General features: G+C 47.8%; 103 protein-coding genes, 2 tRNA genes and 4 pseudogenes. 91 read left to right on the forward strand and 18 right to left on the reverse strand.

Going from position 1 to position 91,435, the window contains the following annotated elements:
• Positions 1–744, forward strand: a 744-nt coding sequence (locus tag FD01_RS07510; protein WP_156647285.1) for an HAD-IC family P-type ATPase, incomplete at its 5' end; no start/stop codon positions are given.
• Between the two features lie 68 nt (positions 745–812).
• Positions 813–1,205 (forward strand): IS1096 element passenger TnpR family protein, encoded by a 393-nt coding sequence (locus tag FD01_RS16830; RefSeq protein ID WP_082611758.1) that lies wholly within the window; start codon positions 813–815, stop codon positions 1,203–1,205.
• A 48-nt stretch (positions 1,206–1,253) separates the two neighbouring features.
• Here the strand turns inward: FD01_RS16830 and FD01_RS07520 are convergent, their stop codons facing one another.
• Positions 1,254–1,946 (reverse strand): hypothetical protein, encoded by a 693-nt coding sequence (locus FD01_RS07520; RefSeq protein WP_054714082.1) that lies wholly within the window; start codon positions 1,944–1,946, stop codon positions 1,254–1,256.
• Between the two features lie 10 nt (positions 1,947–1,956).
• Complete coding sequence (locus tag FD01_RS07525) at positions 1,957–2,814, reverse strand: hypothetical protein (protein WP_056963528.1); 858 nt, start codon at positions 2,812–2,814, stop codon at positions 1,957–1,959.
• 774 nt (positions 2,815–3,588) lie between these two features.
• Here FD01_RS07525 and FD01_RS15700 point away from each other — a divergent pair.
• The 5 genes from FD01_RS15700 to FD01_RS07550 all read left to right on the forward strand — a co-directional run bounded on the left by FD01_RS15700 (position 3,589) and on the right by FD01_RS07550 (position 11,171).
• On the forward strand, positions 3,589–4,206 hold the full coding sequence (locus FD01_RS15700) for an SRA domain-containing endonuclease (RefSeq protein WP_162257349.1): 618 nt from the start codon (positions 3,589–3,591) through the stop codon (positions 4,204–4,206).
• Between the two features lie 461 nt (positions 4,207–4,667).
• Entirely contained in the window at positions 4,668–6,266 is a 1,599-nt protein-coding gene (locus FD01_RS07535) for a hypothetical protein (protein ID WP_056963530.1), read from the forward strand.
• Positions 6,244–7,260, forward strand: a complete 1,017-nt coding sequence (locus tag FD01_RS07540; RefSeq protein ID WP_056963532.1) for a hypothetical protein — start codon at positions 6,244–6,246, stop codon at positions 7,258–7,260. The genes FD01_RS07535 and FD01_RS07540 overlap by 23 nt, the downstream gene beginning before the upstream one ends.
• Positions 7,250–10,375, forward strand: coding sequence for an SbcC/MukB-like Walker B domain-containing protein (locus tag FD01_RS16605; RefSeq protein ID WP_225436226.1), 3,126 nt, complete (start codon positions 7,250–7,252; stop codon positions 10,373–10,375). Before FD01_RS07540 ends, FD01_RS16605 begins: the two co-directional genes overlap by 11 nt.
• Entirely contained in the window at positions 10,368–11,171 is an 804-nt protein-coding gene (locus FD01_RS07550; protein ID WP_054714051.1) for a DUF2399 domain-containing protein, read from the forward strand. The genes FD01_RS16605 and FD01_RS07550 overlap by 8 nt, the downstream gene beginning before the upstream one ends.
• 282 nt (positions 11,172–11,453) lie before the next feature.
• On the opposite strand, the gene FD01_RS16610 is transcribed toward FD01_RS07550, so the two are convergent.
• Complete coding sequence (locus FD01_RS16610) at positions 11,454–11,570, reverse strand: putative holin-like toxin (RefSeq protein ID WP_225436227.1); 117 nt, start codon at positions 11,568–11,570, stop codon at positions 11,454–11,456.
• 408 nt (positions 11,571–11,978) lie between these two features.
• On the opposite strand from FD01_RS16610, the gene FD01_RS16835 reads away from it, so the two are divergent.
• The 9 genes from FD01_RS16835 (at position 11,979) to FD01_RS07590 (ending at position 16,360) form a co-directional block, all read left to right on the forward strand.
• The gene (locus FD01_RS16835) at positions 11,979–12,101 is read left to right on the forward strand and encodes a hypothetical protein (protein WP_263862596.1); all 123 of its coding nucleotides are present in this window, start codon (positions 11,979–11,981) and stop codon (positions 12,099–12,101) included.
• A 55-nt stretch (positions 12,102–12,156) separates the two neighbouring features.
• Positions 12,157–12,378 carry a hypothetical protein gene (locus FD01_RS07555; RefSeq protein WP_152164701.1) on the forward strand — a complete coding sequence of 74 codons (222 nt, stop codon included), beginning with the start codon at positions 12,157–12,159 and terminating at the stop codon, positions 12,376–12,378.
• 26 nt (positions 12,379–12,404) lie between these two features.
• A complete protein-coding gene (locus FD01_RS07560; protein ID WP_054714046.1) occupies positions 12,405–12,716 on the forward strand; it encodes a hypothetical protein in 312 nt (103 codons plus the stop codon).
• Between the two features lie 188 nt (positions 12,717–12,904).
• Positions 12,905–13,792: a restriction endonuclease gene (locus tag FD01_RS07565; protein ID WP_054714043.1), complete on the forward strand. Its 888-nt coding sequence runs from the start codon at positions 12,905–12,907 to the stop codon at positions 13,790–13,792.
• Positions 13,793–14,058: 266 nt separating this feature from the next.
• Positions 14,059–14,562, forward strand: a complete 504-nt coding sequence (locus tag FD01_RS07570) for a hypothetical protein (protein WP_156647287.1) — start codon at positions 14,059–14,061, stop codon at positions 14,560–14,562.
• Between the two features lie 14 nt (positions 14,563–14,576).
• The gene (locus FD01_RS07575) at positions 14,577–15,077 is read left to right on the forward strand and encodes a hypothetical protein (RefSeq protein ID WP_054714039.1); all 501 of its coding nucleotides are present in this window, start codon (positions 14,577–14,579) and stop codon (positions 15,075–15,077) included.
• 14 nt (positions 15,078–15,091) lie between these two features.
• Complete coding sequence (locus FD01_RS07580; RefSeq protein ID WP_054714036.1) at positions 15,092–15,430, forward strand: hypothetical protein; 339 nt, start codon at positions 15,092–15,094, stop codon at positions 15,428–15,430.
• Between the two features lie 70 nt (positions 15,431–15,500).
• Complete coding sequence (locus FD01_RS07585) at positions 15,501–15,755, forward strand: IS1096 element passenger TnpR family protein (protein WP_056963540.1); 255 nt, start codon at positions 15,501–15,503, stop codon at positions 15,753–15,755.
• A gap of 41 nt (positions 15,756–15,796) precedes the next feature.
• Positions 15,797–16,360 (forward strand): hypothetical protein, encoded by a 564-nt coding sequence (locus FD01_RS07590; RefSeq protein ID WP_054714029.1) that lies wholly within the window; start codon positions 15,797–15,799, stop codon positions 16,358–16,360.
• A 283-nt stretch (positions 16,361–16,643) separates the two neighbouring features.
• Here the strand turns inward: FD01_RS07590 and FD01_RS07595 are convergent, their stop codons facing one another.
• From FD01_RS07595 to FD01_RS07605, 3 genes are read right to left on the reverse strand one after another with little or no spacing between them, the layout of a single operon-like run.
• Positions 16,644–17,060, reverse strand: coding sequence for a GtrA family protein (locus FD01_RS07595; protein WP_056963542.1), 417 nt, complete (start codon positions 17,058–17,060; stop codon positions 16,644–16,646).
• Between the two features lie 14 nt (positions 17,061–17,074).
• The gene (locus FD01_RS07600; protein WP_056963544.1) at positions 17,075–18,337 is read right to left on the reverse strand and encodes a class-III pyridoxal-phosphate-dependent aminotransferase; all 1,263 of its coding nucleotides are present in this window, start codon (positions 18,335–18,337) and stop codon (positions 17,075–17,077) included.
• Positions 18,334–19,554 (reverse strand): phosphotransferase enzyme family protein, encoded by a 1,221-nt coding sequence (locus tag FD01_RS07605; RefSeq protein WP_056963546.1) that lies wholly within the window; start codon positions 19,552–19,554, stop codon positions 18,334–18,336. Before FD01_RS07605 ends, FD01_RS07600 begins: the two co-directional genes overlap by 4 nt.
• Before the next feature lie 401 nt (positions 19,555–19,955).
• Here FD01_RS07605 and FD01_RS07610 point away from each other — a divergent pair, with 401 nt between their 5' ends.
• Together FD01_RS07610 and FD01_RS07615 are read left to right on the forward strand one after the other, a co-directional pair.
• A complete protein-coding gene (locus tag FD01_RS07610) occupies positions 19,956–20,981 on the forward strand; it encodes an LLM class flavin-dependent oxidoreductase (RefSeq protein ID WP_225436228.1) in 1,026 nt (341 codons plus the stop codon).
• Between the two features lie 189 nt (positions 20,982–21,170).
• A pseudogene (locus FD01_RS07615) lies at positions 21,171–22,445 on the forward strand (MFS transporter).
• A 91-nt stretch (positions 22,446–22,536) separates the two neighbouring features.
• On the opposite strand, the gene ahpF reads toward FD01_RS07615, so the two are convergent.
• The 3 genes and pseudogenes from ahpF to FD01_RS07630 form a co-directional block, all read right to left on the reverse strand.
• Complete coding sequence (gene ahpF, locus FD01_RS07620) at positions 22,537–24,075, reverse strand: alkyl hydroperoxide reductase subunit F (protein ID WP_054714008.1); 1,539 nt, start codon at positions 24,073–24,075, stop codon at positions 22,537–22,539.
• Positions 24,075–24,638, reverse strand: coding sequence for an alkyl hydroperoxide reductase subunit C (gene ahpC / locus FD01_RS07625; RefSeq protein WP_054714005.1), 564 nt, complete (start codon positions 24,636–24,638; stop codon positions 24,075–24,077). The genes ahpF and ahpC overlap by 1 nt, the downstream gene beginning before the upstream one ends.
• Before the next feature lie 136 nt (positions 24,639–24,774).
• A pseudogene (locus FD01_RS07630) lies at positions 24,775–24,972 on the reverse strand (amidohydrolase); the annotation flags it as partial.
• A 169-nt stretch (positions 24,973–25,141) separates the two neighbouring features.
• Between FD01_RS07630 and FD01_RS16080 the strand changes: the two are divergent.
• The 14 genes and pseudogenes from FD01_RS16080 to FD01_RS07690 all read left to right on the forward strand — a co-directional run bounded on the left by FD01_RS16080 (position 25,142) and on the right by FD01_RS07690 (position 41,871).
• Entirely contained in the window at positions 25,142–25,309 is a 168-nt protein-coding gene (locus FD01_RS16080) for a hypothetical protein (protein ID WP_156647288.1), read from the forward strand.
• 514 nt (positions 25,310–25,823) lie between these two features.
• Positions 25,824–26,384, forward strand: a complete 561-nt coding sequence (locus tag FD01_RS07635; RefSeq protein ID WP_054713999.1) for a transposase — start codon at positions 25,824–25,826, stop codon at positions 26,382–26,384.
• A 669-nt stretch (positions 26,385–27,053) separates the two neighbouring features.
• A complete protein-coding gene (licT, locus tag FD01_RS07640; RefSeq protein ID WP_056963547.1) occupies positions 27,054–27,899 on the forward strand; it encodes a BglG family transcription antiterminator LicT in 846 nt (281 codons plus the stop codon).
• Between the two features lie 82 nt (positions 27,900–27,981).
• The gene (locus tag FD01_RS07645) at positions 27,982–29,865 is read left to right on the forward strand and encodes a beta-glucoside-specific PTS transporter subunit IIABC (protein ID WP_056963549.1); all 1,884 of its coding nucleotides are present in this window, start codon (positions 27,982–27,984) and stop codon (positions 29,863–29,865) included.
• An 18-nt stretch (positions 29,866–29,883) separates the two neighbouring features.
• Positions 29,884–31,322 (forward strand): annotated as a pseudogene (locus FD01_RS07650) (glycoside hydrolase family 1 protein).
• A 154-nt stretch (positions 31,323–31,476) separates the two neighbouring features.
• Positions 31,477–33,759, forward strand: a complete 2,283-nt coding sequence (locus FD01_RS07655) for a plasmid pRiA4b ORF-3 family protein (protein WP_056963551.1) — start codon at positions 31,477–31,479, stop codon at positions 33,757–33,759.
• Between the two features lie 143 nt (positions 33,760–33,902).
• Positions 33,903–34,067 carry a PspC domain-containing protein gene (locus FD01_RS15710; protein ID WP_082611765.1) on the forward strand — a complete coding sequence of 55 codons (165 nt, stop codon included), beginning with the start codon at positions 33,903–33,905 and terminating at the stop codon, positions 34,065–34,067.
• 144 nt (positions 34,068–34,211) lie between these two features.
• The gene (gene nadE / locus FD01_RS07660; protein ID WP_056963553.1) at positions 34,212–35,042 is read left to right on the forward strand and encodes an ammonia-dependent NAD(+) synthetase; all 831 of its coding nucleotides are present in this window, start codon (positions 34,212–34,214) and stop codon (positions 35,040–35,042) included.
• A 204-nt stretch (positions 35,043–35,246) separates the two neighbouring features.
• Positions 35,247–37,898: a cation-translocating P-type ATPase gene (locus FD01_RS07665; protein ID WP_056963555.1), complete on the forward strand. Its 2,652-nt coding sequence runs from the start codon at positions 35,247–35,249 to the stop codon at positions 37,896–37,898.
• Between the two features lie 361 nt (positions 37,899–38,259).
• Positions 38,260–38,709 (forward strand): hypothetical protein, encoded by a 450-nt coding sequence (locus FD01_RS07670; RefSeq protein WP_054713980.1) that lies wholly within the window; start codon positions 38,260–38,262, stop codon positions 38,707–38,709.
• A 9-nt stretch (positions 38,710–38,718) separates the two neighbouring features.
• Positions 38,719–39,717, forward strand: a complete 999-nt coding sequence (trpX, locus tag FD01_RS07675; protein ID WP_056963556.1) for a tryptophan ABC transporter substrate-binding protein — start codon at positions 38,719–38,721, stop codon at positions 39,715–39,717.
• On the forward strand, positions 39,714–40,613 hold the full coding sequence (locus FD01_RS07680) for an ABC transporter permease (protein WP_056963558.1): 900 nt from the start codon (positions 39,714–39,716) through the stop codon (positions 40,611–40,613). The genes trpX and FD01_RS07680 overlap by 4 nt, the downstream gene beginning before the upstream one ends.
• Complete coding sequence (locus FD01_RS07685; RefSeq protein ID WP_054713977.1) at positions 40,606–41,361, forward strand: ABC transporter ATP-binding protein; 756 nt, start codon at positions 40,606–40,608, stop codon at positions 41,359–41,361. Before FD01_RS07680 ends, FD01_RS07685 begins: the two co-directional genes overlap by 8 nt.
• Positions 41,362–41,433: 72 nt before the next feature.
• The gene (locus FD01_RS07690; protein ID WP_054713974.1) at positions 41,434–41,871 is read left to right on the forward strand and encodes a SprT family protein; all 438 of its coding nucleotides are present in this window, start codon (positions 41,434–41,436) and stop codon (positions 41,869–41,871) included.
• On the opposite strand, the gene FD01_RS07695 is transcribed toward FD01_RS07690, so the two are convergent.
• Positions 41,854–42,318 (reverse strand): GNAT family N-acetyltransferase, encoded by a 465-nt coding sequence (locus FD01_RS07695; RefSeq protein ID WP_054713971.1) that lies wholly within the window; start codon positions 42,316–42,318, stop codon positions 41,854–41,856. The genes FD01_RS07690 and FD01_RS07695 overlap by 18 nt on opposite strands.
• A gap of 221 nt (positions 42,319–42,539) precedes the next feature.
• Here FD01_RS07695 and FD01_RS07700 point away from each other — a divergent pair.
• Positions 42,540–42,624, forward strand: a tRNA-Leu gene (locus tag FD01_RS07700).
• Positions 42,625–42,792: 168 nt separating this feature from the next.
• Here the strand turns inward: FD01_RS07700 and FD01_RS15715 are convergent.
• The 3 genes from FD01_RS15715 to FD01_RS07715 all read right to left on the reverse strand — a co-directional run bounded on the left by FD01_RS15715 (position 42,793) and on the right by FD01_RS07715 (position 45,349).
• Positions 42,793–43,977, reverse strand: a complete 1,185-nt coding sequence (locus FD01_RS15715; protein ID WP_162257350.1) for a tyrosine-type recombinase/integrase — start codon at positions 43,975–43,977, stop codon at positions 42,793–42,795.
• 100 nt (positions 43,978–44,077) lie between these two features.
• A complete protein-coding gene (locus FD01_RS07710) occupies positions 44,078–44,656 on the reverse strand; it encodes a hypothetical protein (protein ID WP_056963560.1) in 579 nt (192 codons plus the stop codon).
• Positions 44,657–44,707: 51 nt separating this feature from the next.
• The gene (locus tag FD01_RS07715) at positions 44,708–45,349 is read right to left on the reverse strand and encodes a LexA family protein (protein ID WP_056963562.1); all 642 of its coding nucleotides are present in this window, start codon (positions 45,347–45,349) and stop codon (positions 44,708–44,710) included.
• A gap of 132 nt (positions 45,350–45,481) precedes the next feature.
• On the opposite strand from FD01_RS07715, the gene FD01_RS07720 reads away from it, so the two are divergent.
• The 50 genes and pseudogenes from FD01_RS07720 to FD01_RS07975 all read left to right on the forward strand — a co-directional run bounded on the left by FD01_RS07720 (position 45,482) and on the right by FD01_RS07975 (position 79,832).
• Positions 45,482–45,709 carry a helix-turn-helix transcriptional regulator gene (locus FD01_RS07720; RefSeq protein WP_202813677.1) on the forward strand — a complete coding sequence of 76 codons (228 nt, stop codon included), beginning with the start codon at positions 45,482–45,484 and terminating at the stop codon, positions 45,707–45,709.
• A complete protein-coding gene (locus tag FD01_RS07725; RefSeq protein ID WP_054713961.1) occupies positions 45,706–46,404 on the forward strand; it encodes an antA/AntB antirepressor family protein in 699 nt (232 codons plus the stop codon). The genes FD01_RS07720 and FD01_RS07725 overlap by 4 nt, the downstream gene beginning before the upstream one ends.
• A complete protein-coding gene (locus FD01_RS07730; RefSeq protein ID WP_054713958.1) occupies positions 46,401–46,589 on the forward strand; it encodes a hypothetical protein in 189 nt (62 codons plus the stop codon). Before FD01_RS07725 ends, FD01_RS07730 begins: the two co-directional genes overlap by 4 nt.
• Before the next feature lie 67 nt (positions 46,590–46,656).
• Entirely contained in the window at positions 46,657–47,148 is a 492-nt protein-coding gene (locus tag FD01_RS07735) for a helix-turn-helix domain-containing protein (protein WP_054713955.1), read from the forward strand.
• Positions 47,149–47,445 carry a hypothetical protein gene (locus FD01_RS07740; protein ID WP_054713952.1) on the forward strand — a complete coding sequence of 99 codons (297 nt, stop codon included), beginning with the start codon at positions 47,149–47,151 and terminating at the stop codon, positions 47,443–47,445. It abuts the gene before it with no gap.
• 11 nt (positions 47,446–47,456) lie between these two features.
• Positions 47,457–47,714, forward strand: a complete 258-nt coding sequence (locus tag FD01_RS07745) for a hypothetical protein (RefSeq protein WP_054713949.1) — start codon at positions 47,457–47,459, stop codon at positions 47,712–47,714.
• The gene (locus FD01_RS07750) at positions 47,711–47,965 is read left to right on the forward strand and encodes a hypothetical protein (RefSeq protein ID WP_054713946.1); all 255 of its coding nucleotides are present in this window, start codon (positions 47,711–47,713) and stop codon (positions 47,963–47,965) included. The genes FD01_RS07745 and FD01_RS07750 overlap by 4 nt, the downstream gene beginning before the upstream one ends.
• Positions 47,966–48,039: 74 nt before the next feature.
• Positions 48,040–48,657 carry a host-nuclease inhibitor Gam family protein gene (locus FD01_RS07755; protein ID WP_056963564.1) on the forward strand — a complete coding sequence of 206 codons (618 nt, stop codon included), beginning with the start codon at positions 48,040–48,042 and terminating at the stop codon, positions 48,655–48,657.
• A complete protein-coding gene (locus tag FD01_RS07760; protein WP_054713937.1) occupies positions 48,657–49,451 on the forward strand; it encodes an ERF family protein in 795 nt (264 codons plus the stop codon). Before FD01_RS07755 ends, FD01_RS07760 begins: the two co-directional genes overlap by 1 nt.
• The gene (ssb, locus tag FD01_RS07765; RefSeq protein ID WP_056963566.1) at positions 49,448–49,927 is read left to right on the forward strand and encodes a single-stranded DNA-binding protein; all 480 of its coding nucleotides are present in this window, start codon (positions 49,448–49,450) and stop codon (positions 49,925–49,927) included. The genes FD01_RS07760 and ssb overlap by 4 nt, the downstream gene beginning before the upstream one ends.
• Positions 49,928–49,980: 53 nt before the next feature.
• The gene (locus tag FD01_RS07770) at positions 49,981–50,922 is read left to right on the forward strand and encodes a DUF4373 domain-containing protein (protein ID WP_056963568.1); all 942 of its coding nucleotides are present in this window, start codon (positions 49,981–49,983) and stop codon (positions 50,920–50,922) included.
• On the forward strand, positions 50,906–51,181 hold the full coding sequence (locus tag FD01_RS07775) for a LexA family protein (protein WP_056963570.1): 276 nt from the start codon (positions 50,906–50,908) through the stop codon (positions 51,179–51,181). Before FD01_RS07770 ends, FD01_RS07775 begins: the two co-directional genes overlap by 17 nt.
• Entirely contained in the window at positions 51,165–51,620 is a 456-nt protein-coding gene (locus tag FD01_RS07780; protein ID WP_054713922.1) for a hypothetical protein, read from the forward strand. Before FD01_RS07775 ends, FD01_RS07780 begins: the two co-directional genes overlap by 17 nt.
• Positions 51,617–52,009, forward strand: coding sequence for a DUF1064 domain-containing protein (locus tag FD01_RS07785; protein ID WP_054713920.1), 393 nt, complete (start codon positions 51,617–51,619; stop codon positions 52,007–52,009). The genes FD01_RS07780 and FD01_RS07785 overlap by 4 nt, the downstream gene beginning before the upstream one ends.
• Positions 52,010–52,035: 26 nt before the next feature.
• Positions 52,036–52,287 carry a hypothetical protein gene (locus FD01_RS07790; protein ID WP_054713917.1) on the forward strand — a complete coding sequence of 84 codons (252 nt, stop codon included), beginning with the start codon at positions 52,036–52,038 and terminating at the stop codon, positions 52,285–52,287.
• Complete coding sequence (locus FD01_RS07795) at positions 52,284–53,039, forward strand: DNA-methyltransferase (RefSeq protein WP_054713915.1); 756 nt, start codon at positions 52,284–52,286, stop codon at positions 53,037–53,039. The genes FD01_RS07790 and FD01_RS07795 overlap by 4 nt, the downstream gene beginning before the upstream one ends.
• 15 nt (positions 53,040–53,054) lie before the next feature.
• Entirely contained in the window at positions 53,055–53,246 is a 192-nt protein-coding gene (locus FD01_RS07800) for a hypothetical protein (protein ID WP_054713912.1), read from the forward strand.
• On the forward strand, positions 53,239–53,811 hold the full coding sequence (locus tag FD01_RS07805) for a hypothetical protein (protein WP_056963572.1): 573 nt from the start codon (positions 53,239–53,241) through the stop codon (positions 53,809–53,811). Before FD01_RS07800 ends, FD01_RS07805 begins: the two co-directional genes overlap by 8 nt.
• On the forward strand, positions 53,801–54,001 hold the full coding sequence (locus FD01_RS07810; protein WP_054713904.1) for a hypothetical protein: 201 nt from the start codon (positions 53,801–53,803) through the stop codon (positions 53,999–54,001). The genes FD01_RS07805 and FD01_RS07810 overlap by 11 nt, the downstream gene beginning before the upstream one ends.
• The gene (locus FD01_RS07815; protein ID WP_056963574.1) at positions 53,998–54,297 is read left to right on the forward strand and encodes a hypothetical protein; all 300 of its coding nucleotides are present in this window, start codon (positions 53,998–54,000) and stop codon (positions 54,295–54,297) included. Before FD01_RS07810 ends, FD01_RS07815 begins: the two co-directional genes overlap by 4 nt.
• Positions 54,294–54,836: a DUF1642 domain-containing protein gene (locus FD01_RS07820; RefSeq protein ID WP_054713898.1), complete on the forward strand. Its 543-nt coding sequence runs from the start codon at positions 54,294–54,296 to the stop codon at positions 54,834–54,836. Before FD01_RS07815 ends, FD01_RS07820 begins: the two co-directional genes overlap by 4 nt.
• Positions 54,826–55,002, forward strand: a complete 177-nt coding sequence (locus FD01_RS16380; RefSeq protein WP_164480465.1) for a hypothetical protein — start codon at positions 54,826–54,828, stop codon at positions 55,000–55,002. Before FD01_RS07820 ends, FD01_RS16380 begins: the two co-directional genes overlap by 11 nt.
• Positions 54,992–55,393: a hypothetical protein gene (locus FD01_RS07825; protein WP_054713896.1), complete on the forward strand. Its 402-nt coding sequence runs from the start codon at positions 54,992–54,994 to the stop codon at positions 55,391–55,393. The genes FD01_RS16380 and FD01_RS07825 overlap by 11 nt, the downstream gene beginning before the upstream one ends.
• Positions 55,394–55,543: 150 nt before the next feature.
• The gene (locus tag FD01_RS07830) at positions 55,544–55,993 is read left to right on the forward strand and encodes a YopX family protein (RefSeq protein ID WP_054713894.1); all 450 of its coding nucleotides are present in this window, start codon (positions 55,544–55,546) and stop codon (positions 55,991–55,993) included.
• A gap of 196 nt (positions 55,994–56,189) precedes the next feature.
• The gene (locus FD01_RS07840) at positions 56,190–56,399 is read left to right on the forward strand and encodes a hypothetical protein (protein WP_056963576.1); all 210 of its coding nucleotides are present in this window, start codon (positions 56,190–56,192) and stop codon (positions 56,397–56,399) included.
• 57 nt (positions 56,400–56,456) lie between these two features.
• The gene (locus FD01_RS07845; RefSeq protein WP_152164705.1) at positions 56,457–57,365 is read left to right on the forward strand and encodes a DNA cytosine methyltransferase; all 909 of its coding nucleotides are present in this window, start codon (positions 56,457–56,459) and stop codon (positions 57,363–57,365) included.
• Positions 57,365–57,682, forward strand: coding sequence for a hypothetical protein (locus FD01_RS07850; RefSeq protein ID WP_054713888.1), 318 nt, complete (start codon positions 57,365–57,367; stop codon positions 57,680–57,682). The genes FD01_RS07845 and FD01_RS07850 overlap by 1 nt, the downstream gene beginning before the upstream one ends.
• Before the next feature lie 202 nt (positions 57,683–57,884).
• On the forward strand, positions 57,885–58,331 hold the full coding sequence (locus FD01_RS07855) for a DUF1492 domain-containing protein (RefSeq protein ID WP_054713886.1): 447 nt from the start codon (positions 57,885–57,887) through the stop codon (positions 58,329–58,331).
• Between the two features lie 154 nt (positions 58,332–58,485).
• Positions 58,486–58,557: transfer RNA gene (locus FD01_RS07860), tRNA-OTHER, on the forward strand.
• 436 nt (positions 58,558–58,993) lie between these two features.
• Entirely contained in the window at positions 58,994–59,545 is a 552-nt protein-coding gene (locus FD01_RS07865) for a terminase small subunit (protein WP_056963580.1), read from the forward strand.
• Positions 59,529–60,827 (forward strand): PBSX family phage terminase large subunit, encoded by a 1,299-nt coding sequence (locus FD01_RS07870; RefSeq protein ID WP_056963582.1) that lies wholly within the window; start codon positions 59,529–59,531, stop codon positions 60,825–60,827. Before FD01_RS07865 ends, FD01_RS07870 begins: the two co-directional genes overlap by 17 nt.
• Before the next feature lies 1 nt (position 60,828).
• Positions 60,829–62,349 carry a phage portal protein gene (locus FD01_RS07875; protein WP_054713883.1) on the forward strand — a complete coding sequence of 507 codons (1,521 nt, stop codon included), beginning with the start codon at positions 60,829–60,831 and terminating at the stop codon, positions 62,347–62,349.
• On the forward strand, positions 62,273–63,082 hold the full coding sequence (locus FD01_RS07880) for a structural protein (RefSeq protein WP_225436229.1): 810 nt from the start codon (positions 62,273–62,275) through the stop codon (positions 63,080–63,082). The genes FD01_RS07875 and FD01_RS07880 overlap by 77 nt, the downstream gene beginning before the upstream one ends.
• Before the next feature lie 139 nt (positions 63,083–63,221).
• The gene (locus tag FD01_RS07885; RefSeq protein WP_056963584.1) at positions 63,222–63,749 is read left to right on the forward strand and encodes a DUF4355 domain-containing protein; all 528 of its coding nucleotides are present in this window, start codon (positions 63,222–63,224) and stop codon (positions 63,747–63,749) included.
• A gap of 12 nt (positions 63,750–63,761) precedes the next feature.
• The gene (locus FD01_RS07890) at positions 63,762–64,679 is read left to right on the forward strand and encodes a hypothetical protein (RefSeq protein ID WP_056963586.1); all 918 of its coding nucleotides are present in this window, start codon (positions 63,762–63,764) and stop codon (positions 64,677–64,679) included.
• Between the two features lie 68 nt (positions 64,680–64,747).
• Positions 64,748–65,626 (forward strand): hypothetical protein, encoded by an 879-nt coding sequence (locus tag FD01_RS07895; protein WP_056963587.1) that lies wholly within the window; start codon positions 64,748–64,750, stop codon positions 65,624–65,626.
• The gene (locus FD01_RS07900; protein WP_054713879.1) at positions 65,623–65,964 is read left to right on the forward strand and encodes a phage head-tail connector protein; all 342 of its coding nucleotides are present in this window, start codon (positions 65,623–65,625) and stop codon (positions 65,962–65,964) included. The genes FD01_RS07895 and FD01_RS07900 overlap by 4 nt, the downstream gene beginning before the upstream one ends.
• 285 nt (positions 65,965–66,249) lie before the next feature.
• Positions 66,250–66,624, forward strand: coding sequence for an HK97-gp10 family putative phage morphogenesis protein (locus FD01_RS07910; RefSeq protein WP_056963589.1), 375 nt, complete (start codon positions 66,250–66,252; stop codon positions 66,622–66,624).
• Positions 66,621–66,986 (forward strand): hypothetical protein, encoded by a 366-nt coding sequence (locus FD01_RS07915; RefSeq protein WP_054713875.1) that lies wholly within the window; start codon positions 66,621–66,623, stop codon positions 66,984–66,986. The genes FD01_RS07910 and FD01_RS07915 overlap by 4 nt, the downstream gene beginning before the upstream one ends.
• A gap of 1 nt (position 66,987) precedes the next feature.
• Positions 66,988–67,614 (forward strand): phage major tail protein, TP901-1 family, encoded by a 627-nt coding sequence (locus tag FD01_RS07920; RefSeq protein ID WP_056963591.1) that lies wholly within the window; start codon positions 66,988–66,990, stop codon positions 67,612–67,614.
• Between the two features lie 63 nt (positions 67,615–67,677).
• Positions 67,678–68,118 carry a tail assembly chaperone gene (locus FD01_RS07925; RefSeq protein WP_054713872.1) on the forward strand — a complete coding sequence of 147 codons (441 nt, stop codon included), beginning with the start codon at positions 67,678–67,680 and terminating at the stop codon, positions 68,116–68,118.
• A 71-nt stretch (positions 68,119–68,189) separates the two neighbouring features.
• Complete coding sequence (locus tag FD01_RS07930) at positions 68,190–68,423, forward strand: hypothetical protein (RefSeq protein WP_056963592.1); 234 nt, start codon at positions 68,190–68,192, stop codon at positions 68,421–68,423.
• A complete protein-coding gene (locus FD01_RS07935) occupies positions 68,423–71,419 on the forward strand; it encodes a phage tail tape measure protein (RefSeq protein WP_056963594.1) in 2,997 nt (998 codons plus the stop codon). Before FD01_RS07930 ends, FD01_RS07935 begins: the two co-directional genes overlap by 1 nt.
• A gap of 3 nt (positions 71,420–71,422) precedes the next feature.
• Positions 71,423–72,241: a phage tail domain-containing protein gene (locus FD01_RS07940; protein ID WP_054713870.1), complete on the forward strand. Its 819-nt coding sequence runs from the start codon at positions 71,423–71,425 to the stop codon at positions 72,239–72,241.
• A 12-nt stretch (positions 72,242–72,253) separates the two neighbouring features.
• Positions 72,254–74,341 carry a phage tail protein gene (locus FD01_RS07945; protein ID WP_056963596.1) on the forward strand — a complete coding sequence of 696 codons (2,088 nt, stop codon included), beginning with the start codon at positions 72,254–72,256 and terminating at the stop codon, positions 74,339–74,341.
• Positions 74,310–77,261: a BppU family phage baseplate upper protein gene (locus FD01_RS07950; protein WP_056963598.1), complete on the forward strand. Its 2,952-nt coding sequence runs from the start codon at positions 74,310–74,312 to the stop codon at positions 77,259–77,261. The genes FD01_RS07945 and FD01_RS07950 overlap by 32 nt, the downstream gene beginning before the upstream one ends.
• Before the next feature lie 246 nt (positions 77,262–77,507).
• A complete protein-coding gene (locus tag FD01_RS07955; protein WP_054714090.1) occupies positions 77,508–77,783 on the forward strand; it encodes a hypothetical protein in 276 nt (91 codons plus the stop codon).
• A gap of 14 nt (positions 77,784–77,797) precedes the next feature.
• Positions 77,798–78,037: pseudogene (locus tag FD01_RS07960) on the forward strand (phage holin); the annotation flags it as partial.
• Positions 78,038–78,063: 26 nt separating this feature from the next.
• Entirely contained in the window at positions 78,064–79,092 is a 1,029-nt protein-coding gene (locus FD01_RS07965) for a peptidoglycan recognition protein family protein (RefSeq protein WP_056963599.1), read from the forward strand.
• A gap of 539 nt (positions 79,093–79,631) precedes the next feature.
• Entirely contained in the window at positions 79,632–79,832 is a 201-nt protein-coding gene (locus tag FD01_RS07975; RefSeq protein ID WP_225436231.1) for a CsbD family protein, read from the forward strand.
• Positions 79,833–79,920: 88 nt separating this feature from the next.
• Here the strand turns inward: FD01_RS07975 and FD01_RS07980 are convergent, their stop codons facing one another.
• The gene (locus FD01_RS07980) at positions 79,921–80,922 is read right to left on the reverse strand and encodes a LacI family DNA-binding transcriptional regulator (protein ID WP_056963601.1); all 1,002 of its coding nucleotides are present in this window, start codon (positions 80,920–80,922) and stop codon (positions 79,921–79,923) included.
• 243 nt (positions 80,923–81,165) lie between these two features.
• On the opposite strand from FD01_RS07980, the gene FD01_RS07985 reads away from it, so the two are divergent.
• The 5 genes from FD01_RS07985 to FD01_RS08005 all read left to right on the forward strand — a co-directional run bounded on the left by FD01_RS07985 (position 81,166) and on the right by FD01_RS08005 (position 87,751).
• Positions 81,166–82,422 (forward strand): extracellular solute-binding protein, encoded by a 1,257-nt coding sequence (locus FD01_RS07985; protein ID WP_056963603.1) that lies wholly within the window; start codon positions 81,166–81,168, stop codon positions 82,420–82,422.
• Positions 82,423–82,550: 128 nt separating this feature from the next.
• The gene (locus tag FD01_RS07990) at positions 82,551–83,834 is read left to right on the forward strand and encodes a sugar ABC transporter permease (RefSeq protein ID WP_056963606.1); all 1,284 of its coding nucleotides are present in this window, start codon (positions 82,551–82,553) and stop codon (positions 83,832–83,834) included.
• A gap of 2 nt (positions 83,835–83,836) precedes the next feature.
• Positions 83,837–84,685 (forward strand): sugar ABC transporter permease, encoded by an 849-nt coding sequence (locus tag FD01_RS07995; RefSeq protein ID WP_054713853.1) that lies wholly within the window; start codon positions 83,837–83,839, stop codon positions 84,683–84,685.
• On the forward strand, positions 84,682–86,721 hold the full coding sequence (locus FD01_RS08000; RefSeq protein ID WP_056963607.1) for a beta-galactosidase: 2,040 nt from the start codon (positions 84,682–84,684) through the stop codon (positions 86,719–86,721). Before FD01_RS07995 ends, FD01_RS08000 begins: the two co-directional genes overlap by 4 nt.
• Positions 86,722–86,875: 154 nt before the next feature.
• Positions 86,876–87,751: a DMT family transporter gene (locus tag FD01_RS08005; RefSeq protein WP_054713851.1), complete on the forward strand. Its 876-nt coding sequence runs from the start codon at positions 86,876–86,878 to the stop codon at positions 87,749–87,751.
• Between the two features lie 55 nt (positions 87,752–87,806).
• Here FD01_RS08005 and FD01_RS08010 read toward each other — a convergent pair whose 3' ends face one another.
• The 3 genes from FD01_RS08010 to FD01_RS08020 are packed head-to-tail and all read right to left on the reverse strand — an operon-like array spanning position 87,807 to position 88,837.
• Complete coding sequence (locus FD01_RS08010) at positions 87,807–88,130, reverse strand: hypothetical protein (RefSeq protein ID WP_054713849.1); 324 nt, start codon at positions 88,128–88,130, stop codon at positions 87,807–87,809.
• Positions 88,117–88,557, reverse strand: coding sequence for a DUF3658 domain-containing protein (locus tag FD01_RS08015; protein ID WP_054713847.1), 441 nt, complete (start codon positions 88,555–88,557; stop codon positions 88,117–88,119). The genes FD01_RS08010 and FD01_RS08015 overlap by 14 nt, the downstream gene beginning before the upstream one ends.
• Position 88,558: 1 nt before the next feature.
• Positions 88,559–88,837, reverse strand: a complete 279-nt coding sequence (locus FD01_RS08020; RefSeq protein WP_056963609.1) for a hypothetical protein — start codon at positions 88,835–88,837, stop codon at positions 88,559–88,561.
• A gap of 99 nt (positions 88,838–88,936) precedes the next feature.
• Here FD01_RS08020 and FD01_RS08025 point away from each other — a divergent pair, with 99 nt between their 5' ends.
• The 3 genes from FD01_RS08025 to FD01_RS08035 all read left to right on the forward strand — a co-directional run bounded on the left by FD01_RS08025 (position 88,937) and on the right by FD01_RS08035 (position 90,640).
• The gene (locus FD01_RS08025) at positions 88,937–89,299 is read left to right on the forward strand and encodes a hypothetical protein (RefSeq protein WP_054713845.1); all 363 of its coding nucleotides are present in this window, start codon (positions 88,937–88,939) and stop codon (positions 89,297–89,299) included.
• A gap of 201 nt (positions 89,300–89,500) precedes the next feature.
• Positions 89,501–89,992, forward strand: a complete 492-nt coding sequence (locus tag FD01_RS08030; RefSeq protein WP_054713843.1) for a hypothetical protein — start codon at positions 89,501–89,503, stop codon at positions 89,990–89,992.
• A gap of 45 nt (positions 89,993–90,037) precedes the next feature.
• Positions 90,038–90,640, forward strand: a complete 603-nt coding sequence (locus tag FD01_RS08035) for an ECF transporter S component (RefSeq protein ID WP_054713841.1) — start codon at positions 90,038–90,040, stop codon at positions 90,638–90,640.
• 45 nt (positions 90,641–90,685) lie between these two features.
• Here FD01_RS08035 and FD01_RS08040 read toward each other — a convergent pair whose 3' ends face one another.
• Positions 90,686–91,318, reverse strand: coding sequence for a hypothetical protein (locus FD01_RS08040; protein ID WP_056963611.1), 633 nt, complete (start codon positions 91,316–91,318; stop codon positions 90,686–90,688).
• Between the last annotated feature and the right edge of the window lie 117 nt (positions 91,319–91,435).

The raw sequence follows: 91,435 nt of genomic DNA on the forward strand, positions 1-91,435 counted from the left end.
GCCTGTTCTGGGATTGTCCTCAACGACTGGCTAACTTGTTCTTGCAATTTACGAAACGTTCGTTTCCTGCGTGATCACCAAATTGCTTATGATGAGGTCGCGGTGCACAAATGGACGACGAAAGGCAACACCGTCAGCGTTTTATTAGCCGATCAACAAGCGGTTGGTTTTGTCGCCCAAGGAGATCAAATCAAACTTGGCGCGCAGGCCTTGATCGCCGGGCTCAAACAACGCCACATGACGCCGGTGATGGTGACTGGCGACAACCAACAAGTCGCACTTTCTGTGGCCAAACAACTTGGAATTGCCTCAGATCATGTCCACGCCGAATTGAAACCAGCGGATAAAGCTGCCATCGTGAAGCAGTATCAACAAGCCCATCAAGTTGTCGCGATGGTCGGCGACGGGGTCAATGATGCGCCGAGTTTGGCCCAAGCGGACATCGGTATCGCCATTGGGGCAGGAACGGATGTCGCGCTTGATTCTGCGGATGTGGTGTTGACCCGCAGTGAACCGGCGGATATTTTGAACTTTTTGAATTTGGCGCAGCAAACCGATCGCAAAATGATTCAAAACTTGTGGTTTGGGGCGGGCTACAATATCGTCGCGATTCCGCTGGCAACTGGGCTGTTTGCTGGGATCGGATTGGTGTTGAGCCCGGCAGTTGGCGCGGTGTTGATGGGATTAAGTACCATCATTGTGGCCATCAATGCGCAGACGTTGCGCGTGCACGAAACCGAATAAATCGGGCCTCACTCGAATTTATTTTTCGGGTGAGGCCTGATTTTTGTGTCCGTGTGTTCGATAGAAAGATGAATAGTGCTTCTATATTGAGAAAGTGCTTTGATTACATTATCCATAGATTGAGCGGCTTAAAAGGAAGCGAAAAACATTGCGGAGGTAATTCATATACCCTGCCAGCCAGCGACTATCCACGCGTCATCGCCGGGACCGGCTGGGGGATCGTGGAAAATGTCGGTGGCGACGGCGGCTTGCAACGCCTGCAAGAAGCTTTCGTTGAGCATCGTGGGGATGAATATGCTGAATATTCGCAGTGGCTGGGGGTCACCGAATTTGATCTGCATGCCTTTGATCTGGATGAAATGAATCAACGCTTGAAAAAGATCCCACCAGTTTATCGAAAAGTGTATGAAGCTAACCAACAGCCGAGTGAGGCGATGATCCGCTATATCCAACGTATTTAATATGTAAACCGTCGCTTGGGCCAGGTGTTGGCTCAGGCGACTTTTTTGTTATTGGGCTTGGGCTGCCTTAGTTTTGGCCAGCCATTTTTCCCAGAATTCCTCGATACCCCCGTTTTCCAAGTGGATCACCGTTAACGGGCCGGACTGTTGATCAGTGGCAGTACTTTCCGAGGTAAACAACTCGATGTCATCAAACCACAGCACCAATAAGCTTTGTTTGGCGACGGCCCAGCGCTTGGCCAGCAAGGCATTGATCTCCGTTTTCAACTTGGTGAGTTTCAGCGGAGGCTTAGTGACCTCACCGAAGACGATTTGTTGGATTTGGCCAAACAAAGTCGGCAAGGGGATGCGGTCGTTGAGATAAGCTTTCATCGCCGATTCCAAAGCCGCGCGCTGATTCGTGTAGCCATAGCGTTTGACCCAGTTGCGAAGCGTCCCGATCAAGCGGGTATTCAGGCGGTCCAGTTGTGCTTGAAATGCAGTTTGTTGGCTTTCAGGTACCGCATGGCGCACTTGAACAGGGCCGGTGATTGTGACTTCAGAACCAATGTCGACCTCTTGGTAAAATACTTCTTCAAAAGGCACACAAGCAAGCATCGGGTTATCGTTTGGCGTTTGCGCCCAGTCGATATCTTCAGAAGTGATGTTGAGCTGCATCACGCGCCGGACTTGCGTATGCGTGCCCACGACGATCACCAAGGTGTCCACGCCTAAAATGGTGCCATTGATTTCGCCTTGCATCAGATTCCTCCTATAAGTGATAGAGCTTCAATGAACTCGGCTCCCACACCGGTTCATTGCGGCTGCGCTGGCTTGCCAATCGCTCAGGATCGTAAAATGGGAGCCCCAAACGTTTGAACTCAGCTTTTTGCAATTGGACTTGGTTGAACATGTGTTGTAAATAGCCGGCTTCGTCGCGGCGCTCAAAGTCGTTGGGCTCGCTGGTGATTTGGGTGTCGCGGGCGTCGCTGTATTGAAAATTGGTGACGCGTTGTACATCGATCAGCAAGTATGCGATCGATAAGCGCTCATCAATACTGCGTTCAAATTTGGCGGCTAACGATCGTGCGCCACTAGTCAGTGCCTGGACGCGTTGTTGTTGAAAGGGGCCAAAGGCATGATAGACCTTTTCAAATTGACGACTCAATTCGGCTAAGCTGAGCGTCGCATCCATATAGGCCTCGATACTTGCTTGTAAGTGTGCGACAGTTTTGGGCCAAGTGAGGTCTTGTTTGTGCCGTTCTCGCATGAGCCAATGTTCAAACTTCTGGCCGATCGTATTTCGTTGTTGATGGCGTAATTGTTGGACGAAGTGCTGGTCGGCTGGTTGTTGAATGAGATGACTCTTGACCAAGTGACCATTCAACGTGATCGGCCTCGCATAGCCCAGCGGGAGTTCTGAATGCAGAAATTCTTGGTTGAACTCAGCGAAAATGGTTTGTGTGGGCCAGTCAAGCGATTCAAGCTTTCCGACGCGGGCAAAATTCGTCGCCCCGATGACGACGGCATGAATTGATCTGATTTGATCGTTAGGTAGCAAAAACTGAGTCGTCAAGGCCTCAGCCACAACGCCTCGTACTCGGATTCGCCGCCGACTATGCATGATCATGAGTGACACCTCCTTGACTTTATTATGCGAGCAAGTTGCCGATCTACCAAATTTTTTGTCCTGAAAACCGGATATTTTGTTTAAAAGGTGCTAATTTAAAATACTTGACTTTTATTTTTGGAGGCGTTATCATAAATTCGAATTCAAGGTGGAGATAGCAACTTAGCGCACGTTGCTTGAAACTCTTCGCAACGGGGGGCAGTTCCCCGCAGGCCCAGTGAGACTGATCCGCAGTGGCCCCAGCTTAACTGTTGGTGGGCATTGGATCTCTAGCATCAGAGTACCGGTACTGAAGGGTTCTTCGGAACTCCATGATTACGCCGGATCGCGTTCCTCATGGTGACATGGGAAGCAAGTCGACGTCTGTGCACGAAAGGCAGTGCAAAGCTGATTAGTGACCAAAGTGGTCTAAGGCCAATCCCCTAGGGCTACGCAGAAACGTACTTGGAGCTGTTTGGTAACTGTTTGAACGTAACTGGATATAATTGGCGTCAAAGCCTGAAGCCCACGAAATGGGAGACTGTTTCGTGGGCTTTGTGTGCAGTTGGAGACTTTGAAACTGTCTGATCGGGATTCATAAAAAATCAATTAACAAATCAAACGTTTCTAAAAATATGAATGATATAATATTAGAAATGAAATAAACAGATCAACAAGGAGACCGTGATCGTGATTGGCGCATGGGTGATTCACAAAACATATGGACGTGGTCAGGTAATTGGAATCGATGATCAACAATTGTCGGTGAAATTTGAGGATGGAGCTCAGCGGCAGATGGCGTTAAGCATTGTCATGCCCCGTGGTATTTTGACTTTTGAAGATGATCAGCTGCAGCAAAAGACATTCGCCGAATTTCCAAGCCAATCGCATCAAGTTGCCCAACCCGTTGTAGTTTCGCCAAGCAAGACAACCCACCATAAGCGGCAAAAGTCGGCACCAAAGCTGAAGCGTACGACCGCTTTGAAAATCGCGGATTTAGTTTCGGGAAGGGTTTATACGCATGATGAGATTATCCATACGTTTGTTGTGGCCTCATCTGGCGGGATGCGTCGCTCTCACGCTAATAACGCCTTAGTGCTGCTTTCACGACATCATGCCGACCCTGAACAAAATCCTTACGAAGATCGTTGGGAAGCAGACGGTTTATTCCATTACACGGGAGAAGGACAAGTGGGGGATCAAAGCCTGGATTATCGACAAAACAAAACGTTAAACGAATCTGATCGAAACGGCATTTCCGTTTATTTGTTTGAGTCGAGTCGCGACAATGCTTATGTCTATCGCGGTGAAGTGGTGTTAGCAAAGGCACCGTATCCGGAGCAGGCGCCAGATCGTGATGGCAAGCTGTGGCGGGTGTATAAGTTCCCGCTGCGGGTGAAATCGGCTGAATAAATTGTTGGTTTATTTTGAAGCGAAACTTTTAAAGTTCTGTGCCTAAGCAAGCAGAGAACTTTTTTAATTCGCCGAAAATCATCGGCTCATTTTAAATTTTTATTTTAACCGTCCATAAACGCTGGGTTGACGGCATTTCTTGATTCCTAGAAACTTTTATTAACTGCATATTTGCCGTAGTGACTGATTTTTTTAATTTTCGTGACTGAATTAATCTAAAACTACACCTTTTTATTAAGTTAATACAGATTCCAGAAATAAAGAAACGCTTAAAACTGATTTATCCGCCAAATTGAATAAATATTTATTTTCCATTTTCATTGGCGTTACGCTTTTCATAGGCCATGTTGACACGAACAATTCAACCACCTATGCTCGCGATGGTTGAATGTTGCTGTACTTTTAAGCGGCGTTCACCAATCTTCGGTATAATGGAGGTAGTGAATTTTGGGAGGACGATTATGGCTAAAGGACTATCGCAAGCGCTACGTTCACTTTTGACTGCAATGAATTTAGGCAAAAGCCAAGCCCACCCGCTGGCCGGCTGGACGTTGTTATCCATGCTGTATCGTGATGGCAGTACCGCTAGTGAGCCGATGACCATGAATTATCTCGTCGCCAGATACAATGGGGAGTATTTGGAGCCTGGAGAAAGCCGGGTGGCAGACGAAACCTTGCGTAGCATGATGAAAGTGTTAGTGGAACAAGCCCGTTTGGTGACCAGCTCCACGCGCCGGGTTCGTGAGCGGATGAATTCAGGGAAGTTTCATACGATCCAGTCCGCTATTTACCGCATTAACGCTGCTGGCATCGAATACCTCAAGGCGATGCAGCGCGTGATCGATGCGGAAAACACGGTGGTCGCTTCGACTAAGCGCATCGGCGAATATGTCGCGTTGATCGACAAATTCCAAGCGTATCAAGATTTGCCGACGGACACGATGGCGATGTATGAAGATTTCAACCGGCTTTTAAGTGCTTATGACGACGTGATGAATGGGTTGCGGAAGCTGGATGTGGACTTACATGATATCTCAACTGATTTGGCCTTTGATCGCGTCGGGGATGCGGCGACTCATTTGCGCAAAATGCTCCACGACGACGCGATTCCCGCTTACAGTCAAATGATGAAATCCTCTGGCCGTTTGCAGTGGTTGAACGGCCAGCCGCTCTTTGCCACGATGATCGCCGAGTCGCGCCAAGCCACTGGTAACTTGGACATCAACGTGGCCATCGGCGATCAAGCCGCGCTAGAAATCGAGCGGCGGCAAACTGAGGCCTTTGTCACGAGGCGGTTGAAGGTGATGGTGCAAAGTTTTGACCCGACGACGGCGGTGATCCAAACGAGTTTTGATTCGATTTATTTGCTGTATACGACGTTAGTGGAGGCGACGGAATTGTTGGCGCGCGAATATGAACACGTGCGCGGGCATTCTATCGATTTGCAGGCGTTGACCGAAGACATCGATCACTTGTTGGCGCAAGTTCACCGCATCAAGTTACCCGAACAGTTTCCGGTGCACTTGCCGATGGATCGCTTAGGTAAAGTGGAAATGGCTGAAGTTGAGGCTTTGCCCAAAGACGAGCGCGCAGACAAAATGGCTGACTTAACCGCCACTGTGCGCAGCGACATGCTGGAAGCTGGGAGTATGGACCCGGTGACGCGGTCGATCACTGCGGCGGAACCGAAAGTCGTGACGCTGGCAGATAATCCTGAGGTAGCCAAGGATGTGGATCTCGCCGGGCAAGAACAACAAGCGTTAGCGGAATTCACGAATTTAGTGATGGCGTCTGCGGATACGGCGCAAATCGACCATGATTTGGAATGTCAAAGCGCTTTGGCCCGCGATGCGATCGTCAGTTTATATCCAGCGACGCAATATGCGCAAACCACAGCTTTTGCGGCATTTGGCCGGCCGGTAGTCAAAGCTGCCGTATTAGGCAATCAACCAGTGCGACTGCATTTAGCTGGGGAAGCTTTCGCAGTGGTATTACCGCATGCATTTACCGTTACATTTAGGCAAGGGGGACGTCAAAATGGCAAAGTTGACCAAAGCTGAGCGCGCCGTGATCGAACAATTGCTGACGCATGGCGTGTTCACTGGGACCAAAACTTCGGACATGAAAGCCGGAGCCATGGCTGCCCGCGATGCTTATCAAAAACCTGAAGGCCAGCGCCGCATCAATGGCTGGTTTAATCAAGTGTTCGGTCGTATGCCGCAGTCGTTTCAAGATAATTGGGTGTGGTTGATGGGACCCGGGCAGTTGTCTAGCGCCGAAATCACGGTATTGCTGGCAACCTTAAAAGCCGTGATCAACACCCCGGCGGCGCAAGGCGTGGAAGCCGACCGCGTGATCGAAGCGCGGCCGGTAATCGCCAGTGTCCAAACGGTGACGCCTGAATTATCAGACAAGCAAGTCGGCAAAATGATCGATGACATGCTCGTGCAACGTTTTCAACTGCTGACGCCAGACAATCCAGTGAACGCCGATAGTACCGCGGCAAGTCTTGTGGTAGATGAATATTGGGATGTCGCAGTGGACTTTGTCGCCATTGCCCAATTATTAGTCCAGGCCATGCAAGCGAGTTTACAAACTACCAATGAATCCGTGTCGGCGCAACAACAAGTCAGCGCTTATTTATTGAAACATCGTTATATGGATCAAGATGCAGGCAGTTTGTGGACCACCTTGTTGCAACAAAAGGACCAAATTTCTGCGGTGTGGCAACCACTGCAACGCTTTTATTTGGAAGTCGGGGATGATTACGCCGCGTTATTAGACGCTGATCGCCGGCAGTTATCGTCGCGGCAATATTTTATCGCCTTGGCGGTGGCACGGTCGTTGAAATCCGGCTTGCCAGATGATTTACTAGGCACGCGCATCAAGCAATTGGCCCGGCAACTTTATCCCAAAGCCAATGTGAATCAAACCCAGGTCAAAGCAGAATTGCAACTCAATGGCTTAGCCAAGTGCGTTCATGGCAGTTGGATCGCGACGCCATTAGCGCAACGTTTTGCCATTACTTTGGAGGATGATGATTTTGGAGAATGATTATTTGCATCCGGTGAGTTATCACTTGCGCAACTTCGGTCAATATTTGCAATTGGATCTCGAAGCAGCGACAGCGGGCAACCTCACGCTGTTAGGCGCCAATGCCGTGGGGAAAACCACTTTGGCCAATGCCTTTTACCCCGTGTTGATCGATGGGTCGATCGCCACGCCGAACTTTAACCCGGCGCGTTCTTCGGATACCGTCAGTGCCAACAGCACCAACCCGCGCAATACCACCCGCGATAAGCGGACATTCAACTCGATGTTGTTGGGGTGGGGGCCATCGCAATATCAAGTGCGCACCGGCTACACGTATATGGTAATGGCTTCGACCAAGCGCCAAGTGGTGTTAGGCATCGGTGCGCATCGGCAAACCGATGGCAAAAAGTCTGCCACCTGGTGGTTTGTGTTGGACTCGCGATCAGTGGCTGATTTGACCTGCTTTGATGCGGCAGGGCAGGCATTAGATAAAACTGGTTTTTGCGATGCCAATGCCGGCTTTGGTGAAGAGCTGCAAGTCTTTGATACTTGGCAAGCCTACCGCGGAGCCGTGGCGCGGGATATTTACGGCTTTGATAGCGGCGAAGCGCTGGGCAAGTTAGCCAATGCCTATCGCTTATTAGCATCGCCGATTTTGACTGGCGGCAATGCGCGCTTTGCTCCGATCCCCAATGCCTTGCGCATGGCCCAAGAGCCAATCGATCGCGTGGGGATCATCGAACCGCTAGCCAAATCTCAACAAAACTTAAATCAAACGCTGGCTTTGCAACACGAATTGCAGAATGGCTTAGACCGCTTAGCCCACATTAAAAAGGCGCAATTCTGGGGCAACTTGAATCGATTGAACGACGCTGATGGCTTATTGCCTCAGCACACGAAATTAGCGACGAACCGCGATGCGGCGCTGACGGCAGTGACGACCGCCCAAACCAAAATGGCCCGCTTGGCGGAACAGTTAGACGGTTATCAAGCCTTGCGTGATCAAGCCGACGAGACGCTGGCTAATTTGCAAGAACGCTTGGCCGCGCAAGCCAGCTTGGAACAACAGCGCGATTATTTGGATGCGCAAATTGCTGACTGGCGCGAGCAATTAACCACCTACCAACATCAACTGACGGAAAAAGCTGACGATGAAGCCGTGGTGGCTGATCATCAAAGCCAGTTAGCCGAGCTGGTTGCAAAAGCCAAAGCCTTGCAAACCAAGCAACTAGATCCAGTGATCGCCCAACTGCACGGCTTATCCGCCAATCACACCGAACTGACCCAAGCGTTAGCCGAAACCGACAATGCCAAAATGTTAGCCGGTTTGACTGGTTATTTGACGACCAAACAGCGCCAACTCAAAGATTATCAACATTTGGCGGCAACCATCGCCCAAACTAGCGCTGATGTGGCGTTAGTGGTCGGCATGCAACAAGACATGGGGGCCGCCATCGATCATCGGTTGACTGGTCGGCGCAATGCGTCGACTAATGCCGCCTTGCAAGGCGACAACCAGCGCATTCACGAACAAGGCGCCGCGACGATGAATGCCAAAGTGGCGCAATTGCAGGCCAAACAACAAGCCCTTTTGGCAACGGCGTCGGATTTGAGAGCCTTCATTGAAGCGCCTGATCTGCTGTTACAACTGCAAGATTTGCAAACGGACCTTGCGGATGTGATGCATCAATTGCAAGCCAGCCAGCATCAACAAGAATTAACGCAAGTCAAACTGAATGCAGCGCAAGCGCAGTTGGATAAATTACTGGCTGAAATCGATCCTGACTTTGATCCGTCGGTGGCCGAAACGCAAATTGAGGTGTTGGGGGATGAACGCAATGCCTTGCAATTAGACCCGACCTTAGCGGAACAAGTCGCCAAGCAAAAAGCCCAGATCCAAGATCTCGACGCGGCCATCAACAAGTTGATCCGCCAACACGGGGAAGCCCAAGGTATCGTGAAGTCGCAACAAGCCTTAGCGGATCAAAATACCCAAGACCTTGCCCAAGTCGATGCGCGGTTAGATCGTGACTTAACGTTATTGCGTCAATTTGCCCCAGAAGACGCTGAACTCTCTGATATTTTAGCGACATTGGCCTTTGCCCACAGCAACGGCGCACAAATTCGCGAACATCCCTTCAGTCAACTGGGTTCTGATTTGCGTAATACGCTGTCTGGTCGCGAACATGAACAACCGCTGGATACTTTATTTGATCAACGGGAAGCGCATGAATTTGCTGCGAAACTGCGTGGGGATCGCACTGTCGAAGCCGAAGACTTGTTAGTGGTGCCTTTTGACTTGGGGAAGGCGATCACATTGTTTGAAGACAGTTTGGAAGACTTGCAACAAGCCGTCGCCGAGCGTGAAAGTGGCCAGAATTTGGCCATGCAAACGTATCTCAACGCCGCCGCCATTCATATTTCGCAACAGTATCAATTGATCCCTGAATACAACCAAATGCTCACCGAAGGCATCGATCCCCACGGCATTCGCTTGGCCGTCGACTTGGAACCTTTGCCTGGCAGTACGGAAGCGGCGGTGCATGAAGCTTGCGACTTGCAGTTAAAAGACCGTCCCGCGTTAGCCGCTTTGGTGCAAAATCGCATCGACCGCTTAGTCAATGATCCAGACTTGGCTAGTGATTCGGATGCCTTCATGGACGCCGCCGCCGAGTTGTTGGATACGCGCTTGTGGTCTGAGTTTAAAATTTATATTTACCGCCGCCATTCTGATGTTCGCGAGTTAGTCAACGATGCCTTTGTGCAATCCGGCGGCTCTGGTGCTGAAAAAGCCCAGGCCATGGTGTTGCCATTATTGCTCGTGCCGAAAATGCGCCTGCGCCAAGCGTCCAAACCTGATGCCCCACATTTAGTGATGTTTGATGAATTTGCGGATAAACTCGATCCAGAAACCGCGCGAGCATTCGCTCAAACCATCGACCGCTTCGGCTTTAACTTCATCGCCACCATGCCATCTGGTGCGCAAACTAAAATCTTAGCCGATGGCGTGGCCAATCGCGCTTATGAAGTGTTGGCGCCTGATCGCTCTGATGGTAAATTCCACGCCAATCAAGTGCATGAAGTGATGCAATGGCATGCACCTGAGTCTTTTGAGGCGGGGGATGCCGATGAGTGATTATACTGAAGCGTATGTGCAGGCGACCGGACGGAAGCTGCCAGCGCAGGCTGTAGCCTTAGACCGCTGGTTTGACGCGATGCGCGGCGGTGAATTATTGCCGCCAAGGTCTGTGCAAGCAGTGGAAGCTGGGTTAGTCGGGCACGCGCTGTCTGATCCACAAGTCGATCCAGCGCATTACCGTTACTATACTTGGGTCGTTGATTGGCTAGTGGCTCAAGGCATTGAAGTGCATGAAATGTCTGCGCAGCTGATCGGCATGGCTTTTGTTTCGACAGGGATATTGCAAACGGATCTACCACGTCCGCTGACGTTGAATCCTTGGCAAGTGGATTCGATGTTGGATTGGCCGTTATCGTCGCGTCGGGCGGTAATCATTGAAAATAACGGCGTGTTTATTTGGTTACATCATTTGCATCCGGACTGGCCGTTGATTGATCAAGGCGGTAATGATTTTCAGCCGGCGTATTTGAAGTTGCTGTCGTCTTTAGTACAGCGCGGGTTGGTGGTGACTTATTTAGGTGACTTAGATGCGACTGGCATCCGCATGGCCGATACCTTGCGTCAAGCCTTACCAGATTCGCCGGAGTTCTTGGCCATTCAATCGCCGCGGCAGGTGATGGCGTGGTTGAGTCAGTTTGGTAAAGATGATATTGGGCGCACGCGCGAGCAAACTGTGCGAGATTCAGAGTTGAAGATTGAAATGAGTAGTATTGATCTGCAAGCACAGTTTGTCGAGCAGGAGCAACTGCTGAAGGAGTATGAGCGGTTGATTGCGGCTTGGCTGAAGAAATAAGTCGAGAGGCAATACGATGGCAAAAGTCCCGGAATCTGTGATGGAAATCGGTCGCTCACCGAAGCTTGATGCCCAAAGATGACCGTATTTGGCGTGATGTGAAACCGAGTGATCTGCCGCTATTTGAAATACAAACCAAAAATTGAACCGCGAGTTGAACCTGGTGACGTGTCATGGTATGATTTGGATATTGAAAAACGCCGTGCTACCAACACGACGCCGCAGACCGTTAAAGACAGCTGGCATTGTTATTTGATCAAAGACCGCAAACTCAGCCCGAGCTTACTGGCGGTCTTTTTGTTTGTTCACAAGTTCGATGAGTTTGATCACCAGCCCAATCAGATCTAGTAACAAGACCCCAAAGGATAACATGATGATCAACGCCGCTTCCACGTTCACAAAAAGGTTCCTCCTTCCTCGAGAGTTTGGAAAAAGTGCATAGCACCACCTCACAAGGTTCAGATTTACCAACCGTTTTCAACTTTTTCTGCCCCGATTAGTGTATCATGACACGCTGTTCAGCACATGAAAAGACACCGATGTTTCGGTTACAGTGAAATGAAGATAAAATGATGGCAATACATTATGAAACGCGGCGTGACTCTTTAAATCAGAGGATCATACCGCGTTTCTACTTTGCATTCATACACAGTTTGTTAAATCCCCATTTCAGATTCATTCTGGCCGGTAAACTTTGGTAGAATAGAGCTAAATTGATGTGTTGTACTCCCGGAGTTCTTGACCATTCAGTCACCGCAGCAGGTGATGGCTTCGTTAAGTCAGTTTGGCAAAGAGGATGTTAGCCGCATGCGCGAACAAACGGTGCAAGATCCTGAATTGCGGATCGAAATGAGTAGTGTTGATTTACAAGTGCAATTTGTGGAACAAGAACAGTTGCTTGGGGAGTATCAGCGGTTGATTGCGGCGTAGCTGAGGAAAATGCGATTATGAAGTGGTCAAAGAGCAACTTAAGCGGATCGGTGTCATGGAATTCTATGACGTGAATTTCTCTTATATCGATCGTGATACCCAAGAAGAAATTTTTGTTGGTGTTCCTGAACAAGCTTCAACGACCTTAATTCCAGTGGGAACTGAAAAGCCTGGTTTTGTGTACACAGTTCAGCGTGACGCACGTGAACGGTTAAGCTTATTTAAGTTAGAAAGCCAGTGTATGGCTGGCAACGGTCGCCTTGAGAAACCGGCTTAGGCTCGAATCCACAAGCAAGAGAAGCGATGGATACAGCGATGAGGTTACTGCAATCCAGCTACGGGAGTATCGATCAGCGTCTGGCGCCGATGCATCGTGATTTTGTGATCCATGTGGCAAATTTGAATGGTACTGAGATGACTGGTCGGTTGGCCTTATCCAGCTACATTGCGTTGGTTTCGATTGGTACTGCTCGACCGACGATTGATAGTTTTGCGGTGCTTGGTGAGGTAACAATCAGTGGGGCCGCGGCCAAACTGGATGATCTTGCCGATCAGCTCCAAATTGCTAGTGACAGTGGGGCTAAAAATATTTTGTTGCCAGTCAGTGCCACCTGATTTAATGGCAAAGTTTAATTTAAATTTCTATTGCACTGCGCAAGAAGCAATATTCAAAGCACTAGGCGTCAACTAAGCTATCGGAGGCAGTCAGGTGTCAAAAATAAGTGAAAGTTGCCTTCGAAAATTGGTAGTTGAATAAAATTAATTGCTTGTTTGCATGTTAACTAGGGGATAAAGGAATAGTTATGGGATATAAAAGAACTAGTGTTACCAAGGCGATTGTTCAAGCATTACGATCAATTGGCGGCATTGCCTCACGAGAAAAACTGCATACATTAATTGCTGATGATGAAAACAGCGGCTTTAGCTATAAAGATGTCTTTGAAAAAGTTACGTCTCGCAACGGCAATCAGTACACACCGTTTAATTTTGATTTTAATTTTAGTGTTCGCGAACTTTCAGTGATTGAATACATTGAGCCAGTTCATCGTGGTGCCAGTCTAGTATTAACTGAACTTGGTCGGACGGCAGATCTGACACATTTTCCGTCAGCAGAGCAGCAGGCTAAGATGACGGCATACTGGGAGAATAAAAAGCAACGCCGAGCACAGAAGCAAGTAGAGGTGGCAAGCGATGATACTGTCGATCCTGTTGATGACGATGATATCACCGATTGGCGTATTCAATTATTGCAACAACTCAAACAATTCTCCCCAGCAAAGTTTGAAAGCTTTGCTCGAATGCTGGTTTCTCAAATGGGTGTGACAATCGATAAAAATCGCGGCATTGTCCAATCGGGTGATCATGGTATTGATGGGTATGGTTATTTTGAATCTAATGAGTTCCGTACTATTCGGGTGGCTATTCAAGCGAAGCGCTATACAGACACCGCGGTTTCGGAGCCTGAAATTGATAAGTTTAAAGGCGTGATGGACGGCTTCAATGCTGAGTATGGAATTTTCATTACGACGACATACTTCACACCTAAAGCCAAGGCTAAAGCGGTCCAAGGAAATCGTACTGTGACATTGGTTGATGGCCAGCGAATTGCTGATTTGGTTGCGCAGTATGAACTTTATGTGCAGCCTGTTCAAAGCTATACTCTTGACGATTATTACTTTGAACAGGATTAAGGTCACTTCTGCGCGAAAAAAATCGAGTTTTGAGCGAATGTTCTGTACAGTTGAAGGTTGTGTTTGAACTGATAGAGGTGTTTAACCACGAATTATTAGCCTGCAGTTCGTTAATCATCACTAAAAAATGAGGTCAAGATTTTGGATCAAGCAAGTATTCAAGCAAAATTTCAGGTTCAAAACAAATCCGTCAAGAAATTCCTGAAGCAGAAATAGAATTACACGCACTCCAAGCAGCTGTTGCAGAACAACTCAGTCCGCCAGAAATGATTGCAACCTTGCAGGAGATGGTTGATTACTTTGCTGATAGCGTGCATTTGGACTATCATCTCTTAACGCGACTACTTGATCTTTGGTCGGCGGTACAGGAAGCCCAAATGCAGGCGTTAATGACACGCGGCACCATTGTTCAGGCGGCAGAGTATCTGATCGGTGTGCACGCATTGGCAGATTGGGTGATGCGCAATAGCGATGATGATGGTGAAGTTCCAATCGTTGTCGATGAGTCGCAAGCGATGGTTGAGTGGATTAATCGTGAAGCGTTAAAATCAGCAGACGTCTATCGTGTGGCGGTGTTTGAACAATATGTTGCAGGCTTGAAGTATTCTCTGGAAGATGGCTTTACGCCGGAATTTTGGCTGAAACAAATGATTGCCATTGCTCAGACATCTCAGGAACTCACTACCATTGAGTATGGTATCGACAAGACCGGCCGTGATTTATTGGCAATCAAACGACAACTGCAAGCACGTCGAGAGGCATTGAGATAAAAGGAGCGGCAATATTGACCCAAGCACAAATCAAGCAATTGAAAACCAAGCTCAACAAAGTGACCAAGCAAAGCTTGATTGAGCAGTTGGTGCAGTTGGCCATTCAAGATGAAACTTGTTATCTCGCATTAAGTCGAAAAATCAGCGTAAAGCAATCAAAACCTACCCAACGAAGCGTCTCTGCCAATCAGTGCAGACAGCTATTGGAATTTGTGGAGGACTGGTCGCAAGGCAATATCGATGAGCAGGATTTCGACAATGCGCAATATTTGCTTGGTGAGATTGTGCGTCCGGTGAAATTCAATGCCAAAATTGTCCCAGCACAGATGGTCGCACCTACCTTGATCATTGCTTTGGCGACTACAGTGTTGGCGGATTATCCCGATGATGTGGAAGAAACCCTGATCAACGAAGCGCAAGAAATGATTGATCAAGTTTTTGCATTGAATTTAACGACCAGTCAGGCCTGCAACCAGATTTTTGGATATTTTGGCAGGAAAACAGTTACCTGCTAAGCTGGCCGTTGGGGTTGGATTTCCTGTTGCGCAGTCATGCGACCTTCAGTGATGCGCAAATCTCAATTCTTGAAGATGCCGCAATCAAGTATACCAACCGCAATGCGATTGTCGATTGTTGGCCGAGTCCAGCTGACAGCTTGACACTTTTTCATGCTCAATTGTTAGTGGCATTTCGTGAATTCAAAACTGCATTGGCATTTTGCGAACAACATTTTAACAACCTGGACATTCAAGACCTTTGCTTGACGATCCTCCAGCGAACTCATGATCTTGAGGCCATCAAAAGTCTGGCGCCAAAAGCGAACACAGAGCAATGGCGTCTGTTCAAGGAAAACAACGGGGATGTATGATTCAAATTGACGTACCGATTGTTTAGGAAAAATATCACTGATTTATTTCAATAGCTGCAAAGGAGCTCGAATGACCCAAGCCGTAATCTTAGACGTGACGATTGAAGCTCATCAGCCGTTAACCTGGCGACGCTTGGCAGTGTCCGCGACAATCACGTATCCACAGTTGAATCATCTGATTCAAGTCGCCTTTGGGTGGTATGATGAGCCGTTATACCTGTTTCGTCCGGCTTGGAACTCACCGTTAAGTTATGAAAATGTGAAGAGCAAACCATTTCCAGGAGATGCTGAAGATGGCACAGATATCCAGATTTTGCCTGGCTAAAACAAGGAACGATCCAATATAGCCTTGATTTTGGCAACGATTTGAACCATCAAATCCAACTTGTTGCCACCCAAGAAGTTTCTAAGCCCTTGCCGCGCTGCTTAGCAGGACAAGGAAATGGCTTTGATGAAGACAGTCAACTGCAGCGACCTGGAAAATTTGATTTGACGATCACCAATGCTGAAGTCGTCAACGCCTTTAAATCCGAAACCGAGCTCCTAAATGAAATTCAATCCAAGTATGTATGGCATACACCCAGGGGCTTTTTGAAACAGTTGGCACTTTTTGAACACTCGGCACAACGGGCTGATTTTTCGAGATCGTCCAGTCGTGTGATCAATCTTTATCTCCGTAGTTTTGTCGCGATGATGCAAGGTCTGCCGGTAAGGCAATGGACGAAAGTGAGAATTGAAGCAGGCGTTTCAGCCATTTGCACAGTTTTGGTAGACGACCCTGACTCATTACGACTCATGTTGAAGATTATCGGTGATTTTTTGATCGTGATGGTATTAGACCATCAATTGCCGTCCAAGGTGACAATTGATGAAGTTGACGGTGTCATGCGGCAAGCGCTCATTGAATATGACCAAGTTACTGATGAATGAGCTTTGGATGAAGTTGGCCACACCAAGGAATATCTGGCTGAGAGATATTTGAAGAGTTCAAGCTGGAAGATGTTATTAAGGTGCAATATATTAGTTTGCCGCCATTAATACATGGAATGCCTTGTGAAAAGCGGTCATACTTGAATTGCATATACAGGAACACTTTCAGGTTGAAAGACTATCGGATCGCTTTGAATATTCACTGTAATAACCGATGACGCCACCAATTTCGGTCACCAACAGCCCGCCGCCTTGCCATTTTCAGCAAGTCAGCGGGCTGTTCCTATTTCACCAAAGAATGTTTAACCGCGGTTGCCCCATCCAAACTACTGCCAAACACAAAGAACCGCTGATACAAGAACTCAGTGATCCCATTGCAGGCCAAGTTGATGATGGTCGCCAAATAGTCATTCATCCCACTAGCTGTCGCCCAATCGCCAAACCAGGCAGACAAAGGGGTAAACACGGCGTAGTAGGCGGCGACTTTCAGCATCGCGCGAGGAATGTTGCCATTGGAGCGAAAGGTGAAATGCCGGTTCAATGTGAAATTCCACAACACCGACAATACCAGTGCAATCAAGTAACGCGGGGCATATGCCAGTGAAGTGAACGTGCTCAACACCGTAAAGCTGCCCATTTCAATCACGGCCGCCGAGCTGGCACAGCCGAAATACTTCAATGTGCGACGAAATTCTTGCATGGCAGAAGCCCTCCTTAGTGTACCGCGGCCACCGTTTTGACCAAGCTGGCTGCTTCAGTCAACGCCGCATCCAAGCGTTTCAACACATCTTCGGCGCAAGCCTTGGTCATTAGCAAATTTGGCTTGAACTGCAATACTGATTGGTCGAAGTCTGCCATCATGCACCAAACGCCGTGATGGAGCATCGCCTGCATCAACGCCTGGCCACCAAGGGGATGCGCCGTTTTCAAGCCCATGATCACCCCGCATTGCCGGATCTCGACCAAAAAGTCGGCATGGCGGGCTTGCAACCGACGCAACCCTGAGGCAAACACATCCGTCAACATGTCGCGGTTGTCCAGGGTCGTTTTCCGGGCGAGAATGTCCAAGACTTTAGCCGCCACGATGCAGCCTAGTTCGGTACCGTTGAATGAACTGGTGTAAGCAAAGCCGTCTTGTTGCATCCAGGCCGCCGCGCGCTCATTCATGATCACCGCGGACATCGGGTAATAGCCGCCGGACAAGCCTTTGCCGCAGACGATCATGTCAGGCGTGGCGCCGAAGTGCTCACAAGCCCACATCGAGCCGGAGCGCTGCATCCCGGTTTGCACTTCATCGGCAATATACAAAGCGCCGTATTTATGCGCGAGGTATTCAACGGCTTGATGGTAGCCGTCAATCGGCATCGGAAACCCGGCGGTGGCGGGCAAGGTTTCAATTAGCACGGCGGCGACGTCATTGCCTTGCAAGGCGATTTCCAAGGCGTTCAAGTCGTTGTACGGGATATGCGTGTTCAACTCAGGATCTGGTGGCATGTTGAAAAAGTTGGCAATGGTCGGGTTACCCGCGGCCATCGCCAAGCCTGTCGACCCGTGAAAGGCGATATCTAAGCTGATGATGCGGCGTTTTTTCGTGGCAAAACGCGCAAACTTGATCGCAGCATCGATTGCTTCGCCGCCACCATTGAGCGTGAAGACGTAACGCATCGATTCAGGGGACACCGCGAGCAATTTTTCATTCAAAGTATTTTTATATTCAGAGGGGAAATAATGATTCCCGGCGTCAACGAGATCAGCGCCATGTTGCAAAGCCGCGCGGACTTCGGGGTTGCGGTGGCCTAAGTTGAACACGCCGCCGTTGGAATGCATATTGATGAAGCGATGGCCGGACAAATCTTTGAAATACGAGCCACTGCGCTCGCCAATGACCAATTCACCCCCGAGTTCGTGAATCGTTTTGACCCGGTCGGGGTTCCACAGTTTAGCCGCTTCTTCGTAAATTTCATGAGCAGATTTCATAAGGTGACCTCCTTGGTCGACATCACAGTTTCGTTCAACGGATGTTCGCGGCAATAGCGCTTGGCTAACCCCGCCGTACCAGTGGCGTAAAAGGCGAGCACTTCAGGCGTCAAACTTTGTGATTCACCAGCGCCTGCCATCACATGGCCCATTCGTGACAACAAACTTTGCAACATCCCGACGCGCCGTAGCATGATAAAGGTCCAGACCATTTTGCGGTCGGCGTCAGTCAGCGGACGAATGGTTTCATAGCCGGTCAACAGTTCGCGGACTACTTCGGTCAAGTCCCCGCGGTGTTCCATCAAGGCGACGACGCTGGCGATGTCGTACATGTAATAGCCCATCCCGCAATCGTCAAAATCTAAAATGGTTAACTCGTCGTGGTTTTGCAGCAAGTTGGCGGCGCGTAGATCAGAATGGATCATGCCATAAGTCGAGGCGTTGCGATCATAATGTTGCAAATGCTCATGACATAACGCCACGGCCTCATCAATAGTCGCCAACGCTTTGGTATTCAGCCAGTCCGGGGCATGATAATCGGCGCCGTAGAAGTTATTGTGTTTGCCGATCGTCCCGGCAAAATCCCAAGTCATGCGTTTAAAATCAGCCGGATATTGCCAGTGTGTTGCTGCCTTGTGTAAGGTGGCACAGACTTGGCCGATCGTGCGATAGAGTTGACGGTCTTCGGCGGTCATTTTGGTCGGGCGATAACGACTGACATGCAGTTGCACAGTGGCGGCTAGCCGAAATACCAGCAAGGTGAGCGCTTTTGGGAAAGCAGAAATCACTTTGATCACCCCGCCGATATCGGCATTGCCATCGGAACTGTCCACCGGCGATTCACCTTGAACGAATTGGAAACAGACGACGAAGCGACGTTCACTCAGTTCTGGTGTATCGATGGCTTCAATCAACTGGCCGCTTGGAGTGGGAATCGGCGTTTCGACTTTGAGATTAGTGTGTGCTCGCAAGTGGGCCAACCATTCCAATTCAGTATGAATGGAATCTCGGCTGGTGTAAGCCAGGCGGTGCACACGCATTACCATCGTTGGTTTTTCTGGTGTGGTGACGAGAAAGGTCGCGTTTTCGGTGTAATTCAACAACTTCAAGTGACTATTTGCCGGATAGCCCCAGCGTGTCAGTGCCCGGTGTGCCACCGTCGTCAAGTGCGCCAGTTGTTCGTCAAAAGTTAAATCTGCAAATACTTTCGTGATCATCAAAACCGCTCCTTTCAAAACCTTCGTGGTTATGGTGATCAATATAAGCGGATTTTTCGTGAATAAAAGTAATTTTGATAGGAAAGATAACATCGATGCTGAAAAATTCGAAATTTCGTAGTTAAAGAAGAAAAATGAGTGTTTAATAATCTGACACGTGCAGGAACGACAAATCAATCAACCGACATCGTCCAGCTGTATAAAAACGTTCGAAACTTGATTGGCATGTAATTGAGGATCCGAAAGCTGTGTAAGCAATCATGACATGGAGATGGTGGATCAGTGTGCACGCCTGTTTTGAAGCACTTTCAACATTTCGTCTCCAATCGGTAAAGAATGGCTTGACAAACATTCCTATCACTTACATAATGTAAGCATACTTAGAGGAGAGCGAGGGAGACATGATGACAAAGAAAATCGGATTTTTGAGTTTCGGTTTTTGGCAACCTGAGCATTCAGTGGTGAAAACCGCCAAGCAAAGCTACGAGGAATCGGTCCAACTGGCGGTTGAAGCCGAAAAGCTTGGCGTGGACGGCGCGTGGTTTCGGGTGCACCATTTTGCAGATCAAATCGGGACGCCATATCCACTGATGGCGGCGATTGCGGCGAAAACCAGCAAAATCGAAATCGGCACTGGGTTAGTCGATATGCGTTATGAAAATCCATTTATGATGGCTGAAAATGTCATGAGCACCGACATTTTGGCGCAATCACGGATTCAAATGGGCGTGGGCCGAGGTTCTCCGGAACAAGTTAAAGATGGGTGGCGCTATTGGGGCTATGATTATACCGAAGAGGAAATGAAAGACATCGCCCGGGCGCGTGGCTTGAAGTTCTTGGACTTGCTGAAAGGTGAGCGCTTCGCTGAACCAAATCCACAGCCGATGTTCCCACAAGGCCCAGGGTTGCGGCGTCTTGAACCATTCTCACCAACGATGCAACAGCGTGTGTGGTGGGGCGCGGGTTCGCAAGCGACAGCGATTTGGGCGGCAGAGCATGGCATGAATTTGATGTCGTCGACGCTAGTGAACTATGAAACCAATGAGCCATTCCATGTGCAACAAGCCAATCAGTTGCGCGCCTTTAAAGATGCTTGGAAGAAAGCTGGGCACGACTTTGAGCCGCGGACTTTGGTCACTCGTTCGATCATGCCGATCGTTAACGACTTGGATCGCCAGCTGTTCGCCGAGAATTCACAACCACAAGACGCGGTCGGTTACTTGGCTTATCACCAAAACCCAACAATATTTGGGAAAATGTATGTCGATGAACCCGATAAGTTGATTGACGAGCTCAAAGAAGATACCGCGATTCAAGAAGCTGATACGGTGTTGATCACCGTGCCATCGACGCTTGGGGTCGACTATAACGCCCACATCCTCAAGGTGATTATGGAAGATGTTGCGCCAGGTCTTGGCTGGAAATAATTACCCGCAAAAAGACGATGCTTACGCCGCTAACTGCAGTGACGTGACATCGCCTTTTTTGCATGGCTTCGAAATTTGCGTTAAACTATCACCTATACCAATTTTTAGACCCTTAGACTACAGGAGGATTTTTTGGAAGAATAGAATAGACCATACAAACGGTTTTATAAGCACGCACCGCTCTCTTGGGTGCATCTCAAAATTTATTTAGCGATCATCTTAGGGCAATTTGTTTGCGGTTATGCGATTCAAATTTCTGGGACGGCGATCACTGCGGCACAAAAAGTGATGCCGATTTCCGACTTTTGGATCGGGTTGATCGGGGCTGGGACCTTGATCGGACTGGCTGGCAGTTTATTCGTCGGCAAACTCTCGGATCGCATTGGGCGCAGGCGGCTGTTATTAGTCAATATGTATATTTTAGTGGCAGTATCCTTGTTACAATTATTGACGAGTAATTTAGTGTTGACCTTCATGCTCAGAGTAGTCGTCGGCTTAATGGTGGCGGTGGATTATACTGCCGGCAACACGCTATTGATCGAATGGCTCCCGTCAAAAGTGGCTGGCCGCGTGTAAAGTCGATTGGTGATTTATTGGACCATCGGCTTTATCGCCGCCAGTGTGATTGGCCCGCTTTTCACCAATTGGCAAGTGATGATGGCATCTCCCGCGGTTTTTGCGTTGATCACCGCGATTTTTCGCTCCGTGGTGAAACTGCCGACGTCGCCGAGCTGGCTGGTCAACCAAGGCAAGCCCAAAGCCGCCCAACATGTGATCAATAAAAATCTCGGGCACAAGTGGGGCTTATTCAAACAGCAACAAGTTGATGCCCAAACGACGAATGAATCGTTTCAATGGACTGTGGTTTTCTCCAAAAAATACTTACGTCAAACCGCGGTGGGTGGCGTGTTCTATGCGTCACAATCGTTCACTTTTTTCGGGATCAGTATTTTTTTGCCGATTTTAGTCAAAGGCATGGGCATCGGGGATGCGTCAACCGTGAATTATTTATATAACGGTGCGATGATGGTTGGGATCTTGCTTGGCATTGTGGTGTTTAATCACGTATCCCGCTGACAATTTCTGGTCGCTGATTTCGGGCTGGCAGGCATCGCATTGTTACTGTTAGCTTTTGGTAAAAGTTTGCCAGCCGTCATTTCCTTAACCTTATTCGGCGTGTTTGCGGTAATTTTATCGGCAGGGTTAGTTGCGGATTATCCTTACACCAGCGAATTATTTGATTCGGCTGTGCGCGGGACTGGTGTGGGGATGGTGGTCACCTTTAGTCGCATCGGGGCGGCGGCCGGGACGTTCTTGTTGCCGATCATCACCAACGCCTTCCACGTGCAAACAGCAATGGGCATTTGCGGCGTAATCTTAGTGTTTGCCGCCAGCTTTTGTTTCGGGGTGGCACCGGAAACCTCACCGAAAATTTTGCATGACCGACAGCTTCAAAAAGTATAAAAAAATACCGACCCAGTTCGATCGGTATGAAAAAGGCATCCGCCACTTGTAGAAGCAGCTACAAGCAGCGAATGCCTTTTTGATTTAAAAGCTACCCGCGCACGAGCGCATCAAAAGCACTTAGCGCAGCAGTGGCGCCACTGCCCATGGCGATCACGATTTGCTTGTAAGCAGAATCGGTGCAATCGCCGGCAGCGAAAACATTCTTCATGTTGGTAGCGCCGAACTTATCCACGACGATTTCGCCATGATCAGAAAGTTTCAACGTATCCCCAAGCCATTCGGTATTTGGCACTAGTCCAATTTGCACAAACACGCCATCGACAGGCAAAGTGGAAGCAGATCCAGTAGCGCGATCCGTATAGGTCAAAGCGTTCACGCGCCCATCGCCGATGACTTCGGTGGTTTGCGCATTGGCGATCAAGTCGACATTGTTCAAGCTGCGGGCTTTAGCGACTAACACGGCATCTGCTGAGATTTTCGGCGCGAATTCCAAAACGGTCACATGCTTGGCGATCCCAGCTAAATCGATCGCCGCTTCAATGCCAGAATTCCCGCCGCCGACCACGGCGACTGCTTTGTCTTTATACAGTGGGCCATCGCAATGCGGGCAATAGGCAACGCCTTTGTTTTTGAACTCGGCTTCGCCAGGCACATTGAGATTCCGCCAGTGTGCACCAGTCGCGACGATCACGGTTTTGGCATGTAGTTGCGCACCACCGAGCAAGTCGACGCGCACCGGAGAGCCGGCGACCAGACCATTGACCGTTTGGCCAGACAAAATCGTGACATGGTATTTGGTCAGTTGCGCTTGAATGTTTTGCATCAAGTTTTCACCGACAATATAATCGGTGCCTGGCACATTTTCAATGCCGACGGTTTCCAACGGTTGCCCGCCAAAATGATCAGCCACCACTGCGACGGCTAACCCTTTGCGCGCGGCATAAATCGCTGAAGCGCCAGCTGCCGGGCCGCCGCCGATGATCAACACATCGTAAACACGGTCCTTTTGGGCGGCAGTGACAGCAACAGGACCATGGTGGCCAGCAATTTTAGCCAGCAGCGCATTGAGATCTGCGCGCCCATTGTGCCATTCTTTGCCATTGAGATAAACGGTCGGCACCGCCATGATATCGTGGGCTTCGGTTTCGGCTTGAAACATCCCGCCTTCGATCATGGTGTGGGTGACGTTAGGGTTGAGCACACTGATGATATCCAACGCTTGCACGACGTCAGGGCAGTTGTGACAACTGAGGCTGGCATAAGTTTCAAAATGTAGCGGCTGGTCGATGGCGTCGATAGCTTGTTGTTGTTCAGGCGTGATCTTTGGCGCGTGGCCAGAAACTTGTAACAAGGCCAACACGAAGGATTCAAACTCATGCCCAAGTGGCACGCCGGCAAATTCGATCCCAGATGCTGGATGGCCGGCGCGGTCGATGGTAAAACTTGGCTGACGCTTTAACGACGCTTTTTCCACCGATAACCGTGAATCAAGCCCAGCAACGGTTTCGACAAACTCGCGTACTTTTTGGCCGTTGGCATCGTCGCCTGCATCAAGCCGGAACACGACGGGATCGACTAAGTATTGGAAATAGGCTTTGAGTTGTTGTTGTAATTCGGCTGTCAGCATTAGAGCTTACCTACGAGGTCCAAGCCTGGGGTCAAAGTCTTTTCGCCTTGCTTCCACTTAGCCGGGCACACTTCGCCAGGATGGGATTCCACGTATTGGCCAGCTTTGATGCGGTCGATATATTCCACCGCGTTGCGGCCGATGCCATCCGCGTTGATCTCCATGGATTGCACCACGCCGTTGTCATCGAGAATGAAGGTCCCACGTTGGGCGAGCCCGGCGTCTTCATCTAACACGTCAAACATGCGGGCGAGTTGATGGCTCGGGTCGCCGATCATGGCATATTGCAGTTTGCCCACGGCTTCTGATTCGTCATGCCAAGCCTTGTGAACAAAATGGGTATCTTCAGACACGGAATATACTTCCACGCCTAAGCTTTGCAAGGTCTCATATTGATCTTGCAGATCTTCTAGTTCTGTTGGGCAAACAAATGAAAAGTCTGCAGGGTAAAACATCACAACGCTCCAGTGACCTTTCAAGTCGTCGTCCGTGATGGTGGTAAATTCTCCTTTAAGATAGGCTTCTGCTTTGAATGGTTCGATTCCTTTTCCTACTAAACTCATTGTGAATATCCTCCTTAGATTTGACTACGCCTCTAGCATACATTGTAATCATTCTAAATCAACCCTTGACTTTTTGCAGCAAATTAAAACCGCTTGCGGGAGTAGGGCTGCAGGCGGTAAACTTTTTTGAATCATTCTAATTTAAATAATTTAAGGCGGCAGTGCCGACAGCTTGCGCGGCGATCAACAAGGCGCGTTCATCCATGAAAAAGTCTGGACTGTGATGGGGGTGGTCCAACCCGTCGTCTTTGGCGCAACCGATATACAAGAACGCGGCAGGCAAGCTTTGGGCAAAATACGCGAAATCTTCAGAAGGGTCTTGCGGCCCGCAGTCGAACACTTTAGCCACACCAGCTTGTTTGATCTAGCCTGTCAGCTAAGCAAACCCAGAAATTTATTCCTGGGAAGAATTAGCACTTAGACAGGCCGTTTTTGTTTTTTAAATTTTAAATTCGAACTTGTGTTTGTTATAGTGGAATCAACAAATTCAAGGAGACTTCATTATGGCTGAGCCCTGGGTACAGGAAAAACGCAGCCGTTCCAAGACGTTTGCGTTCACTGAAAAGTTGAAAGTCACATTGTCATGCGAACAAATCCTCCAACATGAGCGCGCCTTATTGGTTCAAGATCAGTTATTTAATTATTCGTTGAATTATATGTACAAGACTTAAGGGCGTAAGCATATCGACCGAAGCATTCCGACTGGTATCAATCGGCACAAGCTGATCAATCGCATCATTAAGCTGTTTTTGAGTGAGAAGTATCAGCTTAAACGTTGGAACGCCAAAGTCTTGTTCCTGTCCTTGCACAACGCTCAACTTTTTCTCCAAACGCTGATTGTCAACTTCGCTGAATATAGAAATTATTACGGGCAGGATCCAAGTGGTCAGACAAAATCAAGTTTCAATACAAACAAAACATCATCAGAGACAAACACGGCAAGCACAAGAACCCACACCATAACAGTTGGTATAAACGCGGACATCTTCGTTTCAATTTAAAATCAAAGACCCGAGCCGTCGAAATTCAAAAAAACACTTCGATTCAAATTCTTTCGGCACATGTGATCAAAGTGCCAAACTTTGGACTTCTTCGCTTGCATAAGAATGCGAATGAATATGACTTTTCAGACGTTAAGATCATCAAGCTCAAGCGCAAAGGTGAGGTACCTATCAATTTCAAATCGTGCATGTCCAACCAAAGGCCAAAGCTAACGTTCAATCAGAACCAGCTATTGGCATCGATTGGAACATGACCAATAACGTCGCCTATCATGATTCTGATAACAAACAATATCAACTTTCACCAGAAGTGATTGCCAAAGCAGACGGATATGAAGATCAAATTAACAAGCTGAGGCGTAAACGCAGTATGATGCATGGCAGTGCCAAGTACATCACCAAGAAGATTCAAAAGCTTTCTGCCAAGCGGGCACAACCGTTAAATGAAGCTTATCGCAAGATCGCCATTGAACTGGTTGACCCAATTGAAGTCTTGGTTATGAAGAAAATCGGTGCTAAGGATATGCGTAAGTCTACGGGTAAGGCCAAGAATCGCAAGCTGGCTTTGTTAAAACCTTACGAGGCCAAACAAGTGATTCAAAACCGAGCTTTCAAGCAAGGTGTCACAGTAGTAGAAGTCGATGCCTATAAAACGAGTCAAGTTGAATATGGCACCGAGCTCATCGACAAGCATCCATTATCTCAACGTGAATGGATCAGTCCAATTACAGGTAAAAGTCATTGACCGAGATTACAACGCGGCTAAAAATATTCTGGACTGGGGCTTACATCCAACTCGTCACATCAAGGTGAAAATCTTTCCTAAAGTCACCGCCGTTATGGTTAGTTCGATTATTTAATTAGAAGTAATTGTCGCTTCAGCCAATAGGGAGAATAGAACAACGTCCTCCGACCAGTACGGAAACTAGGGATACGCTGGCCGCAAAGTAAACAAAGACCTCATCACGAGCGTATACCGTTGACCTACAGGTAGAAATATTTGTGGCAAAACACGGTCGTTGTGGTGAGAGTTCGGGCCACCCTAATGGCCTTGTAGAGATCATGAGTACTTCTTATGACTTGCAGTTTACGATGTTTTCAAGAGAGATCTTGGAAACTCGGGAATTTATTCCCGAGTAGTTCATCAGTTTATTCTTTTTTTCGGCGGTAGACCAATGGTGACGACGAGGGGACACTCTTATAACCAAAAGCTTGCACTTTTGTGACAAAAACATTTGACAGCGTATTCATCTTTGCCTATACTGAAACCAGTTACAATGTTATCGCTAAGCGTTTCAGGCGAGCACGAGTAACATGCATACGGAAATCGATAAGGTGTTATCAAGCAATTGAGCATGACTTATCTACACGCCAACGTGTGGATGAGTCTATTTTTTTGAAGGAGGGATCGACTGTGCAGATCAAACGCGTGTTAAACAACAACACTTGCATCGCTATCAACCACGATGGCGTTTCGGTGTTGTTGATGGGCCCAGGCATTGCCTTTGGTAAAAAGCGTGGCCAAGCTGTCGACATGGCTAAAGTCGAAAAAACCTTCTTCTTAAAAGATCAGGCCACCATGAACAAATTCACGGATTTGGTCATCGATGTGCCGCTTCAAGAAGTCGATGCGTCAGAGCGGGTGATCAACTACGCGAAGATCAAGTTAGGCAAACAGCTTAACGAGAATATATACGTGAACTTGACTGATCACTTGCATATGGCGATCAAGCGATTCAAAGAAGAAGGCATCAGCTTGTCGAATCCTTTGAAGTGGGACATCGCCAGATTTTATCCCGATGAATTTGCGGTTGGGAAAAAGGCGGTCGCCGTGGTCAAAGACGCTTTTGATGTCGACCTTGGCGATGATGAAGCGGCGTTTATCGCGGTGCACTTCATCAACGCTGAAGCCGGCACTGATGCCGAACAGAACTTGGCGATTGGGGTGACCACGATTGTCAAAGAAGTGGAAGATTTGGTGAAAGCTTACTTCCACACTGAATTTGACGAACAGTCGCTGAATTATTACCGCTTCATCACCCATTTGAAATTTTTTGCCCAGCGCATTTTACTAGGTAAACATTACGAAGATGATGAAGATGGCGACTTGTTGAAAACTGTGCAAGTGCGCTATGCCAAACCATATGCTTGTACCTTAGAGATCCGCAAATTTATTCAAAATAAGTACCAATTCGAAATCAACAATTCTGAGCTATTATACCTAACCGTGCATATCAACCGGTTAGTGCGCAACTTATAGGGTGTTATCGGGCAACCGAGCATGACCTAATTCCTGCAGCCTACGCAGGAGTTAGGTCTTTTTTGTTAAAAGGAGAGCAATTATGAGTACAAAAGATTCTGCCAAGCAGATCTACGACGCGGTTGGCGGCGAAAAAAATATCAACTACTTGACCCATTGTGTCACGCGCTTGCGGTTTCGCTTAAATGACGAAGGCCAAGTTGATGACGCCAAAGTGAAAGCAATCCCAGGCGTCATGGGGATCAACCATCAAAATGGCCAATATCAAGTGATCATCGGCAATGCGGTTTCTGATTACTATGCTGAAGTGATCAAACAAGGGAACTTTCCAACTGACGACAGCACCACCGACGCTGCCCCAGTTCAGAAATCTGGTAACTTATTTGATCAATTCGCCAACTTTATCAGTGCCTGCATGTCACCATTAATTCCTGCTTTGATCGGCGGCGGCATGATCAAAGTCGTGTTGATCTTGTTGACGACTTTAGGTTGGATGAGCACTAAAGGTCAAAACTACACCATTCTCAGTGCTTTTGGGGATGCGCCATTTTACTTTTTGCCCATTGTATTAGCCATCACGGCGTCCAAATATCATAAAGTTAACTCGATCCTTGGCGTCACCATCGCTGGGATCATGATCCACCCGAACTTCACCGCGTTAGTCACTGCGGCAAAACCCGTCCACTTAATGGGCTTGCCAGTGACCTTAGCGACTTATTCCAGTTCCGTTATCCCGATTTTGTTAGTGATCTGGGCGATGAAGTATATTGAACAAGCCATCGACAAACTTTGCCCGGCGAACTTGAAGAGTATTTTGAAGCCAACAGTTGAGATCTTTGTCATGGGTGTTTTAGCCTTAGTGGTCATCGGCCCGATCGGGACTTACTGTGGGGATGGCTTATCCTGGTTAGTCTTATTCATTCAAAAGTATGCTTCTTGGGTCGCGGTTGCCTTAATGGCTGCTTTCATGCCGTTGATCGTCATGACTGGGATGCACTGGGCCTTTGCCCCGATTTTCTTGGCAGCCAGTGTTGCCACCCCTGATTCATTGATCTTACCTGCCATGTTAGCCGCGAACGTTGCGCAAGGGGCTGCTTGCTTGGCCGTTGCCTTAAAGACTAAGAACAAAACCACCCGTCAAGTGGCTTCTGCCGCTTCGATTTCTGCCTTTTTAGCTGGGGTGACTGAACCAGCTTTGTATGGGGTCACCTTGAAGTATCGCAAGCCACTGTATGCGGTCATGATTTCCAGTGGTTTATGTGGGTTATTCATGGGGATCGTGCATTTGAAGGCCTTCGCCTTTGCCGTTCCAGCTTTATTAGCTTTGCCACAATTTGCCAACAACGCCATGCCACAAAACATCATCAACGCGATCATCGTCGCGGTTGCTTCCACGATTTTGACCTTTATCTTAACTTGGGTCTTCGGCTTTGATGATGACGTGCCTGCCACTGCCACCGCTAACGACGCCAAAGTCACTCCAACGATGACCAATGTTGATGCCGGTGGGAAAAGCACTAAGAAAGTTTATGCCCCAGTCAAAGGCGAATTGATCAACATTGAAAGTGTTGGTGATCCCACCTTTGCTCAGAAAATGATGGGCGATGGCGCGGCGATCTTACCAGAAGACACCCACTTCTATGCCCCATTTGATGGGACTGTCGAAACTGTCTTTCCAACGAAGCATGCCATCGGCTTAAAGAGTGATGACGGGGTTGAATTGTTGATCCATGTCGGGTTAGATACCGTTGAACTCAAAGGCCAACACTTCACCAATCATGTTGAACAAGGCCAAAAAGTCAAGCAAGGGGACTTGTTGCTTGAAGCTGATTTGGATGCCATTAAACAAGCCGGCTATGACACCACGACCGTCTTAGTGGTCACCAACACCAAAGACTTTGTCGATGTCGTGCAAAACGAAGCCACCACGGTCGACAACAACACTGTGGCGTTATACGTGATTTAATTTGAAGGAGGACCTTGCATGCAAAAATTTCCTGAAGGCTTTTTATGGGGCGGCGCTACTGCTGCCAACCAATTAGAAGGCGGCTATCGCCAAGGCGGCAAAGGCTTATCGATCGCTGATGCGTTGCCAGGCGGACCTGAACGCTTCAACATCGTAGATGAGCCTGACTTTGATTGGACCATCGACGAAAGCAAATATCGCTACCCTAACCATGAAGGCATTGATTTTTATCATCACTACAAAGAAGACATTGCGCTGTTTGCGGAAATGGGTTTTAAATGCTATCGCTTTTCGATTGCCTGGTCGCGGATCTTCCCGCAAGGCGATGAAACTGAGCCAAATGAGGCAGGGTTGAAGTTCTATGATGCGGTGATCGCAGAATGTTTGAAATATGGCATTGAACCGGTCATCACCTCAGCCATTACGAACTGCCATTGAACTTGGTGAAAACCTATGGCGGCTGGAAAAATCGGCAATTGATCGCCTTTTTTGAACGCTATGCCCGCGTTGTGTTGACGCGTTACGCCGACAAGGTGAAATATTGGATGACCTTTAACGAAATCAATTCGGCGTTGCACTTTCCAGTGATGAGCCAAGGTTTAGTCGCGTCAAATGGTGGCAACGAGATGCAAAATCGTTACCAAGCATGGCATAACCAATTCGTCGCTGGTGCCAAAGCCGTCGCCATCGCCCATCAGTTGCGCTCTGATTTGCAAATCGGTTGCATGTTGTTATATGCGACGACTTATGCTTATGATGCCAATCCTGAAAATCAACTGGCAGCGTTAAAGGAAAATCAAGCGATGAATCATTTCTGTGGGGATGTGCAAGTGCGCGGTGAGTATCCGCTGTACACCGAATCTTTGATGAATCATTACGGCTTTTCCTTTAAAGACTTGGACACTAAGCCTGAAGACTTCAAGGTGTTAGCGGCAAACCCTGTGGATTACATCGGTTTTTCTTATTACATGTCCACTGCGGTCAACGTCACTGACAAGCGTTTGGCAACGGCGAATGGCAATTTAGTCGGTGGGGTTAAAAATCCGTTTCTTGAAGCCAGTGACTGGGGTTGGCAAATCGATCCCGCGGGTTTGCGCATCGCGTTAAACGAACTGGCTAACCGCTACAACAAACCAGTTTTTGTCGTTGAAAATGGTCTTGGCGCTAAAGACGTTCCTGATGCCAACCACTTTGTTCAAGATGATTATCGCATCAACTATCTGCGTGCCCATATCGAAGCCATTCGTGGTGCGATTGCTGATGGGGTGCCAGTGATGGGTTACACGCCTTGGGGCTGCATCGATTTAGTCAGTGCTTCTACTGGGCAAATGTCGAAACGCTATGGATTCATCTATGTCGATCTCGACGATGAAGGTCATGGCACGATGAAACGCTACAAGAAAGCATCGTTTGATTGGTACAAGCAAGTGATTGCTTCAAACGGTGAACAACTTTAAATTCACACCCGTTTATGACTGGACGCGTTTCGGGTGGATTAAAAGCATCTTCAATGAAGAAGGTGCTTTTTTCGTGTGCCGATAAATCGTACTTTTACTGCTTCCATGATAAAATAAAGTCATCTGAATCGATTGATTGAATAAAGGAGTCGCTATGACTGAAGCCTTGATCTTAAAAATTACCCTTGAACACCGCAAACCCCTGACTTGGCGGCGGATTGCCGTACCCACGAACACCACATACGCGCAATTGCATCTGATCATTCAAGCGGCGTTTGCGTGGGACAATTACCATATGTACGGTTTTTATCCGGCGTGGAATCGCGAGTTGACTTACGAAGACACCAGCGCAGATCCATACGCTGAAGGCATTGATGCCACAACGGCAGAAATTTTACCTGACTTGCAACAAGGCACTGTGCAATACACTTATGACTTTGGTGAGTCATGGGATCATCGCATTCAACTCGAAGAAAGTCGCGACGTTGCGCGGCCTTTGCCAATTTGTTTAGCCGGGCGCGGCGCCGGATTTTATGAAGACGGCTTAGGGGAACGCGAAGAAGCTTTTGACCTTGATGCGGTGAACCAAAACCTCCAAGAGGCTTCAATGCCGGATGAACAAATGGTCGCCGGCGCCTCGACACATCTCGATTCAGTCGTCACTCAAGATTTATCCAAGCAGCTCGCTTTATTTGAACACTCATCGCAACGCGCGGAAATGTCGGAAGTGCCCAGCGATGCACTGAGTGTTTATGTGCGGACGTTTGTGATGATGATGCAAGACTTGCCGGTGAAACAATGGACCAAAGCCAAACTCAAACAAGGCTTAGAACTTTTAGTGACGCGATTGGATGACGATCCTGATTCTCAACGCACGATGCTGATCATTGTCGGTGACTTCATTCACGTGATGGTCGAAAATCATCAGTTGGCCAAAGGAATGACACCTAACCAAGTCGATGATTTAATGGGCCAGGTCATCGTTGAAAATGGCTTGATGCCAGACGATGAGGACTGGGATGATTTGGAAGATCCCCACAATCGCGCCGAAGAAACTATGTGGCGCGTCCTCGATGATTATTATGGCCCTTTGCTTGATCAGTTCTACCAAAGTCCTGAATTCAAACGCCTCAAAATCTCCTCAAAAGGCGGCGCGGTCGATGACTTGATGCTTGATTTCGTCGCCACGATGTATCGCGCGTCTCAACAAGTGATCGATAATTGGCAACCCCAGCTGGTGACGCGGGTGATGTCAAACAACTATGCGCAACAAGCTGGGGTCAACGCTGAAGGCGCTCGAGTGTTACCAACTTTGTTGAGCGGGTTTACTAAATTCCTACAAGGTCGCGACGAAATTCCCGCTAACCAAGCTGAAGCGTTGATCTCAGCATTCCAAGCCAATGCGCCGATCTTGTTGAAGCAAGAAAAACATCCCATTGATGATGCCGAATATTTCGATTTTCCCGAAGCTGATGACGACTGGGAGGATGACGACGACTGGGATGAAGCAGAGGATTGGGAAGAAGATGCTGAGCTCGACCATGCTCGCCTCACTGCGATCATTGACCACGAATATGGGGAGCGGTTTTCCGAATTCTTCCAAAGCAAACAATGGTTGAAAATTGATTACCACGATCAAGCTAAAGCAAAGAGCTTGATCGCCAGTTTCATTGGGGATATGATCTCGCAAAATAGTGCGTTGATCAATGATTGGCAACCGGTTGAATTGACTGAGATGATGCTTGATTTCTACCCGGCCCATGTGGTGATGAGTGATGCCGAAATGTCGACAATGTGTGAGTTGCTGGCAGGCTTTGTTGACTTTTTGCACCAACGCAAAGCCATTGCTGCTAAACCGGCTAACCGCATCATCAAAACCATCCGCAATAACGCCCAACACATGATCGAACTCAACGGCGATTCAGAAATGTGGGGCCCTGGCAAAGAATTTGCGTTGAAAATGCAAGCGGCTGGTGTCGATATGAGTGATCAAGCTGCCGTTGATGCCTTCGTTGCGCAGCAACACGGTGGTCCGGTCTCGGTGACGCATCAACATGTCAACGAGTATGACGGTCGCAAATGGCGCCAAGCCACTGCCACTCGGGTCCATCGCGAAGTCGCCGAATTAATGGAAGAAGCCCATCACACGACGGCTGATATCAGCATCGCCGTTGAATTTGCCGACGAAGTTTATGCGCAATTTCTTTTGACGCCGTTGAAGTGGACGGAAAATGTGGTGGCGACAGTGTGGCAACAACAATTAACGCAACTGACCCACCAAGAACGCCTTGTGCACGCTGAAGCAATCGCCAATCACATCACAGCGTTAGGTGATTTACGCTCAACGTCAAAGAAACAAGCGCAACGTTTGATCGATGCGATGCAACAAACCACCGGCAAGTCGGAAAAAATTGTGGCTTTTAAACCACGCCAATAAGATGTTCCCGAAGCGTTTTAGCAGCTGCCGGAACGCTTTTGTCGTGGTATCAGACTTTCGCCTGAGTCAAAAATCCCGCTTTGGTCGCGGGCACATGGCTCACTAACTTGCTATCCTATGGGTGTATAAAAGGAGGAGTTATCATGGGATTGCATAAATCATTAGACAACCGTGTGTTTGCCGGGGTATGCGGCGGTATCGCTGAAAGTTTGAACGTCGATGCGATTTGGATACGCCTGTTATTTGTTTTCGGTGGTGGGCTATTGTTTTGGGTTTACTTAGCATTATGGTTGGCTTTACCAGAATAAATCAGAAAAGACTTGCTGAGCGTTCGGCGCTGGGCAAGTCTTTTACATTTTGATTGTGAGGATTTCTGACCCATTTCATTGCGCGCAGCCAACGCTTGGGCGTATGATAAATACGACACCTTACAAAGGAGACTTTCAATCAACATGCGCCCATTACAACAAGAAATCATCAGTGCCTTACACGTGCAACCAACCATCGACCCTAAAGCTGAGATCCGTCGCAGCGTCGACTTTCTGAAAAGTTATCTCACCCATTACAGCGGTTTAAAAACTTTAGTCCTTGGCATTTCCGGTGGCCAAGATTCCACTTTAGCCGGTAAGCTTGCCGAAATCGCCGTGACTGAATTACGCAAAGAAACTGGCGATGACGATTACAAATTCATCGCTGTTCGTTTGCCTTACGGTGAACAAGCGGATGAAGCTGATGCCATGGCGGCTATCGACTTCATGCAAGCTGACGTCACCACGCGCGTGAACATCAAGCCATCCGTTGACGCGATGGTGCAAGCCGTTGAAGCCAATGACTTAACCGTTACCGACTTCAACAAAGGCAACATTAAAGCGCGCGCACGTATGATTGCCCAATATGCCATTGCCGGCGCTCAAGCAGGCGTGGTCATCGGCACTGACCATGCGGCTGAAGCCATCACTGGTTTTTACACCAAGTTCGGCGACGGTGGGGCGGATGTGACCCCACTGTGGCGCTTGAACAAACGCCAAGGTGCAAGTTTGCTCAAAGAACTCGGCGCCCCAGCGCATTTGTATGAGAAAGCCCCAACTGCCGATCTTGAAGAAGATCGTCCAGCCTTACCTGATGAAGTTGCATTAGGCGTTTCTTATCGCAATATCGACGACTACTTGGAAGGCAAGGACATCGATACCCAAGCCGCTGAAAAAATCGAAGCCTGGTATCAACGTTCTGCCCATAAGCGGCATTTGCCCATTACAGTATTTGACGACTTTTGGAAAGCATAAGTAATTATTTGAATATAGCTTGCAACTTCACTGCCAACTCCGGTATACTAAAGTTGTCACATAAGGGAGTAACTAGCGGCGCATCTGTCGCGGCAACGTCACCAACAAGTTATAGCTGGTGTTGCCTTAATTAGTGAGACTTATGAACTGCGCGCGCAGTTTGTAAGCCTCATTTTTTTTACCAAACACAAGGAGGATCCCCAATTGACCAAACCCGAATACGCGCAAACGATTCAAGAAACTTTAACCGCGACGCAAACGCAAGCTGACAGCGGCTTAACCACCGCCGAAGCCAAACAGCGCCTCGAACAAAATGGCCCTAACGCCTTAGCCTCAGCCAAAAAGAAATCGATGTTGCGGCGCTTTGCCGATCAATTCAAAGATTTCATGATTATTGTGCTATTAGTCGCCGCTTTAGTGGCAGGCCTGGTGGTGCATGAATGGGCCGATGCTGGGATCATTTTAGCCGTGGTGATTTTAAACGCGATTTTCGGCGTGTTCCAAGAATCTAAAGCCGAAGAAGCCATCGACGCTTTGGCCAAAATGGCGACGCCTGACGCCCATGTGCGCCGCGATGGCAATGTGGTGACCATTCCAAGCACGGAACTGGTGGTCGGCGACATCGTGTTGATCGAAGCCGGGGATGTGGTGCCAGCGGACTTGCGCTTGATCGAATCCGCCAACTTGAAAATCGAAGAATCCGCCTTGACTGGGGAATCTGTGCCAGTTGAAAAAAATGTGGAAACCTTGCAAGGGGATAACGTCGGCATCGGTGACCGCGCGAACATGGGCTTTATGAACACCAACATCACCTATGGTCGCGGTGTCGGCGTTGTGGTAGCCACAGGCATGCAAACGCAAGTCGGCCAAATTGCGACCATGATCAACACGGCTAAAGAAACTACCACGCCTTTGCAAGATAACTTGAAGGCGTTAGGCAAAACCTTGACGATCATGATCTTAGTGATCGCAGCAATCGTGTTTGGCGTGGGGATCTGGCGTCAAGCTGCTAGTGTCCCAGAAATGTTTTTAACCGCCATTTCCTTGGCGGTGGCGGCGATTCCTGAAGGCTTACCTGCCATTGTCACGATTATTTTGGCATTGGGCACGCAGAAAATGGCCAAGCGCAATGCTTTGGTCCGCAAATTGCCAGCTGTGGAAACTTTAGGCTCAACGGAAATCATCGCTTCGGATAAAACCGGGACCCTCACCCAAAACAAAATGACCGTTGAAAAAGTCTACTATGACGGTCAACTCCATGATGCCAAAGACGGCATCGCCGGTGGGAACTTGTTGATGACGGTGATGAATTTCGCCAACGATACGCAAATTCAACCTGATGGCACGATGCTTGGGGACCCAACAGAAACTGCTTTGGTGGCCTATGGTCAAAAACAACATTTTGATCTCGATGCTGAACTGGCCCAAATGCCTCGTGTGGCTGAAGTGCCCTTTGATTCTGAACGAAAACTGATGACCACGATTCACCAATTGCCTAATGGTCGCTACTTGGTGGCCACTAAAGGGGCGCCGGATCAATTGTTGAAGCGCGCCTTCCAACTGGCTTTTGGTGATCATGCCAATGCCATGACCGAAGGCAATCGCCAAGATATATTAAATACTAACAAAGAACTTGCCACTCAAGCTTTGCGGGTGTTGGGGATGGCATACAAAGTCATTGATACGATCCCGGCAACAGTGGACAGCGATTCCGTCGAACATGATTTGATTTTCGCTGGGTTAGTCGGGATGATCGACCCTGAACGGCCAGAAGTTCAAGCTGCCGTCGCTGAAGCCAAAGCTGCTGGGGTCCGCCCGATGATGATCACTGGGGATCATCAAGATACTGCCGAAGCGATCGCCGGGCGGCTTGGGATCATTGAACCAGGTGATGACGCGGCAGTGATCACCGGTGCGCAACTCGATGAACAATCTGATGACGAATTCTCTGACAATGTGGAAAAATATTCGGTATACGCCCGGGTGGCGCCAGAACACAAAGTCCGCATCGTCAACGCTTGGCAGAAAAAAGGCAAAGTCGTGGCGATGACTGGGGACGGCGTCAACGATGCCCCAGCTTTAAAAGCCGCTGATATCGGCATCGGCATGGGGATCACTGGGACAGAAGTGTCCAAAGGAGCTTCTGACATGGTCTTAGCCGATGATAACTTTGCGACCATCGTGACTGCCGTTGAAGAGGGGCGTAAAGTTTTCGCCAACATTCAAAAGTCGATCCAATACTTGTTATCCGCCAACCTTGGTGAAGTGTTGACCTTGTTTATGATGACGATGCTTGGCTGGGACATTTTAGCGCCAGTGCATATCTTGTGGATCAACTTGGTGACCGATACCTTCCCAGCGATTGCCTTAGGGGTCGAACCCACAGAACCTGGCATCATGAAGCAAAAACCGCGCGGCCGCAAGTCGAATTTCTTCTCTGGCGGCGTCGGTCCTGCAGTGATTTGGCAAGGCTTGCTTGAAGGTGGGCTGACATTAGGTGTGTACTTTGTGGCCATCACTTGGCCGGTGCATGCCACCAACGCCGCGATTCATGCAGATGCGTTGACCATGGCTTATGCGACCCTTGGGTTGATCCAATTGTTCCATGCCTTCAACGTGAAGTCGGTGCATCAAAGCTTGTTTACAGTCGGCTTGTTCCGCAACCGCGCGTTCAACTGGGCAATTTTGGCTAGCTTCTTATTATTGGCGGTCACGATTTTAGTCCCAGGCTTCAACGGTTTGTTCCATGTGACTAGTCTCGCATTATCCCAATGGGGCGTGGTGCTTGGTGCCGGGTTCTTGATCATTGTGATCGTGGAAATCGTGAAGTTTGTCCAACGTAAAGTGGCCAAATAATTATTGACATGTCATACCGTGATGTGACACAATATTATCACGCTTTAAGGAGGGCTGACTCCTCACAATTAATCCGATACTGATCTAGGACTTAAGAGCCTATGGATGATAGCATCAAAATAAACTGCCTTGATTCGAATTAATAGTCAAGCAGTGGGGACACCAGGATAAATCTGAGTTACGCGCGTCATGGAATTCCCCGTTTTCGTTAGGGGATTTTCCTTTGGTTCGTAGATGGCGGACATCTCAAAAATCAGCGTAGTCCAGCAGCGATGCTGGGCTTTTTTGATACCTACGCCCAAACGTGTCACGCAAACGTTTTTCTGTTAGAATGGACGAGATAACAATTGGAGGAATGATCATGGCTAAAATGAACAAAACTCAAATGAAATTAATGCATTATGCACAACTGATCAACTTGATCATGGATGACACCGAAGCGGAACAAGATCAAATGAGTCCTAAGTTTGACGCCTTGAAGCAAGCCCTACTTGATGGTACGATGGGTGAATTTGACACCGATACTTATGCCAAAACCATTGCCAGTTTCCAAGACGGCACCGACCACTATGCCGGCATGTTGGAAAAGCTGCAAGCTGCTAAGGTGCCAGCCAAGTTGATGGGTAACCACAAGTTGTTGACTCAGGCCTTTGCCGATTTTCAAAAAGGGTGCCAAGATATGGTCGACTCGTTGCATGATAGCCCTGCGCAATTTGATGAAAGTGCCTTTTCCATGGCTGAGGCTGATCAAGATGCCGCATCCAGTCGGTTGATGAAATACATCCAAAAGATCTCCGCGATGATGGGGTAAGGAGGCCGCATGAAAAGAATGATCGCTTTGATCGTGGCGCTGCTGGCATTTTTAGGCGTCGCGTTCGTGCAAACCGGTGGGGTGCAAACCACCTCCAAACCCAAAACCCCAACTGTCGGCATTTTACAATTAGTGACGCATCCGGCCTTGGATGCGATCCACAAAGGTATTATCAAAGGCTTGGCGGATAACGGGTATAAAACTGGCAAAGACGTTAAAATCGACTTCCAAAATGCGGAAGCTGATCAAAGTAACTTAAAAACCATGTCCGAGAAATTCGTCAACGAGCACGCGGATGTGATGGTCGGCATTGCCACGCCGGCTGCGCAAGCCTTGGCAGATGCCTCGTCGAAGATCCCGATCATCTTAGGTGCCATCACGGATCCTAAAGGCGCCAAGTTAGTCGACTCCAACACCAAACCAGGTGGCAATATCACCGGGGTTTCCGACCAAGCGCCAATCAAATCGCAACTGGCTTTGATCCATCAATTGATTCCGCAAGCCAAAACCTTAGGCGTGATTTCAACTTCTTCTGATGATTCCGCCCAAGTCCAAGCCAAAATGGTCGGTCAATTAGCGCCAAAAGCGGGCTTTAAGGTCAAGCGGTACACCATCAGCTCGACCAACGACTTAAACCAAGTCGCCGGGCAAATGGTGACCCAAGTGGACGCGATTTTCGTGCCGACGGACAACACCATTGCTTCTGCCATGCAAACTTTAGTTCAAGTGGCCAACACCAAGAAGATCCCTGTGTTCCCAACGGTGGACACGATGGTCAAACAAGGTGGCGTGGCAACCATTGGCTTGGATCAATTCGAACTCGGCGTGCAAACCGGGAAAATGGTTGCCAATGTCTTATCGGGCAAATCCAAACCGGCGACGACGCCAATTCATTTTGAAAAAACTGGGAAGTTGATTGTCAACTTGAAACAAGCGAAACTGCTGGGCATTACGATCCCACAATCAGTGATCGATAAAGCCCAAAAATCCGGGGAGGTGTTCCAATGAGTTTAGGCGTATCAGCCATCGGCCAAGGGCTGTTGTATAGCTTGGTCGGCATCGGCTTATTTTTAACCTTCCGCATTTTGGATTTCCCAGATATGACTGTTGAAGGGACTTTTCCTTTTGGCGCGGCAGTGGCGTGTGCTGCGTTGACGCATGGTGCTAGTCCAATCGTCGCGACCTTGTTGTCGTTGATCGCAGGGATGGCCGCGGGCGCGGTGACGGGATTGCTGACCACTAAAGGCCACATTCCAGTCTTGTTGGCCGGCATCTTAGTGATGACTGGTTTGTATTCCGTGAACTTGCGAGTCATGGGTCGCGCGAACTTGAGTTTATTGCATCAACCGAACTTATTTAACGCTGCTTGGCTCAAAGCATTACCCCCATATTTTGATGCGGTGGCAGTGGGCGTCATCGCCTGTCTCGTGATCGTCGCGGTGTTGATTATTTTCCTCAACACGCAAATCGGCCAAGCCTTCATTGCCGCCGGGGATAACCCAGCCATGGCACGGAGTCTCGGTATTGATCCTGATCATCAAATGCTGTTAGGCTTAGTGGTCGGCAACGGCTTGATCGGCTTAGCTGGCGGCTTGCTCGCCCAAAACAACGGCTACGCTGATGTGTCCATGGGCACTGGCGTCATCGTTATCGGCTTAGCGGCGATCATTATCGGCGAAGTCGTGTTCGGCGAGTTGACTTTGAGTCAGCGTTTAGTCGCCGTGGTACTGGGCAGTATTTTGTATCGCTTCGTGTTGTTAGTGGTATTAGCATTAGGCTTCAACGCTAACGATTTGAAGTTATTATCAGCAATCATCTTAGCGTTAGCCATCATGATCCCACAAATCGACCACCGCCTGCGCATCAAGCGCACCTTGCGAAATGGGGTGAAAGCTAATGGCTGAGCAATTAAAACTCGATAATGTCGCGGTTAATGTTGTTGCGGATAACACAGTGAAGCCACTGCTTTCAGGCATCGACTTGACGCTGGCGCCAGGGGACTATGTGGCAGTGCTGGGGACGAACGGTGCTGGGAAATCCACGATGTTCAACGCGATCACCGGCGATATTGAAGTGGCCAGTGGCACCATTACCTTAGCTGGCCACAACATCACCCATGAAAAGCCGGAAAAACGCGCCCGTTTGATCGCCCGCGTCTTTCAGGATCCGAAAATGGGCACCGCACCGCGGATGAGCGTGGCGGAAAACTTGCTGTTAGCCTCTCGCCGTGGTCAACGTTTAACGTTAGCTTCACGTGGGTTGAAAGCGCAAATGGCCCATTTTGAACAACTCGCTGCGCAAACTGGGAACGGGTTGGAGAAAGCCTTAGACCGTCCCACTGAATCCTTATCTGGTGGGCAACGCCAAGCTTTGAGCTTGCTGATGGCGACGCTCAAACGACCAGAACTCTTGTTGCTTGATGAACATACTGCGGCGTTGGATCCGAAAACCAGCGCGTCAATCATGTCCGTGACGGATAAGCTGGTCACCCAAGAGCATTTGACTTGCATGATGATCACCCATCACTTGGAAGATGCCTTGAAATACGGCAATCGCTTGATTGTGTTGTCGCAAGGGCGCATCATCAAAGACTTCAACGCGGAACAAAAAGCGGCGTTGACCCGTGCGGATTTACTCGATTATTTCGGCTAAAACTAAAAACGCTCCGCAAAGTTGTTCATCAGCTTTGCGGAGCGTTTGTTCAATTTAATGTGAGGTTCGGATTTGTCAGATCAAGAATTACAAGCTTTAGTGGCTGAAGTATCACAAACTAGTTTCCATCGTCCTTTTACTAATGAAGCGCATTTTAACGCGCGGCTGAAAACCACTGGCGGGCGCTTTTCATTGAAGGATAAAAATTTAGATTTTAATCCGACGTTGTTTGCCGCCATCACGCGTGACCAACAACTCGGCATTATCAAACACGAGTTGTGTCATTACCACTTGTATCAAATGCATCGTGGTTATCAACATCGCGACGCTGATTTTAAAGCGTTACTCCAAGCCGTCGGGGGCTCTCGCTTTGCCCCAAGTTTACCCCGCGCTGCGAAATATATTTATGTTTGCGCGCAATGTGGGACGCAATATCGCCGCCAGCGCCGCATCGACACGCGCAAATATGCTTGTGGCAAATGCCACGGTAAACTACACCTGATGCGTTAGCGTTAAGCTGGCTGGTTCAAAGCCGAGCCGTTGATAGAAGTTGCGGGCGCCAGTGTCTTCGCCTACGACATTGAGTTGAATGAACTCACCATCATGGGCGCGGGTCCAATCAGTGGCTGCATTCAACAAGGCCCGCCCGATGCCTTGTTTGCGTGCATTAGGCGTGACATACAAGTCGACCACAAAACCGAAGCGGTGAAACACGACTTCGGGATCTGCTCGAGTTTCAGCCATCACCACCAGCAAAAAGCCTAATAATTCACCATCCGCTTCTGCCAAAAACACGTCAGCATTGGCATCTTCAATATAATCTTTAAAGTAGCCGGTTTGATCGATGGGGGCAGGTTGAATGGTTTGCGGTGCCAGTATGGCCATTTCGGCAGTGAGCTGTAGATATTGGCGGGCAACAGCGGGCGCATCTTTTGACGTGGCAGTGCGAATGTTCATGGCAGCCTCCTTTTTCACCTTGGTTAGGGTAATTGTAGCACGGGTGAACAGTTTTCTGTTAGCTTTCAACTTAAAGGCGGCATCGGCCAATTTGTTAAAGATGACGCATGCAATTTGTATCATGATTCAATTAATTGCCAGATTTTGTGAAAATTGCTTGACGTGCACCCCCATTTTCCCGTATACTATTTCTTGTGCTTAAGAGCGCAAACATGTGATATGCGGGCATGGCGGAATTGGTAGACGCGCAAGATTAAGGATCTTGTGGCCGTTTAGGCCGTGGAAGTTCGAGTCTTCTTGCCCGCAGCGGTTTATAAGGATTTACGATTGAAACCACTTGGTTAAAATGTGACTAGCGTCGCGTTTTCCAAGTGGTTTCTTTTTGTGTTTTCTATCTGGCACAATCCTGTTCAATCCAAAATACGGTACAACGGCGGTACAAGAAAAAATGTACCGCCGTTTATAATCATATTCTCATTTATCCGGTGTGAGCGGGTCTTGCAGGCTCTTTATCAAGGCGAGCGCGCCTTCTTTAGTAGGGCGCGTGTAGCTTGCTGTCATCTTGATGTCGCTGTGGCCAAGCCAGTGCATGACTGTGGATTCAGCCGCGCCGTTTTGCATCGCTTGTGTAGCGAAGTAGTGTCGGAACATGTGAGGGCGGGCAGTGATCCCGGTTTTGAGACTGATAACTTTAAAAATCTGTTCATTGATGTATGAGATGTATTGCGGCGTTCCTTTGTCGGTCAAATATAAAAATGTTTCAGGGTTCGGGATGCGGGCGTTATCGGTGCATCGTTTTTTGCATTCTTCGATAGCGTCGTCGATCAGTGACACGAGGGTGGGGGTGATGGCGTAATTTGTGCGATAGGCTGCGTCACTCTTTAATGCGCCGCCTGTACGGTCGCCTGTTGTTCTTGCTTTGTAGTAGTTAATTTCATAGTAAGGCTGGTCGTTTGGCCCAATCTCACGGACAAACGACTTGAGCTGGAGTCCTAGGACTTCCTCACGCCGCGACCCAAGTGTTAGCAGCATGACCATGCAAAAATCGTACCGTGATAAATCTTGCTCTGCGGTTGCCATCCACGTCTTGAAGTCGTCACGGGTAATATTAACGTCACGCGGTGCTGTACCGCCTTTGATGGACGTGGCCTTTAGTCGGTTCTTGTCGATGATGTCCAAGTGCTCAGCATCATTCATGATCTGCTGCATGAGGGAGTTAGCCGACTTGATGGTGTTGTGTGAGTAGCCGTCTATCACCATTTTATTGATGAAGGCTTGATAGTCGGAACGGGAGATGTCGATTAGGCGACGATCGCCGAACGCATCTTTTAGACGCAGATTATATAGATACGTTTTGCCTTTAGCTGTCGATTCACGCCAGCGTTCCGTTTCGAGGTTACGTTTCTTCATCGACTCGAATTGCTTGCTGAGTGTGACAGCGCGATGAGTGATCGGGCCGAGGTGTCCACCGGCGAGAGTGGACTCAAAATCTTTTAACGCACGATCAGCGTCTCGCCACGTCCTAAAGCCGCTGGGGTGGAACTCATCGCGTTTCCCGTCAGCATTTTTGAAGCCACGTCTGATGCCGTAGCGTTTGCCTTTTTGTGTATCATAGCTATATAAACCCACGTGGCGGGGTACTGGAGTCCATTTTCTCATGCTAATTGTCCTTTCTTGTGAAGTATATAGGTAAAAGTACACAAACATATGTTCTTTCAAAGCGTGAAATAAAAGCCCCGAAATGGGGCGTTGTATTAGACTAATTTAGGCTAGGCAAGTCGTTGCGTTGCCAATATTTAGTGGCAAATTTTGGAACGTTATCGTCATCAAATTCTTTTACGTTTAAGGTCCTCAGCTTATTGCCTTGAATGTCAGCAGTCATTTCTTTTGTGCTGTGAGTATTACCTCCGGCATCTTCTGTGGGATATGTAACCATAACAGAAATGTTCGAAAAGCCGTCACCTTTTGATTTTTTGAACGCCTTCCAAATAGATGCGATATCAGTATGCATCGATTTAACCGCCGACTTGTCGTCCCAGGCACTGTCTTCTTTAACGGTTACTAGAACGGTTTTAGATTTTGGATAATCATAAACACCACCTACTTCAGTGACTTTCAAATCAGGTTCATAATGTTTTAGCATCGCTTTTACAGAAGCATTGCTGTTTAATTTATAAACTTTTTTGGAAGGAGCAGGGGGTTCAGAGAATAAGTAATCAGTGCAGCTGATTGCACCCTTAGCTAGAATTAAGATTGCCACTATAAGAAGCCAAAACTTCCAACTTTTCCAAAACGGCTTTTTAATATTTCTACGAGATATTCTAGTTTCTTGCCCCATTTTATCCTCCAAGTACTCAGCTTTTACCGTCGATCAGGTTTGGACGTTCCATTAAATGGATTCGCTAGTATCGTAGATGTATCTTCCGAGGATACGGAAGTCCTGCTCCTCGTCCTTTTTAAAGACGTATGGCTTGAAGCTGGGATCCCAACTCATCGGCTCAAACATGACCGCGATAGATGTTTCGTGAAATTGTTTGACCGTCGCGTCTTCGTGGTCGATCATCACAGCCACAATGTCGCCGGATTCCGGTTGTATGTCCTTGCAGAAGACAGCCGTGTGTCCATTGATGATTTTGCGGTTCATGCTTTCGCCGCGAACCTTGAGCGCGAACAGATTGTCGTAACCATAGCGCTCGACGACGTCTTTTTTTACATCTAACTGGCCAATTACGTTCTGCTCGGCTAGTGTTGCTACGCCCGCCTGAATCTCGCCATAGACCGGAATCTGGACGGTTTCAGCGGCTGTGATTGGCACGGCGTTGGCGGGCATGTCATCATCAAGGCCTAGTAAGTAATCGGTCGTCACGTCAAACAACGTGGCTAGTTTTATAGTGTCCTCGCTACTAACGGCTCGTTTGCCATTTTCCCACATAGTTACTGTGCTTTGGCTGACGGACATTTTATCCGAGAGCATGGCTTGAGTCCATGAGCGTTTTTTTCTAAGTGCGGCAATGCGCTTGCCAATAGTCATGTGCGTCGCCTCCAATATCATTGTAAATATTACTAATGGTGGGAGCAAATTATTTTAAGTATTATTGCTAAAAGTGTTGCATATTACTTAGAGTGTGTTATTATTAATACATCAAGTAAAGAGGTGATGATGTTGAGCTTAAAAGATGTACGCGAAAAACGCGGATACACTCAACCTGAACTTGCTGAAAAGGTTGGGGTATCACAATCCCTTATCTCTCAAATGGAACAAGGGAAAAAGAACGGTTCGGTTTCAACGAATATGAAACTGGCAACGTTTCTCGGTGTAAGTGTTGAGGCCATTTTGCATGGACCTAAATTTACACAGAGTAATAATGAGAAACAGGAGGCTAAGCGATGAATCAACTAATTAAGGTAACGATCAACGGCAAGCACGAACAGGTAGTTTCGGCTCGCGATCTTTACAAGGGGCTCGAAGTGCAACGCCGGTTCAGTGCTTGGGTAGAACAGAACTTTAAGATGTTTTGCGAGAACGTCGATTTTACAAGTGTACTTACAAGTACGGTTGTTAATAACGGTGCCGAGCGAGAACTTCAGGACTACGCGCTAACAATCGACATGGCGAAGAACCTAGCCCTCATGAGTAAGACCCAGAAGGGTGCCGAGTACCGAGCCTTCTTGATCGAAGTCGAACGCAAGTGGAATGACCCACAGGAAGTCATCAAACGCGGGTACGAGTATCTCAAGGATGAAAACATCCAGCTTAAGGTTGAAAACCGATCGCTCGAAGCTAAGACACAACTCATGGCACCAAAGGCTGCATACTTCGATGAATTGGTTGAGCGCAACACGCTTACCAATTTCCGCGATACGGCCAAGATGCTTGGCAAGCGTCAGAAGGAATTTATTGATTGGTTACTAGGTCGCAAATTTGTATACCGAGACAAGCATCACGCTTTGAAGCCTCATGCCGCATACGCGAACTCGTATTTCACCATTAAGGACAACAAACAAGGATACCCGCAAACGTTGATTACGCCGACGGGACGGAGCGCATTCAGTATCTTGCTTGGCGATCAGGAGGCAACCAAATGACCAACGAACTCAAACGTGAGCAAGTGGCCTCATGGTCGAAACGTAAGCAACTCGACTTCATCATCGAGTGGAGCGGGCGCAGTGCTCAAGCTGTCAACGCAATGTCTGTGTTGATGGACGCCGATACCGTTGTCGATTGGGTGATGGATGTGGTAGAAGACTTCCAAGGATCTTTGACAATCTAAGTGTACCGCCTGAATTTTGGGATGTCCTTGTAATCTGTACACGCCTCAACGAGAGGGGGTGAACAAAATGGCAGAAGTAAACATTAAAGCCGCAATGAAGCAAGCAATTGCCCGTAGCGGCCGGCAAAACAAAGAGCTTGCTAAGACTATCGGACTATCACCACAAGGTTTGTCTAATTACCTTAACGACCCAAACCGCGACGTTCCAGTTGATCTGGTTGGTCGCTTGGCCCGCGAGCTTGGCGACTTGCAGTTTAAATACGAAGTTGGCGATTGGTGGCTGGACTTAGGGCTGGCAATTACCGGCACGACTGTGATACCAATACCAATCGCGCTCAAGGAAGACATGGACGATGAGCAAGACGATCGCGAACAGCTTGACCGTCAAGCTAAGCGTATCTTGCGGAAGCTTCCAGAAGCGTGGTCGAAAGAAGATTTTGATTTCATCGTAAAGTACCGCAAGGAATTTAACGAAGAAATCTCATCCGAGCATCTAATGCTTGATGCCTTGGACGACTGGATCAAGCGTGCTGAAATCGCATTACAGGAGGTGAACTAAATGGACGTAGCAATCAAGCCGACCGACGATGAGCTTTTCGCATCACTGGTCGCCGAAAAGATGGTCGAGCAAATCAAGCCACTTCTACCGGATATGGTCAAGCAAGCTGTTGAAGGTTTCATGCCTCAAAAAGGTCTAAACCGTCAACAAGTTAAAGCGTTGATCAATGTCAAGGACGACATGCTCGCCAGTGAGATTATCGACCGACCAGATTTCCCAAGTTATCCGTGTGGCACACAGCGTCGCTATTGGCCGCACGCGGTAGACAAGTATCTGACCGAACACAATCTTAGCTAGGAGGCAGCAGCATGACCGGACTATTTATCACAGTAATGGTGATCCCATTAGGCGGTTGGGCGCTTATCAGTGTTCCGGCAGTCGGCAAGGCAATGGATCACTTCATCGTATCCCGCCCCAAACTAGCTGAGTTCTTTGGCGGCTGGGACGAAGACACAAAAAAAGCCCCAGCGGGCGCAACCGCGGGGACTGAAAACTTGCTTAATAACAATATTTACCCATCCATTGTATCAAATCGGCTGGGAATCCGAAAGGTGGAAACGAAATGAAAAAATCGTATGTATTGGTGGAAATTGAACGCAAGGACGACGGCATCGCAACCCAGTTGACCGCTGAACACGTTAGCCCTAACGACATGGTGGCAACCGTCGTCGGTATCGTTAATGCGATCTCACAAGAAACCGGCGACTCTACTCAAAAGATTTTTGAGAATGCGAAGCGGATGGCGTTGCTCGAAGAAATGTATCAGGGCAATGCATCACCGCTAGACATCCTCAAGGAGGTGCTCAAGCATGGTTGATTGCTGGCAACCACTATACAATCCCAAGACCGACGAAGAACGTGAGGTAGAACTCGCAAAGGAGGACATTGATTATGATGCAACCATCTAGCACCACTGAACCTACTTTCAATCCTGAACAATCCGAATTTGACAAGATTCGCGAAGAAATCGACCAATTCGGCGAAGCGAAGCAAGGCTTCGTAACCGACGAAGGTAAAGCCGGTTGGGCGTTTCGTGAAATGGCTAAGATCGCCCGTGAAAATCAAAAGACACGCGATCAAGCTGAGATGGCTATCAAACAAATTGAAGACTGGCGCGATGCAAAGGTCGGGAAAAACGATTCGTTTTACTCCTATCTTGAGCATGAATTGCTGGCTTACTCAGAAAATCAACGCCAAAAAGACCCGAAATATCGCCTAGATACTCCATTTGGCAAAGTTACTATTCGCACCACTAAGACGCCAAAAGCAAAGATCACTGATGCGACTCAAGTGTTAAACTTCGTCAAAGCTAACTGGAATCCACATGTGCAAGACGAAGTTATCAAACGCACGGAAAAAGTCGGCATCACTGATCTAAAGCCATTTATCAATATCGCTAAAGGCAAAGTTTTTGATGAAGATGGTGAAATGATTCCGGGTGTTGAAGTTGTGCCTGCTGGCGTTGAATCATCAACCGTTAAGCCGACACCGATCACGGAGGTACTGTAATGGATCAGCCAAATGATAATCAAAGCTTCGAAACGTCCATGCCATCAGAAGAATTAGTAAAAGGATTGGCAAAGTTTCGGGAACAGCTCGAACAACCTGAAAAGTCTCGCGAAGTCAATACAGGCAAGTACACGTATCGTTATGCGACCTTGAATGACGTCATTAATGCCATTGATCACGCAATTAAAGGCACGGGGCTTTCATACCTGCAATTTCAATCAGTCGATAATCGGATGGTCAAGGTTCGCACAATCATCGTGTCCGCCGGTGATCGATTAGATACCGGTGTGGTTGAAATGGCGGCGGGTGGTAATCCGCAAGCTGTAGGATCGGCAATCACGTATGCGCGACGTTACTCGCTGTCTACCGCTTTTGGGATTGCTCCTGACGAAGACGACGATGGGCGCGCTGCCGAAAACTCATTCGATCAAGTGCAACAACGTGGCAACCAAAATTACCAGAACAATCGGAATAACGCTCAGTCAAGCAGCCAAGAGCGAACCTACCCGCAACAGCGGCAACAAGCTCCAAGCCAACAATCACAGAACCAAGCGCCTCAGCAACAGCAAGCTCCGCTTAAGAGCACCGACCACCCTGCACAGCCCGAGTCAATCAAAAAGTTTCAAGATCGCGTTGATACTTGGGCAAAACAGCAAGGTACGGACGCAAAAGCCGTCATGGGAATTCTATTCTCTGCTGGTAACGTTAAATTTCAAAGCTGGAAAGACTGTACCGTTGGCCAACTTTTTGAGCTCAATATGCAAATGCAGAAGCTTGAAGGAGGTAACCAATGATCAACAGCGTTTCATTAACAGGCCGCTTAACTCGTGATATTGAACTCAAATACACTCAAAGCGGAATTGCTGTGGGTAGTTTCATCATAGCCGTGGATCGGCAATTTAGCGGTGCTAATGGCCAACGTGAAAGCGACTTTATCAGTTGTCGGATTTGGCGTAAGAGTGCCGAAAATCTTTCCAACTTTACCCATAAGGGCTCGTTAATCGGTGTCATGGGACACATCCAAACGGGTCAATACACCAATCAACAGGGTCAAACCGTTTATACAACAGACCTTATCGTTGAGAACTTCGCATTATTGGAGCCTAGATCAACGACGGACTATCGCCAACAAGGAACTCAAACTCAGCAAGGCTATCAGCATCCGCCGCAACAGCAACAAAACGGCGATCACCAGCAACCACCGGCGGATGATCCGTTTGCAAATAATGGGCAGCCAGTCGACATCAGCGATGATGACCTTCCATTCTAGTGAGGTAACAGCATGAGCATGATACGTGATAGCGGGTAAGGAGGTGCTTGCGTGTGAGTACTAGCTACTTTTCGCACGACAGCAACGCCCGCAACGATGAGAAATTAATTAGGCTTCGCATGAAGCACGGCGCCGCCGGTTACGGTGTGTTCTTTATGTTATTGGAACGTCTCAGGGACGAGGCGAACTATACGAGTATCAAAGATTATAACGTCATAGCCTTTGACCTTCGCGTAGACGCCAGCTTGATAAAAGATGTGGTTGAGAACTTCGGGTTATTTGCCTTTACCGATGATGGTAAGTGTTTCTACTCCGAATCATTCAATGCTCGCATGTCCCTGATGGATGCCGCCAAAAATAAACGAGCCGCCGCCGGCAAGAAAGGCGCTGCTAAGCGTTGGGGTAACGATGCTATAGCAAAGCCATCCGAAAATAATAGCAATGCTATAGCAAAGCCAAGCGAATCTGATGGCAATAAAACTAATAAAACTAAACTAAATAAAAATAAAACAAATACTACTCGTCAGAAGTCCGCTTCGCGTACCTTCGCCGAGGATAGCGAGGAATATAAATCTGCCTTGCATCTTTGGGGACGCATCGAAACCAACAACCCCGATGCTAAGGCGCCCGACTTGCAGAAGTGGGCTGATGAGCTACGCCTCATGCACGAACGGGATGAACGCCCTTGGGACAAAATCGGTCGCATGATCGATTGGTGCCAAGACGACGATTTCTGGCAGGCTAATATTCTTTCACCGGTTAAGCTACGCAAGCAGTATGACCAGATGGCAGCTAAGGCTAACGCGAATGCTAAGCAAGTTAAACAGCAAAGCTATGGGCGTCCACGTCGCCAAGAGGACAATCCAGCTTGGATGCAACCGGGGTACACCCCTGAATCTAAGCCTGCGACACCAGAAGCCAAGGCAAGTATTAACGCCGGGCTAGATCAGCTAAAAGCGATGAGGGAGGCGAAAGCTAATGCAAGCACCGACTAAGGCGCAAGAGCAGCGTTGGGCGCGTGTCTTGAGCTACCTCATGTGGATGCACGCCAGTTGGCAATCGCCAACAATTCGTGAGATTGGCGCATACATGGGCTGGAGTTCTACCAGCACCACGTTTAGACACCTCACCGCGATGCTCGAACACGATTTGATCGCCCACATTCCCGACAGTCCGCGCACCTATCGCGTGACTGACAAGGGACTGGAGCTGTTAAACAAAAATGGAGGAATCAAAATTGATAGACAAGCGTGAACGTTGTGCACTAGCACTTCAAGCATTTAAACAACACACCGGCATGAGCCAGCTAAAAATGGCTCAACAATTTCACGTCGGGCATAGCGTTATTTCGACGCTTATGCACGCCCGTATGGGAGTTTCAATCAAGACTGTAGAAATGGTAACAACACAGTGCGAACGCGCTCAATACGCCAATCTAGACAACGCCCGTGAGCGGATTCGTAACTACATCGACGATCATGCGCCGCTTCCAGATAGCCCGTACACAGTCGCAGACTTCGCCAGAGCCATCGGCGAGCCTGCCAGAATGATTGATGACTTTTTGAGCGATGACGAAAAACGGATGTATAAATTGCCGCTTCCAGCACTACATGTAAGTTGTAGCCTGCTTGGCATCAACTACACAAAGCTTATCAGCCCGCTTACAGCCGCAGATTACGTGGTTACGGCATGAGAGGGTATAAACCTATCCGATGCGCAAGCAAGTACCACGCACGCCCAGCCTATGCGTCTGACGGAACCAAGTGTGCCAGCCAGGCTGAGGCGAAGTATTACGACCACTTGCTATTCACACACGCGGACTTCAAGTTTCAACAGCGATTCGAGATTGTGCCGAAATTTGCCTGCAACGGGAAGCGATATGCCCATCGCGTCTACACACCTGATTTTGTGATCTACGAAGATTACAAAATAGTCAAGGTGGTGGACGTCAAGGGCGGTAACGCGACTATGACGGCCGATGCACGGCTTCGCATGATGATGTTCATGTGGAAGTATGACACGCCGGTCACGATCGCAGAATATGATTCAAGGTCAGGTCTGTTCGTGGAGAAACAGGCGTAATCGTGAAATAGAAAGGACTGAAATAAATGCCAGCTACACAAAGCGGTCTCAAGTTTGATTATGCAAGAGCACGAATTCAGAACTATTTAGATGATCATGAGATTACTCGCGAGGATTTCTCAGATGAAATTCTCGTGAAGTATCCGACATTTAACAACTTCATGGCAGACGATAGCCGAAAGTTGGCGATTACAGCGCTTGCCAAGTCCGCCCAAACCATGGGAATCACTTACGAAAAATTAATCAGTCCACTGGGACCGGAGGATTATACGCTATGAAAGAAAAGTGCGAGCTCTACAACGACCACTTTCAGAACTTTAAGCGATACGGTATTCCAAAGGCACAGCTTGTAATTGCCGACATTCCTTACAACATCGGGAACAACGCCTACGGGTCAAATCCAACTTGGTATGTTGGTGGGAACGATAAAAATGGCACTAGTGACAAGGCTGGCAAGACGTTCTTCGATACAGACGTTGATTTCCGCGTTGCCGAGTTCATGCACTTTTGCAGTCACATGCTAGTCAAGGAACCCAAAGAGCGCGGGAAGGCACCAGCAATGATCGTGTTTTGCGCATTCCAACAGATGCAGATGGTTATCGAATATGGGAAGAAATACGGGTTCAAACACAGTTTTCCGCTGATATTCATCAAAAACCAGTCGGCACAGGCTCTGAAAGCCAACATGAGGATCGTGGGCGCTACCGAGTACGCCGTGGTCTTATACCGCGACAAGTTACCGAAGTTCAACAATGATGGGCAGATGGTATTCAACTGGTTCCGGTGGGAGACGGACGGTACCTATCCGAAGATTCATCCCACGCAGAAGCCTATCCCAGTACTGAAACGGTTGATCGAGTTGTTCACCGATCCGGGTGACGTTGTGATCGATCCGTGCGCTGGTAGTGGATCTACGCTAAGAGCAGCTGCGGAGCTAGGCAGATCTTGTTTTGGGTTTGAAATTAAGAAGGATATGTACAGGCTGGCAAAAGAGAAAATGATCAGCACCATGTCTTTGGCGCTTTTGTAAGGAGGACTATATGCTGTGAAAGCATTTGAAACGATCTTAATGATTATCGCGATGGTCTTAATCGCCATTTCATGCCTCGACATGGTGATTTTTAACGGTTGGGTGTTACCTATAACGGGACTGATTATGGCGCTGGTGATGCTTGAATTTGTGCGAATCATCGCAGTGTGGGAGATGAAGGGTAAAGGAGTGGCTAAGCATGAATGAAGAAGACGTCCGTCAGAAGATGCTAGATATTGTCGGGGATATTTACAATGCGAAGTTCGTTGAGCATGGGCTGAACGGATATACGAAATTCGACGGTCATACGTTGGATGAGGCCAAGTACACAATTAACAAGGCATTTGACAGGCTCGAACCCGATCACCCTAAAGTCAAGCTGCCGCGGGAAGTCGGGGAAGAACTGGATAAGTATAAGCAGCGCGGAAATGAAACCTATGATTTGATATTTGACCTAACGACTTATAGCGAAGAGTTGGAGGAAACTAGCCGTTATATTCCATACGATAGTATGGATCGTGCAGATAGACTAAATGCAGTGATGGACGCTTACCGCTACGGATGGGAAGCTGAGCCGGAAGCTAAGTGGTATGTGAAAGCGCCGGAAAGCTGGCATAAAGATGAAGACTGCTGGGCCAATATTGAAGATGGTGAGATTGATTTTGCTGAAAAGTGCTGGGCGACCCCGTTCACCCGCGCCGAACTCAAGCAGTATCACCTAGACAGCGACATCTTTACGCTGGTGCCAGTGGAGGATAGCCATGAAGATTGAAATTACTCACGTCAAGAAATACAACGCCGCATGGAATCATGTTATCAGCGTTGACGGCACACCAGTGGCAATTGCTAAGTCGGCAAGGCGCGCTGGACTGATCGCCGCTTATCTCGATGGTGCAGTTATCGAATTGCATGATGGCACGTTGGTAAAACAACTGGACAAGATTAAGGAGGTATCGAGATGAGTGAAAAGACAATAAAAGTAGCCGCGCATTGGTATAACGCTGGTGCCAGTGAAGGAGAAAAAATGAGTAAGCGAATTTTTGCAATCGAGTTAGATGTTGACGACATGGAATCGAACATTTACATGCGCATGTCACAATCTGAACTACTGCAATTGCATGACAACATCAACCACCTATTACTTTTGGACGATGCCGCAGAAAGCCACAATTACCGTCAGACGGTGAAAGATGAATATTCTGGCGAGAAGGTTAGTTTGACAATTGGATTGCACAAATGGGCGGAGGTATCGCGATGAGCTTATTCGCAGTTAAAAACGATAAAGGTGAGTGGCTTGGCTGTGAGGCTTATTGTGACGAACCCGATTGGTTCAAGCATGGCGGCTTCATGTTTGATATCAGGGATAAAGCGGAGGCCGATGCCAAAACTTACGGCGGTCACGTCGTCGAGTTAGTCGAGGCCCAGGCGAAGATCGTTGTGAGCGAGGAAGAAGACAGGATGCTGAAAAGGGCCAAAAACACAACCGTGTGGCGTCCAGCAGCTGTAATCTCTGCATACGCATACGACAACACGAAAGATCCAGACAGCGAGGCACTTCTGGAAGATCGCCTCATGCGCGCCTACATCAACGGCTGGACGGTCGAGAAGCCGAAGCGGTGGAACGTCAAGGTGCCACTCGTGCAGGCTCAAGGTGGCCTATGGTTCTTAATCAATGCTAGCGGCAAGCTGGATGCTACTTATCTCCAAGATCTCGCTAAAAAGTTTTCCATGGAAGAAATCAATACATGGGGTTTACAAGATTGCGAACGAAAAGAGGTAACCGAAGATGACGAATAAATCTGACATAGACGCGGCACAAAAGGCCATCGATGCCGCGAGCAACGCAATCGACAAGCTTGATCTGTGTGGTCTGTATGATTGCGCATGGCAAGCCAACAACGGCTATCAACGTATTATCGATTACAACAAGGAGCAGTTGGAGGTGACTGACGATGAGCAATGAGACGAAGCGGGACGTGTTCGAGAAAATTAAATCGGAATTAATTAGTAACTTAGCAAACACGATATACCAGAATGGTGGGTTAATGCCGTTGGAAGATGCTACTAAGGTAGGAGAAAATTATGCTACTCGTTACGCCGCCGCCCTGCCAGATGATCTGCCGGTGATTCCGGAAGCGGTAGGAGACGCTATCAAAATTCACAAAGATTACGCGCACAGTCTTTTGGATATCTTTGGAGCGCTCAGCATCTATGGTGTTTCACGCACAGAGCCTTCACTGGATTATAACGCGTGGATTGTACATCACGCAGACACTTTCGCCCGTGCATGGGTATTAGGTGCATGGTATGTTGAGGAAAGCGGCGAAATCGTGAAACTGGAGGCGGAGGACTGATGGCAGTGAATGAGATTCGAGTATGGGCCGAATGCAACGACGGCCACACTAAGCTTGCAGGGCTTAACACTGACAAGTTCACGATTGGCGAGATCTGTAAATGGGCTGGTGTTATCCCGATGGTGTTCATAAATGACTTGGAGGAGCGAGATGAGAGAAATTAAATTTCGTGTGTGGAGTAGGTCACAGGGCTATATGGACTTGCCGACCAGCATCAGTATTGACGACAGCGGACATGTAGATCATGTGTACTGCTATGGCGACGATTATGCGGATGGTGACTTCGAACTGATGCAATTCACCGGCCTGCGCGACAAGAACGGGCGAGAAATCTACGAAGGCGACCTTTTTGAACACAAGTTTGGCTACTCGGTATTAGACGACACCCCTCATAGTGAAATGGGTGTCGAGTACGGTGTGGTTGTCTTCGCCGATGGCCGGTTTGGAGTTAGAACTCCAGGATGGGGTGTGCGCAGTCTTCGCGATTTGTTATCACGAAAGGGGCACTTGGATGACATGCCTGACAGCGATCTGTTCAAGATGATTATTGCTGGAAATATATTTGAGAACCCAGAACTATTGGAGGCGGAGATTAAGTGACCCGCTACCGTCTGTACCGGTCCGAAAGCCATGCGCCCATTGGTCGCGAGTACCTGCACCACGTCGTAACGTCCACAGGAGAGCGTCTAGCGGGTTTTGTCGAGCTACCAACACGATTAGGCGCGGTTGAGTTTGAACCCGCACAGGCGGTTATATGGATGCACAGGGACAAGAGATTAAGGAAAGAGGAAGCCGAATGAAAAAAGATTTGATTATTTGGGTGCCAACAGCAAAAGGTGCCGACACGATGAAATTTGAAAATGTGACAGAGTTCCGTGGCTTTGAGACGATTATCCAGTTTGAGTATGACGGTGTATCCACCAGCAAGCATCGTCGCGCGGCTTTTGAACGGAGCAAAATTCTAGGGTATGCGTTGGAGAAGGAGGCAGGCGATGATGGTAATTAATCTTTCTTTAGCCATCTGCCTAGTCGCATGGCGCGCATGGCGGAGAGGGGTGATCTAATGCTCAAAATTCTAGAGCTCTTTGGCGGCATTGGATCACCACGCATTGCTTTACGAAATCTCGGCATACCAGTTAAATCAATTGATTATGTCGAAATCGACGCTGCAGCCGTTCGAAGCTATAACGCGATGTTCGCAGGCCAGAAGTATGACCCACAGAACGTGATTGGGTACAACCTCAAGCCGGACATTCTGATTCATGGATCACCATGCCAAGATATTTCAATCGCTGGTCGTCGATTAGGTGCTGATGAGGGTTCTGGCACACGGTCAAGCCTCATGTGGCAAACACTCAAAATCATTGAGCAAATGGGTGTGTGGAGGCCACGAATCGTGATCTGGGAGAACGTTAAGGGCGTGCTTCAAAAGCGCATGTCGGCCAATTATGCCAAGTATTGTGATGTTTTGGATGGCTTAGGCTACACGACCACTAATGCCGTGCTTGATGCAAGGCAGTTCGGCCTACCTCAGTATCGCGAGCGGGTGTTTACAATCAGCGTGTTAGGAGGTCAGCCGTTCGATTTCTGGAAGCTTAGGCAGACTGAGATGCGACCTATCGGCGAATTTTTGGAACCGTCAGCACTAGAATACACGATCACAAGCCCGTCGATGCTGTCACGCTTGCCTGGTGCTTCAAGTGGTGCGTTTGCTGGCAGATTGATGCCGATTGATCGGTGGTGCTGGACTATTACGACCAAACAGAATCGCAACCCCAACAGCGGTGTCGTCCCGATTGGAAATGGCCAGTATCGTTTACTCACACCGCGTGAATGTTGGCGGCTACAAGGGTACTCTGATGCCGACTTCGATGCAGCCGCTCAAGTCAACGGGAAGACAAACCTGTACAAGCAGGCGGGAAACTCTATTCCAGTACCAATCTTTGAATCAATCTTTGAGGAGATGATCTAATGACCAAAGAAACAAAACAAGAAGTTTTTGACGCATTAATGGCCGATATGTCGCACGGATCTGAACAATGGCGAACACGATATGACGCCGCGCCACTTTGTGTACTTCCGGTGCTTCCAAAGCCGGTAGCTGACTGTATGGAGTTTTGGAAGGCCAAAGGCTCGATACTATCCATTTTTGGCAGGGCGCGATACGCAGCTAAACATAGCAAGACTGAGCAAGGACGCGGAGTCTGGTTGTGGATTCTGAACAATCAAAATGATTTTGCCCTCGCTTGGGTGCTTAACGATTGGGAGGTAGAAGATGAGCCTGTATGATTATCTTGGGATCAAGTTCTGGTGGGAGGCCATCACGACAATTATCGGCCTCACTGCGTTTGCTATCTGGTTAATTTACAACTGGTGGCATGATCGTTGATTGCCGTCATGCTGTTCATAATATCAAAAAAAATAGCGCACCATCGCTGGCCCGCTGTGATCACATCTGACAAATCTGATTATAGCATAAGGGGACGCGAGCATGGGAGTAGTGCAAACTTACGAATGGCGGCTAAACCGTAAGGAAACAGCCGCTAACGCTGATGCTGAGTTAAAAGACTACCGGCATCGGCACCAGAAATCACGGCGTCCAGAAGTCGCGGGGCTCAAGTCCCCGAGCCTGGACGGTATGCCGCGAACTGATTCAATCGAAAACGGGCAAGAGGGCAAGCTTCTGGGACATTTGAGCGATCAAGAGTTCTGTCAGCAGGTCGTGAGGGCCATTGAGTGCATCGAAGACGATGACCAGCGAACTATTTTAACCCTGCTATATATCACCAAGCCGATTACTGCTGAAGCGATTCAGCAACGGTTACACATGAGCAACACGGCGTACTATCACAAGCTAGAAGATGCTTTAGTTAGTTTCGCAGAGGTCTGGCCACCGATCCCATCCGATTTGCTGGTCTATCATTCTGAGCGATTGTAGGGCGATTCAATGGCTATGCAATAGCACACACAAGCGACGAAAAAAGATTTATATTGGTATTGTGCCAAGCAATTAGAACGGCAGAGGCGCAGAAGTTGGGGCAAGAAATTGCCAAGGCGGTTGAAAACCCGTCACCTCACCGTGATAGGTGGGGACGGTAGTAGCTCAGTAGGTAGAGCACTTCGATGAAAAGATCGTGTCGCGGGTTCGAGCCCCGTCTACCGTATTGTCGGAAGCCCATTCGGCAAAAGGTTCCCCAAACCTTATTCATTTCTCCAGTGGGTCGGCGAGTGGTTAAAAGCTATCGCCGATCATTGTGCGAGCACGCGGCACTTGCTACATCAAAACTATTAAGTTAGAAGGTGCAGCCCCTCTTGATTACTCATAGCGTGCAAAAGAGTTTTATTCTAGCGACGGCTCGGAAACCTTGCTAGACACAATTTAATAATGCGATGTCTGACACCATCGCTAGGCCGTCCTTAGGTGAGGCGGCTATTTATTTGTATTCAAATGGGGCGATCCCGTGAAGATGATAAAAACTAGTTGCGGATACATGACCGCTCAAGAGTGGACGATGATCTGCCGTGTTAGCAAGCAAGAAGAACATCAAAAGAAAAAGGCCGAAAAGAATTCTGATCGGCATGGAGGTGTGGTGATATGTGATGAAGCTAAGCCCAAAACAGCGTTCATTTGCTGATAACTTCATAAAGTCAGGAAATAAGTATAGATCAGCAATTGAAGCTGGATATTCTGAAAACTACGCGCGTTCTCATGCTGAAAAATTATCGGAGAATGTCGGTATAAAATCATATATTGATGAACGCATGAAACGCATCGAGTCTGACAAGATTGCTAAGGCTGATGAGGTGCTTCAATACTTCACCACAGTGCTTCGTGGAGAGGCAAAAGAGACGATTATAGTTGGCACTCCAGATGGCGCAGAATCTGTTGAAAACGAGCCAAGCATAAAAGACCGCATGGCAGCAGGACGCGAATTGTTAAAGCGTTACCCTGGCAATGATGAGCTACTCAATGCTCAGCTAACGAAGATTATTACTGATATTGAGAAAACTAAAGCCGATGTTCGCAAGTCTAAAGCTGAGGCTGATATCATGGAAGCCAAGGCAAAACGCGAAACCAGCGAAGATACGAGCAACATTACAATCAACATCAAACCAATTGAGCAAGACGGAGGCGATGACAGTACAGATTAACATCGATCTGAATTCAATTGTCCCCAAAGTATATGCACCACTGTACAATGACAGAACACGTTATTTGACATACAAAGGTAGTCGTGGATCACGAAAGTCATTTTCTGTTGCTGAAGACGTTCTCATGCAAATCATCATGCATCCTTACGTCAATTGGATTGTGCTTCGCCAATACGCATATACGAATAAGGATTCGACATACAGCACCATTCAGCAGGCAGCCATGCGTCTTGGCGTCTACGACCTGTTCAAGTTCACGCTATCACCGCTAGAAATCACCTTTAAGCCAACCGGCCAGAAGGTGTTTTTTCGTGGCATGGATAAACCGCTTGCCGTTACTTCATTGCAACCAACAACTGGTGTGCTCGCTCGTGCATGGTGGGAAGAAGCCTATGAGCTGAAATCGCTAGACGCATTCAAGACCGTTGAAGAAACTATGCGTGGTGAAATAAGTGATCCTGATGGCTATTACCAGTCGATCATCACATTCAACCCTTGGAGTGATCAGCATTGGCTTAAGCGTGAGTTCTTCGATGAAGACACAAAGAACCCACGTTCTAAATCGTTCACGACCACATACAAAGACAATCCATATCTGGACGATGATTACATTGCAAGCTTGAAAGACATGATTAAGCGCAATCCTAACCGCGCCCGCGTTGCCGTATATGGTGACTGGGGCATTGCTGAAGGGCTTGTGTTTGACGGGCTGTTCGAGCAGCGTGATTTCAATTGGGACGATATTGCAGCATTACCGAAAGCCGTTGGCCTTGACTTCGGGTTCAAGCACGACCCGACAGCAGGTGAATTCATCGCTGTTGATCAGCAGAATAGAACTGTCTATATCTACGATGAATTCTACCAGCAAGGAATGCTGACACAGCAGATTGCTGAGGCTATTGGTCAGCACAAAGGCTACGGCTTGCAGATAACGGCTGATAGTGCTGAACAGCGGCTTATATCCGAGCTGTCCGGTGTCTATGGTGTGCCAAACATCGTAGGCGCTGGGAAGGGCAAAGACAGCGTCTCACAGGGCATTCAGTACATGCAGTCTTACCATTTTGTTGTTCATCCGCGTGTTAAAGGACTGCTAGAAGAATTCAATACCTACGTTTATTCAAAGGACAAGTTCGGCAACTGGACGAACACGCCAGAAGACGCGAACAATCACGGGTGTGACGCCCTCCGCTATGCCCTTGAGCCGTTTATGTTCCGTACTGCTGGCCACTACATGAGCAATCATGAACGTATTCAGACAATCAAAAATCTAGGATTGAGGTGACATGATGGAACCATTTGAAGAATCAAACTTACTGTATCAAGAAGAAATTTCGAACCTCAATCCGGATCGGATTATGAAGTTCATTTTTCACCATCACGAATATCAGCTTCCACGATTGAAAAAGCTCGACCGATATTACAAAGGCCAGAATGAGGGCATTCTAAGTCCGCCATCGCGGCGTATTGAAACCGGCAAGTCAGACCATCGAGCTGTTCATTCATTCGGCAAGTACATTGCTGATTTTCAGACGGCATACTCCGTTGGTAATCCGGTAAATGTAAAGCTTGAAAATGATGACAAGCGGATCGACCAGATTACGCAAGTGAACGACTTTGACGCGCTTAACTATGATTTATTTCTTGATATGACACGCTACGGGCGCGCATACGAGTATGTTTACTACGGCAGTGATTCAATTGAACATTGCGTACGCTTGGACCCACTTGATACGTTCGTCATCTATTCGCTTGATGTCGATCCGCAACCAATCATGGCTGTTCGGTACCATTCAGTTGAATTGGTTGACGATAACAACAAGACAATTATTGACATCATTCCAGAAACATGGACAGCAACGGAGCATGATGTGTACAAGCCGACAACAGTCGATGGCTCAATGTACTTAGATCACAGCGACATTATTCGCGTGTTTCCCGTTGTTGAGTATGACAACAACCGATTCCGCACAGGTGACTTCGAACATGTGATCTCACTGATTGACCTATACGATTCGGCACAGTCAGACACAGCGAATTACATGACCGACCTGAATGATGCGTTGTTAGTTATTAGCGGCGATATTGACGCTCTATTCAACGGTAGCACGCTGATGAGCGGTGTTGACCCAAGCGATCCTGAGGCAATGAAAAAGCTCGCACAGGATAAACTGGAATTGATTAAGGAACAGAAAGACGCCAACATGCTGTTGCTCAAGTCGCGAATGACAGCAACAGGACAACAGACGAGTGTTGACGCAAAGTATATCAATAAAGAGTATGACGTTAGTGGCACCGAAGCATACAAGAAACGTGTAGCGGAGGACATTCACAAGTTCAGCCACACACCGGACCTAACCGATAGCAACTTTGCTTCAAACGTTTCCGGTGTAGCTATGAAATACAAACTACTTGGCACCGTCGAGCTGGCGGCAATCAAGCGGAGAATGTTTGAAAAGTCATTATATCGGCGATATTCAATTATTGCGGCTCTTGATAGTAGCGTTTCAGGTGGCATGAAAACGGATCCTAACACGATTCAATTCACGTTCCGGGATAACTTGCCAACAGACGACATCACTCAGATTCAAGCACTTGTTGCTGCGGGTGCGACATTGCCACAAGAGTATCTATACCGATTCGCACCTGGTATCACTGACCCGCAAGAGGTTACTGATATGATTGCCAAACAACGAGCAGATAGTGACTACAGTGAGGACTTGACGACCAATGACGAAAACACCCAAGGAACGGATCAAAGCGTTCGCGGACAAGCAAGACAAGCAACACCGCCAGATAGCAAGTGATGTTGCCAAGTACACGGCGGCATTTATGGCGTTCTGGTATGCATTCAACGAGAAGCACGAAAACTATACACATGCTGACGACTCGCGCTACTATGATCCTGAATTGAAAGAACAAGTCGATAGAGATGCGCAAGAGGCCGGAGTTAAACAGAAATCAGTTGCCAACAACGATGAACTGCTGTCATACGCGGCCTACGTTTACGCAACGGCAGTGGCGATTAAAGTCGCTGATTATATCGGCACCACTCTTGGCGATTTGGTAAAACAGACTGCCAAGCTTGGATCATCAATTTACGGCAAGACAATCAAGCCTGACCTATCAATCGTGGATGAACTTCTTGACGGCGTTAAATGGAGCGACCGCATTTGGTCTAATCAAGATGCTTTGCGTAATGACCTTAAAAAGATGATGAAGAATGCACTACTGACGCACAGCAATCCAATCACACAAAGCCCAGCGCTTCGTAAAAAATTCGGCGTCATGAAATATCAGTCGGACAGAATCATTCGAACCGAGAGTGACCGCGTCATGGCACACCAAAGCGTTGTGAACGCACGCGATGCTGGCTACAAGAAAGTTACTTGGGTGATTAACTCCGGTGCATGTGACATCTGCTTGCAACACAGCGGAGAAGTATACACGTTGAAGCAAGCTGATGGTATGATACCGGCACACCCCAACTGCCTTTGCTCATGGGCAGCATATGATTCCGGCGATGAAGTGGACGAATAACATGTGACCTGAGCAAGTCCCTAAACCGCTCAAAAATAATAGCGTGAAGTGAAAGACGTGTGATCGTGGCTGGGCCTTATGGCGTGGCTGGGATCGTTTAGCACGTCTATTTGTTTTGGGCTAAACAGGAGGAACCATCATGGCAGAAGAAACACAAACTCAGGAAGAAGTCAAGACAACTGAAGAGCCAACCACATATACGCAGGCTCAGCTTGACAGCGAGGCCGATAAGCGTGCAGCTAAGGCGCTGGAAACAGCCAAGGCGAAGTGGGAAGCAGAACAGGCTAAGGCGCTTGAGGACGCAAAGAGTGAAGGCGCGCGGCTTGCTAAGATGTCGGCCGATGAGAAAGCACAAGAACTGGAAAAACAACGTCAAGCAGCCTTAGACAAACGTGAGGCTGAACTCAATCAGCGCGAACTGTCCGCAAGCACGAAGTCGTTACTCGTTGATAAAGGACTGCCAACTGATTTTGCCGGTTCTCTGGTTGCGTTGGGTGACGCTGACAAGATTAAGGATGCTGTTGAGAACATTCAAAAGACAATTCAGGAAACGGTCAACAAGCAAGTTGAGGCCAAACTGCAAACCGACCCGCCTAAGAATGGTGCTTCTGCCCTTGATGGTGCTGATGATCCATTCAAGAAAATCATGGCACAATACAAAAAATAGGAGGTAGCTATCATGGCTACAGAAAACAACGATTTACCAGTACGTCTTTATCAGAAACAATTCATCGGTTTAATGCAAACCGTATTCGGTGTTCAAAGCACTTTCACTCCAACGTTCGGTGCGCTCCAAGCACTCGATGCTGTTCAAAACAATGCAATCGCATTCAGCGTTAAGGCAAATGACGTTCCGGTTGCTGTTGGCACTTACAACACTGACGCTGACGTGGCATTTGGTTCTGGCACAAGCAATTCCAATCGATTCGGGCCAATGAAAGAAATCGTCTACGGCGATATTGATGTTCCATATTCCTTTGGTTGGAGCTTTAATGAAGGCATCGATCAGTTAACTGTCAACACCGATTTGAACTCTGCTGTTGCTGATCGCCTTAATTTACAAGCACAAGCTAAGACGCGGATGTTCAACAGCAAGCTAGGCGCTTACTTAGTTGCTAGTGCTGCGGCTGACCTTGGTGCGGTTACTGATGTTAACAAGGTGTTCGAGGAAGCCTCCGAACGCTATACGGATCTCGAAGTCGTTGTTCCGGTACGTGCATACGTTACTGCTGAAGTATACAACGCAATCATTGACCACCAGTTGGTAACTACCTCAAAGGGTTCCGCCGTAAACATTGACGAAAACGGCATCATGCGTTTCCGCGACATCGTTGTTACCAAGACTCCTGCTCGTTACATGGCTGGTAAGGCCATCATCTTCTCGCCTGATAACATTGGCCGTGCGTTCACCGGTATCAATGTTGTTCGGACGATTCAATCAGAGAACTTCGCCGGTGTTGCTTTGCAAGGTGCTGGTAAGGCTGGCCAATGGATCAGCGATGACAACCGTCAAGCAATCTTCACTGCCGGGACGTCAGCAACGACCACCACATCCACTGTGGCACCGACTACCACTACTACCACTTCGCACGCTTAATTGATTTATCTAAGTCGCCTATCGAAATAGGACAGTACGGGTAACCGGGCGGCTGATAGGAGGACAACATGAAACTTATTTTATGCCAGCCCGCAATTCAGCGGTTTCAGTGGGAGCTTGAAGTCTGCCTAACGAATCTAAAGAGTGTCGGGTTCAGCATGGAAGACGTTGTTCTTCTGTTCACTGTGCACGACAGCGGCGTCTCTAAGGTGCTTGCTGACAAGTATGGCGTAGAAGTGCACACGTACACAGACAAACGCACAGACAAGCAATATATCCCATCTGTGAAACCTTGGCTTTGGTGGCAGTATCTAGCTGAAGACCAAGAACGTGAGAATGAGGACTATTTTTACTTTGATAGTGACGTCATTTTCCGTAAACGGCCAGACTTCCGAAAACTGAAAGTAAAGCCTGATCGCTGGTTATGTAGTAACACGCTCAGCTATATCAGTGTTGACTATATCAAGCAGTGCGAGAACGGTGAAGAGATTATTAAACGCATGGCTGATATTGTCGGAGTTACGTTGGATTCGCTTGAAACAATCAACCACAATTCTGGTGGTGCTCAGTGGCTCATTAGCCACCCCACCGCTGAATACTGGCGAAAGGTGTACGTAGACAGCAACCGACTATGGCGATACCTGCAAACGGTAGATAGCAACATTCAAAAATGGACCGCTGAAATGTGGTCACAGTTGTGGAACATGATGTACTTCAACATCGGGCCCGTCATCAGTGATGAGCTCGATTTTTGTTGGGCAACTGACCCAGTCAAACGATGGAGTGAAACCAAGATCATGCACAATGCTGGTGCCACGGTTGAAGACAAACGGCTGTTCTTCAAAGGCCAGTATGTAAACCGAACGCCATTTGATGATGATTTGAGTTTCGTTGATAAGTCGAAGTGCTCTTACAAGTACGCACAGGCAGTAAAGGCGGTGAGATGATGGAGATTTTAGACGGTGTAAAGCTACGCATTGGTTTGACCGATACAATGCAAGACAACTTGTTGAATGAGCTAATTGAGGACGCCACAGCGCGTGTACTGGCTTATATCAATCAAGATGGTGTGATCAACCGGACAGTGCCAAGCGCTGTTACATGGGTAATTAAGGACGTTGTGGTGAAGATGTACAACCGTATTGGTGATGAAGGCAAAGCTGCCAGCGGTGAGGGCAATGTGTCAAATACATGGGAAACCATTGATCTGTCTAAATATGCTGACGGCCTTGACGTTTATCGCGATTCATCGCAAAGCCGCCGACCGGGGATGAGGTTCGTATGAGATACAATAATCGAATCACCCTCATCAGAAAGGCGCCGCCAGCTAACCCGTTGCATGACAGGCCGACAGAGACACGTGAAACTGTAACTTGCCTAACAATCCCAATCACCAGCGCACAAGAACTATCTGTATACGGTCTGGTGAGCACTATGGCCTATGAGATCCACGTAAAGAATCCCACGTTACCTGTGAACGAAATCGAGATTGACGGTGTCAAATGGACAATCAACAAGACGTTCGTTAATCGCAAGTCAACCGTTTTTATCGTGTCTGGAGGTGTAAGCAATGGCTAATACCAACGTCACATGGTCAGGACTAGACAAGCTAATGGAAGAACTCGGCGCGAATGCTGGAGCAGCAATTGAAGCCGCAGATTCAGCGATGAAAACAACTACCGGCAAAGTACAAGCTCAAGCAAAACACATTGCACCTAAACGAACTGGGTTCATGGCAAACAATATCCTAGTTGAACCGGTCAAGAAAACAGCTACATCAGTCACTGGAACTGTTGATGCAAAAGCCGATTATTCTTCATTTGTTGAGTTTGGTACGTACAAAATGGCGGCAGAGCCATTCATCCGTCCTGCGGTTTCAGCAGCACAATCTTTTTTCATTAAAACCACAATGGACAATCTGAAGGAGGCGGCCGCATTCAAATGACACTCTCTGAATGGTACGAAGATGCGCAAGCTCAATTGACTGCTGACGGCCTCAATCCTGTATTCGTTCAGCCTGACGTTAAGAGCACATTACCGCTAGTTTTTGTTAATGTTCACGTTGATTCCGACATGTCATCTAAGACGGGGACACTATCGAGTGTTGGTCAGCAGGTCGACATTTACGACAGTATCGACACACCACCGGCTGAGTGGGAGGACTTCGTTCGCAAAGTTAAATGGTCGCTCAGCAAGGTGACACGGTGGCAATCACTGACGGCATCTAATTCAATCGACACAAGCATGGGCGATAGCACACCATTACGTCGCTGCATGCTTATCATTACTCTAGAAGGAGATTATTAAAATGGTAGAGATTAATAACGGTATCGAATTCGTGAAAGATACCCCATATCGTGGTAAAGACGTTTGGTACTTTATCCAGTCAACAGATCCTAAAGTAGCACCTATCGGCAGTCCTGCAATCTTGCCGGCTCACCAAGAATCTGGCGATACGAGCATCGAAGGTGATTCGCTTGATGAACAAACCAAGATGGGTCGTATCATTGCCGCATCCACTAACGAAGACAGCATTGAGCTGACAACGTACATGGTTCCTGGTGACAAATCACATGAAATCATCATTGACGCTAAGCATGAAGGCCGTCAGGTTAAGGTATGGCGCGTCATTGTTGACCCACGTCTGGCCGTTGTAGAAGGCGACCACAAAGCCTATCCTGCGATGTTTGGCTATGGTGTTGTTGACAGTGCCGACATCTCAGATGAAGACAGTTTCTCTGAAATTGACTTCACTTTGAACATCATCGGCAAACTGGCAGACAAGAACGAAGATGGCACACCGGGAACGTTCCCATTATCAGATGAACAGGTAGCAATGCTTGATCAACTTTATGCATTCGAACGCCCAGGCGAAAAGCAAGGCGAGTTTGCTGACGGCAGTGTTACTACAACCACTACCACTTCTCACGCTTAATTAGTCGCACACAGAGACGAGTAGGCTATGGCCGATCTGAGACGAAAATTCAGGAGGATATTCATGTTAGAAATTACGGTAAAAGATCAACCGGTAGAAGCAAAGTTCAATTTTCGTGCTTTGTTCCGTGCCAACAAGCTGTACAGCTCTGCTGATGGTGCCAACGATGGTGCAAGCTCAATCTGGCTGGCATTCGTGACTGATGATGATATGGCATTGTTCAAAGCGTTGCGTGTGTTGCTGCCAAAGTCATACACAGATGACGACATCATGGACGTACTCGACAAGGCCGAGGAAGATGGCAAGTCGCAGGAACTGTTCAAAGAAGTTGAGCAGGAGCTTCACGAATCCGGTTTTTTCAAACACGCAGCGACACGTTGGCTGAACTTGACCGAAAAATACGGGAAAGCATTGACGGACAAGAAGAACAAGACAGCCGAAGAAAAGATTCAGGAAGCGGCAACCAAGGATACCCTGGACGCAATGAAGAAGAGTCTCTCTTAACTGACTTTGCCCGTCATGGAATCTATGATCCCGATATGCCGTTCAGATTGTATTTGTGGGAAGCCCGTTCAATGTTGGAAGGGTCATTTTTGCGTGATGTTGACATGCGCCGTGATCTGATGGAACTTGCCGTCAACATTGCCAATATCCAGAATGCAAAGAACCCTAAGCGATCAGTGAAGACCGGATACAAGAATATTGATAAGGCCGAACAAAAGATACTCAAACGCAATGGTAATCGAGAAAGAAAGCCCGATGTCGAAATGATTAAAAAACTCAATGCCGCATTTGGAGGTGGTAGCTAATGGCAAACGTAGTCGCAACATTCACAGCAAACATTGCACCATTCCAAGCGGCAATGGGGAAACTAGCGACCTCAGTAAAAGCTGGCACGGATTCAGCATCGAATGCTGGCCAACGTGTCGGCAGTGCAATGACAAGTATCGGCAAGGCGTCCACTGTTGCTGGCTTAGCTGTTGGTGCTATGGCCGCTGGCGCAATCAAGAGTTACGGGACATTCCAAGAATCAATTAACAAGGCGGCTGTTATTGCTGGTTCTAGTAACAAGTCACTGAAGGGTGACATGAAGGATCTCGAAACAGAAGCACTTTCTTTGGGTAAAACGCTTCCTATTAGTGCTGAAGATGCCGGTAACGCGATGATTGAAATGGCTCGTAACGGTGCTTCAATCAAAGACTTAAAAGCTGAGTTTCCAGCTATTGCCAAGGCTTCTGCTGTCGCTGGTGCCGATTTAGCTGGTACTGCTACAACTGTCCAACAAGCCATGAATATCTGGGGCGGTGGCGCTAAAAATGCTGCTAAAGATTCAGCAATCCTAGCATTGAATGCCAACATGTCCAATGCCGAAGTCGAAGACATGGGACAAGCATTTGCCAACGTTGGTTCAACTGCTGCCACATTGGGAATTGGCATCAAAGACACGTCAACCGCAATCGGATTAATGAGCAATTCTGGATTAGGAGCTGCACAAGGTTCTCAAGACTTGGCTCATGCTTTAACACTAATGGCACGGCCGACTAAGGTGGCTGCTGGCGAAATGCAAGAGTTAGGGATCAAGTACACTGATGCTTCAGGTAAATTCAAGCCGTTCCCACAAATCCTTAAAGAAGTTGCAAAAGCAACTGATGGAATGAGTCAGTCTCAAAAGGTTGCAGCATTAACTAACTTATATGGTGCCGCCGGTGCTAAGGCAATGTTGCCGCTTTTGATCCAGACAGAGAAAAAAACTAAGAGTGGCAAGTCCGGTTGGGATGCTTACTCTGATTCCCTTGGCAAAGTTAGTGGCTCGGCAAAGTCCGCAAATAAATATCTGTCTGATAATGCAAACGACATGACTAAAAACGTCGGCCAGTCGCTGGATCAGATGAAAGACGCGTTCGATGCTGTTGTCAAAACTAGCATTGGTACAATTGCGCCACAAATTCAATCAGTGGCTAATGCCTTGGGAGACTTTGCGACTTGGCTTAACAAATCAAAAAGCCCAATGGCAAGTTTTGTTAAAGGGTTGATTGCTTGGTCTCCAGTAATTGCTGGTGTGCTTATTGTGTTCGGACTGTTTACAACTGGAATCGGCAAGCTTGTAACGGCAATTACAGCCCCAGTTAAAGCTATTAAAGCATTGAATGGTGCTTCATCTGGCATGTCTAAACCTATGAGTGCATCTGCTGGTCAGATTGCCGCAATGGGTGCAAAAGCGGCTGGCGCTGGCCTTGGAATTGGCTTAGCAGCAGCCGGATTTGCTGCACTTGCATTTGGTGTTGCAGCTTTGGCAAAGACCGGCACTGCTGGACTCGTGGCATTAGCAGCCATGACAGCTTCAATTGTTGTCATTCTTGGGGTTCTCAAACTTGTTGCACCTACATTGACCGCAAATGCAACTGGACTTCTAGCCATGGGTGCTGCGGTTTTGATGGCATCAGCCGGTATCGCTCTATTGGTTACCGCATTAACTAACTTCCAGAATGCTGGTGGTAATGCAACAACGCTTGTGCTGGCAATTGGTGTTGCCATTGCTGGCCTTGCGATTGTCTTCGCGGCTGTTGCTCCGGCCTTGACAGCCGGTTCTATCGGTATGTTGGCGTTTGGAGCGGCAGTCTTACTCGTCGGGGCAGGGATTGCATTAGCAACTGCTGGGCTTGCATTATTAGCTACTCAACTGCCGGTAATCGCAACCTATGGTACTTCGGCTGCTGTTGGTATTCTGGCATTAGGCGGAGCACTTATTGTATTCGGTGCTGGTGCGCTAATTGCCGGCGCCGGTGCTGTTGTGCTTGGGGCAGGGTTGGCCGTTGCCGCTGCTGCCATTGTGCTTGCGGGAGCAGCAACCGTTGTTCTAGCCGCTGGGGTTGCGATCCTAGCAGCTGGTATTGCATTAGCTGGCGCAGCTAGTCTGTTGCTCGGTGCTGGATTATCAATGGTAGCGGCATCCGGTGTTGCCGCTGGTGCGGCATTGCTTGTTGCTGCTGCTGCTGGTACTGCTAATGCGGTTGCTGATGCGGCTGGTGCAGTTGCCGCTCTGGCATACGGTGTTGCGTTGGTTGCTCTGGCTGCTGGTGGTGCCTTGGCTGGTGCCGCTCTCGTTGTTCTAGGTGCTGGTGGTGTTGCCGGAGGCGCAGGGCTTGTTGTTCTTGCTGCTGGCATCGCGCTTGTAGGCGGGGCAATAAAAATCCTTGCTTCTGGCTTGCGTAGCTTAGGTTCAGTTGTAAGTAGTATCTTCCACGGCATCGTTAGCACGATAAGCAGTGCAATGAGTAGTGCAAAAGGATTCGTAAGCAGCGGTATCCATGGCATTGCGGGGCTATTCAGCGGTGCTGGTGGTCTTCTAATTGGAGCTGGTCGAGCAATCATGGACGGCTTTTTGAATGGGTTGAAGGCTACATGGGGAGCTGTCAAGAATTTCGTTGGTGGCATCGCTTCTTGGATCAAAGCTCACAAAGGACCAATTCATTATGATGCTCGTCTCTTGATTCCCGCTGGTAATGCAATCATGGGTGGCTTGAATCAAGGACTGCAAAAGTCGTTCGGTGCTGTTCAAAAGACGGTTTCCGGTATGGCGAGCGACATTTCTGCCAACATGTCGGCAAATATCAGCAACTTTTCCATGGCTGGGACGCAATTCAGATCTGGAGATGTCACGCAGTCGATTGATGCAAGTGAACGAATCACGCCTAACATCATCGTCCAGAATAACGTTGATAAGAATGGCATTAACAGTATGGTCAAGGAAGCAGACGCTAATGACGCAGCCGTTAGCAGCTATTTTCGGCCAATTGGAGGGTAGTATATGGACTTACTTATAGAAAAGCTTGACGGTAGCCGGTACTACCTGAGCCAATATAAGGTGCTTGTCACTGACTTCGAGGAGTCCGCACCGTCAGTCACTCGAAACAGCAAGCAGCTCGATCAGCGAAACGGGAACATTGATTTTGGAGGTTGGCATACCGATAAAACAATCAACATCACCGGTTACTATCGTGCTGACGACATAGACGAGGAAGAAACGCTTCGTGAGAAGCTGTATGCGCTACTTTCTGACCCTGACGGGTATTACATCACCCAGCTCAAAACAACGCCAAGTGTGGCGATGGAAAGACCGGGTGAGACGTCTGGAGGATATTACGACAAGCTTGGCAACTATCCATCACATAAGCGGTTCCTTGTCTACACGGAAGCGCCTGAAATGGAGCTTGTCGGTAACGTCAATGGGACACTCTTGTATAAACTAACTGCTGAATTCAAGACGATGAAGTTACCTTACGGTGAAACACCACCGGCAGATATTGATGTTAGCATCAACGTTCCATACCGAGGGACGGTCCCATGTAATCAGCTCGAGCAAGGGTTCACTGTCCAATTCACTGCAACTGGTTCAGCATCTTCACTGTCGTTCAAAATAGATGACACTGAGCTGACATACAATGGTACTGTTGCCGCTGGTGACGTGTTTATGTTTAGCGGCTTTAGCTACACTCAAAACGGACTAAGTATCGTCAGCAAGACGAACAAGGCCTATTTTATTTTGCAGCCGGACAAGCCAAATAAAATCACTTGCAACGTGCATGGTACAGTCAAGATCCTTGGTTTCCAAAATCTATACGCATAGGAGGCGTGATTATTGATTACATTCACAGACGTTGAGAATAATGAATATCAAGCCCAGTGCGAGATTGAGAAAACCGATGCGGTGAATGGTGAGAAGTCATTATCTGGGACAATCTATTTTGGACAAGATGTTAAGGCAAACATCGCCAAAGGCTGGACGCTATCGTTCCTTGATGAGGACTATGTTGTTGTCACATACACGAAGAATGACAAAGATAATACCGTTACATTCAGCGCGGTTCAGGCGTTCTTTTACAAGCTGAGTAAGACTGCATTCTACGAAACATGGAACGGCTCGCACCCATTATCAAGTTATCTTGATGCTTTGTTTTCTGGCACTGGTTACACGTATGACAATACAGCCTCGGTTGCTGCTTTTGAAAAGCAGGATTGGGGCATGAGTGATCGTCTGTCACTGTTCAATGACATCATAGGCCAAGCAAACGTTGAGTTCTATGTTGATGGTAAGACGGTTCATGTCGTGCCAGCTATGGGGTCTGATCTTTCTACAATCGTTCGCAAAAAGTTTAATCTGGACACAGCAGAGATTCAGACCGATAACACAAGCTTTGCTACCTATGGCCGCGGATATGGTGCATACAGCAAACCAAACGACACCACAAGTAAGCGCCTGACAGTCGAGTATAAGTCCCCGTTGTATGACTACTATTATCCAAAGTTTGGCGCAATTGAAGCTGTTCCGGTTGCTGATGAGCGCTATACGGTTACTGACAACTTGCTTGCGGCTGTGAAAGAAAAAGTAGACAAGAGCTGGGCAATCTCACTCACCATAAATCTTGTTGATCTGCAATCTGTCGGCTATAAATATGCGATGGCAAACCCTGGCGATTACATCACAGTGATTGATGAGAGTCTTAATTTCAGTGATAAAGTCCGGATCATCAAAGTAACCAGCGATTACGATATTCGAGGCACACGAACAAAAACGGAGGTTGAATGCGGTAGCCTGTCATTCGCTGAACAGCAGAAGACATCACAATCAACTCTATCTAACGTAGCCGCTGGCAAGATTCCAGTTCCCAATGAATGGTTAACGTCGCAAGTGCAGTTAGCTACTAACAGCTTGCTTGATGCTAGAACGGAGCTTAACTTTACCGACCAGGGAATCATTGCGGTTGACAAGTCAGATGCGAACAAAGTCGTGATCCTAAACAGTGCTGGCGTTGGTGTATCAACAGATGGAGGCAAAACTTTCAAAAGCGCTATCACTGCTGATGGTGTCGTTGCTGACCGGCTATATGGAAATCTGATTAAAGGGATCACATTCGAAACAGCGGGTGAGAATGGCTCCAAAATTCGCATTGAGAATGGGGTAGCCAGTTTTTATAACGGGTCTAGTCTTATGGGCGACCTAGGTACAACCAAAAATGCTTCTACAGGGGCCCCCAATGGGGTTGCGCTGTTCAACTACCCTGGATATATTTTGAGCCTTAACCAAGCCGGTTCTGATGGCAAGAGCGTGCCTGTTTTTCAAATACCAGCTGAGTCAACGTCAAGCAACCCAGTATACAATCTATATGGTCGTCTTAAGAGTAGCTTGAAGTTTAACATCAGTACAGGCGCATGGATAACGAACAATGGCAAAATCGAATTATCGGCTGATGACACAAACAATCAATTCGAAGTTAATCCGAATGGTGCCGCAGTGTTAGGAAATTTCACGGTTTACAATGGTTCGAAAAACGCCGCTCAAGTAACACGAGACGGGATTAGGCTAACGCCAGCATACGAGCTGGCAGAAAACTATGTCGGCGATATTGGTGAGAGCAAAACGGGCGATAATAAAACGGTGCGAGTGGACGTTGATCCGCTCGTTTTTGATTTGATTAACACGGATAAGCCTTACCAAGTTTTCTTGACAGCTTACAGTGACGCGCAATTCTGGATTTCTGAACGTGGCAAGGATTACTTCATCGTTTCATCAAACAGCCCTGATTCATCGTTTGGGTGGGAACTCAAAGGTAAGCGCCGAGGATTTGAGGATCAGCGCCTCGTTGATACAAAAGACACCTATGAAGATTTGGAAAAAATGGAAGGATTGATACAAAATGGCAATCAGAACGTACAAAGTAACTCTTGATTCAAAGAATACCATCGCACCTGAGCCTGTATATTTGCGGCAAGGGGACAAAACCGGCGCCGTGGTGATTGATGCCACACTGATGGACAACGGCTCTCCGGTATCGCTTAGCGGACTTACACCAATGTTCAAAGCGGATACGGCTGACGGGCAGGCCGTAATCGCTGATAGCACCGGATTCACGGTGACTGATTCTGCCAATGGGAAGTTCACCTATCAAGTCCCCAACGCGTTATCGGCTATACCAGGTAAAATTACAACAGCCTATTTCAGCTTATCCGATGCTGATGGTTCGGAGTCAACATTTGACGTGGCTTTTATCATCAAGGCCGCCGTTGATATTAGTCAAGCACAGGCTGATGACTACATCACGATCATTGATGGCACACTCAACTCCCTTCAGAAAAAAATCGATGACATGAATATCGACATTAAAACTGTTTTGAATGCATATAATCAGGGAGATTTCTACAATAAATCCGAGACTGATAAAAAAGACGCGATCACCCTATCAAGTGCCGAGAAATACGCAGACTCGGGCGATGCTGATGCATTGCATAATGCCAAAGACTACACGGACAATTCGATTTCTGGGATTGTGGCGTTGCCTGAGACTTTCGCCAATTTAGCGGCGATTCAAGCTAAGTACCCAAACGGGAAAAATGGTTTGATGATAGCGGCTGACAATGGGCACAAGTATATTTGGGCAAATAACGTATGGACTGATGCAGGCATATATCAGAGCGTGGGGATTGCAGATGGCACGGTGACCAAAACTAAACTGAATGATGAACTTACTACAAACCTGTCAAATCTGAATAAAGGGATAGTAAATGAATCTATTATTGATGGGCTCGAAACTTTCTCTGGTTATATAAATGCATCCGGAGAAATTGTTCCAGGTGATGTTAATTATGTATACACGAATATGCTCGATGCCATTCCAGGTACGGTAATTGATTATAAATTACACGGTCAAAACATTGTCACGAGTATTTCATTTTTCGATGATGCAATGATCCCATTGTTATCGGTTGTGTTCGATCAAAGCAATTTACTTGTGTTGACAACAGGTACGGTTACCGCACCGAAAAGAACAAGGTACGTGCGGTATTGTTGGGCAAAATCAGCAGGTGATACATTATTTTCTGATAATATAATCACAACACCATTTGACACACTAAAACGCATCGCTGAAACAAACGTTACTTTAGACGAAAGGACACTATGGGCTACTAATTTATGTGAATCGCCAACAAGTATTGGTTATATCGGAACAAATGGGTTAGTAGTCAACACAACTGATACCAACTGGGTGTACACTGATTTCGAAGCAATTGACCCATCGTACGCTATTGCGTATAAAGTATACGGACACGAAAAAATTGGATCAATAAATTTTTATGACGAGAATAGGATTTTCATCAGCACAACATCTGCTATTAATACGCATACGCCAATCGCGTCAGATACTATTCCAATACCACTAACCGCCGCTTTCATCCGACTTTCATTCGCTTCACCCATCGCATATCCTGATAAAATAAGTAGTGCTGTCTATTATGTTGATGTGAAATCGGATTTGGATGTTGTGAAACAAAACGTTGCCGATTTACAATCCGTGCCATGTACGAAGTCACCTATGCCCCACATTGCACCTTATAAATTATATACCGTGTGTAATGATATTATCGCTTCGGCTAAAGGGCACAACCGAAACTACTCCGCAGCTATTTATCTTGACCATTTATTCAAAGGATTGACAAGCGAAAAACACATTCGGTTTGGGAACAACTCGGATAAAGTTGTGTTTAATGCCCCAATTGTTGTGACGGATTCAAATGAACTATCTCCTGCGGTTACCTATAATAGTGGTGTCAATGTATTGGAAACCACCAAGAGCGTAACAATCACAGGAAATGATATAGTGGATAGCAGTTTTAATGTTGTCCATGCGTCAACGCTTAATTCCGTGACTGCTAACGTAAAACCGAGAGTATTATGTATTGGTGATAGCATAACATACGCTGAATTGGCACAGATAAACGATGATAACCATCTTCAAAATTGGGCTTATCATTTGATTGCGAAAGAATTTTTCATGAAAGATCACATTGATGCTGGTTCGGGGCATGAATGTTTATTCTTAGGACAATTCAAAAAAACAAGAACCATGAATTATAAGGATGTGGAATATCCGGTAACTACGCATCACGAGGGCATTCGTGGGATCTCGTTATCCAGTTATCTTAACGGTGGAGTGGCTGCATTTAAGAGTGATACAACACTCAAATTCAGTATTGACGCTTGGCTTGCTAAATATCGGACAATGGACGACACAGGAACTCGATTGACATTAGGAAGCGGAACAGGATCATTAATCACATCGGGTAATTTAAATGAGATTGATGTATGTACACCAACGCATGTATTAATCATGTTGGGTGCAAATGGGGGTGGTACACTTGCTCAATACCAAGAGTTGGTGAATATCATCAAAACAGAGTACCCAAATATGATTATTGGTATCACGTTATCAGATGCAGCAGGGACTTTTTTCCCATCGTTACATCCTAATTTTAGCGAGAAAACGACAATATGGAACGATACCGGCGCACAAGGAAGCAGACATAACCAACAGTATGATCTTGTATCTATGCTACAAACTGAGTACGGAAATGCAACAAGCGAAGCAAACGGAATCTACTTCCTACCATTTTATTTTGTTCAACCTACCGCTGAAAGTGTATCAATGCGAAGGGTTGATTTACCTGATGCAAATATCGAATTGACAGCAGACAATTTATACAACGATGCTTATGGTTGGCACGCAAGTACCCATGTCAATGGTATTGGACACATTAACTGGGGGTATCAGTTGTATAGTTGGTTGAAATATACAATCGCAAAAGGCTTGTAGATGCAAACTGCGAAGTAGCGCTATTTAAAGTTTTAAGAAACTGCGCGGTAAAAGAAATTTAATATTAAACGTTGGCGGGTAAAGTCTTTAACAAGATTTCGATATTAAGAATGTAAGGTTTTCAGCTCCATTTATATTAATTAATATTGTAGGTATTGGCATGATGATGATTGGGGAAGTCTGTTTGTCGTAATCGGTATTTTTTAAAGGAAGTGAGAAAGTGTGGATTTTAAGAGTTGGTTAGACATTTTTGTAGAGTTGGGCGGTGGGGCTTTGTTTGGTTGGATTTTAAGCCAGTTTCAGACACATCGAAAACACGGAAAGGCGATTGATGCTGGGCTTGTCGGATTGCTTCATCACGAGGTTTACATGATGTGCAACCACCATATCGAAACCGGTTATATCAGCACTGATGACTTAGACGATTTAAACTACCTTTTCCGCAGTTACAAAGCGTTAGGCGGAAACGGAACGGGAGAAGCACTATACAACAAGGTTTTACAACTTAAAATTAAAAATTGAAAGGAAGGTTTAACATGAAGATTAATTGGAAAGTACGATTGCTGAGTGTCAAATTCTGGCTGGCTTTAGTTCCGGCTATTTTATTGCTTGCGCAAGCTGTGGCTGCGCCTTTTGGTTATAAGTGGGACTTCGCGAACCTGGGCACGCAACTGACCGGCATCGTCAATGCGGTATTCGCAGTGCTGTCAATTCTTGGTGTGGTCACTGACCCGACTACTGCCGGAGTGACTGACAGTGCCCAGGCACTGACTTACACCACACCTAAGAAGGAGGAAGAAAAATGAGTTACACTATTGATACTACTTACGCGCTTTCTAATAGTGAGGGTTCGTCACAACGCACTACCGGTAAGATGATCGTGTTTCACTCGACAGCTAACCTAGATGCATCAGCCAAGAACAACGCGGCCTTTGAAAAGCGTACGTGGTCAAGCAATGAAGCATACGTTCATTTCATTGCCGGTGATGGTATTGTTTATTCTGTTGGCAGTGTTGGCTACGTTGCTTGGGGTGCTGGCCAAACAGCTAACGCGATCGCGCCTGTGCAAATCGAAATGGAAGAATCAAGCGACAGGGCCAAACAATTGCGCATCTACAACACGACGATTGAACTGATCCGCGACATGTGCAAAAAGTTGGGCATCGCGTACACATTCGAGGCCAATTCGTACACGGGAGTACAAACACATCGCCATATCGCTCAGATGAATGGTGAAACAAGTCATACCGACCCGTGGGCACCACTGGCACGTATCGGCAAGAGTAAAGGCCAAGTAGCCGCCGACATCAAGAATGGGGTTGGTAAGGTTACGGCGACGACTGCACCAGCTCAGACGCCGGCTAAACAAGCAGCTACTAAAGGCGCCGTGCTTACTAATGTGACTTACGATTTGCACCAGCTCAATGGTACTTGGTTAGGCGAAGTCACCAACTTTAGCAGTGATCCGGTAAATGGCTTCGCGGGCAACCCGAATCATGCTCATGATGCTCTGGTTGTCAAAGTCAATCATGGTAGCGTCAAGTATCGCGTCCACACCTCTCAAGATGGCTGGCTTCCATATGTTACCGGATACGATCGGCGCAATGCTGCTAACGGGTTCGCTGGTATCATGGGCCACGCTATTGACGGCGTACAGATTTACTACACCACGCCCGCTGGCGAAACGTTCCAGCAAGCTTACTACCGATCCCAAACAACGAAGCGCGCTGGTTGGCTTCCAGCAGTTCGTGATGACACCGACTTTGCGGGTATGCTTGGCGAGCCATTGGATCGCTTGCAGATTAAGATTGGGACGGCTAACCCGTTCTAGCTCATCACTGCCTCACTCTGCTAACGCGGGGTGGGGCTTTTTTGATTGCAAAAAAATAAGCCCCAGATCGGGACTAGGCAACGCATTTTGGAACGCTATTAGATAGTAGGCTTTGTTCGTCAGGCGTCAGTGGCCGACCAATCACGCGGGGGAGGTCGTCGAGCAGCTTATCTGGCTCAAGATAACCGATTGTGGATGAGCCAAGACACAATTTCACCCAGCCACCACGAATTGATGCACGTTTGATTTGATAGTTACCGATTTTGATTGGTAGCTTCATCTTGATCACCTCGAAGTCATTATACAAACATGTGTTCGTAAAAACAAGATGGAAGCGTAACTTTCAACAGGATGTGGTACGGATGCGGTACAACGGGCTCTGGACGTTGATATGCCGCGGAAGCGAACTTCTTGCCCGCATCAGCACCACATCGACTCTCGATCAGAAATGGTCGAGGGTATTTTTTTACATTTTTTTGCTGAGCACCAAATTGGCATCCCTTGCCGCCAATGTTATATCCTTAAATTAAGGAGGTGACATGATGACAGATTTGAAATCAACGAAGGACAAGGCCTTGGGCAAGATCGAAGAAACCACCGGTAAGTTGCTGAAGGATGACGAAATGGAAGCCAAAGGCAAAGCCAAGCAGCTCAAAAGCGAAGCGGAAGCTAAAGTTGACGAAGCGAAGGATAAAGTCCTCAAAAAGGTCAATGACGAAATTGACAAGCACAAAAAGTGACATCAATGAGGCGCAAATCACTGCGGCCTGATGGGTTTGAACAACAAAAAATGAGGCTGTCGTCAAAAAGGCGACAGCCTCATTTTCTTTATCCCGTAAAGCTTTGCCGCAACACCAACTCTGCGCCCATGTGGCAGACGAATTTTGGCGCCGTACGCTTGCCAGCCAAAGCATCGACTAACATACTGACCGCCATGCGGGTTTCGTCATCCAAGCTGATATTGAAAGTAGAAAGCGGCGGTGACAGGTACTTCGCCAATTCCAGATTGTTGACGGAAATCAAAGCCGTATCGCGTGGCACCACGACGCCTGCATTGTTGAAGACTTGTAGAACGCCAACTGCAAGCGGATCTGACCCAATAAATAAACCTGCAGGCAAATGATCTGGTCCGAATTTATCTAACGCCTGTTGCGCCAGGACTTTGCCATTGGTGACCGAGACATTACCATGGCTGAAGACGAATTCAGGCTCCCACAGCCCGAGTTGTTGCATATACTGTTCAAAAATACGTTCACGAATATCTGGTTCTTCTTGGTGGGTGTTGGGGTTGAAGTAAGTCGGCCCGATAAAGCCGATCCGAGTGATGCCCGCTTTGACAAACGCATCAATGGCACTGCGCGTAATTTGCGATAAATTCGGCAGCACCGCATGAAAGCGCGTCGGATCAGGGTTTGAATCCAAAAAGACGCCATAAGGGCTAAGCGCGCTTAACGCATCGAGTTCTTCGGCGGTAAAGTTGCCCATCGCCAAAAAACCATCCAGTTTTTCTTGAATTGCTTGAATATCTGTTCCGTGTTCATAGATGTGCAGGCGCATGCGGGCTTTATTGGCATGTTCTTCTAAGCACTCGCGCATGGCTTCAAAATAAGTATCTTGCAGATCCTCTTCTGGCGTCAACCAGTAAAACAACCCGATATCATGACGCGGTGGTTCTAAGTTGCGCTTGGTATAGCCGAGCTGTGCAGCCACAGCGAGGATTCGATCTTTGGTATCATCTGTGATCGAAAGGGTCGGATCATTATTGAGCAATCGTGATACCGTGGCAGAAGAATAGCCAGACTCTGTGGCGATTTGTTTGATTGTGACCATGCGGTACCTCCTTAGTATGCTGATCATCGCATATCCTACCTCTTTAATTTAGCACATTAGTAAATTATTTACTAGCCTTAACGCCTTGATCGCACAGACTTTTCAAATTAATTTTAGCAATTGAATTAATACATAACTAAATAATTTTAGAAAATAGTTTACAACTATGCCGGGATGGTGCTACACTACAAATGTAGTAAGCGGTTACACATATTCGTCGGCAATTATGAAAGGGGAAAAATTATGAAGAAGTCCGTCCTGATCGCGGCTGTGAGTACTTTAGGGTTGTTGCTTGCGGCTTGCGGTCCAAGCAATAGCTCAAAATCGAGTGACACCAGTGCGACCAAAACCAAATCATTGACTGTATGGGCTGATAAAGATAAGTCTGATGGGATCAAGTCCGCGGTCAAGCAATTCGAAAAAGACAATAATGTGAAAGTCAAAATTGTCGAAAAAGCTTATGCGGATCAACTTGAATCTTTGCGCCTGGATGGGCCTGCAGGATCTGGACCTGATATTATTACGATTCCTTCTGATCAAATTGGGACGGCAACCACTGAAGGGCTGCTTAAACCGTTGACTGTTTCAAAAGCGACGCAAAAACAATACACCGACTCTGCGATGCAATCACAAATCGTTAAAGGCAAAGTTTACGGCTTACCACGTACCATCGAAACGACCTTCCTTTATTACAATAAAAAGCTCTTATCCGAAAAAGATCTGCCTAAAACCACTGATGAATGGCTGACGTATTCGAAACAACAAGTGGCAGCGGGCAAATATGGGTTGCTCGCATTGTGGGACCAAGTTTATTATGCCGGCGGGATCTTATCCAGCTACGGCGGCTACATTTTCAACAAAGATGCCAAAGGGAACTACGATACATCAGACATCGGGTTGAACAATGCCGGGGCGGTGAAGGCTGCGACTTACATCAAGTCCTTCTATGATGCCGGCGTCTTTCCAAAAGGCATTTTAGGTGATCAAGGGATCAACACCTTGGATTCCTTATTCACTGAAGGCAAAGCCGCAGCCGTCATTTCTGGTCCTTGGAATATCCAACCTTATAAGAAAGCTGGGATCGATTACGGCGTTGCGGTATTGCCAACCTTACCAAATGGTAAGCACATGCGCTCTTATATCGGTGTTAAGAGTTGGAACGTCTCCAGCTACTCCAAAAATGGCGCGATGGCTGAAAAGTTAGTCAAATACCTGTCCAACAAGCAAAACTTGTTGACGGCTTTCAAGAAGACCCAAGAAGTGCCAGCTGTGAAGTCTTTGGTCAACAGCACTGCCGTCAAGAACTCGATTGGTGCTGAAACGGTGGCTAAGCAATCGCAATACGCGGAACTGACCCCAAGTATTTCTGCGATGGATCAAGTTTGGGATCCAGCCAACAACGCCTTGCAAGTCATCAACACCGGCAAGCAAGCGCCGAAGACGGCTTTAGACAACGCAGTCAAAACCATTAAGAGTGCGATCAAAGCCAACAAGAAGTAGTCATTGAAAGGCCGGGCGCGCGTGGCCCGGCCTTTTATGATCGGCTGCGAGTCCGTTTCGTTATTGAACCGGACCGATCTAATGGCTCATGCAGCGACCATGCCAACAAGAAAGTGAGGAAAAATCGTATGGCACAAAGAATCGAGGTCAAGCCTCAACGCCGCCACGCCCGCATTGCGGCAGCGTTATCGATCATCCCAGGCTTGGGACAACTTTACAATCGTCAGTGGGTAAAAGGCATTTTTTATCTGTTGGTGGCTGGACTTTACTTAAATGGTTTTGCCAATTTATTCAATATGGGATTTTGGGGGTTGATCACCTTAGGCACCGAAGTTCCCCGCGATAATTCGATTTTCTTACTAGCTGAAGGCTTGATCGCTGTTTTGGTGCTGGCCATTGGGATCTTGTTTTACTGGTTGAATCTGCGTGACGCTTATAAAACTGGGGAAGCCATCGACAATGGGGAAGCGGTCATCAGTTTCAAGGCAAGTTTCCACAATGTGATGGACCGCGATTATCCTTATTTGATGGTGAGCCCTGGGGTGTTACTCTTGGTTTTCACCGTGATCTTCCCGATTTTATTCAGTTTTGCTTTGGCCTTTACCAATTACAACTTGTACCACATGGCGCCAGCGAATTTGGCGGATTGGGTCGGGTTGAAAACTTTTGCCCAGATCTTCACCGTCGATATTTGGCGTTCAACGTTCTTTAGTGTTTTAGGTTGGACGGTGATTTGGACCTTGGTGGCGTCAACGCTGTCGATCGTGTTAGGGATTTTCTTTGCCGTGTTGGTCCATCAAAAAGATCTCAAGTTCAAAAAGTTCTGGCGGATCATTCTGGTTTTGCCTTGGGCCGTACCTGGATTTGTGACGATCTTAGTTTTTGCTGGGATGTTTAACGATTCCTTTGGTGCCATCAATACCACGATTTTACACGCATTAGGGATCAAAGCGATTCCTTGGCTGACCGAAGCCAAGTGGACGAAAGTGGCGCTGTTAACGATTCAAGGCTGGCTGGGTTTCCCGTATATCTTCATTGTCACCACCGGGGTTTTACAATCGATACCAGAAGATCTTTATGAAGCCGCGTTGATGGATGGGGCCACGGCGATGCAGAAGTTCCGGCAGATCACGCTACCATTTATCATGATGCAAATGATGCCGATCATCATCACCCAATATACCTTCAACTTCAACAACTTCAATATTATTTACCTGTTCAATTCTGGCGGTCCTGCGATGCCAAACTCCACGGCAGGCGGGACAGATATCTTGGTTTCTTGGATCTACAAACTGACCTTGAAATCCAATCAATATGCCTTAGCTGCGGCGTTGACCATTTTGCTATCAGTCTTTGTCATCGCCATCGCCCTTTGGCAATTCCGGCGTTCGCAAGCCTTTAAGGAGGGATAGTCATGCACACCAACTCACAATCACGCTTTTGGCGCTTGTTGCTCACGTATGCGGTGCTGATCGGCATTACCGTCGTGATCATTTATCCACTGGCTTGGACTGTCGGCGCCAGTTTCAATCCTGGGAACAGCTTGGTTTCGACGAGTTTGATCCCCAAACACCCAACGTTTGCGCATTATGTGGCGCTGACCAAAACCAGTGCGACTTTTTATTACTTCCGCTGGTTTGCCAACTCCATTAAAATCAGTGTCGCCACGATGATCTTATCGGTGATTTTCGTCTCGATGACGGCCTATGCTTTCTCTCGCTTTAAGTTTGTTGGGCGCAAAAATGGCTTGACCGTGTTCTTGCTTTTACAAATGATCCCACAGTTTTCTGCGTTGATCGCCATTTTCGTTTTGGCGCAAATGATGGGCATGGTCAATTCCCACTTGCTATTGATCTTGATTTATACCGGTGGGCAAATCCCGATGAGCACCTATTTAATGAAAGGGTACTTTGATTCCATTCCCCGCGACTTGGATGAATCAGCGCGCATCGATGGTGCTGGTAATACCCGGATCTTCCTGAAAATCTTGATGCCACTGGCGCGGCCAATGCTAGCCGTGGTGGCGATGAACGGCTTTACTGGACCGCTAGGCGACTTTGCGATTTCTAGTGTTATTTTGCGCAATCCCAAAGCATATACTTTGCCAATCGGGTTATATAACTTGATCACCGATAAAATGGGGGCCAGTTACACGACTTTCGCGGCTGGAGCGATTTTAATTTCCGTACCAGTGGCCATCGTCTTCTTAATGTTGCAACGTAATTTCGTAACCGGATTGACTGCAGGGGGGACAAAAGGGTGACAAAATGGACAACAACTCATTTATTACATGGCGGGGATTATAACCCGGATCAATGGCTGAACTATCCTGAAGTCTTAAAAGCCGACTGGCAGCTGATGAAGCAAGCCGGCATCAATACCGTCACTGTGGGGATCTTTTCTTGGGCGGCGTTAGAGCCGACTGAAGGCGAGTATCACTGGCAGTGGTTGGATGACGTCTTTGATCAAGCGGCGCAAAACGGCATCAGTATCATCTTAGCAACGCCAAGTGGGGCTAAGCCTGCCTGGCTAGCACAAGCTTATCCTGAAGTGTTACGCGTGGATGAATATGATCATCGTTTGCATTTTGGTGAGCGGCATAACCACTGTTTCACTAGTCCCGTCTATCGGCGCTATGTGGCAAAAATCGATGGCTTATTGGCCAAGCGTTATGGCCAACGCAAGAATTTGATCTTGTGGCATATTTCCAATGAATTCGGCGGTGAATGTCACTGCGATTTGTGCCAAGCAGCCTTCCGTCAGTGGTTGAAGACCCAATATGCGAGCTTGGATGCGTTAAATGACGCCTGGTATACCGGTTTTTGGGGGCATCATTTTGACAATTGGGATGAGATCCATTCACCGACTCCATTGGGTGATACGACGCTTTTAGGGCTGACCGCAGATTGGCGGCGCTTCGTGACGGCGCAAACGATTGATTTTCATGACGAGGAAGTGGCAGCGATTCGCCAGTATTCTGACAAGCCCCAAACCACGAACTTCATGGCGGATACCGAAGATCTTGAACCATTCCACGGCTTAGATTATGCCGAATTTGCCAAACATGTCGATGTGGTGTCATGGGATTGTTATCCCACTTGGGAGAATCCGGCGATGACCCCAGCGCAACTCGGCAGTAAAATTGCCATGATCAACGATTATTTCCGCAGCTTGAAGCAACAGAATTTCTTGATCATGGAATCCACGCCATCTTTAGTGAACTGGCATGCGTTCAACCGGGCGAAAAGACCTGGTCAACACCGACTAGCTGCCTTGCAGTTCTTGGCGCAAGGGGCAGATTCGGTCTTATACTTCCAGTGGCGGCAATCGCGCGGTGCTTCTGAAAAGTTCCACGGTGCGGTGGTGGCCCAAGATGGTCGCCCTGATAATCGGGTGTTTCAAGATGTGGCTCAAGTTGGTCATGACTTAAAGGCGCTACGGGGATTGGCTGGTGTCCAGCGAGAAGCTGCACGCGTCGCCATTGTTTATGACAAGCAAAGCCATTGGAATCTTGATGCGACCCAAGCATTTGCGCAAAGCACCAAAAAATATTGGCAAACGCTCCAACAACAGTATGATTATTTCTGGCAACGGGATATTCCAGTCGATATTGTCGGCGTTGAGGCAGACTTAAGTCGCTATGCGGTAGTCGTCGATATGATGCACTATGCGATGCCGCAAAGCTTTGCCGATAAATTGCGCGCTTATGTCCAAGCCGGCGGGGTGTTGATTGGCGGCTATATCAGTGCCTTAGTGGACCATCATGATTTGGCCTATACTGGCGATTTTATGTTGGCGGATCTCTACGGCGTTGAACGCAAAGAAATCGACACCTTGTATCCCTCAATGCAAAATGGCGTGGTCATCGGTGATCATACGTATCCGATTTACGACTATGCCGAAGTGTTGGCCTTAAACGGTGGCCAGGCGTTGGGCCACTTTACGCAGGACTTCTACGCCGACGCACCAGCGATCGTAACGCACGCATTTGGGCAAGGCCACACCTATTATGTCGGTGGACGCGGGGATGCCGCTTTGCTGGCGAATGTGTATGATGAAGCGCTGGCCGGCTTGGACCTGAAGCAACAAACCGTGATCGCACCACAACCACTAGTCTCAGTGCAAATGCGTCGTACGCAAACGCATCAAGTGGCGTTGGTGATGAACTTCAGTGATTCGGCGCAAACTGTACAGGTTTTACAAGATGGCATCGACTTGTTATCGGCAAAGGCGGTGACGGCTGGGGAAATCCAGTTACCTGCCTATGGCGTGATGGCAATTCAGTTGTCGAATCAATAGTCTCGTTCATATTAAACGATATCAACATCGAAAAGCCTACCTTATGTTAGCAAGGTAGGCTTTTTGGGACTAGTCAGGTGAGTTTACAAAAGGTAGAATAAAGCAATTAGCGCAGGCCATCAGTTGATGGTCTTTTTCATTGGGGAGCTTGAACATGACAAAAGCACGTACCACTGGCCATATCGCCGCGTTGATCACGATTTTAATTTGGGGTACGACTTGCATTGCGACAAAAGTGTTGTTGCGTAGTTTCAATCCGGTCACAATTTTGTTAGCACGATTTGTCATTGGGTACTTGGCATTATTGATTTGGAAGCCTGGGCTTTTACATATCGCCGATCGCCGGCACGAATGGTTGTTTGTCGGTGCTGGATTTTCTGGCATCACAATTTACTACCTCTTAGAAAATATGGCGCTGACGCAAACCACTGCCAGCAATGTCGGCATTATCGTAACCGTTTCGCCATTTCTCACGGCGCTGTTGTCGACATGGTTTCTAAACGCCAAGCGGCCAACGATTTGGTTTTATATCGGCTTTGTGGTGGCCATCAGTGGCGTGATTTTGATTTCAGATCCGGGTAGTGCCGCTGGTCAAGGGAGTTTGGCTGGGGATGGCTTGGCCCTTCTCGCTTGTTTCGCATGGGCTATTTACTCTGTGTTGACGACCAAAATCGGTGAGTTAAATCTCAATGTGATCCAATCAACGCGCCATGTGTTTTTCTACGGATTGATTTTTATGCTGCCGATTGCGTATGCACTTGGCTTTCACTTGAATTTTGCGACCTTGCAACAACCGCAAAATTGGGGCAATTTCCTATTTCTAGGCATTGGCGCTTGTGCGTTGTGTTTTGTGACTTGGAATCTTGCGGTCAAGCGCTTAGGTACTGTGGTCAGCAGTGTTTACATTTACTTGGTCCCAGTGATTACGTTGATATTCTCCGTGATTGTGTTGCATGAACCGTTGACGGTGCCATTGATGATCGGCGCGGCGCTGACGTTGGCTGGATCGTGGTTGTCAGGCAAAAATTAACAGTCGGGTGGCAATGGTGAAGGTCACCAGGGCACCCGACTGTGTGTATCGCAGATTAAGCTGGTAATAATTGCAGTGTCAAGAAGATGAGGATCAGGACACCAACGAACCCGAGTGTTTGCCACTCGTTGCGCAGTGATTTTTCGCGGTGTTGTTGGACGACCACCAGCCGCCACTGCATCCATGCCAGCAAAATAATGAACAAGATGATCAGCGCTTTGCCGCCGAACACCAAATTGCCAGGCCGTCGTGAATAAAAGCCAGTGTGAATGGCAGCATCGGGTAAGATTAGTAAATAACTCGAAAAAGCCAATCGGAAAGCTTGGGCCCGCGGATGACCTAAGTGAATAAACGCATGTCCTACCTCACTTTCCGTCAAAAAGTTGTTGCAAACGATAATGCCACCACCAATCAGGGAGGCTAATTTGATATTCGCCAAGTAAACGGCCGATGGCTTTGACGTGTTCAGGGAAAGTTCTTGGCGGTGTTTTGACTTGGGCCAAAATCAACGGATCAAAATAAGTTTCCGGCACACTCAGCAGCTCGCCGTTTAATAAGATGCGAACCTCGTTTGTTGCTGAGTGCAAATTTTGCCAACCATAACTGAATGCCGTTAAATCACGCACGGTTACGGTGGTCGCGGTTTGCACCAAGGCATCAAGCCAGTCCGGGTCTAGCTCACCTAATTTCGTAATTTTGTACAGCGCTGACTGGGTCGGATGCGGGAAAACCGTCGGCACATGCACTTGTTGAATCGAAAGTTTTTGTTTGGCACATAAACCAGCCAACCACCACAAACCGATCACATCAAGTCCACCAAAGGCGCAAAGCACTGTTGGTTTGAATGGCGGCTTTTAACTGGGTGATGGCCGCTTGGTCTACGTTTTGCAGACTTTGGGCGTCTGAATCATTGCCTTGCCGCCCTAAACCTAACTGGCTGGCCTTAAATTGGTAGAAATTTGAATTGACGGCATTGAGGCGGGCTAAATCACCAAATTGCAAATCAGGCGGTAACGCCAAGACGTCGAAATCATCGTGATTGGCCAAAGTCCGGGCAAAACTGGGATCAAAAGTCAGGTCTAACATGGCAATCTCCTTGATTGTAAATTGCTTTGATAGGGGTATATTTGAGTTAATGATAGCGCTGTCGGTAACGGCTGGCAACATTAAGGCGGGGGTATCTCAATGGCTACAAATCATGATGCGACGAGGTTCAAACTCAGCGAATTGGCTGATCTTGGTCTACAGTTTTGCGCTGTTGACATTCCAATCGTTGGTGGTGTCATCGCAGTCGTCAAGTTGATCACTTTGCCGATTTATGAAATTTATGCGCATCATACTGTTAAGCCCGAGCTCAAAGTCGTGTGGCAGCGCGCTGACAAACTGGGCTTGAATGGTGCGGACCTCAAGCGCCTTTCCGGATCAAAGGATTTTGGGTCGATTGATTGGGCCAGCAGGCGCAACGGCGGGATCACGCCACCACTTGATTTAATTCGCAAGGTGAACGCAGAGCTCACCAAACGGATTAAAGTTAAAATATCTCGTTAAGGTCATCGCCGCGATGACCTTTTTAGTTGTGTTGCGTCTTGTCAGCGGGGTATAATACAAACGAAGATGACAGCGCTTATTTAATAGAAGAAACTGATCGAATTCGGCAGAGCCTGGAGTCAGGACACGGCGCCAAAGTTGACAAACTATGGAAATTTACGCAAAATAGATTTTGAAAAATCTAATTGGGAGGATGCATTCATGAAACGATTGAATCTAGTCGGACAGAAATTCGGGCGCTTGAGCGTCGTCAGCTATGCCGGTGTCGCCAACAATGGCAATGCCCGCTGGAATTGTGTTTGTGATTGTGGGAATGAATGTGTCGTTGACGGCTATCGCTTGCGCAAAGGGATGACCACCAGTTGTGGGTGTTACCGGCGTGAATACATGAAAAAAGCGATCATGGCAAATCCCAAAACGCGCGCACAAATGGGCCAACGGGGGCAATTCTCTCGTACTGAAGGCGTCAACGTGTCCGCGGCGACGAAACTGCGCATCACCAATCGTTCCGGCGTGATCGGGGTTTCCTTTGATCGGCAAACGTCCAAGTGGAATGCTCGGTTATTTCTCAAAGGCAAATTGGTGTTGAATAAACAGTTCGTTGACTTTAAAGATGCTGTCGCGGCTCGCAAAACTGCCGAGCAGCAGTACTTAGCGCCAATTTTACAACGCACAAAAAAATCAAATGACTAATTCAAACGACTGCTTGCAGCCGTTTTGTTTTCAGGAGGACAACTCATGACGCGCAAAAGTTCTGCTTACACCATCGCCATTACTGGGATCTTAGCGGCAATGATCATCATGCAAGCCTACATCCCAATGGTCGGCTATATTCGCATCACGCCACTTTGGCCGGCGATTTCAACGATTCACCTCACCGTGATTTTAGCCGGCATTTTGCTCGGGGTGCGCGGCGGCGCCGGTCTTGGGGCATTTTGGGGGTGTATTAGCTTGATCAAAGCTTACACAGACGCCACTGACCCGGTCACGATCTTGTTGTTTCGCAACCCGTTGATCGCGATTTTGCCGCGGATCATGGTTGGGGTAGTGGCTGGCTTGGTGTTCAACCACATCGCCAAAAAGCATCAAAAAGATGTCGTCGGCACCATCAAAATGAGTGTCGCTGGGGTGTGCGGCGCGCTGACCAACACCAGTTTAGTGATCGCGTTGACTTGGGTATTTTTTGCCAACAATGCGAACGCCGTCGTCAAAGGCGCCGATGGCAGTAACCTCGGGTGGTTGTTGATCGGGGCTTTGGCCATCAATGCCATTGCGGAAGCCTTGTTGGCAGGCATTCTAGTCCCGATATTAGGGCAAGCCTTACTCAGATTTAAACGCTAAATGCAAAGGCGCCACCGAAAGTGAGTTTCGGTGGCGCCTTTGCGTTTATTTCATTTTTAAAGCGGCGGCGTGTAAGCTTTGCGCGTCAGCAGTGACGGATTGTAAATTGGCTTCGACAATGTCGGCTTGTTGGCCGAGGGAGCTGTCATATTGATTGAGCTGACCGAGTGCGTCTTCGATGCCAGCTTTGTCGCTGGGATCTGCGGCGACGGTATCAAAGAAATCTTGTTCCGCATCGGTGAGTTCTTTGTAATAGGCATCAAAGGTTTTATGGTCGAGTTTGGCAAGTTTCAACGTCGCAATGGTTTTCTTTAATTCAGATTTTGGCAAGGTCGCGTTATCTTGCGAGTTGATCTTCACCAGTTGATTAGACGCTGATTCCAGTTGGCTTTGCGCGCGTTCCAACTGCTTATAAGCGGCTTCGCGTTTTTGAATCAAGGCGTGAATTTTGCCAACGTTTTGGAAGTCGGCGTTGGGGTGCGTTGCGTAGGCCGTTTCGAAAGTGGATGGAAAAGCCCCGATTTGATTTTGAATCATGGCGATTGCCGCATTTTGTTTGGCGACTTGTACGACAATGGTATCTGAGTTTTTTTTCAGTTGCGCCTTTTGATCAAAGCCTGTGGCACAAGCACTTAAAAACACCATCAGGCCGAGCAATGGGAGCCAAAGTTTTTTCATGTCGCCGCCTCCAAACCGTTTCTTTTATGGTAGCGTAAATGCAAGAAAATTTCTAGTCATGTGGGCGTGCGGACAAAAACCTGGACTTCGGGTATGATGTCATTATGTATTCAAAAG

The organism is Lacticaseibacillus manihotivorans DSM 13343 = JCM 12514, from assembly GCF_001435035.1.
Lineage (GTDB): Bacteria > Bacillota > Bacilli > Lactobacillales > Lactobacillaceae > Lacticaseibacillus > Lacticaseibacillus manihotivorans.

Coding starts and splice junctions, on each gene's coding strand:
- FD01_RS16830 (WP_082611758.1), top strand. CDS start 813: ATGAATAGTGCTTCTATATTGAGAAAGTGCTTTGATTACATTATCCAT.
- FD01_RS07985 (WP_056963603.1), top strand. CDS start 81,166: ATGAAGAAGTCCGTCCTGATCGCGGCTGTGAGTACTTTAGGGTTGTTG.
- FD01_RS07920 (WP_056963591.1), top strand. CDS start 66,988: ATGGTAGAGATTAATAACGGTATCGAATTCGTGAAAGATACCCCATAT.
- FD01_RS07885 (WP_056963584.1), top strand. CDS start 63,222: ATGGCAGAAGAAACACAAACTCAGGAAGAAGTCAAGACAACTGAAGAG.
- FD01_RS07555 (WP_152164701.1), top strand. CDS start 12,157: ATGGAATTCTATGACGTGAATTTCTCTTATATCGATCGTGATACCCAA.
- FD01_RS16080 (WP_156647288.1), top strand. CDS start 25,142: ATGGCTGAGCCCTGGGTACAGGAAAAACGCAGCCGTTCCAAGACGTTT.
- FD01_RS07525 (WP_056963528.1), bottom strand. CDS start 2,814: ATGATCATGCATAGTCGGCGGCGAATCCGAGTACGAGGCGTTGTGGCT.
- FD01_RS07565 (WP_054714043.1), top strand. CDS start 12,905: ATGGGATATAAAAGAACTAGTGTTACCAAGGCGATTGTTCAAGCATTA.
- FD01_RS07820 (WP_054713898.1), top strand. CDS start 54,294: ATGAGCTTATTCGCAGTTAAAAACGATAAAGGTGAGTGGCTTGGCTGT.
- FD01_RS07560 (WP_054714046.1), top strand. CDS start 12,405: ATGGATACAGCGATGAGGTTACTGCAATCCAGCTACGGGAGTATCGAT.
- FD01_RS07725 (WP_054713961.1), top strand. CDS start 45,706: ATGAATCAACTAATTAAGGTAACGATCAACGGCAAGCACGAACAGGTA.
- FD01_RS07915 (WP_054713875.1), top strand. CDS start 66,621: ATGACACTCTCTGAATGGTACGAAGATGCGCAAGCTCAATTGACTGCT.
- FD01_RS07930 (WP_056963592.1), top strand. CDS start 68,190: ATGTTGGAAGGGTCATTTTTGCGTGATGTTGACATGCGCCGTGATCTG.
- FD01_RS15700 (WP_162257349.1), top strand. CDS start 3,589: ATGGCGTTAAGCATTGTCATGCCCCGTGGTATTTTGACTTTTGAAGAT.
- FD01_RS07680 (WP_056963558.1), top strand. CDS start 39,714: ATGAGTTTAGGCGTATCAGCCATCGGCCAAGGGCTGTTGTATAGCTTG.
- FD01_RS07925 (WP_054713872.1), top strand. CDS start 67,678: ATGTTAGAAATTACGGTAAAAGATCAACCGGTAGAAGCAAAGTTCAAT.
- FD01_RS07840 (WP_056963576.1), top strand. CDS start 56,190: ATGAAAAAAGATTTGATTATTTGGGTGCCAACAGCAAAAGGTGCCGAC.
- FD01_RS07605 (WP_056963546.1), bottom strand. CDS start 19,554: ATGATCACGAAAGTATTTGCAGATTTAACTTTTGACGAACAACTGGCG.
- FD01_RS07785 (WP_054713920.1), top strand. CDS start 51,617: ATGAGAGGGTATAAACCTATCCGATGCGCAAGCAAGTACCACGCACGC.
- FD01_RS07600 (WP_056963544.1), bottom strand. CDS start 18,337: ATGAAATCTGCTCATGAAATTTACGAAGAAGCGGCTAAACTGTGGAAC.
- FD01_RS07745 (WP_054713949.1), top strand. CDS start 47,457: ATGACCGGACTATTTATCACAGTAATGGTGATCCCATTAGGCGGTTGG.
- FD01_RS07685 (WP_054713977.1), top strand. CDS start 40,606: ATGGCTGAGCAATTAAAACTCGATAATGTCGCGGTTAATGTTGTTGCG.
- FD01_RS07735 (WP_054713955.1), top strand. CDS start 46,657: ATGGCAGAAGTAAACATTAAAGCCGCAATGAAGCAAGCAATTGCCCGT.
- FD01_RS07895 (WP_056963587.1), top strand. CDS start 64,748: ATGAAACTTATTTTATGCCAGCCCGCAATTCAGCGGTTTCAGTGGGAG.
- FD01_RS07950 (WP_056963598.1), top strand. CDS start 74,310: ATGGCAATCAGAACGTACAAAGTAACTCTTGATTCAAAGAATACCATC.
- FD01_RS08035 (WP_054713841.1), top strand. CDS start 90,038: ATGACGCGCAAAAGTTCTGCTTACACCATCGCCATTACTGGGATCTTA.
- FD01_RS07980 (WP_056963601.1), bottom strand. CDS start 80,922: ATGGTCACAATCAAACAAATCGCCACAGAGTCTGGCTATTCTTCTGCC.
- FD01_RS07585 (WP_056963540.1), top strand. CDS start 15,501: ATGACCCAAGCCGTAATCTTAGACGTGACGATTGAAGCTCATCAGCCG.
- FD01_RS07975 (WP_225436231.1), top strand. CDS start 79,632: ATGATGACAGATTTGAAATCAACGAAGGACAAGGCCTTGGGCAAGATC.
- FD01_RS07990 (WP_056963606.1), top strand. CDS start 82,551: ATGGCACAAAGAATCGAGGTCAAGCCTCAACGCCGCCACGCCCGCATT.
- FD01_RS07695 (WP_054713971.1), bottom strand. CDS start 42,318: ATGAACATTCGCACTGCCACGTCAAAAGATGCGCCCGCTGTTGCCCGC.
- ssb (WP_056963566.1), top strand. CDS start 49,448: ATGATCAACAGCGTTTCATTAACAGGCCGCTTAACTCGTGATATTGAA.
- FD01_RS08025 (WP_054713845.1), top strand. CDS start 88,937: ATGGCTACAAATCATGATGCGACGAGGTTCAAACTCAGCGAATTGGCT.
- FD01_RS07850 (WP_054713888.1), top strand. CDS start 57,365: ATGACCAAAGAAACAAAACAAGAAGTTTTTGACGCATTAATGGCCGAT.
- FD01_RS07935 (WP_056963594.1), top strand. CDS start 68,423: ATGGCAAACGTAGTCGCAACATTCACAGCAAACATTGCACCATTCCAA.
- ahpC (WP_054714005.1), bottom strand. CDS start 24,638: ATGAGTTTAGTAGGAAAAGGAATCGAACCATTCAAAGCAGAAGCCTAT.
- FD01_RS07655 (WP_056963551.1), top strand. CDS start 31,477: ATGACTGAAGCCTTGATCTTAAAAATTACCCTTGAACACCGCAAACCC.
- FD01_RS07570 (WP_156647287.1), top strand. CDS start 14,059: ATGATTGCAACCTTGCAGGAGATGGTTGATTACTTTGCTGATAGCGTG.
- FD01_RS08005 (WP_054713851.1), top strand. CDS start 86,876: ATGACAAAAGCACGTACCACTGGCCATATCGCCGCGTTGATCACGATT.
- FD01_RS07710 (WP_056963560.1), bottom strand. CDS start 44,656: ATGGGGCAAGAAACTAGAATATCTCGTAGAAATATTAAAAAGCCGTTT.
- FD01_RS15710 (WP_082611765.1), top strand. CDS start 33,903: ATGGGATTGCATAAATCATTAGACAACCGTGTGTTTGCCGGGGTATGC.
- nadE (WP_056963553.1), top strand. CDS start 34,212: ATGCGCCCATTACAACAAGAAATCATCAGTGCCTTACACGTGCAACCA.
- FD01_RS07670 (WP_054713980.1), top strand. CDS start 38,260: ATGGCTAAAATGAACAAAACTCAAATGAAATTAATGCATTATGCACAA.
- FD01_RS07815 (WP_056963574.1), top strand. CDS start 53,998: ATGAGTGAAAAGACAATAAAAGTAGCCGCGCATTGGTATAACGCTGGT.
- FD01_RS07795 (WP_054713915.1), top strand. CDS start 52,284: ATGAAAGAAAAGTGCGAGCTCTACAACGACCACTTTCAGAACTTTAAG.
- FD01_RS07540 (WP_056963532.1), top strand. CDS start 6,244: ATGGCAAAGTTGACCAAAGCTGAGCGCGCCGTGATCGAACAATTGCTG.
- FD01_RS07965 (WP_056963599.1), top strand. CDS start 78,064: ATGAGTTACACTATTGATACTACTTACGCGCTTTCTAATAGTGAGGGT.
- FD01_RS08030 (WP_054713843.1), top strand. CDS start 89,501: ATGAAACGATTGAATCTAGTCGGACAGAAATTCGGGCGCTTGAGCGTC.
- FD01_RS07900 (WP_054713879.1), top strand. CDS start 65,623: ATGATGGAGATTTTAGACGGTGTAAAGCTACGCATTGGTTTGACCGAT.
- FD01_RS07880 (WP_225436229.1), top strand. CDS start 62,273: ATGACGAAAACACCCAAGGAACGGATCAAAGCGTTCGCGGACAAGCAA.
- FD01_RS07730 (WP_054713958.1), top strand. CDS start 46,401: ATGACCAACGAACTCAAACGTGAGCAAGTGGCCTCATGGTCGAAACGT.
- FD01_RS07740 (WP_054713952.1), top strand. CDS start 47,149: ATGGACGTAGCAATCAAGCCGACCGACGATGAGCTTTTCGCATCACTG.
- FD01_RS07825 (WP_054713896.1), top strand. CDS start 54,992: ATGAGCAATGAGACGAAGCGGGACGTGTTCGAGAAAATTAAATCGGAA.
- FD01_RS07845 (WP_152164705.1), top strand. CDS start 56,457: ATGCTCAAAATTCTAGAGCTCTTTGGCGGCATTGGATCACCACGCATT.
- FD01_RS07550 (WP_054714051.1), top strand. CDS start 10,368: ATGAGTGATTATACTGAAGCGTATGTGCAGGCGACCGGACGGAAGCTG.
- FD01_RS07760 (WP_054713937.1), top strand. CDS start 48,657: ATGGATCAGCCAAATGATAATCAAAGCTTCGAAACGTCCATGCCATCA.
- FD01_RS07830 (WP_054713894.1), top strand. CDS start 55,544: ATGAGAGAAATTAAATTTCGTGTGTGGAGTAGGTCACAGGGCTATATG.
- FD01_RS07995 (WP_054713853.1), top strand. CDS start 83,837: ATGCACACCAACTCACAATCACGCTTTTGGCGCTTGTTGCTCACGTAT.
- FD01_RS15715 (WP_162257350.1), bottom strand. CDS start 43,977: ATGAGAAAATGGACTCCAGTACCCCGCCACGTGGGTTTATATAGCTAT.
- FD01_RS07595 (WP_056963542.1), bottom strand. CDS start 17,060: ATGCAAGAATTTCGTCGCACATTGAAGTATTTCGGCTGTGCCAGCTCG.
- FD01_RS16380 (WP_164480465.1), top strand. CDS start 54,826: ATGACGAATAAATCTGACATAGACGCGGCACAAAAGGCCATCGATGCC.
- FD01_RS07750 (WP_054713946.1), top strand. CDS start 47,711: ATGAAAAAATCGTATGTATTGGTGGAAATTGAACGCAAGGACGACGGC.
- FD01_RS07810 (WP_054713904.1), top strand. CDS start 53,801: ATGAAGATTGAAATTACTCACGTCAAGAAATACAACGCCGCATGGAAT.
- FD01_RS07610 (WP_225436228.1), top strand. CDS start 19,956: ATGATGACAAAGAAAATCGGATTTTTGAGTTTCGGTTTTTGGCAACCT.
- FD01_RS07875 (WP_054713883.1), top strand. CDS start 60,829: ATGATGGAACCATTTGAAGAATCAAACTTACTGTATCAAGAAGAAATT.
- FD01_RS07870 (WP_056963582.1), top strand. CDS start 59,529: ATGACAGTACAGATTAACATCGATCTGAATTCAATTGTCCCCAAAGTA.
- FD01_RS08020 (WP_056963609.1), bottom strand. CDS start 88,837: ATGTTAGACCTGACTTTTGATCCCAGTTTTGCCCGGACTTTGGCCAAT.
- FD01_RS07775 (WP_056963570.1), top strand. CDS start 50,906: ATGCAAGCACCGACTAAGGCGCAAGAGCAGCGTTGGGCGCGTGTCTTG.
- FD01_RS07940 (WP_054713870.1), top strand. CDS start 71,423: ATGGACTTACTTATAGAAAAGCTTGACGGTAGCCGGTACTACCTGAGC.
- FD01_RS07520 (WP_054714082.1), bottom strand. CDS start 1,946: ATGCAAGGCGAAATCAATGGCACCATTTTAGGCGTGGACACCTTGGTG.
- FD01_RS07755 (WP_056963564.1), top strand. CDS start 48,040: ATGATGCAACCATCTAGCACCACTGAACCTACTTTCAATCCTGAACAA.
- FD01_RS07645 (WP_056963549.1), top strand. CDS start 27,982: ATGAGTACAAAAGATTCTGCCAAGCAGATCTACGACGCGGTTGGCGGC.
- FD01_RS07890 (WP_056963586.1), top strand. CDS start 63,762: ATGGCTACAGAAAACAACGATTTACCAGTACGTCTTTATCAGAAACAA.
- FD01_RS07855 (WP_054713886.1), top strand. CDS start 57,885: ATGGGAGTAGTGCAAACTTACGAATGGCGGCTAAACCGTAAGGAAACA.
- FD01_RS08040 (WP_056963611.1), bottom strand. CDS start 91,318: ATGAAAAAACTTTGGCTCCCATTGCTCGGCCTGATGGTGTTTTTAAGT.
- trpX (WP_056963556.1), top strand. CDS start 38,719: ATGAAAAGAATGATCGCTTTGATCGTGGCGCTGCTGGCATTTTTAGGC.
- FD01_RS07535 (WP_056963530.1), top strand. CDS start 4,668: ATGGCTAAAGGACTATCGCAAGCGCTACGTTCACTTTTGACTGCAATG.
- FD01_RS07910 (WP_056963589.1), top strand. CDS start 66,250: ATGGCTAATACCAACGTCACATGGTCAGGACTAGACAAGCTAATGGAA.
- FD01_RS07865 (WP_056963580.1), top strand. CDS start 58,994: ATGAAGCTAAGCCCAAAACAGCGTTCATTTGCTGATAACTTCATAAAG.
- FD01_RS16835 (WP_263862596.1), top strand. CDS start 11,979: ATGCGCGAACAAACGGTGCAAGATCCTGAATTGCGGATCGAAATGAGT.
- FD01_RS07715 (WP_056963562.1), bottom strand. CDS start 45,349: ATGACTATTGGCAAGCGCATTGCCGCACTTAGAAAAAAACGCTCATGG.
- FD01_RS07805 (WP_056963572.1), top strand. CDS start 53,239: ATGAATGAAGAAGACGTCCGTCAGAAGATGCTAGATATTGTCGGGGAT.
- ahpF (WP_054714008.1), bottom strand. CDS start 24,075: ATGCTGACAGCCGAATTACAACAACAACTCAAAGCCTATTTCCAATAC.
- FD01_RS07790 (WP_054713917.1), top strand. CDS start 52,036: ATGCCAGCTACACAAAGCGGTCTCAAGTTTGATTATGCAAGAGCACGA.